The organism is Sunxiuqinia sp., from assembly GCF_055140945.1.
Genome location: NZ_JBSQYS010000004.1, coordinates 1 through 115,343, shown reverse-complemented (window position 1 = coordinate 115,343; position 115,343 = coordinate 1). Strand labels below are relative to the sequence as shown.

100 protein-coding genes and 1 pseudogene are annotated in these 115,343 nt (G+C 40.9%); 52 read left to right on the top strand and 49 right to left on the bottom strand.

The features are described from left to right. Window positions 1-334: 334 nt before the first annotated feature. The 6 genes from queA to ACTB00_RS02725 form a co-directional block, all read right to left on the bottom strand. Window positions 335-1,384 (bottom strand): tRNA preQ1(34) S-adenosylmethionine ribosyltransferase-isomerase QueA, encoded by a 1,050-nt coding sequence (gene queA, locus ACTB00_RS02750; protein ID WP_463298417.1) that lies wholly within the window; start codon window positions 1,382-1,384, stop codon window positions 335-337. 49 nt (window positions 1,385-1,433) lie between these two features. After that, window positions 1,434-2,147: a tRNA pseudouridine(55) synthase TruB gene (truB, locus tag ACTB00_RS02745; protein ID WP_463298416.1), complete on the bottom strand. Its 714-nt coding sequence runs from the start codon at window positions 2,145-2,147 to the stop codon at window positions 1,434-1,436. A 48-nt stretch (window positions 2,148-2,195) separates the two neighbouring features. Then, entirely contained in the window at window positions 2,196-2,978 is a 783-nt protein-coding gene (locus ACTB00_RS02740) for an undecaprenyl-diphosphate phosphatase (protein ID WP_463298415.1), read from the bottom strand. 3 nt (window positions 2,979-2,981) lie between these two features. Next, window positions 2,982-3,236 (bottom strand): DUF3098 domain-containing protein, encoded by a 255-nt coding sequence (locus tag ACTB00_RS02735; RefSeq protein ID WP_463298414.1) that lies wholly within the window; start codon window positions 3,234-3,236, stop codon window positions 2,982-2,984. A 133-nt stretch (window positions 3,237-3,369) separates the two neighbouring features. Next, window positions 3,370-4,251: a cell division protein FtsX gene (locus ACTB00_RS02730; protein WP_463298413.1), complete on the bottom strand. Its 882-nt coding sequence runs from the start codon at window positions 4,249-4,251 to the stop codon at window positions 3,370-3,372. Further along, complete coding sequence (locus tag ACTB00_RS02725) at window positions 4,223-6,736, bottom strand: YfhO family protein (RefSeq protein WP_463298412.1); 2,514 nt, start codon at window positions 6,734-6,736, stop codon at window positions 4,223-4,225. Before ACTB00_RS02725 ends, ACTB00_RS02730 begins: the two co-directional genes overlap by 29 nt. Before the next feature lie 66 nt (window positions 6,737-6,802). Here ACTB00_RS02725 and ACTB00_RS02720 point away from each other — a divergent pair, with 66 nt between their 5' ends. Beyond that, complete coding sequence (locus tag ACTB00_RS02720; protein WP_463298411.1) at window positions 6,803-8,284, top strand: lipopolysaccharide biosynthesis protein; 1,482 nt, start codon at window positions 6,803-6,805, stop codon at window positions 8,282-8,284. A gap of 4 nt (window positions 8,285-8,288) precedes the next feature. On the opposite strand, the gene ACTB00_RS02715 is transcribed toward ACTB00_RS02720, so the two are convergent. The 5 genes from ACTB00_RS02715 to ACTB00_RS02695 are packed head-to-tail and all read right to left on the bottom strand — an operon-like array spanning window position 8,289 to window position 13,192. After that, window positions 8,289-9,095, bottom strand: a complete 807-nt coding sequence (locus ACTB00_RS02715) for a glycosyltransferase (RefSeq protein WP_463298410.1) — start codon at window positions 9,093-9,095, stop codon at window positions 8,289-8,291. Between the two features lie 29 nt (window positions 9,096-9,124). After that, the gene (locus tag ACTB00_RS02710; protein ID WP_463298409.1) at window positions 9,125-10,126 is read right to left on the bottom strand and encodes a glycosyltransferase; all 1,002 of its coding nucleotides are present in this window, start codon (window positions 10,124-10,126) and stop codon (window positions 9,125-9,127) included. 1 nt (window position 10,127) lies between these two features. Then, the gene (locus ACTB00_RS02705; RefSeq protein ID WP_463298408.1) at window positions 10,128-11,222 is read right to left on the bottom strand and encodes a hypothetical protein; all 1,095 of its coding nucleotides are present in this window, start codon (window positions 11,220-11,222) and stop codon (window positions 10,128-10,130) included. A 12-nt stretch (window positions 11,223-11,234) separates the two neighbouring features. Further along, entirely contained in the window at window positions 11,235-11,840 is a 606-nt protein-coding gene (locus tag ACTB00_RS02700) for a class I SAM-dependent methyltransferase (protein ID WP_463298407.1), read from the bottom strand. A 47-nt stretch (window positions 11,841-11,887) separates the two neighbouring features. Beyond that, window positions 11,888-13,192 carry a glycosyltransferase family 4 protein gene (locus ACTB00_RS02695; RefSeq protein ID WP_463298406.1) on the bottom strand — a complete coding sequence of 435 codons (1,305 nt, stop codon included), beginning with the start codon at window positions 13,190-13,192 and terminating at the stop codon, window positions 11,888-11,890. Between the two features lie 522 nt (window positions 13,193-13,714). On the opposite strand from ACTB00_RS02695, the gene ACTB00_RS02690 reads away from it, so the two are divergent. From ACTB00_RS02690 to ACTB00_RS02675, 4 genes are all read left to right on the top strand, one after another. After that, window positions 13,715-14,806, top strand: coding sequence for a DegT/DnrJ/EryC1/StrS family aminotransferase (locus ACTB00_RS02690; protein WP_463298405.1), 1,092 nt, complete (start codon window positions 13,715-13,717; stop codon window positions 14,804-14,806). Between the two features lie 164 nt (window positions 14,807-14,970). Then, on the top strand, window positions 14,971-15,540 hold the full coding sequence (locus tag ACTB00_RS02685; RefSeq protein ID WP_463298404.1) for an acyltransferase: 570 nt from the start codon (window positions 14,971-14,973) through the stop codon (window positions 15,538-15,540). Continuing rightward, window positions 15,537-16,847 carry a nucleotide sugar dehydrogenase gene (locus ACTB00_RS02680; protein ID WP_463298403.1) on the top strand — a complete coding sequence of 437 codons (1,311 nt, stop codon included), beginning with the start codon at window positions 15,537-15,539 and terminating at the stop codon, window positions 16,845-16,847. Before ACTB00_RS02685 ends, ACTB00_RS02680 begins: the two co-directional genes overlap by 4 nt. After that, entirely contained in the window at window positions 16,847-17,785 is a 939-nt protein-coding gene (locus ACTB00_RS02675) for a Gfo/Idh/MocA family protein (protein ID WP_463298402.1), read from the top strand. Before ACTB00_RS02680 ends, ACTB00_RS02675 begins: the two co-directional genes overlap by 1 nt. Window positions 17,786-17,838: 53 nt before the next feature. On the opposite strand, the gene ACTB00_RS02670 is transcribed toward ACTB00_RS02675, so the two are convergent. From ACTB00_RS02670 to ACTB00_RS02660, 3 genes are all read right to left on the bottom strand, one after another. Continuing rightward, a complete protein-coding gene (locus tag ACTB00_RS02670) occupies window positions 17,839-18,312 on the bottom strand; it encodes a hypothetical protein (RefSeq protein WP_463298401.1) in 474 nt (157 codons plus the stop codon). Between the two features lie 646 nt (window positions 18,313-18,958). Then, the gene (locus ACTB00_RS02665; protein WP_463298400.1) at window positions 18,959-20,512 is read right to left on the bottom strand and encodes a glycine--tRNA ligase; all 1,554 of its coding nucleotides are present in this window, start codon (window positions 20,510-20,512) and stop codon (window positions 18,959-18,961) included. A 29-nt stretch (window positions 20,513-20,541) separates the two neighbouring features. Continuing rightward, complete coding sequence (locus ACTB00_RS02660) at window positions 20,542-20,802, bottom strand: hypothetical protein (protein ID WP_463298399.1); 261 nt, start codon at window positions 20,800-20,802, stop codon at window positions 20,542-20,544. Window positions 20,803-21,076: 274 nt separating this feature from the next. Here ACTB00_RS02660 and pyrH point away from each other — a divergent pair, with 274 nt between their 5' ends. The 18 genes from pyrH (at window position 21,077) to atpG (ending at window position 35,724) form a co-directional block, all read left to right on the top strand. Beyond that, window positions 21,077-21,787 (top strand): UMP kinase, encoded by a 711-nt coding sequence (pyrH, locus tag ACTB00_RS02655; RefSeq protein WP_463298398.1) that lies wholly within the window; start codon window positions 21,077-21,079, stop codon window positions 21,785-21,787. Window positions 21,788-21,892: 105 nt separating this feature from the next. Then, the gene (gene frr / locus ACTB00_RS02650) at window positions 21,893-22,456 is read left to right on the top strand and encodes a ribosome recycling factor (RefSeq protein WP_463298397.1); all 564 of its coding nucleotides are present in this window, start codon (window positions 21,893-21,895) and stop codon (window positions 22,454-22,456) included. Window positions 22,457-22,794: 338 nt separating this feature from the next. After that, entirely contained in the window at window positions 22,795-23,580 is a 786-nt protein-coding gene (locus ACTB00_RS02645) for a histidinol-phosphatase (RefSeq protein WP_463298396.1), read from the top strand. A gap of 106 nt (window positions 23,581-23,686) precedes the next feature. Then, window positions 23,687-25,591 (top strand): 1-deoxy-D-xylulose-5-phosphate synthase, encoded by a 1,905-nt coding sequence (gene dxs, locus ACTB00_RS02640; RefSeq protein WP_463298395.1) that lies wholly within the window; start codon window positions 23,687-23,689, stop codon window positions 25,589-25,591. A gap of 73 nt (window positions 25,592-25,664) precedes the next feature. Beyond that, window positions 25,665-26,822, top strand: coding sequence for a sensor histidine kinase (locus tag ACTB00_RS02635; RefSeq protein WP_463298394.1), 1,158 nt, complete (start codon window positions 25,665-25,667; stop codon window positions 26,820-26,822). Between the two features lie 137 nt (window positions 26,823-26,959). Continuing rightward, window positions 26,960-27,493: a YceD family protein gene (locus ACTB00_RS02630; protein ID WP_463298393.1), complete on the top strand. Its 534-nt coding sequence runs from the start codon at window positions 26,960-26,962 to the stop codon at window positions 27,491-27,493. Between the two features lie 12 nt (window positions 27,494-27,505). Continuing rightward, window positions 27,506-27,691 (top strand): 50S ribosomal protein L32, encoded by a 186-nt coding sequence (gene rpmF / locus ACTB00_RS02625; protein WP_159522104.1) that lies wholly within the window; start codon window positions 27,506-27,508, stop codon window positions 27,689-27,691. Window positions 27,692-27,936: 245 nt separating this feature from the next. Continuing rightward, complete coding sequence (locus tag ACTB00_RS02620; RefSeq protein ID WP_463298392.1) at window positions 27,937-28,938, top strand: beta-ketoacyl-ACP synthase III; 1,002 nt, start codon at window positions 27,937-27,939, stop codon at window positions 28,936-28,938. Window positions 28,939-28,969: 31 nt separating this feature from the next. Then, window positions 28,970-29,437: a MaoC family dehydratase gene (locus tag ACTB00_RS02615; RefSeq protein ID WP_463298391.1), complete on the top strand. Its 468-nt coding sequence runs from the start codon at window positions 28,970-28,972 to the stop codon at window positions 29,435-29,437. A gap of 205 nt (window positions 29,438-29,642) precedes the next feature. Further along, window positions 29,643-30,026, top strand: coding sequence for a bactofilin family protein (locus tag ACTB00_RS02610; protein WP_463298390.1), 384 nt, complete (start codon window positions 29,643-29,645; stop codon window positions 30,024-30,026). Further along, entirely contained in the window at window positions 29,995-30,219 is a 225-nt protein-coding gene (locus ACTB00_RS02605) for an AtpZ/AtpI family protein (RefSeq protein ID WP_463298389.1), read from the top strand. The genes ACTB00_RS02610 and ACTB00_RS02605 overlap by 32 nt, the downstream gene beginning before the upstream one ends. 8 nt (window positions 30,220-30,227) lie before the next feature. Beyond that, the gene (locus tag ACTB00_RS02600) at window positions 30,228-30,602 is read left to right on the top strand and encodes a hypothetical protein (RefSeq protein WP_463298388.1); all 375 of its coding nucleotides are present in this window, start codon (window positions 30,228-30,230) and stop codon (window positions 30,600-30,602) included. Between the two features lie 72 nt (window positions 30,603-30,674). Then, window positions 30,675-31,781 (top strand): F0F1 ATP synthase subunit A, encoded by a 1,107-nt coding sequence (atpB, locus tag ACTB00_RS02595; protein WP_463298387.1) that lies wholly within the window; start codon window positions 30,675-30,677, stop codon window positions 31,779-31,781. A 24-nt stretch (window positions 31,782-31,805) separates the two neighbouring features. Beyond that, the gene (gene atpE / locus ACTB00_RS02590) at window positions 31,806-32,069 is read left to right on the top strand and encodes an ATP synthase F0 subunit C (protein WP_463298386.1); all 264 of its coding nucleotides are present in this window, start codon (window positions 31,806-31,808) and stop codon (window positions 32,067-32,069) included. A gap of 77 nt (window positions 32,070-32,146) precedes the next feature. Further along, on the top strand, window positions 32,147-32,641 hold the full coding sequence (locus ACTB00_RS02585; protein ID WP_463298385.1) for a F0F1 ATP synthase subunit B: 495 nt from the start codon (window positions 32,147-32,149) through the stop codon (window positions 32,639-32,641). Between the two features lie 4 nt (window positions 32,642-32,645). After that, window positions 32,646-33,197, top strand: a complete 552-nt coding sequence (gene atpH, locus ACTB00_RS02580; RefSeq protein ID WP_463298384.1) for an ATP synthase F1 subunit delta — start codon at window positions 32,646-32,648, stop codon at window positions 33,195-33,197. Between the two features lie 11 nt (window positions 33,198-33,208). Further along, window positions 33,209-34,786 carry a F0F1 ATP synthase subunit alpha gene (gene atpA, locus ACTB00_RS02575; RefSeq protein WP_159522124.1) on the top strand — a complete coding sequence of 526 codons (1,578 nt, stop codon included), beginning with the start codon at window positions 33,209-33,211 and terminating at the stop codon, window positions 34,784-34,786. Window positions 34,787-34,842: 56 nt separating this feature from the next. Continuing rightward, window positions 34,843-35,724: an ATP synthase F1 subunit gamma gene (atpG, locus tag ACTB00_RS02570; RefSeq protein WP_463298383.1), complete on the top strand. Its 882-nt coding sequence runs from the start codon at window positions 34,843-34,845 to the stop codon at window positions 35,722-35,724. An 84-nt stretch (window positions 35,725-35,808) separates the two neighbouring features. Here atpG and tsf read toward each other — a convergent pair whose 3' ends face one another. The 4 genes and pseudogenes from tsf to rplM all read right to left on the bottom strand — a co-directional run bounded on the left by tsf (window position 35,809) and on the right by rplM (window position 38,444). Continuing rightward, complete coding sequence (gene tsf / locus ACTB00_RS02565; protein WP_463298382.1) at window positions 35,809-36,636, bottom strand: translation elongation factor Ts; 828 nt, start codon at window positions 36,634-36,636, stop codon at window positions 35,809-35,811. 33 nt (window positions 36,637-36,669) lie between these two features. Then, a complete protein-coding gene (gene rpsB, locus ACTB00_RS02560) occupies window positions 36,670-37,482 on the bottom strand; it encodes a 30S ribosomal protein S2 (RefSeq protein ID WP_463298381.1) in 813 nt (270 codons plus the stop codon). 177 nt (window positions 37,483-37,659) lie between these two features. Further along, window positions 37,660-37,983: pseudogene (rpsI, locus tag ACTB00_RS02555) on the bottom strand (30S ribosomal protein S9); the annotation flags it as partial. Window positions 37,984-37,985: 2 nt separating this feature from the next. Beyond that, the gene (gene rplM / locus ACTB00_RS02550) at window positions 37,986-38,444 is read right to left on the bottom strand and encodes a 50S ribosomal protein L13 (protein ID WP_159522134.1); all 459 of its coding nucleotides are present in this window, start codon (window positions 38,442-38,444) and stop codon (window positions 37,986-37,988) included. A gap of 358 nt (window positions 38,445-38,802) precedes the next feature. Between rplM and ACTB00_RS02545 the strand changes: the two genes are divergently transcribed. Next, on the top strand, window positions 38,803-39,324 hold the full coding sequence (locus ACTB00_RS02545; protein ID WP_463298380.1) for a DNA-3-methyladenine glycosylase: 522 nt from the start codon (window positions 38,803-38,805) through the stop codon (window positions 39,322-39,324). A 40-nt stretch (window positions 39,325-39,364) separates the two neighbouring features. Here the strand turns inward: ACTB00_RS02545 and ACTB00_RS02540 are convergent, their stop codons facing one another. After that, window positions 39,365-40,426: a hypothetical protein gene (locus tag ACTB00_RS02540; RefSeq protein ID WP_463298379.1), complete on the bottom strand. Its 1,062-nt coding sequence runs from the start codon at window positions 40,424-40,426 to the stop codon at window positions 39,365-39,367. 316 nt (window positions 40,427-40,742) lie between these two features. On the opposite strand from ACTB00_RS02540, the gene ACTB00_RS02535 reads away from it, so the two are divergent. After that, window positions 40,743-42,494 carry a S41 family peptidase gene (locus ACTB00_RS02535; RefSeq protein ID WP_463298378.1) on the top strand — a complete coding sequence of 584 codons (1,752 nt, stop codon included), beginning with the start codon at window positions 40,743-40,745 and terminating at the stop codon, window positions 42,492-42,494. A 226-nt stretch (window positions 42,495-42,720) separates the two neighbouring features. Here ACTB00_RS02535 and ACTB00_RS02530 read toward each other — a convergent pair whose 3' ends face one another. The 6 genes from ACTB00_RS02530 to ACTB00_RS02505 all read right to left on the bottom strand — a co-directional run bounded on the left by ACTB00_RS02530 (window position 42,721) and on the right by ACTB00_RS02505 (window position 46,802). Further along, complete coding sequence (locus ACTB00_RS02530; protein WP_463298377.1) at window positions 42,721-43,566, bottom strand: metal ABC transporter permease; 846 nt, start codon at window positions 43,564-43,566, stop codon at window positions 42,721-42,723. Beyond that, complete coding sequence (locus ACTB00_RS02525; protein WP_463298376.1) at window positions 43,535-44,308, bottom strand: metal ABC transporter ATP-binding protein; 774 nt, start codon at window positions 44,306-44,308, stop codon at window positions 43,535-43,537. Before ACTB00_RS02525 ends, ACTB00_RS02530 begins: the two co-directional genes overlap by 32 nt. Beyond that, window positions 44,305-45,165, bottom strand: a complete 861-nt coding sequence (locus ACTB00_RS02520) for a metal ABC transporter solute-binding protein, Zn/Mn family (RefSeq protein ID WP_463298375.1) — start codon at window positions 45,163-45,165, stop codon at window positions 44,305-44,307. The genes ACTB00_RS02525 and ACTB00_RS02520 overlap by 4 nt, the downstream gene beginning before the upstream one ends. Window positions 45,166-45,262: 97 nt before the next feature. After that, window positions 45,263-45,997, bottom strand: coding sequence for a sulfite exporter TauE/SafE family protein (locus tag ACTB00_RS02515; protein WP_463298374.1), 735 nt, complete (start codon window positions 45,995-45,997; stop codon window positions 45,263-45,265). Window positions 45,998-46,108: 111 nt separating this feature from the next. Further along, the gene (gene yidD / locus ACTB00_RS02510; protein ID WP_463298373.1) at window positions 46,109-46,390 is read right to left on the bottom strand and encodes a membrane protein insertion efficiency factor YidD; all 282 of its coding nucleotides are present in this window, start codon (window positions 46,388-46,390) and stop codon (window positions 46,109-46,111) included. Between the two features lie 88 nt (window positions 46,391-46,478). Beyond that, the gene (locus tag ACTB00_RS02505) at window positions 46,479-46,802 is read right to left on the bottom strand and encodes a hypothetical protein (protein ID WP_463298372.1); all 324 of its coding nucleotides are present in this window, start codon (window positions 46,800-46,802) and stop codon (window positions 46,479-46,481) included. Window positions 46,803-46,872: 70 nt separating this feature from the next. Here ACTB00_RS02505 and ACTB00_RS02500 point away from each other — a divergent pair, with 70 nt between their 5' ends. Together ACTB00_RS02500 and rlmN are read left to right on the top strand one after the other, a co-directional pair. Next, entirely contained in the window at window positions 46,873-47,553 is a 681-nt protein-coding gene (locus tag ACTB00_RS02500) for a ferredoxin--NADP reductase (protein WP_463298371.1), read from the top strand. Between the two features lie 94 nt (window positions 47,554-47,647). Further along, window positions 47,648-48,670, top strand: a complete 1,023-nt coding sequence (rlmN, locus tag ACTB00_RS02495; RefSeq protein WP_463298370.1) for a dual-specificity RNA methyltransferase RlmN — start codon at window positions 47,648-47,650, stop codon at window positions 48,668-48,670. Window positions 48,671-48,817: 147 nt separating this feature from the next. Here the strand turns inward: rlmN and ACTB00_RS02490 are convergent, their stop codons facing one another. Beyond that, window positions 48,818-49,360, bottom strand: a complete 543-nt coding sequence (locus ACTB00_RS02490) for a GNAT family N-acetyltransferase (protein ID WP_463298369.1) — start codon at window positions 49,358-49,360, stop codon at window positions 48,818-48,820. A gap of 145 nt (window positions 49,361-49,505) precedes the next feature. Here ACTB00_RS02490 and ACTB00_RS02485 point away from each other — a divergent pair, with 145 nt between their 5' ends. The 7 genes from ACTB00_RS02485 (at window position 49,506) to ACTB00_RS02455 (ending at window position 64,198) form a co-directional block, all read left to right on the top strand. Further along, complete coding sequence (locus tag ACTB00_RS02485; protein ID WP_463298368.1) at window positions 49,506-50,030, top strand: hypothetical protein; 525 nt, start codon at window positions 49,506-49,508, stop codon at window positions 50,028-50,030. A 102-nt stretch (window positions 50,031-50,132) separates the two neighbouring features. Beyond that, window positions 50,133-50,666 (top strand): nitroreductase family protein, encoded by a 534-nt coding sequence (locus ACTB00_RS02480; protein WP_463298367.1) that lies wholly within the window; start codon window positions 50,133-50,135, stop codon window positions 50,664-50,666. 108 nt (window positions 50,667-50,774) lie between these two features. After that, window positions 50,775-51,875 (top strand): 4-hydroxythreonine-4-phosphate dehydrogenase PdxA, encoded by a 1,101-nt coding sequence (gene pdxA / locus ACTB00_RS02475; RefSeq protein WP_463298366.1) that lies wholly within the window; start codon window positions 50,775-50,777, stop codon window positions 51,873-51,875. A 12-nt stretch (window positions 51,876-51,887) separates the two neighbouring features. Next, entirely contained in the window at window positions 51,888-52,472 is a 585-nt protein-coding gene (gene ruvA, locus ACTB00_RS02470; protein WP_463298365.1) for a Holliday junction branch migration protein RuvA, read from the top strand. A gap of 18 nt (window positions 52,473-52,490) precedes the next feature. Then, window positions 52,491-60,023 (top strand): T9SS outer membrane translocon Sov/SprA, encoded by a 7,533-nt coding sequence (sov, locus tag ACTB00_RS02465; RefSeq protein ID WP_463298364.1) that lies wholly within the window; start codon window positions 52,491-52,493, stop codon window positions 60,021-60,023. 48 nt (window positions 60,024-60,071) lie between these two features. Beyond that, complete coding sequence (locus ACTB00_RS02460; protein WP_463298363.1) at window positions 60,072-61,331, top strand: peptidase U32 family protein; 1,260 nt, start codon at window positions 60,072-60,074, stop codon at window positions 61,329-61,331. A gap of 113 nt (window positions 61,332-61,444) precedes the next feature. Continuing rightward, complete coding sequence (locus ACTB00_RS02455) at window positions 61,445-64,198, top strand: DUF3352 domain-containing protein (protein ID WP_463298362.1); 2,754 nt, start codon at window positions 61,445-61,447, stop codon at window positions 64,196-64,198. 1 nt (window position 64,199) lies between these two features. Here the strand turns inward: ACTB00_RS02455 and ACTB00_RS02450 are convergent, their stop codons facing one another. Together ACTB00_RS02450 and ACTB00_RS02445 are read right to left on the bottom strand one after the other, a co-directional pair. After that, window positions 64,200-65,180 (bottom strand): lipoate--protein ligase family protein, encoded by a 981-nt coding sequence (locus ACTB00_RS02450; RefSeq protein WP_463298361.1) that lies wholly within the window; start codon window positions 65,178-65,180, stop codon window positions 64,200-64,202. A gap of 15 nt (window positions 65,181-65,195) precedes the next feature. After that, window positions 65,196-67,601, bottom strand: a complete 2,406-nt coding sequence (locus ACTB00_RS02445) for a TonB-dependent receptor (protein WP_463298360.1) — start codon at window positions 67,599-67,601, stop codon at window positions 65,196-65,198. A gap of 121 nt (window positions 67,602-67,722) precedes the next feature. On the opposite strand from ACTB00_RS02445, the gene dtd reads away from it, so the two are divergent. From dtd to deoC, 3 genes are read left to right on the top strand one after another with little or no spacing between them, the layout of a single operon-like run. Beyond that, the gene (gene dtd / locus ACTB00_RS02440) at window positions 67,723-68,178 is read left to right on the top strand and encodes a D-aminoacyl-tRNA deacylase (protein ID WP_463298359.1); all 456 of its coding nucleotides are present in this window, start codon (window positions 67,723-67,725) and stop codon (window positions 68,176-68,178) included. Between the two features lie 52 nt (window positions 68,179-68,230). After that, window positions 68,231-68,578 carry a nucleotide pyrophosphohydrolase gene (locus tag ACTB00_RS02435; protein WP_463298358.1) on the top strand — a complete coding sequence of 116 codons (348 nt, stop codon included), beginning with the start codon at window positions 68,231-68,233 and terminating at the stop codon, window positions 68,576-68,578. A 6-nt stretch (window positions 68,579-68,584) separates the two neighbouring features. After that, window positions 68,585-69,415, top strand: coding sequence for a deoxyribose-phosphate aldolase (deoC, locus tag ACTB00_RS02430; RefSeq protein ID WP_463298357.1), 831 nt, complete (start codon window positions 68,585-68,587; stop codon window positions 69,413-69,415). A 14-nt stretch (window positions 69,416-69,429) separates the two neighbouring features. Here the strand turns inward: deoC and murQ are convergent, their stop codons facing one another. Both murQ and ACTB00_RS02420 read right to left on the bottom strand, forming a co-directional pair. Next, on the bottom strand, window positions 69,430-70,245 hold the full coding sequence (murQ, locus tag ACTB00_RS02425; protein ID WP_463298356.1) for an N-acetylmuramic acid 6-phosphate etherase: 816 nt from the start codon (window positions 70,243-70,245) through the stop codon (window positions 69,430-69,432). Between the two features lie 11 nt (window positions 70,246-70,256). Beyond that, complete coding sequence (locus ACTB00_RS02420) at window positions 70,257-71,099, bottom strand: ATPase (protein ID WP_463298355.1); 843 nt, start codon at window positions 71,097-71,099, stop codon at window positions 70,257-70,259. Between the two features lie 236 nt (window positions 71,100-71,335). Here ACTB00_RS02420 and ACTB00_RS02415 point away from each other — a divergent pair, with 236 nt between their 5' ends. Further along, window positions 71,336-72,781 carry a sodium:solute symporter gene (locus ACTB00_RS02415; protein ID WP_463298354.1) on the top strand — a complete coding sequence of 482 codons (1,446 nt, stop codon included), beginning with the start codon at window positions 71,336-71,338 and terminating at the stop codon, window positions 72,779-72,781. Between the two features lie 158 nt (window positions 72,782-72,939). Then, window positions 72,940-73,977: a dipeptide epimerase gene (locus ACTB00_RS02410; protein WP_463298353.1), complete on the top strand. Its 1,038-nt coding sequence runs from the start codon at window positions 72,940-72,942 to the stop codon at window positions 73,975-73,977. 31 nt (window positions 73,978-74,008) lie between these two features. Here the strand turns inward: ACTB00_RS02410 and ACTB00_RS02405 are convergent, their stop codons facing one another. After that, complete coding sequence (locus ACTB00_RS02405) at window positions 74,009-74,983, bottom strand: polyprenyl synthetase family protein (RefSeq protein WP_463298352.1); 975 nt, start codon at window positions 74,981-74,983, stop codon at window positions 74,009-74,011. Between the two features lie 212 nt (window positions 74,984-75,195). Between ACTB00_RS02405 and ACTB00_RS02400 the strand changes: the two genes are divergently transcribed. From ACTB00_RS02400 to polA, 3 genes are all read left to right on the top strand, one after another. Next, a complete protein-coding gene (locus tag ACTB00_RS02400; RefSeq protein WP_159522188.1) occupies window positions 75,196-75,498 on the top strand; it encodes an ArsR/SmtB family transcription factor in 303 nt (100 codons plus the stop codon). A gap of 95 nt (window positions 75,499-75,593) precedes the next feature. Then, window positions 75,594-76,043, top strand: coding sequence for a 6-pyruvoyl trahydropterin synthase family protein (locus tag ACTB00_RS02395; RefSeq protein ID WP_463298351.1), 450 nt, complete (start codon window positions 75,594-75,596; stop codon window positions 76,041-76,043). 11 nt (window positions 76,044-76,054) lie between these two features. After that, on the top strand, window positions 76,055-78,838 hold the full coding sequence (gene polA / locus ACTB00_RS02390; RefSeq protein ID WP_463298350.1) for a DNA polymerase I: 2,784 nt from the start codon (window positions 76,055-76,057) through the stop codon (window positions 78,836-78,838). Between the two features lie 130 nt (window positions 78,839-78,968). On the opposite strand, the gene ACTB00_RS02385 is transcribed toward polA, so the two are convergent. The 10 genes from ACTB00_RS02385 to galE form a co-directional block, all read right to left on the bottom strand. Next, window positions 78,969-80,546: a flavodoxin domain-containing protein gene (locus ACTB00_RS02385; protein ID WP_463298349.1), complete on the bottom strand. Its 1,578-nt coding sequence runs from the start codon at window positions 80,544-80,546 to the stop codon at window positions 78,969-78,971. Next, complete coding sequence (locus ACTB00_RS02380) at window positions 80,543-81,712, bottom strand: PepSY-associated TM helix domain-containing protein (RefSeq protein ID WP_463298348.1); 1,170 nt, start codon at window positions 81,710-81,712, stop codon at window positions 80,543-80,545. Before ACTB00_RS02380 ends, ACTB00_RS02385 begins: the two co-directional genes overlap by 4 nt. Window positions 81,713-81,832: 120 nt before the next feature. Next, on the bottom strand, window positions 81,833-83,071 hold the full coding sequence (locus tag ACTB00_RS02375) for a DUF4374 domain-containing protein (protein WP_463298347.1): 1,239 nt from the start codon (window positions 83,069-83,071) through the stop codon (window positions 81,833-81,835). A gap of 37 nt (window positions 83,072-83,108) precedes the next feature. Next, a complete protein-coding gene (locus tag ACTB00_RS02370) occupies window positions 83,109-85,481 on the bottom strand; it encodes a TonB-dependent receptor (protein WP_463298346.1) in 2,373 nt (790 codons plus the stop codon). Window positions 85,482-85,907: 426 nt separating this feature from the next. Further along, entirely contained in the window at window positions 85,908-86,093 is a 186-nt protein-coding gene (locus ACTB00_RS02365) for a YgaP family membrane protein (protein ID WP_159522202.1), read from the bottom strand. Window positions 86,094-86,113: 20 nt separating this feature from the next. Further along, window positions 86,114-86,425 carry a hypothetical protein gene (locus ACTB00_RS02360; RefSeq protein WP_463298345.1) on the bottom strand — a complete coding sequence of 104 codons (312 nt, stop codon included), beginning with the start codon at window positions 86,423-86,425 and terminating at the stop codon, window positions 86,114-86,116. Between the two features lie 6 nt (window positions 86,426-86,431). Next, entirely contained in the window at window positions 86,432-89,683 is a 3,252-nt protein-coding gene (locus ACTB00_RS02355; RefSeq protein WP_463298344.1) for an efflux RND transporter permease subunit, read from the bottom strand. An 11-nt stretch (window positions 89,684-89,694) separates the two neighbouring features. Then, a complete protein-coding gene (locus ACTB00_RS02350; RefSeq protein ID WP_463298343.1) occupies window positions 89,695-90,777 on the bottom strand; it encodes an efflux RND transporter periplasmic adaptor subunit in 1,083 nt (360 codons plus the stop codon). A 13-nt stretch (window positions 90,778-90,790) separates the two neighbouring features. Next, the gene (locus tag ACTB00_RS02345) at window positions 90,791-92,122 is read right to left on the bottom strand and encodes a TolC family protein (protein WP_463298342.1); all 1,332 of its coding nucleotides are present in this window, start codon (window positions 92,120-92,122) and stop codon (window positions 90,791-90,793) included. Window positions 92,123-92,441: 319 nt separating this feature from the next. Then, a complete protein-coding gene (gene galE / locus ACTB00_RS02340) occupies window positions 92,442-93,470 on the bottom strand; it encodes a UDP-glucose 4-epimerase GalE (protein ID WP_463298341.1) in 1,029 nt (342 codons plus the stop codon). 170 nt (window positions 93,471-93,640) lie between these two features. Here galE and ACTB00_RS02335 point away from each other — a divergent pair, with 170 nt between their 5' ends. Continuing rightward, the gene (locus tag ACTB00_RS02335; protein ID WP_463298340.1) at window positions 93,641-94,552 is read left to right on the top strand and encodes an HU domain-containing protein; all 912 of its coding nucleotides are present in this window, start codon (window positions 93,641-93,643) and stop codon (window positions 94,550-94,552) included. A 169-nt stretch (window positions 94,553-94,721) separates the two neighbouring features. On the opposite strand, the gene trpS is transcribed toward ACTB00_RS02335, so the two are convergent. Continuing rightward, entirely contained in the window at window positions 94,722-95,723 is a 1,002-nt protein-coding gene (gene trpS / locus ACTB00_RS02330) for a tryptophan--tRNA ligase (protein ID WP_463298339.1), read from the bottom strand. 461 nt (window positions 95,724-96,184) lie between these two features. On the opposite strand from trpS, the gene ACTB00_RS02325 reads away from it, so the two are divergent. From ACTB00_RS02325 to ACTB00_RS02305, 5 genes are all read left to right on the top strand, one after another. After that, entirely contained in the window at window positions 96,185-97,561 is a 1,377-nt protein-coding gene (locus tag ACTB00_RS02325; RefSeq protein ID WP_463298338.1) for a TrpB-like pyridoxal phosphate-dependent enzyme, read from the top strand. Between the two features lie 85 nt (window positions 97,562-97,646). After that, complete coding sequence (rbfA, locus tag ACTB00_RS02320; protein WP_159521473.1) at window positions 97,647-97,985, top strand: 30S ribosome-binding factor RbfA; 339 nt, start codon at window positions 97,647-97,649, stop codon at window positions 97,983-97,985. Between the two features lie 2 nt (window positions 97,986-97,987). After that, window positions 97,988-98,809: a class I SAM-dependent methyltransferase gene (locus ACTB00_RS02315; protein ID WP_463298337.1), complete on the top strand. Its 822-nt coding sequence runs from the start codon at window positions 97,988-97,990 to the stop codon at window positions 98,807-98,809. Then, a complete protein-coding gene (locus ACTB00_RS02310; RefSeq protein ID WP_463298336.1) occupies window positions 98,810-100,021 on the top strand; it encodes an ABC transporter permease in 1,212 nt (403 codons plus the stop codon). Window positions 100,022-100,154: 133 nt separating this feature from the next. Beyond that, window positions 100,155-100,613, top strand: a complete 459-nt coding sequence (locus ACTB00_RS02305) for a toxin-antitoxin system YwqK family antitoxin (RefSeq protein ID WP_463298335.1) — start codon at window positions 100,155-100,157, stop codon at window positions 100,611-100,613. Between the two features lie 73 nt (window positions 100,614-100,686). Here the strand turns inward: ACTB00_RS02305 and ACTB00_RS02300 are convergent, their stop codons facing one another. The 3 genes from ACTB00_RS02300 to ACTB00_RS02290 all read right to left on the bottom strand — a co-directional run bounded on the left by ACTB00_RS02300 (window position 100,687) and on the right by ACTB00_RS02290 (window position 105,078). Then, window positions 100,687-101,292 (bottom strand): TetR/AcrR family transcriptional regulator, encoded by a 606-nt coding sequence (locus ACTB00_RS02300; protein ID WP_159521466.1) that lies wholly within the window; start codon window positions 101,290-101,292, stop codon window positions 100,687-100,689. 80 nt (window positions 101,293-101,372) lie between these two features. Continuing rightward, window positions 101,373-103,526 (bottom strand): ribonuclease R, encoded by a 2,154-nt coding sequence (rnr, locus tag ACTB00_RS02295; protein ID WP_463298334.1) that lies wholly within the window; start codon window positions 103,524-103,526, stop codon window positions 101,373-101,375. Window positions 103,527-103,629: 103 nt separating this feature from the next. Then, window positions 103,630-105,078, bottom strand: a complete 1,449-nt coding sequence (locus ACTB00_RS02290) for a glycoside hydrolase family 32 protein (RefSeq protein ID WP_463298333.1) — start codon at window positions 105,076-105,078, stop codon at window positions 103,630-103,632. Window positions 105,079-105,170: 92 nt separating this feature from the next. Between ACTB00_RS02290 and ACTB00_RS02285 the strand changes: the two genes are divergently transcribed. The 3 genes from ACTB00_RS02285 to ACTB00_RS02275 all read left to right on the top strand — a co-directional run bounded on the left by ACTB00_RS02285 (window position 105,171) and on the right by ACTB00_RS02275 (window position 109,982). Further along, a complete protein-coding gene (locus ACTB00_RS02285; protein WP_463298332.1) occupies window positions 105,171-107,648 on the top strand; it encodes a T9SS type A sorting domain-containing protein in 2,478 nt (825 codons plus the stop codon). Between the two features lie 347 nt (window positions 107,649-107,995). Then, window positions 107,996-108,889, top strand: coding sequence for a prephenate dehydrogenase (locus ACTB00_RS02280; RefSeq protein ID WP_463298331.1), 894 nt, complete (start codon window positions 107,996-107,998; stop codon window positions 108,887-108,889). A 1-nt stretch (window position 108,890) separates the two neighbouring features. Further along, window positions 108,891-109,982: a chorismate mutase gene (locus tag ACTB00_RS02275; RefSeq protein WP_159521456.1), complete on the top strand. Its 1,092-nt coding sequence runs from the start codon at window positions 108,891-108,893 to the stop codon at window positions 109,980-109,982. A gap of 52 nt (window positions 109,983-110,034) precedes the next feature. Here the strand turns inward: ACTB00_RS02275 and ACTB00_RS02270 are convergent, their stop codons facing one another. The 3 genes from ACTB00_RS02270 to ACTB00_RS02260 form a co-directional block, all read right to left on the bottom strand. Then, window positions 110,035-110,415: a ribonuclease P protein component gene (locus ACTB00_RS02270; RefSeq protein ID WP_463298330.1), complete on the bottom strand. Its 381-nt coding sequence runs from the start codon at window positions 110,413-110,415 to the stop codon at window positions 110,035-110,037. Window positions 110,416-110,488: 73 nt separating this feature from the next. Next, window positions 110,489-111,238: a uroporphyrinogen-III synthase gene (locus ACTB00_RS02265; protein ID WP_321289568.1), complete on the bottom strand. Its 750-nt coding sequence runs from the start codon at window positions 111,236-111,238 to the stop codon at window positions 110,489-110,491. A gap of 17 nt (window positions 111,239-111,255) precedes the next feature. After that, window positions 111,256-112,230, bottom strand: a complete 975-nt coding sequence (locus tag ACTB00_RS02260) for a DUF4271 domain-containing protein (RefSeq protein WP_463298329.1) — start codon at window positions 112,228-112,230, stop codon at window positions 111,256-111,258. Window positions 112,231-112,326: 96 nt separating this feature from the next. Here ACTB00_RS02260 and ACTB00_RS02255 point away from each other — a divergent pair, with 96 nt between their 5' ends. Continuing rightward, window positions 112,327-113,283: a tRNA-dihydrouridine synthase gene (locus tag ACTB00_RS02255; RefSeq protein WP_463298328.1), complete on the top strand. Its 957-nt coding sequence runs from the start codon at window positions 112,327-112,329 to the stop codon at window positions 113,281-113,283. Between the two features lie 137 nt (window positions 113,284-113,420). Here ACTB00_RS02255 and ACTB00_RS02250 read toward each other — a convergent pair whose 3' ends face one another. Next, the gene (locus tag ACTB00_RS02250; protein ID WP_463298327.1) at window positions 113,421-114,899 is read right to left on the bottom strand and encodes a TlpA family protein disulfide reductase; all 1,479 of its coding nucleotides are present in this window, start codon (window positions 114,897-114,899) and stop codon (window positions 113,421-113,423) included. Between the last annotated feature and the right edge of the window lie 444 nt (window positions 114,900-115,343).

The window sequence follows — 115,343 nt, the reverse complement described above, 5'->3', positions numbered from 1 at the left end:
AATCTTCCTTAAAACCGGGTTTTTACTCCCCCTGTTTTCAGAGAAGATACTGCTTCGCCCTTTCACCCACAAACAAGGTACTACCAACGCGTGAATGATGCAAATCTTATATCATCAAATATGCGATGAGATCTTTCCTGACACAATGGGTAATTTCACGTAAATACTCCACTCTTATCCCAAAAACCGACAGCAGACCCTTATTATTTTTGGATTAATCGTACGATCAACTTGAAGTTTACGCTCACAAACCTGCGTGAGTCATCAAACATTCCTAAAAACAAAAATGGCCATCAATTAAATTGACAGCCATTCGATATCTTGTTGTATATTCTTACAAAATCAACATTGCATCGCCATAGGTTCCGAAGCGATAGCCTTCTTTAATAGCTTGTTGATAAGCATCCATAACCAAGTCATATCCTCCAAAAGCAGCTACCATCATCAATAAGGTTGACATTGGTAAGTGGAAGTTAGTAATCATACGATTTGCCACACTAAACTCGTATGGAGGGAAAATAAACTTGTTGGTCCATCCTTCAAATGGTTTCAGATGACCTTGGGTTGAAACGGAAGTTTCCAATGTTCGCATCACGGTTGTTCCGACAGCACAAACATTTTTCTTTTGCATTTTCGCATTATTGACAACATTGCATGCTTCATCTTTAATCCAGATTTGTTCCGAATCCATCTTATGCTTAGTCAAATCTTCAACGTCTACACTTCGGAAGTTTCCAAGTCCAACATGTAAGGTTACATAGCTGAAGTCCACTCCGATAATCTCCAGACGCTTCAATAGCTCGCGACTGAAATGGAGTCCTGCAGTTGGTGCAGCAACAGCACCTTCGTGTTTCGCAAAAATTGTTTGGTAACGATCTTTATCTTCAGGGGTAACTGCTCGTTGTATAAAACCAGGTAGTGGAGTTTCACCCAGGCTGTACAACGTCTTTTTGAACTCATCGTAGGGCCCGTCAAACAAGAAACGTAAAGTACGACCACGAGAAGTCGTATTGTCAATAACCTCGGCTACCAACATATCGTCTTCGCCAAAATATAGTTTGTTACCAATACGTATTTTACGAGCCGGATCAACTAATACGTCCCACAAACGCTGCTCACGGTTAAGCTCGCGTAATAAAAACACTTCAATTTTAGCGCCCGTTTTTTCCTTGTTCCCATATAAACGTGCCGGAAATACCTTGGTATCATTGAATACCATGACATCTTTATCGTCAAAATATTCGGTGACATCTTTAAATAGTTTGTGTTCGATTTTGCCGGTGTCACGATGCAATACCATCATTTTCGACTCATCCCTGTTTTGAGTGGGATGCAAGGCAATCTGCTCTTCATCCAGTTTATATTTGAACTTAGATAACTTCATATATGAATAATTTTTTGATAATCCAAAACCCCGTTTTACGGGCGAATATTCAATTGGTTACAAATTTGTCTATATTTTTTAGAAAGTCTTCTGCCGTTAAGGCATCCTCGACCCGAAAATCTCCGATTTGTGTTCGTCTCAAACCAACGAGATAAGCTCCGCTTTCGAGCGCTTTACCAATGTCACGAGCCAGAGAACGGATGTAAGTTCCTTTACTACAAACAACTCGAATCTCAATTTGATTAGGCAAAAACTCAACTAACTCAATTTCTTTAATATTGATCTGGCGAGCTCGCATTTTTACCTCAGTTCCTTTCCGAGCATGGGTATATGCGCGCTGTCCGTCAATTTTAACGGCACTGAATACCGGAGGTATCTGTTCGATATCGCCAATAAACTGCTGCAAAACTTCCTCGACTTTCTTTTTTGAAATGTGTCCCGTTTCAAACTGGGCATCTTCTTCGGTCTCTAAATCAAAAGATGGCGTTGTAGCACCCAATTTCAGTTTGGCAAAGTATTCTTTTTCACCTGCCTGAAAAGACTCAATTTGCTTGGTCGCTTTTCCGGTACATAAAATCATCAGCCCGGTAGCTTTTGGATCTAAGGTGCCAGCATGCCCCACTTTGAGCTTTTTAATACCGACCGCACGGCAAAGATTATTCCGTACCTTTTGCACTAGATCAAAGGATGTCCAATTCAATTCCTTATCAAAAAGCAATACTTCTCCTTTGACAAAGTCAACGTTTTTGGGTTCCTCGCCCATGAAAAACTCTTTTAATTAATAGTTTACCAGAAATTTGGAGTCGATTTTTCAGCCTGCAAAGATAGCAATTAAACCGATAATGAGGCAATAAGCAGCGAAATAAATTAGCTTGCCTTGTTTGACAATCTTGATCATCCACTTGCAGGCAAGCAACCCGGATATAAACGCAGCAATAAAACCAACAGCTAAAGGAAGTACGCCAATTGAGTCTGCAGCGCTCATCTCACCACCCACGAGGTCGAGAAAGTTGGCACCAATAATTGGAATGAGCACCATCAGAAAGGAGAATCGAGCCATATCTTCCCGCTTTTTACCAAGCAAAAGTCCTGTGGCAATTGTAGATCCGCTACGAGAAATTCCGGGGACAACGGCCATCGCCTGGGCAATTCCAATGATCAAAGCATCGAGCCAGCCAATGCTTTTTTCGCGCGATTTGGCAAAATAGGTGAAGCCGAGCAAGCACGCCGTAATCAAAAGCATGCTTCCAACAAACACAAGGTTGCCGGTAAACAGGCTTTCTATCTTTTCTTTAAATAGCAAGCCAAGAATAAGCACCGGGATTGCTGAAAGAAGAAGGTAGGAGACATATTTGGTTTCCTGATTCCATTCGAAAGCCAATAAACCTTTAAATAAGTTTGAAATATCTTCCCGGAAAACAACCAGCGTGCTTAAAACAGTGGCACCATGAACGACCACAGCAAAAAGCAAATTATTATCCCCTTTTACGCCAAGTAGAGCATGTCCTATTTCGAGATGGCCACTAGAGCTGACGGGCAAAAATTCAGTTAATCCCTGAATAATGCCTAACAAAAATGCCTGTAATAAATCCATTGACTATTTCTCGGTTTTTGATCGTTTCATAATAGCATAAATTTCAAATAGAAAGCCAAACAGAACCACGAGAGGTGCCAGCGTAATTCTCCGGAAACTAAAGATTTCGGGATTAAAAACTGAAGGGTCTTCGCTTTTTCCGCCAACCATTAAAATGAAGCCAACTACTACAATTGCAAAACCGATTAACAACAACTTGTAGTTTTCTTTGCCCAGTGCGAATGTTGGTTGCGAGTTTTCCTGCTTGCTATTTGCCATAATTGAAGTCGATTAAATTGCTACGAAAGTAAAAAATCTATTTTTAATAACCATTCTCAGTAATTGAATATTGTCTGAAAACAGATGAAATAACAATTTTATAGCGTTTTAATAATTTACAAAGCGCTAATAGCTAGGTGTAAAAAAGCTCATCGTACCTGGCTCGAAGGTATTTATTGACAGAAAAGTAGGTTGATAACCAGGAAATCAAAATACCAAACCCTAAAACAATAACAAAAACAAGGCCGACGGCACTAAACTGCTGACTGTCTATAATACCTTCAAAGTCTTGCCGGTATGAGTATATTATTGCCACGATTCCCATATTGGCGATCAATGCTCCTACAATTCCAAATACAATATTTTTCAGAATGAAAGGTCGTCTGATAAACGAGCGGGTAGCTCCTACTAATTTCATTGTGTGAATGATAAATCGTTGCGAATAAATAGCAATACGGATCGTGTTATTAATCAAGGTTGAAAAGATGACAAGAAGCAGTACCGAAAATATCAACAGGAATAAACTAATTCGTTTGACATTTTGATTGATAATGCGCACCAGATCGCGCTGATAATAAACCTCTTTCACCTGAGGATACGACAAAAAGTCATTTTCAAGTACCGCCAAGCTATCTTCCTGCATATAAGCAGCATGCAATTTCACATCGACCGAGGAAAACAAGGGATTAAATCCTAAAAACCCGACAAAATCCTCGCCCAATTCTTTGGTCAATTGTTTGGCTGCATCTTCTTTATCCACATAACTAGATGACTTTACGTAATCCGAAGCACTCAATATTTTCTGAAGGCGTAAAATCTCAGCCTCACCAACATTGTCGTTTAAAACCAAGGTGAAGCCCACATGTTCGCGCACATAATCGGACAGCCGGCCGGCATTCAGTATTAGAAGTGACAGCATCCCCAGCAGAAATAAGACCAGAGTAATACTGATGGTCGAAGTCAGATAAGAACGTATTAATCTGCGTTTAAGCTTTGTCGGTCGCCTCTTCTTCATTTTTTCCTTTCTTCTTTAGCTCATAAATAGTAACTCCTGCCAATGCCAATAGCAGAATGATGGAACTAGCCAGCGAAATGTTATTCCCAACAAGGTATGACTGTGGTTCGAACTTGAATTCGACTTTGTGTTTTCCTGGAGGAATAGGCAGCGCCCTCAAAATATAATTTGCTCGCACATGTTCAACAAGCTCCCCATCAATATATGCATTCCAGCCCTTGTCGTAATATATTTCGGAGAAGACGGCCAAGGGTGTTCCGTTCTCAACATTGGCTTCGTAGGTTAGGTGATTGGGTTGATATGCGATCAATTGAATAACTGATGGCGATCCTGAGTCGAAACTTACATTGGTCAGCTCATCGGAAAAACGCTGATCGATAACGGCCTCATTTGCCGGATCAAGTTCATCCAGTGCTTCAATTTCTTCGTCTGCATTTTCAACAAACTGAATATCCTCAACAAACCAGGCATTGCCCAAGGCTTGCGGGTTATGAAGTGGTGCTGCTTTCGGGTTATAAATGACATACTTGGTATTCAGCATATTGATGGCAGACAGTCCCTGAAAAACAGCACCCATGCCGGCTTGCGAATTGATGTTTTGCAAACGACCTCCGAGCTTCTGCATCTCTGGTGAAAGGTGGTATTCAATCATCTCCTGGTAGCGTTGCAACTTAGCTCCATGATAACCACCAACTGATTTGTGGAAATAGGAAGTTGAAGCATCGGCCCACGGATTCACTGATAGATTTAAAACCCGATAATCCAAACTCTTATCTTTTAAAATCTCCTGATCGGCTTGCGATGCCACAAACGGAGTTTCGGCTTTTTGCTTCGATACAAAATCATCATCATTCAGGTAACGCTTATTGACAGGCCAAAGATCTACCAGAATTAAAATTGCCCAAATTGCCAACGCATAGCCGGCCTTTATCTTTTGTTTGATGTAGAGCCAAATCACCGCAGCAGCAATAGTCACGAAAAGGAATGTTTTAAACGCATCTGTCCGCAACACCATTCGTCGGTCAGCTCGCAAGGCTTCCATCAGTTGGTCCGGCCATCCGGCTTGCACCAGGCGGGCATCCGATGGAGCCCGAAAGTCGCCTGCCAAACCCGGCAGTAGAAGAAAGACCAAAGCCAAGCCTCCAACAATAAACCAGGTGTATTTTAATTTTTGAATGAGTTCTTTCTGATTTTGGCGATTTTGATACAACTCCCGCACAGCCAGGACACCCATCAAAGCCATGGCAAATTGCTGAATGACAATGATGTTTTTCACATCCCGAAACTTATTGTACGCGGGAAAATAGTCAATCATAAAATGACTCAGAAAAGCAAAATTCTTGCCCAAGGACAATAGAAATGAAATAACAACAACGGCCACAATCCACCATTTATCTTTTCCCTTCAATACAAATAAGCCAAGCACAAATAAGAAACAAAGTACCGCTCCGTAGTAAAACGGTGCGCCGGCAATCGGCTGAGTTCCCCAATATAGAGGTAGATTCTCACTGATCCTTTTGGCTTGTGCCTTCCCTTGATTTTTTGCAAAAAATTGGTACACATGCGATTCGTCTCCCAATGGCTCGGCCATACCTCCTCCTTTAAATCGAGGGATAAAAGCAGTCATCGCCTCACCTAAATCATAACTGTAATCCAGGATGTAGCTTTTATCCAAGCCCGAGGTCTGATCGTCATCCTGCGGCGTCAGGTCCGACTCTCCGCGCATGGTCTCCTCCCCATACTCATAGGTGGTATAAAGCCGGGCAAAGTTTGTTCCAACAGCAAAAAGTAATGCGACAATGAGCAAGCCCGAGGTTTTAAAAAATGAAGGGAGTGTTTTTTCTTTTATGGCATAAATCAAATAGGTAATGCCAACAATCAGCACCAAAATACCGGCATAATAAGTTATTTGAGGATGGTTAGCACTGAGCATCCACGAAAGGGAGATTGCCGTAAGCAGGCTTCCCAATATCCGCTTCCGTTTATAGGCTAGCAGAATTCCTGCCACAACTAAAGCCATGTATGTCAGCGTGTGTGCTTTGGTCATGTGCCCGGCATCAATCCAAACCATAAAAGCCAGATTTAAGCCATAGGCAAGAGCGCCAATAAAGCTCACCCAAATATTAACCTCGAAAACCAGCAGCAATACAAAAAACAAAGCAAAGTTTAAGATCAGGTAACTCGCAGGCCGGGGAATATTGAAATAGATCTTTTGAGCATAGGCAAGCACATTTCCCGGGTATTTTGTTGAAATCTGGTAAGCCGGCATTCCTCCAAACATACTGTTGGTCCATTGAGATTCTACATTTTTATCCCTAAAATCATTGATTTCTTTTGCCATTCCCTTTGCCCGATTGGTATCGCCCGGGGAAATCGTTTTACCTTCCAATTGGGGGGAGAAATAAACAAACGAGATTAAAATATAAAGTAGGATAATTCCGAGAATAGCAAGAATATTGCGATTGCCTTTTATCTTTGTCATCATAAACAAAAGCTTATTACATTTTGAATGGTAACAAAAGTAAACAAATAATTACTGAATCCGATAGCAATGGGGATCATCATAAAACAATCCATCAAAGGTAGTATCTGGTCGTATTTGGGTGTGATCATTGGGTTTGTGACGACGACCTATCTGTATACGGAATATTTAACTCCTGACGTTGTTGGATTATTTGGCTTATTGATCGCATATTCTACCTTATTTGGTCAGATTAGTCTTCTTGGCCTACCTGGGATTACAGCACGATTATTCCCTCTATTCAGAGATAAAAAAAATAGCCATAATGGGTTCTTATTTCTCAGTTCCATGTTTTTTATATTAGGCTTTTTGCTATTTCTAACTATCTACTTTATATTTTCTCCCTACTTAAGTGAAACCAATTTAGAGAAATCGAGATTATTCTCTGAATACATTTTCCTACTAATTCCACTCACTTTTTTTTCTATGATTTTTGTACTACTGGATACATACAACAAAGTGCTATATGATGCGGTTTTTGGAACTTTTCTTCAAGAATTTCTACAACGTTCTCTTATTTTTACTTTTGCCTTACTTTTTGCTGTAAAATTAATCTCGCTCAACCAACTAATTATTTATTTTGCTGCTTCAATTTGCGTGAAAGGGCTAGTTATGATTGTCTTTCTTTGGTATAAAAAAGATCTAAATTTTCGCCCACAAATCAACTTTATTAACAGAAGTCTTCGGCGGGAAATTTTTGATGTAGCGCTTTTCTCGCTTATTGGAGGGCTAGGCTCTATGTTGGTTTTCAATATTGACAAAATTGTTATAAATCAAATACTCGACCTGAGCAATACTGGAGTTTATACTATTGCTTTTTACTTTGGATCATTGGTCGTTATTCCTTCCCGTCCACTCCTCAAAATTTCGGGTACTCTTATTGCCGATGCATGGGCAGTTAATAATCTGAAAAAAATAAATGAAATCTACCGAAAAAGCTGCCTCAACCAATTCATAGTTGGAGGATTCTTGTTTATAGGCATTTGGATGAATATTGATAATATACTCATCATTCTCGGGGATGATTACTATCAATCAAAATGGGTTATTTTTTTTATTGGGTTAGGCTACTTATTTGATATGATGACTGGTGCAAATGCTCAAATCATTGGATACTCGAAATATTATCGAATTACACTAGTATTTATCGTTGTTTTAATTCTTACAGTATTAAGTCTATTGTATTTTTTAATTCCGATATGGGGAATCACTGGAGCGGCAATAGCAATTGCTACTGCGCTTCTTCTCAATAACTCTATGCGCTACATCTTTTTGTTACATAAATACAAAATGCAACCTTTTAACTATAAGCATATAATTGTGGCATTTTTCTTTACTGGTATTTATTTTTTGATTGATTTGATTCCTCAGCAATACTTTATCATTGATATAGTAATAAGAGGAGCCAGTTATACTTTGATTTCTGCACTTTTTTTTATCTTATTTCCTATATCTGAAGAACTTAGTGCCATATTCAGTCACTTTTTTCGGTACTTTGAAAAAAATGTATAACGTTTTATACTGCCCTTTTAAGTGCTAAATAATTCCCTTTTAATAAAAGCTTTAAATAATTTAGAAAGGTAATTTTGCCCTTATACCTATAATATCTCTTACACGAGAAATAAATATCTACAAAAATAAAAAGCCAAGGAAACAATCTGGCGAAGGATATGCCATCAGCTATGACCTTATCCGCTTCTATTATCTTCCCTGATGATTCAAAAGGATGCATTACATAAGGGATCGGCATGTATGTAATTACCAGCTTTTTTTTAAAACAATCATTCAAAAATAGCACTTCCTCCCCTGATGAATAATCTGCTCCTAAACCAAGATTTTCATTGAAAAAGCATCTATTTTTTAAGATTGAATTTCTTCTCGCAACAATTTCTATTGAAGAAACTCTCATAATATCTAGTTGATGACTGAGTTTAAATGGGTTCGCTTTATACTTTTTATAAGCTCTCCCGTCAGGCGTCTTTATTTGAAAAATCCCAATATCAGTACTTCTTTTATTAAAGCAATCTCTAATCACTTCAATACTGTTCGATAGATAAGTAACATCATCATCACCGATAACTATAGTATCACCTTCTGAATTTTTCAATGCTGTATTTCTACTTTTAGAAATGCCTTTTCCTGATATTGAAATACATCTAACACTTAGAGTATTGTGTTTCAATTCATGTTTAGGTACAGCAATATCAATGCACTGATTAATAACAAGTACTTTAAAATCTCTGGTTTTGATATTTTTAAACATTTCGTTTAAAAATGACAAATCGCATCTATTTATTGTTGAGATTAAAAACTCAATGGTCATATCTTAATAATTATTAAAATAACTTTATTTTATACAGATCTGTCTTTATTTAAAATAGTCAAACCAAATTGCTTAACGATTTTTAAAAAAACTAAACTCCTGAATAATCCTTCGCGAACGAAAAAAAATATTCCAAACAATTTAAGAAAACTTAAAGGAAACAATTGATTCAATTTAGGATAGACTCCAAATCGTCTATAAACAATTTTATTAATATTTTTCAGGAGAATTACCAACCTGAAAAAATCAGGCTTGGTCAGGCTTTGCCCATTTATAAATCGGTTTATTATATTGTGCGATTGAATATACGGCACACCTAACTCCCTTAAATTTTTCAACCGAATTGAGTTCGCCACTTTCGTTTGCACGTAATTCCTCTTCCTCTTTTCATTTTTATCTTTAAGATCCCGGTATCTAAGGACTATGGATGAAATATTTGCCATCTTACAATTACCCTTTCTCATAAGCCTAGACCAAAGCTCAAAATCTTGTGACTTTTTATACAATGTATTGTATCGCACATGATGCCTCCTAATGAAAGAAGTTCTAAAAACAATTGTTGGATGAAAAAATTGAGGATTGAAAACTGTGTTTGCTTTGATATATTTATCATCAATTGGCACACGACTTAAACTCTTAAAAATCTTTCCGTTTTTATCAATTCTACTTACAAAACCTCCGCAAATATCAATTTGATCGTTCTTTTCTAAGAAACCAATTTGTTTAATAAATCGATCTTTTAGGCATATATCGTCCGAATCCATTCTTGCGATATATTTTCCACATGCCATATCCAGAGCCTTATTTAGTGAAGCTGCGAGCCCTAAATTTTTGGTATTTTGAATAAACACGATCCTAGGATCGTCAAACTCCATGACAATTTTTGATGTATTATCAATTGAAAAATCGTCAATAATAATGAATTCAAAATTTGAGTATGGCTGTGATAACACGGATTGAATTGCATCGTGCACATAATTCTCAGTATTATATACTGCCATTATTATTGATATTTGAGGCCTTGTTTTCAATCTATTTTTTTATATATCCCCATGCTGGCAACCAATAGGAGTTAAAATCCGTCTCCCCTTCCAATAAATAATCAATTACTTTAATACTCAATGTCCTGAACCAGGTTGCCCACATATCAGATTTATATGTAGCCGTTTCCATCAATTTCCAACCACTATAAAGATAATATTGTGGGAAAATTCTACTTTTAATTAGATTATTGATTTTTGATTCTTCAATCTTGTAAGAAAATCCGCCGTCACTGTTCTGAGAGTTATTAATAACATCCCTCATTTTAAGAATGATACTTGAAATTTCACTCTTCCTGTAATCAGTTTGATTCAAACATCTTAGATAGATCTCAATGGCATCATAATCTTCACAAGCGCCCCCATTTTTTCTTCTCATTAATCCATTCGAATTATGTAAGCGTATTGTATTGTCGATGATTTTCTTTATAAACGGAATTTCAATATCAAGATAATCATAAAACAAGAGTAAATGAGCTGTGCCAAAACAGCCATCATATAAATTATTCCCATTTAAATTTGTTCCCCAAAATCCAGTATTTTTATCCTGTGCCCTATTAAGTAATTCTATCAATAGATAAATACTATCTTTTGATACATTTGATTTTTCAGAACCGTAATAACATTTGTAAAATAAAAAATATAGCACAAACATTATTTTGTTGCTCTCATACCAAAATCTTGACAGATCCAGGCTATTAAACCATTTTTCCAGTTGATTCTGATCTTGAAAATATATTTTGCTAAAATTAATGTCAGAATCATGGTATCCTAATACATCCAATGCTACCAGACTAAAATAAGTAATTTGTCCTTCTAAATAGTCAATTTTATGATTTCCTACTAAGGCTTGAGGAGACAACAAAGGATCAGAAATTCGATTTTTTGACAAATCGATTCCATCAGCTATATATCGGATTAAATCTTCACGAGAATCTCTTAAACCCATCTTCCCTCTGATTAAGAAATCTGTCATAACTCCAAAACTGGAAGACAACAAAGATGATTCTGACGATTTGGAAAATTTATAACTTCCATCATCTTTTCTAGATGATATCAAATAGGATATTAATAATTCATTATTCATTTCAAAATTATTTTAAGAAAGCTGCGAAATGAAAATAGTGATGATTATTTCCGATACCTGCCTGCTCTCTTTTGAAAGAATTTTAAAATTTGCACTTGTTAGCTTTTCTTCTATTTCTTCAACTGTGTATTCTTTAATATGATAAGGATTTCCACTATGACTTCCCTTTACTGGATAGGGAGAAGATAATATTAGTAATCCTCCATTCTTTAATACTCTTTTACATTCATTTAAAAATTTATCTCCTACTTGTTCTGAAACGTGTTCAATTCCTTCTAAACACACAACCACATCAAAAGACTTATTTTTGAAATCTAACAGATCCATGCTGCCAACCTGAAAACTGGCAACTACTGGATACAACTTCTTAGCTTCAATTATGGCTTCTTTTGAAATGTCCACTCCTGTAATATGTCTAGCTCTTTTCAGTAAGGATGTTCCCCACCCCATTCCACAAGGGACATCAAGAACAATCTTACCATCACAATATTTATTTGCTATTTTATATCTCCAAAATAATGCCTTACGGTAAGGATTAAAACTTATAAAAGGAATAATACCAAAAAGTCTTGATTTTCTAAACCAATTAAAATGCTTTGGATGAGCTCTTTCCGCCATAGTGAAATAAATTAATAATTTCTAAAACATTATTCGTAATCAATATATTACCTCGAATTTTTATTTGTCTTTCGTGTAAAAAAGGTTGTAAGATTGCCTGTTAAACTTTGCCGCGAAAATCTCTCAATCTCCTGTACGACTTCCTCTTCAAAAGCTACAGATTTATCAAGAACAAACCTTCTAATATCCTTTAGTCTGTTTTGAGTTTTAAAAATCTCCCCCGCCCCACATTCCTTCATAATCCTCGCCACATCTCCATCAGTATCTCCAATCGCCAAAACAGGTGTTCCCGAAGCCAAATATTCGAAGAGTTTTCCGGGAATATGCCCTTTCGCATTGGCCGACTGATTCAAAAGTAACAATAACATGGATGCTTCCCCGTATTGTTTGATCACTTCGTCATGCGGCAGATACCCTAAGTATGTGGTTCGTTTCCCCACCAATGGTAAACTTTTGATTTCATTCAGCACTTGCTGATCAATGTTTCCGATGATACGTAATTCAAATTTTGAAGCAAACGCTTGATCTTGCTGGCACATATCTTCCAGCAAACTCCATAAAAATGAAGGATTTCGCAAGGAAGTCATTAAACCGGTGTATGTAAACACAAACTTGCCTGTGTCCACCTTTTTGTAATCTATAAAATCATCCTCGTCGTAGCCGTTGGTAATGACTTCAACTTTTTTTGCCCCTAGATCCAGCAATTCCTTCTTCCAGTTTTCACTGACACTTAATACCAGATCAGCACTTGTAAGTACTTTTTTCTCCAAAGATCGTTGTCGATTTCGTGCCCACTTCGAAAGCTTAAAAATATCCAAATAATCAATCGTACTCCAGGGATCTCTGAAGTCGGCAATCCATTTCAACTGAAACTTCTTTTGAAGTTTTAAGCCGATTAAGTGGACGCTATGAGGCGGTCCTGTAGTAATCACACAATCCGGCTGAATTTTTCTTATCCTTTTCTTTAAAACTTTGTATACCGGATTGACCCAAAACACCCGTGGATCAGGGATCATCAGATTTCCACGCAACCAAAGGCTCAGGCTTTCCATCCAACTTTTCTTCTTATCGTCAAAAAGAAACCCTGTGTTGACTTTTTCTTCCTTCTTTTTACCAGTAAGAATTTTGAATAACTGGTAGGGCTCCCAGATCGGCACTTTGATCACTTCTACCTCATCATGAATATCCTTTAAGAGGGTTTCATCTACCGAAGGATAATCGGCATTTTCAGGCGCAACTACAATGGGTTCCCATCCAAACTCAGGCAGATATTTGGTAAATTTCAACCATCGCTGAACTCCTCCTCCACCAGCAGGTGGCCAATAATAAGTAATGATTAAAACTTTTTTCACACCCTTTTCTTTTTGTAACAAAAGTAATATTCTTCTCTTTTCTCCTGTGGTTTTTATGAAATCTTATTTGAAGAAATGCCATACGACGACATTAGGGTGGGCCAAATTTCGTTCGGGACAGGAGAAAATGCGCTGTGAACAGTCAATGCTCACTGTGGAGGCGACATTTCTCGTTGTGGCCGGTCATTTTTCATTCTGGACGGGAAAACCTGCGTTCTGGACGGTCAACTCGTGTTCTGGATAAGAGAAAGTGCATTCTGGCGGGTCAAATCTCATTCTGGAGGCGTGAAAGTGCGTTCTGGACGATCATTCCTCGTTCTGGACGGTCAATTTCCGTTCTGGCGGGTCAAGCTCCGTCGGGGCTACTAAAATCAAGGGTTTCAAATTTTCTCTGCTAGCTGTCCGGCATGCATTCTATCGCTCAACGACAATAAGACAATCCGGGAATCCGTATCTTTTTCTTCCGGTAAGTAATATTCTTACCGCATTTCCTGTTATTTTTATAAAATCTTAAACTATAAAATGCAATTCAACGACCTCAACAAACAATACCACGCCTATCAAACGGAAATTGATGCCACTATTCAATCGGTGATTAATTCCTCTTCTTTTATAAATGGAAAAGAAATTGAACTGCTGGAATCAGAATTGGCTGATTTTACGGGTGTGAAACATGCCCTGGCATGTAGCTCAGGAACCGATGCCCTTTTGCTCGCCATGATGGCGCTGGAGTTGAAGCCTGCCGATGAAGTGATTTGTCCGGCCTTCAGTTTCATTGCATCGGCATCCATGGTCAGCTTTTATAAAGCCCGCCCCGTTTTTGTAGACGTTTCTCCAATCGATTTCAATATTGATGTCACCAAAATAGAAGAAAAGATTACACCTCAGACCAAAGGGATCATTGCCGTCTCGCTTTATGGTCAGTGTGCTGATATGGATGCGATCAATGCCATTGCGAAAAAACATGGGCTTTGGGTGATCGAGGATGGCGCCCAATCGTTTGGAGCGATATATCATGGTAAACGCTCTTGCTCAATGACCGACATCGCCACTACCAGTTTCTTTCCGGCCAAGCCTCTGGGATGCTATGGCGATGGAGGTGCAATTTTTACTGACAATGATGTACTGGCTGAAAAATTAAAGATGCTTCGTTCACACGGGCAGGAAAAACGTTACATCCACAAGTACATTGGGATTAACGGGCGAATGGACACCCTGCAAGCTGCAATTCTCCGGGTGAAGTTGAAATACTTTGAAGAAGAAATTAAAAAACGGCAACAAGCCGCCAAGCACTATTCACAGCTGCTGGACGGACATGTTCTTTTGCCTGAACTTGTTGAAGGTCGTACTAGTGTTTGGGCTCAATACACCATTGGTATAGAAAACCGGGATGAATTAAAGGAAAAATTGGATCAGGAGGGTATTCCTGCAGTAGTCCATTATCCGGTGATTTTGCCCCGACAAGAAGCTTTTCATAACAATCTTTCAGCTCGTGAACCGTTTGAAGTGTCAGAACTTTTGGCCGAAACCGTGTTGTCGCTACCCATACATGGGTTCATCACTGACGAAGAAGTAATACGAGTGGCAGAAGCGGTAATGAAACATCGGGGCTAAAGCCCCTATTCGTTCCAGCAGGCGGGGTTAGTGAACCGCCCGGAGTTGGCGAAGTGAACGAGGTACTACACTTATCATGTAGTATGACTAACTCCGTCCTTCAGGGCGGAGACCTGTGTGAAAGAGATTAACCCGGGCTTTAGCCCGAACAAGATATAATAAAAATGGACAAAACTTATTTTACACATGAAACAGCCATCATCGACGATGGTGCCACAATTGGTTCCGGAACAAAAATCTGGCACTTTAGTCATGTAATGCCCGGGGCGCAGATTGGCCAAGAATGTGTACTTGGGCAAAACACTTATGTCGGCGGAAAAGCGTGCATCGGCAACCGGGTAAAAATTCAGAATAATGTCAGCGTGTACGATTCGGTCATTTTAGAAGATGATGTTTTTTGTGGTCCAAGCTGTGTTTTTACGAATGTTGTGAATCCCCGTTCTTTTGTTGAACGAAAAACGGAATACCAAGAAACCCGCATTAAACGAGGAGTTTCCATTGGCGCCAATGCAACGATTGTGTGCGGTGTCACCATAGGAGAGTATGCTTTTATTGGAGCCGGGGCTGTTGTTACTAAAGATGTTAAACCCTATGCGCTGATGGTTGGTGTGCCAGCCATACAAAAAGGCTGGGTAAGTCAATCTGGAGCTGTGTTGGATGAAAATCTACAATGCCCGGAGACCGGTAAAAAATATCAAGTTGTCAACAATCAATTGGAAAAAGAAAACGAATGAAATTAAAAGAAACCATACTTCAGAAAATTACTGATTCCAAAGAAGTGGTGGGAGTCATTGGCTTAGGATATGTGGGATTGCCACTAGCTGTAAGCTTTGCGTCTGAAGGCGTTCAGGTTATTGGCTTCGAGAAATCAGAAGCGAAGGCCTCCAAAGTTAATGCTGCTGAAAATTACATTAGCGATGTAAAAGATAACGATTTAACTCGCGTTGTTGAAGGAGGGAAACTTGTAGCGACAACTAACTTTTCGAAACTGAATAGCTGCGATGCGATTCTGATTTGCGTGCCGACCCCGCTGGATATCTTCAAAAAACCAGATATGAGCTTTATTGAAGATTCGTGCAATTCGATAGCCCGGCACATGAAAAAAGGGACTTTTGTCTGTCTGGAAAGTACAACTTACCCAACCACAACTGAAAATGTTATCCTACCAATTTTAGAAGAGCAGTCCGGGTTGAAGCATGGTGATGATTTCTGGTTGGCTTTTTCTCCCGAGCGTGTTGACCCGGGGAATAAGCAATTTGTCACCCGAAATACACCTAAAGTTTTAGGTGCCTTAACTGATGATGGACTGGAGATTGGGAAAGCCATTTATGCAAAAGCGATCGATTCGATTCACACCGTAAGCTCGCCACGGGTTGCCGAAATGGTCAAAATTTTGGAAAACACTTATCGGTTGGTAAACATCAGCCTGATTAATGAATTGACTTTACTGTGTGGAAAGATGGACATTAATATCTGGGAGGTGATTGATGCCGCAGCAACAAAACCATACGGATTTCAGGCATTTTATCCCAGTCCCGGAATTGGAGGCCATTGTATTCCGCTCGATCCATTTTACCTGGAGCATATCGCGAAGAAGTTTGGATTCGACCTCAGCATGATTCACACAGCCGGCCACATCAACAACATGATGGCACACCGGATGACCATCAAGATTACGTCTGCCTTAAACCGACATCAAAAAGCGATCAATGGTAGTAAAATTCTTTTTTTGGGAGTGGCCTACAAACCGAATATCGATGACTCACGCGAATCACCAGCCTTAAAGATTATGGATGAGGTTGAAAAGAAAGGCGGAGAAGTTCTATACCATGATCCATTCGTCCCTAAAACCACAACCGACGAAGGTCGCATCTATCAATCTTCAGAATATTCCGCTAAGTCGTTGGGTGAAGTTGACTGTGTCGTTATCAGTACCAATCATGAGGTATTTGAGGCTGATTTCATTGAAAGAAATTCGAAATTGATCGTCGATTTAAGAAACCTGATTAAAAACCCTTCTGATAAAGTATATAAGCTGTAATGAAAAATTTTGCATTAATAGGTGCTGCCGGCTACATTGCCGAAAGACACATGCGAGCCGTAAAAGAAACCGAAAACAGAATTGTGGCGGCGACCGACGCTTTTGACGTCATGGGGCGCATGGATAGCTTCTTTCCTGAAGCTGAGTTTTTTCTTGATTTTAGTAAGTTTGAAAAATTCCTATCCGAAGAGCAAAAAACTCGTCAACCTATTGAATACGTCAGCATCTGTTCGCCAAACTATCTACATGTTCAGCATATTCAATCGGCATTAAATAATGATGCTTTTGCGATTTGCGAGAAGCCATTGGTTCTGTATCCTGAGGAAATTGAGGCGATTGAAAAAACGCAACTTTCCACCGGGAAGAAAGTGTTCAATATCTTGCAGCTTCGACTTCACCCAACCATTATTGCCTTGCGAGAAAAAATCAAAAACGGACCGAAAGACAAAATTTACGATATTGATTTGACGTACATAACTTCGCGCGGGAAGTGGTACCACCAAAGCTGGAAAGGCGACATCGATAAGTCCGGAGGAATAGCCACAAATATTGGAATTCATTTTTTTGATATGCTACAGTGGATTTTTGGCGAAGTGCAAAACAGTATTGTGCATCTATACGAAGCCGATAAAGCTGCCGGCTTCTTACAACTAAAAAATGCGCGTGTTCGCTGGTATTTAAGTCTCGATAATAACGACATTCCTCTCGAAGCAAAGGAACGGGGGATGCGGACATATCGATCAATATCTGTTGAAGGTGACGAAATCGAATTCAGTGGAGGCTTTACCGATCTGCACACCCAAACTTATCAGCAGATCTTGTCAGGGAATGGATTTGGGCTAGACGATGCGAAACCCTGCATTTTACTGACGCACAAGATAAGAAACACGAAGCCAGTTGGAGCAATTGGCGACTTCCACCCAATGGCAATAAAATGAAGAAGCCGCTTCCTGGGGGGAAAGCGGCTTTTGAGGTAATAAACTAATTAATTTTAGTTGAGGATGTTTTGATATTGTTCATTGACCAATTCTGGAAGAAAATCGGCAATTAATGCCAATGCTCGTTCGCGGTCAACTTGCGACATCAAAATAGTTTTTTGATTAGCCAATTTGTCTTCATTAATCACTTGGTTGTTTAAACTTTCAGGAACAATCAGGTCTGAAGAGTCCATTGAGCGGGCACCAAATCCCTTTTTCGAACTGACATACTTTACTTCGAAATACTTGGTGCGAACAATGTATTCGTCACCTCTTCTGGTTTCTTTCAACAAAACCTCAACGGGTCTTTTTGATTCTCCATAGGTAATTTCCCAGCTTTTCTGAAAGGTTTTGCCAGGTTCGAAATCGACTTTTGAGGAAATCTTATATTCATCAACAAAATCAGTTTCGCCACCCGCGAAAACGCTCAACGAGCATGCAAAAAATGCAACAAATAGCAAGCTAATAATTCTGTTTCTCTTTTTCATCTGATTATAATTATTTGTTTTTTATGGTATCATCTGGAACGCGCATAAAATCATACTTCTGTGTATAAAAGCTGTTAAATGCTCGTTTCATGTTGTTAATTTTTAAACATTCATGGTTATTTATCAAACTATTCCAGACAATGTTTATTTGATGTCAATACATCTGTCCGGTTTCATCTTCAATTGTTAGATGTGATTCTAACAGTGGCAAATTTAAAGGCATAATTATTACTAAAACCTGACAAAATACATGTTTTTATTTTGTTAATAAGATCAAACTTATAAATTGAAAGTCAAAGCTCCTGTTTCAATACTAAAATGATTGCATTACGTCTTTTAAAACTGATTATTCTGAAAATAAATGAAATCTAATTTACAGTTTTTTTAAAAGATATTTTAAAACATGAAATGATAGCTATTATTAGACCTATAGCGTATTTAGTAATCGTTTTACTATGAGATTATCGGTAAGTAATTTAAATATCGTATCAATCTGAAACAAATTGACACAATATCACACAAAATAGAAAAAATACTAACTTCCTTAGAGCGATAATTATCATCATTTGGCAGGTATGATGCAAAAAAAGGGTGGTTTCAAAATTGAAACCACCCACATCTATTTCGATTTATTTTTTTGAAATCTCTACTTCAATTTTGCAAACAGAGCTTTAAAATTGACTTGCGAAGCGACTACTTCCTTTAGATTAGCAATTGGCAAACGCTCTTGTTGCATGGTGTCGCGATAACGAATTGTTACTGTTTGATCTTCCAATGTTTGATGATCAACGGTAACGCAGAAAGGTGTTCCAACAGCGTCCTGACGACGATAACGTTTCCCAATCGAGTCTTTTTCATCATACTGGCAATTCAAATCAAACTTCAGGTCATCTATAATTTCGCGTGCTTTTTCAGGCAGTCCGTCTTTTTTTACGAGTGGCATAACGGCTAGTTTTACAGGAGCCAATGGTGCTGGTAATTTCAAGACTACCCGGGTATCTTTTTTACCATTGGTGTCTTCCAGCTCCTCTTCGAAATACGAAGCCGACATAATTTGCAGGAACATGCGGTCAACACCAATTGATGTTTCAACCACAAAAGGCACATAAGACTTGCCTAGTTCCGGATCGTAATATTGAATTTTTTTACCTGAAAACTTCTGATGTTGCGACAAATCAAAGTCGGTACGAGAATGGATTCCTTCAACTTCTTTAAAGCCGAAAGGAAATTTGTATTCCACATCAACGGCAGCATTGGCATAGTGAGCCAATTTCTCATGCTCATGAAAGCGATAATTGTCATCGCCAAAACCAAGAGCACGGTGCCATTTCATTCGGGTTTCTCTCCATTTGTCAAACCACTCCAATTCCGATCCGGGACGAACGAAGAATTGCATTTCCATTTGTTCAAACTCACGCATACGGAAAATAAACTGACGAGCCACAATCTCATTCCGGAATGCTTTACCAATTTGTGCAATTCCGAAAGGAATTTTCATCCGTCCGGTTTTCTGCACATTCAGGTAGTTTACAAAAATTCCCTGTGCCGTTTCCGGGCGAAGATAAACTTTCAAGGCACCATCAGCAGTCGAGCCCATTTCTGTTCCAAACATCAGGTTGAATTGGCGAACATCAGTCCAGTTTCGGGTTCCGCTAACCGGGCAGGCAATTTCCTGATCAACAATGATTTGCTTCAGTTCTGCCAGATCATTATCGTTTAGTGCCTTTGCAAAACGCTCATGCAATTCATCCCATTTCTTCTGATTTGCTAAAACACGGGGATTGGTTTCGCGAAATTGTTTTTCGTCAAACGCATCACCAAAACGCTTTTGAGCCTTGGTAACTTCCTTGTTCATCTTCTCTTCAAACTTGGCTAACTGATCCTCAATCAACACATCTGCACGATAGCGCTTCTTCGAATCTTTATTGTCAACCAAGGGATCGTTAAACGCATCGACGTGACCGGAAGCTTTCCAGATAGTTGGGTGCATAAAGATGGCAGAATCTAATCCCACGACATTCTCATGGAGCATCACCATACTATCCCACCAATATTTTTTGATGTTATTTTTAAGTTCAACTCCATTTTGACCATAGTCGTAAACCGCTCCTAGCCCATCGTAAATTTCACTCGATTGAAAAACGAATCCATACTCTTTGCAATGAGCTATCAGCTTCTTAAAAATATCTTCCTGAGCCATAAAATCTTTATTAATATATCCGTTTGAAATTAATCTACCTCTTCAAAATCAACATATTCCCCTTCATCATTCGAAAACTCCCCACCCCCGGACTTCTTCCCTTCAATGGTAACATCTCCTTCTTTTCGGGACTTTTTCTGATTGTTGAAATTGTTTGATTGTCTGGGCTGATTGAAAAACAATGGAAGGACTAATCTTGTAATGAAGCGAATCAGATAATAAATCACTATGATTACAAAAAGTGTATTAACGAAATTTACTAAAAACAAAATCACATTTAATTGTTCCATATCTCTTGAAAATCAGCGGCCGTAAAATTAGCAATTAATTACGAATTCGAAATTTTGCTAAGCGAGAATCTTCCTGACAGTAATAATCTATTAATATGAAGCAGCCATGATCAAAATTTTGCGCACACAGGAGGATAAATATTGGGGAGCCCCATGAGTTGACGCACGATATAAAAGCGCTACAGACGAGTACGGGAAATGCACAAACTTAAAACGAAAAATATAAACAGATGAAATTTTAGAATATTTTTACCTTTGAACAAAATATGAAAAAATGACTGCATACAAACGGATATTACTAAAGCTGAGTGGCGAGTCTTTAATGGGAAATCAGTCCTACGGAATTGACCAAAGCCGACTGAATGAATACGCTGAGCAAATTAAAGAAGCGGTTGCGATTGGCGTGCAAATAGGAATTGTGATTGGTGGAGGAAATATTTTCAGAGGGCTGAGTGGAGCTACCCAGGGTTTCGACCGTGTAAAGGGCGATCAAATGGGAATGCTGGCCACAGTTATCAATAGTTTGGCATTAAACTCGGCGCTAACTGCACATGGCGTAAAATCAAAAGTACTGACCGCTATTCGCATGGAGCCTATTGGGGAATTCTACTCAAAGGACAAAGCAATTGAAACACTGGAAAGCGGAGTTGTCGCCATTTTTTCGGCCGGAACAGGAAACCCTTATTTTACAACCGACACCGGCTCCTCATTGCGTGGAATTGAAATTGAGGCCGATGCGATGTTCAAGGGAACCCGTGTTGATGGAATCTATACGGCAGATCCTGAAAAAGACCCGAATGCCACCAAGTATGATAAGATCTCATTTGACCAGATTTACCATCAAAGGTTAAAAGTAATGGATCTAACAGCGACAACCATGTGCAAGGAAAACAAGCTTCCGATTGTTGTTTTCAATATGGATGTAAAAGGAAATTTGATTAAGGTATTGAAAGGTGAAAACATCGGCACACTGGTTCACCTGTAAGAAATTTCACAGAGCATATTTTGATTAAAAAAGTTAAGATTTTTCAAAATTCTCTAAATTTTTCTATATTTGCTCACAGCACAAAAATGAACTGATCATCTGAACATGGAAGAGGAATTAGAATTAATAATTGAGGTCTGCAAAGAAAAAATGGAAGCTGCCATTGATCATCTGGAAAATGAATTGGTTCATATCCGTGCTGGCAAAGCTTCTACAAGAATGTTAGATGGAATCGTGATTGACTACTACGGCAGCATGACTCCTTTAAATCAAGTAGCAAACCTGAGCACTCCTGATGCTCGAACAATTGCGATACAACCCTGGGAGAAAGCAATGATTGCTCCCATTGAAAAAGCAATAATGAATGCGAATTTAGGATTGAATCCTGAAAATAACGGTGAAATCATTCGCATAAACGTACCACCCCTAACCGAGGAAAGACGCAAAACACTAACAAAGCAAGTTAGCCAGGAAGGTGAAAAAGCCAGAATTAGTATTCGTGGTGCAAGAAAAGAGGCTAACGAAAGTTTGAAAAAGCTTTTGAAAGATGGCCTGTCTGAGGATCTGGAAAAAGATGCCGAATCAGGAGTACAACAAATGACTGATAATTTCGGCAAAAAGGTTGACGACTTATTAGAGGAAAAAAATCAAGAGATTTTAACAATATAATTGTTTCTAGTTTTCTGTTTTCTGAACATTGTTTAATTGTTTTCATGGCTTTGAGGCAGCTTAATTAGGCTGCCTCTTTTTTTGTCTTTACGCTCCTCTTCGGAGATAAAATATTTTTAGCCTTTCTTAAGCTTCCTTCCACATAATTTTTCATCCTTTATTTTTATATCTCCTCACTTTCGTTAATTTTAGAATGCTAATGATTGGATCAAACCAAACACACGAAAAGATAAAGATTGAAAAATTTAGTTGCTGGGTAAAAATTAATTTTCATCAACCCGGAACTAAGTTTGAAAATGACTTCCCTAACTTAATACATTCAAACTAAAACGATAAGCATGCAAGGATTAATAGATTATCACATGCACAGCATATTGTCTGACGGAAAGAATACTTTTGAAGAAATGGTAGTCAGAGGGATTGAATTAGGACTTGACGAAATTGGTTTTAGCGACCATGTTTGCCTGAAACCGGTTTCGTGGGCTGTTTCTCCGATCGATATTCCTGTTATGACTGAGCAAATTCTTGAACTTCGTGATAGATATCGTGATAAAATAAAAGTTCTTTATGGAATTGAAATGGATTACCTCCCCGGCAGGGAAGATGAAATACAAGATCTAATCAACAGTCTTCCATTGGATTATGTCATTGGCTCTGTTCATTTTATAGGCGACTGGAATTTTGACACCGACCAATCGCTTTATGGAAAATGGGCAAATGACGAGCTATATCATATGTATTATGAGCTGATTCAACTCGCAGCTAATTCAGGTTTATTTGACACCATCGGGCATCTTGACATTATCAAGAAATTCAGAATTTATCCTGAAAGTGATTTGTCTGAACTGCTTGAAGAAACCCTCAAAATAATCAAAGAAAACAACCTGGTTGTGGAGCTCAATACCGGAGGGTTGGATCGGCCTTGCGCCGAGTTAACCCCAAGTCCGTATATCGTCAAACGGTGTTATCACCATCACATCCCGATGACCATCTCGTCAGACGCGCATAGCACAAAGCAAATGACCAGGCATTACGAAACTGGACTGACTTTGATGAAAAAAGTTGGGATCGAAAAACTTGCAACTTTTGAAAACCGGGAACGAAAAATGATCCGAATCCTGTAATAACCCAAACAAATGACCATTAGCAGCATACAGATTCAGCTTTAAACTGACAAATGTATAAGGCTGTGTTTAATAGAAGTTGTATATTTGAGCCCAAATTTTTTGAATGAAGGAACCTGAGGGAAGCATACTAAAGAAGATTAACAGCCCTGCGGATTTAAGGAAGTTAAAACCGGAAGACTTATCATTATTGTGTGATGAACTGCGACAGTTCATTATTGATGAGGTTTCGACAAACCCTGGTCATCTCGGTGCCAGTTTAGGCGTTGTGGAATTAACCGTAGCTCTTCACTACGTCTACCAAACTCCTTACGATCAACTCATTTGGGATGTTGGGCATCAGGCATATGGTCATAAGATTTTGACTGGCCGCAGAGATATATTTCACACAAATAGAAAATACAAGGGAATCAGCGGATTTCCAAAACCTTCAGAAAGTGAATATGATGCGTTTGGCGTAGGACATGCAAGCACTTCAATTTCAGCTGCTTTAGGAATGGCAGTTGCCTCCTCAGTCAAAAAAGAAAAAGACCGCAAGATTGTTGCGGTTATTGGTGATGGATCGATGACTGGCGGCATGGCCTTCGAAGGGCTAAACAATGCTGCATCGAATAATTCTGACGTCCTCATCATTTTAAACGACAACAACATGGCTATCGACCCCAATGTTGGCGGAGTTAGTAGCTATTTACTTAACATTTCCAAGTCGAAACAATACAATAAACTAAAAAACGATGTTTGGGATGGATTGGGAAAACTCAACGGATTTGGACCTAAAGCACGTCGCCTGGTTCAAAAAACCGAAGGTGCTTTAAAGTCGTATCTCCTAAAAGAATCCAATCTTTTTGAAAGTTTAGGAATCCGATATTTTGGGCCGATTGATGGGCACGATATTGAATACCTGACTAAAGTTCTTCGAGACTTACGCGATATTCAGGGGCCAAAGCTCCTGCACATCATCACCAAAAAGGGAAAAGGATTTAAGCTGGCTGAGCTCAACCAAACAGTTTACCATGCCCCCGGGAAATTTGATAAAACAACCGGCAAAATTATTGGTTGCGAATGCGAGCTGAACAAACCTCCCAAATTTCAGAATGTATTTGGAAATACCCTGGTAGAGCTTGCTGAAAAAAATCCTAAAATTGTTGGTGTTACTCCAGCCATGCCTACTGGTAGTTCGTTGAATATCATGATGGAGAAAATGCCCGATCGTGCTTTTGATGTGGGTATTGCAGAGCCACATGCAGTTACGTTTTCTGCGGGAATGGCTATCCAGGGAATGATTCCTTTCTGCAATATCTATTCAACGTTTATGCAACGGGCATACGACCAAATCATTCACGATGTGGCCATTCAGAATTTAAATGTCGTTTTTTGCCTCGATCGGGGAGGATTGGTTGGTGCCGATGGAGCTACTCATCACGGAGTTTTTGATTTAGCCTACATGCGAAATATTCCAAACATGACAGTGTCGGCTCCGATGGATGAGATTGAGTTGCGAAATATGATGTACACCTCGCAGCAGGAAAACATGGGCCCTTTTTCAATACGCTATCCTCGTGGCTGTGGCTGCAAAGTTGATTGGAGGCAACCATTCAAATTAGCTGAAGTAGGCAAAGGACGCACGCTTACCGAGGGAGACGACTTGGCTGTGTTAACCATTGGAACCACCGGAATAGCAGCCTCGCGTGCTGTAAAGTCGTTGCACAAAAAAGAATTCTCAGTTGCTCATTACGATATGCGATATGTAAAACCGCTGGATGAAGAGTTATTGCACCAGATTTTCAGGAAATTTAAACAGGTTATCACCATTGAGGACGGTGTGATTCAAGGTGGATTTGGCACGGCAGTCTTAGAATTTATGTCATCCAACAACTATTACTCAAAGCTGGTCCGCATGGGAGTTCCCGATCATTTTGTTGAACATGGAACACCAGAAGAATTGCACCGGGATTGTGGCTTCGATCAAAAAGGAATTTACAACAGGTGTCTTGAATTACTTCAAGGGTAATTGTTTTTTCACCAGATAAAAATACTTTTTAAATGCACGATTCGTTTAGCAAGCAGAACTAAACTTTACAAACTTGGAACTTTATTTTAAAAAACGACGCTGGAAGATCTTGTTGCTATTGGCAGCTATGCTCATTGGGGCAAGCTCTTTAATTTATACCAATTGGCTGGTTAATCAAATGTCGGGTCAGGAGCGTAAAAGTGTTGAATTGTGGGCCGAAGCGATGAAGCGATTAGTTGATACTGAGCGTGGAGCCAATCAAGACCTTACCTTGCTTCAAGGAATCATTGAAAACAACACGTCCATTCCCATTATTTGGACCTCAGCCGACGATAATATTCTGGGAGACAGGAATATTAAGTACAACGAGAAACGAAAAGATGTAGTCCTGCAACATGAATTGCAGAAGATGAAAGATCAAAAAGACCCCATTGAAATTGTCCTTTCTGAAAATACAGTTCAATACCTCTATTATCGCGATTCAAACTTATTGCAGAATTTACGTTATTTTCCATTAGCACAGTTTGGGGTAATTATGCTCTTCATAACCGTTTCGTACTTTGCGTTTAGCTCTTCACGAAAAGCCGAGCAAAACCAGGTTTGGGTGGGCATGTCGAAAGAAACAGCTCACCAGCTGGGCACGCCCATTTCATCATTGATGGCGTGGATCGAAATTCTAAAAATGAGAGATATTGACGAGACCACTATTTCTGAAATCGAAAAAGATGTTTCGCGTTTGGAAAAAATTACCGAACGTTTTTCAAAAATTGGCTCAAGACCTGAGCTATTGACCGACGACCTTAAAAAGGTGCTTATCTCTTCGGTGAGTTATCTTGAAAACAGGTGCTCCAAAAAAGTAAAGTTTATCCTCGACATGGATGAAAATACCTACTACGATGTTCCGCACAATGCAGCTTTATTCAGTTGGGTAATCGAAAATTTGTGCAAAAATGCCATCGATGCTATTGACTCCGATGGCGTTATCAGCCTTCATCTCACCAAGAAAAATTCGAGCTTGGTTTTAGACATTTCGGATAATGGAAAAGGGATCTCAAAATCGCAGTTTAAAACGATATTCGAACCAGGTTATACAACTAAAAAACGAGGATGGGGACTTGGCCTATCGCTGGCAAAGCGGATCATTGAGAACTACCATAAAGGAAAAATTTTCATTAAACATTCTGAAATTGGGAAGGGTACAACCTTCCGGATTGTCCTTCCAACGAGTTGACTTTTCAACATCGAAAAATTCAATAATCTACTGACAGAAAGATTTTTGCAGAAAAGCAGGTTTTCGTTGTTAAAAAAATCAGATAATTTTCGCTGTTTGTTTATTTTTTATACTTTTGCAACACTTTTTTCCAAGCAATGGCAAATTTAAAAGCATATAACATTGCACTCAAAGGACTTGGAACTGGAGAGCATCGTTTCGACTATCAGGTAGAACGAAAGTTTTTTGAGTATTTCGACGGAGGAATCGCCGAGGATGGCGACATAAGCGTAGTGTTGAAGTTGGAAAAACAGAGTTCATTAATTGTTCTTTGGTTTCATGTTAAAGGAACGGTAAAAATACAATGTGATCGCTGTCTTGACTTGTTTAATCAACCGATTGAAAGTGAGAACACGGTTTACGTTAAGTATGGCGAAGAAAAATATGAAGAAGGCGACGATGTTGTCTGGATTGCACCAGACGAATCACACATCAATGTTGCCAAGCTCATTTACGACTTCATCATCTTGTCCATTCCGATAAAACATGTTCATCCGGATGATGAAAATGGCAACAGCCTTTGTAATCCGGGAATGTTGAAAAAATTAGCCCAGATGTCTGTAAAGGTTGAAAAAGAAAAACCAACAGACTCGAGGTGGGACGAGTTAAAAAAATTATTAGATAACAAATAAAGACTTTAAAAAATGGCACATCCAAAACACAAAACATCAAAATCCAGAAGGGATAAGAGAAGAACACACTACAAAGCAACACCTTCAACACTGTCTACGTGTTCTAATTGTGGCGCTACTGTAAAATACCATACTGTTTGTGGAGAATGTGGTTACTACAGAGGCAAGCTGGCAATCGAAAAAGACGTAATCGTTTAAAACCCTCATCATATGATCAGAAGATTAATCTTCTGATCTTTTTTTGCCCTCCGAATAAACTTTTCGAACATTTTAATTGATTGTTTTAAAACGACTTACGGCAATTCTTTTGCCTGATTTTCTTTGCTGTTCGAATATTTCACCCTATCTTTCGCCATCTTTTTTAAACAAATTTTGTTACTCAATTAGCAATCGCTTTTTGTGATTTAAAATTACGCGCTAATTGATTGATTAATGTATAGATTATGCAAGAGACACGTGCTGCAATTACAGGCATTGGAGCCTATTTGCCAAGTTACAGGCTGACCAATGAAGAGATAAGCACTATGGTTGATACCACCGATGAATGGATCATGCAACGCATCGGAATCAAAGAAAGACGCATCCTTAAAGAGAAAGGCAAAGCCACCTCCGATATGGGAACCGAGGCAGTAAAACAACTGCTCGAGAAGACAAACACCAGGCCCGATGAAATTGAGCTGCTAATTTGTGCCACAATTACTCCTGATCGGCCATTCCCGGCAACAGCAAACATTATTAGTCGAAAAGCCAGGTTGACAAATGCCTGGAGTTATGATATTAGTGCTGCATGCTCCGGATTTGTTTTTGCCCTGACAACTGCAGCCAAATTTATCGAAAGCGGACAGTATAAAAAGGTGATTGTTGTCGGAGCTGATATGATGTCGGCCATTACAGACTATACAGACAGGTCTACTTGCCCATTATTTGGTGATGGAGCCTCAGCTGTATTGCTTGAACCAACTACTGAAGATGTTGGAATTATTGACCACATGAATCATACTGATGGCAAAGGTCGTCATTACCTGCACGTTAAGGCTGGTGGGTCAAAAATACCAACCACCCCCGAAACGCTCCAGCAGCGGATGCAATATGTGCATCAAGACGGACAAACGGTTTTTAAATATGCGGTATCACGAATGGCCGATGTTGCTGTTGACATTATGAAGAAACATGACATCACCCCGGATAAATTAGCATGGCTTGTTCCTCATCAGGCGAATATGCGGATTATTGATGCTGTTGCTCGGCGCATGAAAATAAGTCGCGAGCAAGTAATGATCAATATTGAAAACTATGGAAATACCACGGCGGCCACAATTCCGCTTTGCCTTTACGATTACGAAAATCAGCTAAAAAAAGGTGACAATGTTATTTTAGCTGCGTTTGGGGCTGGTTTTACATGGGGATCCATGTACTTAAAATGGGCATACGACACGAATAAATAATCTATATTCAATAACCAAAAGACATGATCTCATGAGCCGATTGATAATTCAAAGTCATCAAGAATTTGAGCAATATCTTGGTAAAAAATTGGGAGTTTCCGACTACCATACAATTACGCAAGATCAGATAAACAAGTTTGCTGATGCGACATTGGATCACCAATGGATCCACACAGACCCCGAGCGAGCCAAAAAAGAAGGTGCTTTTGGAAGCACCATAGCACATGGATATTTAACAATCTCGCTGTTGCCATTGATGTGGGAGCAAGTTGTAGATGTCCGCAATTTCAAAATGCTTGTCAACTACGGAATCGATCAATTCAAGTTTGGAGCACCGGTTTTGGTAAACAACAACGTTCGCACCCACGTATGGTTAAAAGAATGTACTAACCTACGTGGTATTAGCCGGATAAAACTTCGGGTTCAAATGGAAATAGAGGGAAGCAAAAAGCCAGCCTTCGATGGCTCAATCACTTTCCTTTATCATTTTAATAGCTAACTTTTGAGGCACCAATTCTTCTTGATTAAACCACAGTTTGACGTTTTTCATCCTTCACCTGGAAATCAGATTAGCCTAAGGGAATTTATAAGCAATTGTTTTATAGCACCTTAAGCTTCTGCACTTTGAATTCAAGATTGAAACAAAAAAGTAGTATTTAATCAGTTTCTTAGTATATTTGATGCTGTTCAAAAAAGCAAACACAATGGCAAAAGCAAACAACGACATTGACTCTCAGGGAATTAACCTAATAGGTAAAGGTACGCGCATTACAGGTGATGTGGCTTCGGATGGGGATATTCGGATTGATGGAGAACTTAATGGAAACCTGGATTGCTCGGGGAGAGTCGTTATTGGAGTTTCGGGCAAAGTAACCGGAGAAATTAAATGTAAAAACTCTGAAATTTCTGGCTATCAAAAAGGAAAGCTTAACGTTGAGCAATTATTAAGTCTCAAATCTTCATCAAAAGTATATGGTGAAATAAGCACGGGAAAATTAAGCATCGAACCCGGTGCACTGTTCTCCGGGTCGTGTGTAATGGGCGAACAAACAAAACATGAAGGAGCCGGAGAACTCAAAAAGGCCTAAAAAGAGTTTTGACGATTTTATACGATACTCAAGCTTGGCTTTTGAGATGATTGCCATCATGGGGATTGGAGTTTTTATAGGCTACTTAATTGACGATTGGCTCAAGCTTTCGTTTCCCGCTTTTACGCTTGGCCTTATGATTTTATCGGTTGTCGCTGCAATTTACCATGCAATTAAAAACTTTTTGAAATGAATGTATTTATGAAGCGATTTTTAGTTCGCTCGATTATCGCATCTGTCAGTCTTTTTTTTATTGGTTGGATTGTTTACAGTCAGATTGTTCCACAGTACTACCATATCATTTTCCCCTTCATTATAATTTTCTTCTTTCTTACAACAAACATTGTTCATTTTTATTTGTTAAAGATTGCCGATAAAAGTGTACCAAAGTTCTCTGCACGATTTATGGTTCTGAGTACCTTAAAAATGTTCTTTTATCTGGTTGCAGGTATTGGGTATATTGTTATTAGCAATGTAAACGTAAAAGCTTTTTTAATCAATTTTCTAGCGGCTTATGTCATCTATACAATTTTAGAAGTTGCTGAGATTAGCCACGTTGTGAAAGTAAAAAAATAGCTTGACCTGATTGATTTTTTTAGTAATTTGCGACAACTTTGTTGAAGCGACATTCTGACCGATTTATACTTTATGAAAGCAACAAAAACACGGATATACTTCACCGCATGTTTACTCTTTATATTGGCATTTAGCTTGACTTCCGAATCAGTTTTTGCTGAAAATGAACAGCATGAACTGGACACCACGAAGCATGCCGAAACAGGTTTTAATCCTGGCGATTTTGTTATGCACCACGTTTCTGATGCTTTTGAGTGGCACATTGCAACATTTGGCGAAACACACATTAGTATTCCACTTCCAATTATTTTATACAGCGGGAATAGTGGATGGCACTTTTTCTGGTCTTCAAAATTTCATCATGGCGAAGTTGTCTACAAAAATTTCGAGATTGCACACCAGGGCGAGAACTCCGGAAAAATTGTTGAGCTTGACGAGCATGGCGAAGTTGTCGGATTACCGGTTGATTTGTCAATCACGAAGACTGTTGCCGGTGTCATTTTTAGTGTAATACTACTTCTGTGGATATTTCTGTCGGTTGCAAAATCAGCAAAACGAAATGCCAATCAAGCTCCCAAAGGACTTCAAAACCTGATTGAACCGATCATCCTCTTTTTAAGAGACGAAGTAGCAAAACCTGCAATTGGAGAAAAAAAATATGAGAAATTCATGCCCTTTTTATTGTCTTTGTTCTTTTTCATACTCGTGAACAATTTCATGGGGTTGATCCCGATTTTCCCCTTTGGAGCCAATGTAACCGGTAATATTGCAGTAACCATGGCATTGGCATTATTCACTTTTGTTGTAACAACAATCAACGGAAATAAACATTACTGGAAAGAAATATATAATCCTGACGTTCCCTGGTGGCTGAAATTTCCCATCCCTCTGATGCCAATTGTTGAATTATCAGGAGTAATTACAAAACCATTTGTATTAATGGTTCGTTTATTTGCCAACATGATGGCCGGACACCTGATTGTGATGGTATTTATCAGCTTAATATTCATATTTGCTAATTTAATGGGACCTGCTGCCGGTGCTGCTATTAGTCCGGTATCTGTCGCGTTTTCAGTATTCATACTTATGCTGGATCTATTGGTATCCTTTATTCAAGCTTATGTATTTACCTTACTGTCCGCCCTGTATTTTGGCATGGCAACATCAGAACATCACTAGTTTAATCATAATAAATTCAATCTTATGCTATCAACAATTTTAACAGTGATTTTACAAGCAGCCGCCGGTGCAGGTATCGGTAAAATGGGTGCTGCCTTAGGTGCAGGTATAGCTGCAATTGGCGCAGGTATGGGAATTGGCCGTATCGGTGCTAGTGCTATGGAAGCAATTGCACGCCAACCAGAAGCCAGTGGAGATATTCGGTCAAACTTGATCGTATCAGCTGCATTGATTGAAGGTGTTGCGTTCTTTGCTGTAATCATCTGTGCTTTGGTCCTTTTTGTTTAAAGGAATGTATTGAATAGTCGTCCGCTCCCGGGATTGCCGGGAGGCTGGATGACTTAAAAATTAAAAAAACAAAAATTATGGGATTTATTACTCCGGATTACGGAACCCTATTTTGGATGCTCATTGTTTTCGGAATTGTATTGTTCATTCTGAAAAAATTTGCCTGGAAGCCGATTCTTAGTGCTTTAAAAGATCGTGAAAACTCGATAGCCAATGCACTGTCTTCAGCTGATAAGGCACGTGAAGAAGTGAAAGACCTGAAAGCTGATCACGAAAAAATAATTGCTGAAGCGAAAAGAGAGAAAGGTGCGATCCTGAAAGAAGCAAAGGAAGTAAAAGATAAATTATTAGTCGAAGCAAAAGAGCAGGCCGCCAGCGACGGACAAAAAATCATTGAAGCTGCCCGGCAACAAATTGAGATAGAGAAGAACGCTGCAATTAGCGAGATGAAAAAGCAAATCGTCAATTTATCAGTTTTAGTTGCAGAGAAAATAATTCAAAAGGAATTAAAAAATAAGGATACTCAAGAAGGCATGGTTGAAGATCTTCTGAAAGATCTGAAATTGAAGTAAGCTTATGGATCATAGTAAAATAGCAGTTCGCTACGCAAAAGCATTTTTTAGTTTGGCCAAAGAGAACAAACTCCTCGATGAACTAAAAAAAGATGTGAGCGTGATTGCACAGTTGGCTAAAGACAGTAGTGAATTTCTTTTGCTTCTGGGAAGTCCTGTCATCAAAACTTCACAAAAAGTAAAATTGTTAAAAACAATTTTCGAAAAAAAGGTCAACGAGCAAACCCTGAATTTTTTAGTCCTTATTGCTGAGAATAAACGAGAAGCACATGTTCCCGGTATTTGTCGCAATTTCCTGGAACTATATCGCAAGGAACAAGGTATTAAGACAGCAACAATTACCAGCGCAATTTCATTGCGTAAGGGTATTATCTCTCAAATACAAAAGAAACTCGAAACTGAATTCAACACAAAAATTGAATTGGGAGAACAAGTAAATAGCGACCTTATTGGTGGATTTGTCTTAAGAGTAGACGACCGTCAAATTGATGCAAGCGTTGCCACGCAATTGCGCAAGGTTAAAGAGAACCTATTACAAACAGAAATCAACAAGTAAAAATATAGACAATGGCTGATATTAGACCCGCAGAAGTATCCGCAATTTTAAAACAACAGCTCGAAGGCTTTCAATCGGAGGCCGAACTGGAAGAAGTAGGAACAGTACTCCAGGTTGGCGATGGTATTGCCCGCATTTATGGGCTATCAAACGTCGAAGCAAACGAAATGATTGAGTTTGAAGACGGCGTAAAAGGAATTGTTTTAAACCTTGAAGAGGACAATGTTGGAGCAGTGCTTTTGGGTTCTTCATCAAACATTAAGGAAGGTGACACAGTAAAGCGACTACAGCGTATCGCCTCGATTAATGTGGGCGAAGGACTTTTAGGTCGCGTAGTCAACACCATTGGTGAAACAATTGACGGTAAAGGACCTGTTCAGGGCGAAACATTTGAACTTCCGCTCGAGAGAAAAGCACCAGGTGTTATTTATCGCCAACCGGTAACCCAGCCATTGCAAACAGGTATTAAAGCGATTGATGCCATGATCCCTATTGGTCGTGGACAACGCGAGTTGATCATTGGCGACAGACAGACTGGAAAAACAGCTGTTGCCATCGACACGATCATCAATCAACGAGAAAATTTTGAAGAAGGTAATCCGGTCTATTGTATTTATGTTGCTATTGGTCAAAAAGGATCAACAGTTGCAAACATAGCGGCCACGCTGGAAAAATATGGAGCCATGGACTATACGGTTATCGTATCGTCAACAGCTTCAGATCCGGCAGCACTGCAATATTACGCGCCTTATGCCGGTGCTACAATTGGCGAATATTTCCGTGATACCGGCCGCGACGCATTAATTATTTTCGATGACCTGTCGAAGCAAGCGGTGTCTTATCGTGAAGTGTCACTACTTCTCCGTCGTCCACCAGGTCGTGAGGCCTATCCTGGAGACGTATTTTACCTGCACTCGCGCTTGCTGGAACGTGCTGCAAAAATCATCAATTCGGATAAAATTGCAGCTCAAATGAATGATCTCCCCGAATGTTTAAAAGATAAAGTTAAAGGAGGAGGTTCTTTAACCGCCTTGCCAATCATTGAAACTCAGGCAAGTGACGTTTCAGCCTATATTCCAACCAACGTAATCTCGATTACTGATGGACAGATCTTTCTGGAATCTAACTTGTTTAACTCAGGAGTTCGTCCGGCAATTAACGTGGGTATCTCCGTATCGCGTGTGGGTGGTAACGCCCAGGTAAAAGCCATGAAGAAAATTGCCGGTACATTAAAACTTGACCAGGCACAGTTCCGTGAGCTGGAAGCCTTCTCAAAGTTCGGATCTGATCTTGACGCTGCAACTATGCGTGTGTTAGATAAAGGGAGCAAGAACGTCGAAATTCTGAAACAGGGACAGTATGCTCCAATTAAAATCGAGCACCAAATTGCCATTATTTATTGCGGTACAAAGGAATTACTAAGAAGCGTACCAATTGCAAAAGTAAAAGATTTCGAGAAAGATTTCATAGAACTAATGGAGATGCAGTACCGCCCAATCTTGGATGAATTGCGTAAAGGAATTTTGAACGACGAAATCACCGGAGTGTTGGAGAAAGTTGCTAAAGAAGTTGCAGAGCGCTTCAACTAATCGAATGGTAAATGAGCGATTTTCCATTCATTTAATCATTCAATGACTATAAAAAGATGGCCAGTTTAAAAGAAATACGCACACGAATTTCATCCGTTAAAACCACACGGCAGGTAACCAGTGCTATGAAAATGGTGTCGGCGGCAAAACTGAAAAAAGCTCAGAATGCCATATTACAAATAAGACCGTACGCTGACAAGCTGCACGACATCCTTTCATCGCTTAGTGCTAGTCTCGAAAATAGCGAAGAATCGGTTTATACCCGGCAGCGTTCGCCTGAGAAAGTTCTCATAGTCCTGATTAGCTCAAACCGGGGATTATGTGGCGCATTTAACTCAAGCATTGCAAAAACTGCTTATGAGTTAGCTTCAAGTAAATATGCCAGACAATTTAAATCAGGCCAATTGGATTTCTTTACTGTTGGGAAACAAGGGCAAAAATATCTCAAGTCACGAAAGATTTCGGTTAGTGATCAAGCCGACGAAATTTTAGACTCACTCACCTATAATAATTGTTCTGATCTGGCGACTAATTTAATGAACGACTTCGTCTCCGGAAAATACGATCGAATTGAATTGGTGTATAATCAGTTTAAGAATGCGGCTGTCCAAATCTGCACCAAGGAGCAGTTCCTACCGGTTGAAATCTCAGAGGAAGACGATATGTCTGCAAAAAACAGTAATTTCATCTACGAGCCATCTAAGGAGCAGATCGTTGAAGAATTAATACCAAAATCGTTAAAGGTTCAAATCTTCAAGGCACTATTGGATTCGAATGCTGCTGAACATGGAGCCCGGATGACCGCTATGCACAAAGCAACGGACAACGCTACCGATTTGATTCACGACCTAACGCTGACATTTAACAAAGCCCGCCAGGCTGCCATTACCAATGCCATTTTAGAGGTAACAAATGGCGCTGAAGCCTTGAATGGCTAAAAGAAAATATCACATTAAAACGCATAAAAAAGGGGTTTCAAATTTGAAACCCCTTTTTGCTTATATCTCGTAAATTACTTTTGCTTACTCCGCAAGTGTATAACGAATGAACTCAGTTACTGTCAAATCACCATCAACTGATTTTAGGTAATCTTTCACAGTTTGTTTATTGTCTTTAACAAATGCCTGATTCAATAGCGTGTTTTCTTTGAAGAATTTGTTTAAAGAACCTTGAGCAATTTTATCAAGCATCGCTTCTGGTTTTCCTTCCTGACGGAATTTTTCCTTTGCAATTTCTAATTCCTTATCAATAACTTCCTGAGAAACATCACTTTTATCCACGGCAACAGGGTTCATTGCAGCTACTTGCATAGCTACATCTCTCATCACCTGAGTATCAATACCACCTTTGTTGAAACCTACTAGAGTAGCTAGTTTATTACCTGGGTGGATATAAGGAACAACTGATTCAGCTTCGATTTTACCATAGAATGATATCTCGATTTTTTCGCCAATTACCCCGGTTTGCTCAGTTACGTGTGATTCAATTGAACGACCATCAAGCTCCAATGCTTTCAAAGCATCCAGATCAGCAGGTTTGTTTGCGATAGCAGCATCCAAAAACGACTTTGTTTTCTTAACGAAATCTTCGTTTTTTGCAACAAAATCAGTTTCGCAGTTAAGAACTACAATTGCTCCAAATTTACCATTTTCACTTACGCCAGCCAGTGCAGCACCTTCAGATGCTTCACGATCAGAACGTTTATTGGCTACTAATTTACCTTTTTCGCGGATAATTTGTACAGCGGCATCAAAGTCGCCATTTGCGTCGGCAAGGGCATTTTTACAGTCCATCATGCCGGCACCAGTTGCTTTACGCAACTTCATTACATCTGCAGCAGAAATTGCCATGATTGTGTGTTTTTTGAATTATTATTTGAGCAATTATTCTTTGTCTGTATCGTTACTTTCAACGTCAACCTTTTCAGCTTTTACATCAGCTTTAGCAGCTGATTTTTTACTTCTCGCTTTTTTAGGTTTTTCGTCTGCGCCGTCGTTTTCACGCTCAACTTTACGCTCATTCAATCCTTCACCAACAGCATCGCACATTAATCGAACGATTAGGCGAACTGACTGAGAAGCATCATCATTCGATGGAATGATAAAGTCAAGTCCTTCTGGATTTGAATTGGTATCAACCATTGCAAATACAGGAATTCCCAATTTTTGAGCTTCGCGCACTGCGATTTTCTCTTTCATCACATCAACTACAAAAAGTGCGGCAGGAAGACGAGTCAGGTCAGCAATACTACCTAAGATTTTCTCCAGCTTGGCACGTTGACGTGTAATTTGCAACTTTTCGCGTTTTGACAAGTTATCCCAACTGCTATCCTTCGTCATCTTATCGATGGAAATCATTTTTTTCACCGCTTTGCGGATCGTTGGGAAATTTGTTAGCATACCTCCTGGCCAACGCTCAACTACGTAAGGCATGTTTACAGCACTTACAGCATCGGCAACGATGTCCTTCGCTTGTTTCTTCGTTGCTACGAATAGTATTTTGCGACCCGATTTGGCAATTTGTTTCAAGGCGGCAGCGGCCTCATCGATTTTCACTACTGTTTTTTGTAGATCGATGATGTGGATTCCGTTTTTCTCCATGAAAATGTATGGAGCCATGTTTGGATTCCACTTTCTTTTCAGGTGACCAAAGTGTACACCTGCATCCAATAATTCTTGAAAATTTGTTCTTGGCATCTTTTGACTTTTTTAAATAATTTGCTGAAAAGCAACCGCTGAGTAGCCCCTAACCCAAAGCCGGGAGTCTCAGTGATTTCAGATCCACAGTCATATTTAGTTTGAAAATTTCGATTAACGTTTTGAGAACTGGAAACGCTTTCTTGCTTTTGGCTGTCCTGGTTTCTTACGCTCCACCTCACGTGGATCACGAGTCAGAAAGCCTGCTTCCTTCAATACTGCTCTTGCTTCCGGATCAATTTCAATCAAAGCTCTTGAGATTGCTAAACGCAATGCTTCAGCCTGACCTTTAATACCACCTCCGTCAAGATTAACTTTCACATCATACTGATCAGCTACACCAAGCAAGTTTAAGGGTTGCATAACAACATATTGTAGTGTTCCATTTGGGAAATACTCTTTTAAATCCCTTTTGTTAATGGTAACATTTCCTTTGCCTTCGCTTATGTATGTACGAGCAACGGCAGATTTTCTACGTCCTAGGGTATTTACTACTTCCATTGTTACAATTTAATCTTTTTTAAATCAATTACTTTTGGGTTTTGAGCTTCTTGCTTGTGCTCAGCACCAACATACACTTTCATGTTTCCAAAAACCTTGCGTCCTAAACGGTTTTTTGGAAGCATACCTCTAACAGCTGACTCAACAACACGCTCTGGATATTTAGCAAATACGTCTGCCGGATTCTGTGAACGTTGTCCACCTGGATATCCGGTATGACGCAAGTAAATCTTGTCGGTCATTTTTTTACCTGAGAAACGAACTTTCTCTGCATTGATCACAATTACATTATCCCCACAATCTGCGTGAGGTGTAAAGTTGGGTTTATGTTTTCCTCTAAGGATTTTTGCGACAGCGCTGGCCAAACGACCAACGATCATATCTGCTGCATCAACAACAACCCATTCCTTATTTGCCGTGGCACTGTTGGCCGAAACGGTCTTGTAAGATAAAGTATCCACTTGCCTTTAATTTTTAAATTTAACACTAAAAGTTGCAAAAACTTACATTTCAATTGGTTGCGTGGTTTTCCACGTTATTAACACCGGGCATGTTAATAAGCTTTCTACCATCAACATATTCAATCATTTATAAGAACTGCAAGTACGGACAATAATCGGGACTGCAAAAGTATTTCTTTTTTCTTAAAAAGCAAACAGAAATTGACAGCAAAAACAAAATTAACACAAAGATTTACAAGCAGGAACGAAAGACAGGAGTAGCGAGAATGCACAGAAATGATAAATCCATCGTTTCACATTCAAACATTCTCATTTTTCCGCCCTCTTCAAACTTCCGGCTCTTTTATATCTTTGTTGCATGGAGTTGAAAAACGATAGGCTTTTAGCTGATTTCTTCAGACGCGACACCGTTTTGGTCGCGAGGGAATTAATCGGCAAGACACTTACTCGGGTGTTTGATGATGGAACAATGCGCCGCTATGTAATTACCGAAACAGAAGCCTACTGTGGACAAAGCGATTTGGCTTGCCATACCAGTAAAGGACGCACCAAGAGAACGCAAGTGATGTTTGAAGCTGGTGGATTAGTTTACGTCTACTTAATTTACGGCCAATATTGGTTATTGAATTTTGTAACCGAGCAAGAAGGAAGTGGATCCGCAGTACTAATCCGTGGCTTGAAAGGGCATGACGGCCCAGGCAAACTTGGCCGCGAACTTAAACTAAACAAATCCTTTTACGGCGAAAACCTGGAAAGCTCCACCCGGATTTGGCTGGAAAATGCCAACCCTGTAAATCAGATTTCAGAGCATCCACGGGTTGGGATTCACTATGCCGGCGAACCCTGGATCAGCAAATTATGGCTCTATAAAGCTGACTAAATAGGGTCTGCCTTGAACTGTGCCTGCCACTAACACTTCATCAATTAGCTGGCGGCGTTTCGGCAACTGCTCTATTTCGTATTTTCTCAATCTCATTGGGGTATTCAGCATACAACTTCTCTAAGTATGGTCGCATAAAGTTTTTCATGTCCACTTCAAACCGCTTAATGAGCTCCTTGCACAAATAGGTGCTTTTATTGTTTTCAATATCATTAAATACTTTCATCAGATCCTTTTCATAAGTTTCTCTCTCTTCCTCATTAAAAGCTTTGCTTATTCCCATAATATAAAGCTCCAGTTTTAACGCAAACGCTAACCCGTAGTCAGGAAGTATCTTAATCGATTTGTCGCAGTTCTCGATCGCATCATCTAAATAATGCTTTGCCCCATAGAGGTGATACATGTCGTTAAATGCAATGGCTGAATTTGCATAAGTTGTATGCAGTAATATATATCTTTCTTCATATTCTTTAATCAAGCCAATCATCTTCTCCAATCGTTGAGGAAAGCTGCTATAGTAATAACAACGCATGATCGTATCAATAAGCGTTACGTTTTTATGCTCGGGAATGGTTACGGTCTCATCATTCAGGTAGCTTTTCAGTTCGTCAACCTCTTCTTCTTTTACACGGTGTTTGTTTTTCTTAATGGTGTCTATTTTGAAATCTAGCAAACTATTGATCACACTGGAAAAGTACTGATTACCGATTTCCTTTATCCGGTCCTCATTTTCAGTTTTCAACTGGTTTACCTTTCCTTCGATGGTCGTTTGCAGATAGCTTCGCGCATATCGGTTTACCAAAAACCCAAGCAGCGAAATCAAGGCTGCAATTACAAACAACCACCAATTGGCGATCTCGCGCATCGATGTTTGAATCTTTGCATTTAATATTTCCTCAAAGTCCTCGTTGGGTATTCTGGTATAAGAACCTTCATCAATAACCATTTCCAACCTACTGATCTGCCCCTGTAAACTGTCATTTAACAACATCAAACGAGCGAGTGAATCTGAACCGCCCTGGGCTTTCAGGTTCGTCGCCGATCCCAATAATAGTACCAGAATCACAAAATAAAATGGCCTGAGAGACAATTTTAGCACCATAACCTCAAAATTTAAAAGTGAATAAAAGCTTACCAATAGAGACTAATCATTTCACCACCAATTATATACAAATACTAAGTTATGAAATCGTCGTGTATTTTCATATCTTTTTATCCGTTTTTTTTAGCTGGACTCATTAAAAAAACAATCAATACGCTGCATCCAAAAAATGCTAAGAAATTTGTAAAACCTTGAAGAATAGTAAGAGTTTTACTGTAATGCCAATTAAGAATATTTAACTAATATCTTGAAAATGACAACAGCTTTTAAACAAAGCTTTACTATTTTTGTCGATTGTCAATAAAAACAGTTAATGATGAAACAAAATAGAAAAACGAAGATAGGACTTTCAATAGCAGGCCTTTTTCTGGTGGCGTCGATCGTAATGACCGGGTTTAACCGGGATGAAAAACTATTTCTTGTTGATAAAAACCTCGATATCTATTACACACTGGTTCGCGAACTCAATTTGTTTTATGTCGATGAAATTAACCCGACCGACTTAGTTAAAACCAGTATCGACGAAATGCTGGGATCGCTGGATCCCTATACCAACTACATTCCTGAATCGGACATGGAGGATTTCCGGTTTATGACCACCGGAGAGTATGCCGGAATTGGAGCGATGATTAGCAAACATGGTGATCAGGTAATAATCGCTGAGCCTTACGAAGGATTTCCGGCTCAGAAGTCAGGGCTGAAAGCAGGCGATATTCTTATTGAAGTTGCCGGAAAAGAGACTGAAAAGATGTCTACTGAAGATGTGAGTAACTTATTAAAAGGCCCTGCCAATAAAGTGGTTTCCGTAAAAATCGACCGTCCGGGACAAAAAAAGAATCTTGAAATAGACATCGTTCGCGAAAAGATACAGATTGATGCCGTTCCTTATTATGGAATGATTGACGATGAAATCGGTTACATTCGACTTTCCAACTTCACCCAAAACTGCGGTGATGAAGTTAAAAAAGCGTTCACCGAACTGAAAAAGCAGAAAGGAGCCAAATCGCTGGTTTTGGATTTACGCTCGAATCCCGGTGGCTTGCTAATTGAAGCCGTAAAAATCGTTAACCTGTTTGTACCCAAAGGATCGGAAGTGGTGAGTACAAAAGGGAAGGTGAAACAGTGGGATAAAACCTACAAGGCAACTGAAAACCCGATAGACACCATCATGCCAATAGCTGTACTTGTTAATCGCGGATCGGCTTCTGCATCCGAGATTGTTTCAGGCGCGCTGCAAGATCTTGACCGGGCTGTTATTATTGGTAGCCGCACGTTTGGGAAAGGCTTGGTACAAACAACCCGCGACTTGAGCTACAATACGAAATTAAAAGTAACCACCGCCAAATACTACATTCCCAGCGGACGTTGCATTCAGGCATTGGATTACGCCCACCGAAATGAAGATGGAAGTGTGGGCACTATCCCGGATTCATTAATCACCGAATTCACAACGAAGAAAGGTAGAAAAGTGTATGACGGCGGAGGAATTGTTCCGGATCTGAAAATTGATCTGGATCGATTGAGCAGCTTGAGCATTAACCTTGTTCGCGACTTTATGATTTTTGATTATGCGACTAAATTTGCGAATGAAAAGGAGTCTATTCCTTCTCCCGAAGAATTTGAGATTTCCGATGAGATATTCGATGATTTCAAAACTTTTGTGAAAGAGCGAAAATTCTCGTATCAATCAGAAACCGAAGAGGTTTTCAGTGAGCTATTGGAAACTGCCAAAAGCGAAAAATATTACGATGCAGCTGAGGAACAATTCGAAGCCTTGAAAGTCAAAATTGGACATGAGCTAAACAAGGATCTGGAGTCATTCAAAGAAGAAATCAAAGAAATGCTGACCGACGAAATTGTTACCCGCTATTATTATCAGAAAGGAGCCATCAAGTCGGCTTTAAAAGACGACAAGGGGCTTGAGAAAGCAAAAGAGACCTTAAAAAATCCGCAAGCTTTTAGTACCGTATTTACCAAAGGGAAAATCATATCAATGAATTGGAAAACCCTAAAAACAAAAAGCCATTCAATAACCGAATCTTTTTCTAGCGAATACGCTGGTGCTTGATTTGAAAAATAATATTCTGTGACAATAAAGCCTCTGCAATTCTATATTGCAGAGGCTTTATTTTATATCCGGCCTCTTCACCGGCCTCACCACAATTTCACCACGACAACTGGGGCAAATATAAATTTCGCAGCCGGTGCAAGCAAAGCAGTTGCTACAATCGCGCTGCAAGTCATCCTTGGAGTATGAATTGCCACAACTGTTGCAAGTTACCTGGTTGCCTTGATCAGTCACGGGTAATTATATTTTGTCGAATAAAAAAAGCCAGCTTCATCAAACCAAAAAGTAAAACAAGGGTGAAAATGATAGATGCACCCGAAGGGATGTCGACATAAAAGGAGAACAGCAAGCCAACAAACGAACCAATAAAAGCAAACAGCACCGACAGCGGCATCATCCGCTTAAAATCTCTGGTGAACAGATTGGCAGTAGCTTGAGGCAAAGTAAGCAGTGAAAGAATGAGAATAATGCCAACTACCCGAATATTTAGAACAATGGTGATAGCAATTAAACTAATCAGCAAATAATTAATCAGGTTGACCGGCAGACCTGTCGTTTTGGCAAATTCTTCGTCAAAAGCCACATACAATATCAACCGATAAAATAGAATGAAAAATAGAATGAGCGCCAGAGACAAAGCCCCCATTAGCCAGAGCTCGGTGACGGAAACCGTTAACACGCTGCCAAACAAATAGCTCATTAAGTTGGGTGCATAACCTGGCGTGAGGTATATAAAAATAATGCCAATGGCCATTCCCAACGACCACCAAATGGCAATGGATGAATCTTCGCGAACTTTCGCTTTTTGAGTGAATAGCTGAATGCCCAAACCGGAAAGGACGGCAAATATCGCTGCTCCAACCAAAGGATTCCAACCCAGAAAGTAACCAATGCCAATCCCTCCAAACGAAGCGTGAGTAATCCCGCCACTTACAAAAACAATGCGCCGCGAAACGATATACGTTCCCACAATGCCACAACTGATGGCAGCAAAAAGCGATGCCCAAAAGGCATGCATAAAAAAGTCGTATGAAAACAGCTCAATGAGTGTGCCCATGGTGATGATCATCATTTTCGTGCTGACTGAGCACCGTATGTGGAATATCTCCGTGTGTTATAATCTGAAGCGGACAATTATAAGAAGTCAGCTGCTCCGTGCTGATCACATTACTGGGGTGATAGTGCACCTGCCGATTCACGCAGGCTATCGTCTTCACATAATAGGAAATGGTCCCCACATCGTGCGAAACCAGTAAAATGGCCATTCGGTTATTCAGCTCTTTCAGTTTTTCGTATAACTCGCTTTCAAACTGGCTGTCAACGTAAGTTCCCGGTTCATCCAAGATTAATAATTGCGGGTTGTTCATCAACGAACGACATAAAAATACACGCTGCATTTGCCCACCGGACAATTCCCCAATGGCCTTGTGCTTTATCCCTGAAATGCCCATCTCTTGAATTAACTGTTCCGCATATTTGATATCATCTTGCTTTTTCGAAAACATACTGAATGATTGACTCCCTGTTTTTCCTGACCGAACGACATCAATCACTGTAATTGGAAATCGCTTATCTATTTGATTGATTTGGGGCAGATAGCCCACCTTTTTCAGCGGGATATGAAATTTAACCGATCCGGAATCCGGTTTCACCAACCCAAGCAATGCTTTAATAAGAGTGGTTTTACCGCCTCCATTCGGACCAATCACCCCCAGGAAATCATTGGGCAAGATATCCAAATTAGCTTGTTCCAAAACCGTATTTTGGTCATAACTAACCGACAGGTTTTTTATTTCAACCAGCTTGTTGTTCATTCTGATGCTGCTACTATTTTATCTGCGATCTCACGAATTTGTTCTTCCCAATGCTCACTAAGCGGATCAATCTGAACCACTTTCCCATCCAATTCTTTTGCCAATTGCTGTGCATTTTCCAAATCAAACTCCTTCTGAATAAAAACCACGCGAATGCTGTCTTCCCGCGAATGCTTCACCAGTGCGCTCATGTATTTCGGAGAGGGTTCTTTCCCTTCAACTTCCATTGGCACCTGCACTAAATTATAATCTCGTGCAAAATAAGTCAAAGCCGGGTGAAAAATCAAAAACTTTCGGTTCGCCAAGCGAGCAAACTTAACAGTTAACTCCTGATCCAGCAGCTCAATCTCCGACCGAAAAGCTTTAAAGTTTGTGTCAAATGCCTGAGCGTGTTCCGGAAATAGATCAATCAACGCCTGAAAGGTCAATTCCGCTATTTTTACCACTTCGTTCGGCGACATCCAATTGTGCGGATCAACTCCGTGTTGATGGACATGATCACCGTGCACCTCTTCTTCTCCATATATCCACTGTGTAGAATCGGAGGTATCGAAAATCTCCAGCTTTGGATTGCTTTGTTGTATCTTTTCATGCCAGGCATTTTCAAAACCAATCTTTCCGATGCGCAACCACGCCCGCGAATCCGACAGGTCTTTCATTTGAGAAGGCGACAAAGAATAGGTAGCCGGGCTTGCGCCGGGCGGTACCAGCACCTGAACCTCAACCAAATCACCGGCAATTTTCTCCACAAAATATTTTTGCGGCAGCACACTCACGGTAATCAAATTTTGTTTTGTTTTTTTGGGAGAGGAACACGCCGTACCCACTATAAGTAACAAGAATAATAATCGCTTCATAACATGTATAATCTGTATCTTTTGTCAAAGATAATTAAACTTCACTACAACTTAAGAAGTAACCAAAGGTGAGTACCTTTTGTTGACAGAAGCGAAATTAATATGCTACAAGGGTGTGCACAATAATAAAAAGTCCGAGAAAAAGATTGATATACAAAACGACTTTTTTGAAAAAGACTTGGTCTACTTTTTTTGAAAGCATGTCTCCAATTTTCGACCCAATAATAATGGCCGGAAAAAGATATAAAGCAAACTTCAGCGAAAATCCCAATGTAACTCCATGTATGATATATAAGATGAAACTAAGAGCGGCATTAATCACACTCACTAAGGCAAATATTTTACGAAACGACTCTTTTGAATAGCCTTTTCGGTTCATTGCCAATGCGATTGGCGGACCTCCAATTGACATACTGGATGTTAACAATCCACTTAAAAAGCCCGCAAAAACAATAGGCTTACGCCTTCTACTTTCCGGAATAGGATGTTTGCCGCCCAACAAAAACACCATGGAAATAGAAAAAATAGATATCCCGGCTGCCAATTCCAGAGTTTTCTCTGGAAAATACGTCAAAATGTAAACACCAATCGGAATGCCAACAAAACTAGCCAATAACATTGGTAAAAAATACTTTGCTTTTACCTTCAACTTAATGGATGCTAAGATATAAACCGACGTGAGCAGATTGAAAATTGTCATGGCGGGAATTAACGACTGAATCGGGAAAATTAAAGAAAGCAGCGGAACAGCCAACAGAGCAAAGCCAAATCCCGTCATTCCTTTTAATAAGGCTGCCATTAAAACGACTACTGCACTAATTAACCATTCCATCGTAATTCCTTTGAGGGTGAAACTATAAGTATAAATACGTACGTCTTATGCGTATATAAACTGATACAAATAATTCGTGAAAAAGATTTCGACAAGGACAACTATTTACGATTATTTAAGATTCAGCTTCTCCGTTTTAATCTGATCTTTCTTCGGAACCGGATCATACCCATGCGTTCCCCAAGGATGGCATTTGGAAATTCGCTTGACAGTCAACCAAAAACCTTTAAATGGTCCATGAATTTTTATGGCTTCAACAGCATATTGAGAACAGGTAGGAACATGGCGACAAGAAGCCGAGGTAAATGGAGAAATAGCATATTTATAGAAATAAACTGGTAGCAATAGCAACCAGCCCAAAGCTTTCAATATCCATTTTCTAAAATCACGCATACAAACAATCCCCTTTGGTGGGAACAAAATTAATCAAAAAAGCACCAACTATTGATATCAAATAAGATTTGAATTCCAAGCGTTTGAGCTAAGGGCAAGCAGAAACAGTCGAAACTTCCTTTTTCTCATTGAAATACTTATTCCAGTCATCGACATCCCAATCCGGCACAGTCCCGTCTTCGTCATAAAAGTGGCAATAGGCACATGACCATAAATCACAATACAAATTATAGTATAACTTCCCTTCAAACTCGGAAATGGTCACATGGCAAATATCACACATATTTTCATTGGCGGTCACTTCATCAATTTTCGTTTGCAACCAGACAGGAAACTCTGCCTGCGCCTCTTCCTTTTTGCAAGTGACCATTAACAAACCAAGAAGTAATAAAATGAGAATTCGGTTTTTCATGGTTTTTTCTTAATCTGACGAAAACCAAATGCAATTGGTTGCGTTAATTGATTGAATAAACAACCCCCAAATGCCAAAAGCAGAAGAATATCAAAAAAAAGACATTCAGCTCTACAAGGAAACGATCATTGGCAATGAAGAAATTTCGTCCGGAGTGTTTGTTATTTCGTACCCCCGCAAGCATGATTTTAGTCCGGGGCAAGTCATAAAAATCGCAATTGACCAGACGCAACCTCCGCGCATTTACAGTATTTGCAGTGGCAACCACGAAAATGAAATTCGAGTACTTTTCAACATCAAAGACGATGGCTTCCTAACGCCAAAGTTGGCAACAACGATTCCTGGCGACAGTCTGCTTGTATCAAAACCCTATGGTAGTTTCCTGGGGACCGATCAACCTGCTTACTGGATTGCTACCGGAACCGGCATTGCTCCCTATTACAGCATGTTTCAATCGGGACAATTCGACAACAAAACCTTGATACACGGAGCCCGCCATTTAAACCAGTTTTATTTTGAAGATGATCTGGAATGGGCATTGGGTAAAAATTATATCCGGTGCTGTTCACAGGAACAGTCGTGTGATGTTTTTCCGGGGCGGGTAACCGACTACCTGAAAACGCTGAACGAGCTCCCGGCAGACCAAAAATACTACCTCTGCGGAAAAGCCTTAATGGTTGTCGAAGTGCGCGATTTACTGATTGAAAAAGGCGTTCCGTACGAAAACATTGTTGCCGAAATTTACTTTTAACCGAGAATGGAAACGATTGTGTTCACAGTTTTCCATTGTCTTCAACTGTTTTCGGATCTAATTCTCTTTTATAACTTTGCAGAAAATTTATACGATGGTCAAAGAAGTACTTTTTGGAAAAACATTGAGCGAATTACAGGAGTTGGTATTGGAATTGGGATTGCCCAAGTTCACCGCCAAACAACTCACCGACTGGTTGTATAAAAAAGAAGTGTCTTCGATTGAAGAAATGACCAACTTGTCGAAAAAAGCTCGCCAACTGCTAACTGAAAAATATTCGTTTGGATTAATCAACTCCACCAAGGTGCAGGAAAGTACCGATGGCACGAAAAAATACCTGTTCCCAACCGGGAATGAAAAATTTATTGAAACAGCCATGATCCCTGACAAAGACCGCAAAACAGTTTGCGTATCGTCGCAGGTAGGTTGTAAAATGGGCTGCCTGTTTTGTATGACTGGCAAGCAAGGGTTTCAAGGGCAGCTGACAGCCGGTGAAATTGTCAACCAAATTCGGAACATTCCCGAATGGCAGGAGGTGACCAACATTGTCTACATGGGGATGGGCGAGCCGTTCGACAATTTGGATGAAGTGCTGAAAAGCACCGAAATTATGATTTCCGAATGGGGATTTGCCATGAGTCCGCGCCGAATTACAGTTTCGTCTATTGGCATTGTTCCGGGACTAGTGCGTTTTTTAAACGAAAGCGAGGCTCATCTGGCTATTAGCTTACACACGCCTTTTCATGAAGAACGCCAGCAACTGATGCCTGTAGAAATTGCCTATCCTTTGGAAGATGTGATCGAGGAAATTCGCAACTGGGATTTTGGTCGCCAACGTCGTGTATCGTTCGAATACATTGTATTTCACGGATTGAATGACACCCCGGCACATGTCCGCGAAATGGCAAAACTCCTGGATGGCATCAAATGCCGAATAAACCTGATTCGTTTCCATCCGATTCCAAACACCCCACTGAAAGGCACCGACGAAGCAACCTTGGTCGAATTCAAAGAAGGTCTGGAGAAAAAAGGCATCACCACAACTATCCGTGCTTCCCGTGGGCAGGATATTTATGCGGCCTGTGGGTTGCTGTCTACAAAGGCGTTGGTGAAATAAAGAGTAATCCGACAAAAACCTGTTGCATCAAAGTCGTCCTGAACTTGTTTCAGGATCTCCATTGATCAACGGAAAGGCAATAAATATCTGACAGATCCCGAATAAATTCGGGATGACGGACTCTTTTAGCTGTTGATCTTTATAAGCTCAATAATCCCTTGTATCATCCTCCACAATAGCAAAATGGTAGTTATCTTTCCACTCACCGCGGATGGGTAGAATCTTGCGGCGCAGTCCTTCTTTGGTCATGCCAATTTTCTCTAATACACGAATTGAGCGGCTATTTTCGCTGGCAACACCGGCTTCCACCTTGTGTAGCTTCAGCTCATCAAATCCAAACCGAACAAGTTCTCTGGCAACTTCGGTAGCAAAACCTTGTCCCCAAAAGTCAGGATGAATTTTATAATAAATTTCAGCCAACCGAAAGCGATCATTGGACGGGAACATGCCAGCCAGTCCAATTACTTTTCCCGATTCTTTCAAACTAATTTTCCAGGCAAACTCCGAACGAGGATTTTTACTCTGATCGTCAATTCCAGATTGAATGACCTTTTTTGTTTCCTCCAAATCTTTAGGAATACCAAGTGTATTAAATTCATCTAGTTCGGGAATGGAATGCAATTCATGAACCAACTGCAAATCGTTTTTAGTAATTTCTTCCAGCAATAGTCGGGTTGTTGAACGTTTCATGTTGTTCTTTTTTATGCAAGTTACAAGAAAAAAAAGAGCTTGATGATAATCGCATCGACAACTTCACCCAATTTCAAACTTTGCCGCAAATGCTCAACCGAAATTGACGATGCTTCACTTAGTTTTCTTATCAAAATTTTCTAACTTGCAAGGACTATTTTCTACTGTTATGGAAAAACTGCTCTGGACAAAAGGGGTCTTCAAAAACCAATTGCAAATTACCCGAAACAAAGAACAAATTGGGGCTATTGAATGGAAAAGCATGTTCAGTTCCGAAGCACTTGCCACATTAAAAGGGCGACGATTTATTTTAAACCGCGACTTCTTTTTGTCAAAATTGGAAATTTCAGATGCCAATAATCAATCGTTATTAGCTTCCATCATGATTAACCTTTTCAACCCCAAAAGTGACGTTGTAATTAATGGAAAGCGTTTTGAGCTGGAAATTAAAAACTTCTGGCAATCCCGATGGGCCTGGAAATTCAATGGACAGGAAATCGTGATCTTTCAAAGCAACGAACTCTTGTCGAAAGACAAAGGGCAAATTGAAATTTACTCGAGCGACACCGAAGAATTGGAGATCTTAATATTGATGGGACTTTTTATTCGCAATCAATTAATTCTTTTTATGCTACTTCTGCTGCTCATCGTTCTGTTGGTTGTTATTTAATTTCTTTTCGTTTGTTATTTTTGCTTGCCTTTTCGGACTTTCATAATCTAAGCGTTCGAATTCCATTTCAATATTGAATGAACACCCTAAAAAAAGAGAATCATGATCAATTTACTTCGATCGAGAAGAAGCATCCGAAAATTTACGGAGCAAAAAGTTGAACAAGAAAAAATTAACCTTTTGGAAGAAGCAGCCTTACGCTCTCCTTCATCAAAAAATGGAAATCCGTGGGAGTTTCTTTTTGTTGACGATCCGGCCATCATTGAAAAACTAAGTCAATCAAAACCACATGGTGCAGCTTTTTTGGCAAACGCTCCTTTAGCTGTAGTTGTTTTGGCCGACGAAAACAAAGGTGACGTATGGGTTGAAGATTGCTCTATTTCAAGCATTCTGCTTCAGCTTACCGCTCAATCACTCGGATTGGGAAGCTGCTGGGTGCAGATTAGAAAACGCCCGCATGATGAAAATCAAACCGCAGAACAATACATTCGCGAGCTTTTTAACCTTCCTGAAAACCTCCGGGTGCTGAGTGTTATTGCAATCGGATATCCGGCAAAAGATCGCAAAGGAAAGCCTTTTGAGGAATTGCAGCAGGATAAAATTCATTGGAATAATTTCAATCAACGTGAATCCTAATCTGTTTTGATAAAGTTCAGATAAAGAATTAACTTTGCCCGTCGCAGAAAATAACTGTGAACAAGAGATTTTCATTAATTTCTCACTACCATTAAACAGACTGAAGAGATGAGTAAACACAAGATAAGAATTGGGATATCGCATGGTGACATCAATGGCATTGGCTACGAAGTGATCATGAAAACCTTAATGGATGCACGAATATTGGAAATGTGTACTCCGGTGGTTTATGGTTCACCCAAAGTAGCTGCCTATCATCGAAAAGCGCTCAATTTAAACAATTTCAACTTCAACAACATTCAAAGCGCAAACGAAGCTGATCCTCGCCGAGCCAATATCATCAATTGTATTGACGACAATATTCGTGTTGAGCTGGGCAAATCCTCAGGAATTGCTGGTGAAGCATCATACATGGCGTTAGAAAGAGCTGTTAATGATTTAAAAGCCGGAGAAATCGATGCATTGGTTACCGCTCCAATCAACAAAGACAATATTCAGTCTGACAAATTTAACTTCCCGGGACATACCGAATTTCTGGCTCAACAATTTGAAACGGATAACTACCTGATGTTAATGGTGAGCGAAATGATGAAAATCGGAGTGGTTACTACGCACATTCCTCTTTCTGAAGTTTCAGCGGGTATTACGAAAAAGGCAATTCTCAGCAAGCTTCGCATTATTTCCAGTTCATTGGAGCAGGATTTCAGTATCAAGAAACCACGCATCGCAGTTCTTGGATTGAACCCACATGCCGGAGATGGTGGCTTGCTTGGCAGCGAAGAAAAAGAAATTATTATTCCGGCCATTGAGCAAGCTAAAAATGAAGGTATTTTGGCACTGGGACCCTATCCCAGTGATGGATTCTTTGGCTCAGGCGACTACGTAAAATTTGATGCCATATTGGCCATGTATCACGATCAGGGATTAACGCCGTTTAAATTGGCATCTTTCGACAAAGGAGTTAATTACACCGCCGGCTTACCCTTTATTCGCACATCGCCCGCACACGGTACTGCTTTTGATATTGCCGGAGAAGATAAAGCATCTCCCGACTCATTACGTCAAGCGCTGTACCTCGCTATTGATGTTCATAAAAGCCGTGAGCTATACAAGGAAATCAGTAAAAATCCATTGAAGAAATTCGAAATCAATCCCAACCAGGTTGATGAAACGATTGATTTACAATCGAACGATGATCCGGAAATTTAACGACAGGCTATCATGTACGAATATATTCATGGCAAAATAACCGGTCTCACCCCGACCTATGCAGTTATAGAAGCCTCATCAATAGGATATTTCATCAATATTTCGCTCAACACCTATTCTCTGATTAATGGAAAAGAGCATGCAAAACTGTTCCTTCATCAGGTAGTCAGAGATGACGCACACTTGCTTTATGGCTTTGCTGAAGCAGCCGAACGAGAACTCTTCCGCTTGCTTATATCGGTCAACGGAATTGGATCCAATACAGCACTGATGATGCTCTCGTCACTTTCGCCCGATGAAATTCGAAAAGCGATTCTGGAAGAGAATGTTACGCTTTTAAAAAGCATCAAAGGAATTGGAGCAAAGACAGCTCAACGGGTCATTATCGATCTGAAAGATAAAATTGGAAAGACAGCTGCCAGCGATCAAATTTTAATGTCGTCAGCAGACAATACTATCCGAGATGAAGCGTTATCAGCATTAGTAATGCTGGGATTTGCCAAGAAGAATGTTGAAAAAGAATTGGATAAACTGATGAAGGCAAATCCTGACCTAACGGTAGAAGAAACCATAAAAAAGGCCTTGAAAGGGCTATAACGCAGAAAAAGACTGGCATTGAAAAAAAGCTTGAAAAATATCCTTATCACAGTTGTTTTTCCGGGATTACTAAGCATGGGATGGATGACCATTCCAGGTCAGGAAGTAGCAAATCCCGAAACAAATTACATCTCAACAAACGACTCACTGGAAATTGATACGGTAGGCGTTCTCCCCTATCCCTTTAAGGATGAGCAAGAGTTTAGCTACCCCGATTCCAAAGACAGCTCTGAGTTATTTCTGAGCCGCCCATCCAATATCAATACCGAAATTGAGTATGATCCGGTAACTGGCGAATATATTTTTTATGAAAAAATTGGCAATCTCAATTACAGACTGCCAAAAACAATGTCGCTCGAAGAGTACGTCGATTATGACTTTAAAAACTCGGTCCGCAACTATTGGCGGGTGCGTGGTAATCAAATGGATTTCGAGAATCAGGGATCATTTATCCCAAGCCTGACCGTTGGAGGAGAAGCTTTTAATCGAATTTTTGGTGGTAACACCATTGATATTCGTCCGCAAGGATATGTTGAAGTAAGCTTCGGCGCACAGGTCAATAAAACAGAAAACCCGGCTATTCCGGAGCGTCTTCGGAAAACCACCAATTTTGATTTCGACCAAAAGATCCAGATGAATGTGATGGGTAATATTGGCGAAAAAATGAAGATGCGGGTGAACTATAACACCGAAGCCACTTTCGACTACGAAAATAAAATGAACATCGATTATACAGGCGATGAAGATGAAATTCTGAAAAAGATTGAGGCCGGTAACGTTTCACTTCCGTTGAATGGCTCATTGATTACCGGCGGAACAAACTTATTTGGTGTGAAAGCCGAAATGCAATTCGGAAAACTAAACTTAACCACGGTTTTCTCACAAAACAAAGGAGAAACCCAGGTGATTGAGACCGAGGGAGGAGCTCAGAAATCAACTTTCGAAATTGAAGCACTGGACTACGATGCCAATCGTCACTTCTTTTTGGCGCAGTATTTTCGCGACCATTACAACGATGCGCTAGCGAATCTTCCTGTAATTAACTCATCCGTAACCATAAATAAAATTGAAGTTTGGGTAACCAACAAATCCAACTCAACCGATGAATCAAGGAATATTATTGCTTTTATGGATCTTGGTGAGCATCAACCAAACATATACAACACCATTCCGGCCTTTCAGGAAAATTCTTCCTGGAGCTACCCGGAAAGCGTTTACCCGTTTAATGACGCTAACGCCCTCTACAACGAGTTAACCACTTCGTATAATGCCATTCGCGAGGTCAATCAAATTAATGAGACACTTCAACCGCTTTCGTCACTAAACTTCAAAGGAGGTCAGGATTTTGAGAAAGTTGAGCAGGCCCGCAAGTTAAATCCGTCAGAATACACGGTGCATGAAAACCTGGGATATATCTCCCTCAACTCATCATTAAACACCGACGAAGTACTGATGGTTGCCTACAACTATACAGCAAATGGAAACACCTATCAGGTTGGTGAGTTTTCCACCGACGGAGTGCAGGCTCCGGCAACGCTGATCATGAAGTTGTTGAAAGGAACCAACCTCTCAACCCGCTACCCAACCTGGGACTTGATGATGAAAAACGTTTACAGTTTGAATGCCTACCAGCTTTCGAACGAAAATTTTATTCTGGACGTCATGTATCAAAACGACTCAGGAACGGATATCAACTATTTACCTGAATCGAACATTGAAGGACATATTCTGCTCAATGTACTGAACGTCGATAATCTGAACTCACAGTTAGACCCGGGAAGCGACGGGGTTTACGACTACATATCAGGCGTAACAGTTCTACCATCAAGCGGACGAATTATTTTCCCGGTGTTGGAACCTTTTGGAAGCAACCTGACAGACTCCATTAGCGATCCGGCTTTAGCTGAAAAATATGCCTACCAATCATTATACGATTCCACAAAAACGGATGCCGAGCGGGACACCAAGCATAACAAGTTTATTCTGAAAGGGAGTTACGAAGGGTCTTCAAGTTCTGAAATTTCACTGGGAACATTAAATGTAGCTCAGGGATCAGTGCGAGTAACAGCCGGAGGCCGGGAACTGCAAGAGTATATCGATTACACGGTAGACTACACACTAGGACGGGTAAAGATTATTAATGATGCGTTGCTGGAATCCGGTACGCCAATCCAGATCAGTACCGAAAGTGAAGACCTGTTTAGTGTGCAACGCAAAACCCTGATGGGGGCGCATGCAAACTACGCATTCTCCGATAATTTCAACCTTGGAGCAACTGTTCTGCACATGAGCGAACGCCCGCTAACTCAAAAGGTAAGCTACGGGGAAGATCCAATTTCAAATACCATCTGGGGGCTTGATGCCAATTATAGCACCGAGTCAAACTTGCTAACAACATTGGTTGACAAGCTGCCTTTTATTGAAACCAAAGAGCGCTCCTCTATTTCAATGGAAGCTGAATTTGCGCAACTTGTACCCGGACATTCCAGTGTAATTGACAAAGAAGGTACAGTATACATTGATGATTTTGAAGCTACAAAAACTTCAATAAGCCTAAAGGCCCGACAAGCCTGGGTTTTGGCAAGTACACCGCAAAACCAGGAGAACTTATTCCCCGAAGGAAATCTAAATGGAGATTTGGCGTATGGCTACAACCGGGCAAAATTAGCCTGGTATATCATCGACCCCTTATTTTTGAGAAATACTTCGCAAACTCCCGCTCATATTAAAAACAGCGCTCAGCAGCACAACCACTTCATGCGTGAAGTTTTTCAGCAAGAGATCTTCCCTGATAAGGAAACCGCCACAGGGCAACCAACAAATATTTCCGTTCTTGATTTGGCTTATTATCCATCAGAAAGAGGCCCGTATAACTTCGATACGAATCCTTCGACTTATTCAGCAGGACTTAATTCTGATGGTAAACTAAACGATCCTGAATCGCGCTGGGCTGGTATTATGCGTAAAATTGAAACTTCGAATTTTGAAGCGGCCAATATCGAATACATCGAATTCTGGATGATGGATCCATTTGTGTACGACAAAGAAAATGGGAATCCTGTTGAGGGAGGAAGTCTCTACTTCAACCTCGGAGATATCTCGGAAGATGTTCTGAAAGATTCCCGGAAATCTTTTGAAAACGGACTTCCGGAAACAGAGATCGTTCAAGATGTTGATACTACAATCTGGGGGCGGGTTTCAACTAAACAATCGGTAGTTGATGCCTTTGCCAACGATGCCACTTCGCGTCAATTCCAGGATATTGGGTTCGACGGACTAGTGGATACCGACGAGCAGTCATTTTATGGTAGTTACACACAGGCGCTGCAAAATATCCTGAATCAAAATGTACTGGATGAATTTTTGAATGACCCATCGGGTGATAACTACCATTATTACCGGGGAGGAGATCTGGACCAAGCCGAAGCAACTATTTTAGAACGCTATAAAAACTACAACGGACCTGAGGGAAACTCAGCTCCGGCCGAAGCATCTGGCAATTCGTATTCAACAACCGCTACCACTATTCCAAATATGGAAGATATCAACGGCGATAATACCCTGAACGAGTACGAACGATACTATCAATACCAGGTTAAGCTTAGTCCTGATGAGATGAAGCTGGGACAAAACTACATTACCGATATCCGCGTTGGACCGAGTGACAATGGGCAGGGAGGTATTCAGGAAGTTAACTGGTACCAGTTTAAAATTCCAGTTTCCGACTACAAAGAAAAATTTGATATCGAAGACTTCACCTCTATTCGTTTTATGCGAATGTTCCTGAAGGGCTTTGAAGATACGACGATATTGCGTTTTGCGACACTTGATCTTGTTCGTTCTGACTGGCGCAAGTTTACCGACAACGTTGATGAAACAGATGTTGCTCCGAGCAATCAGACTGAGTTTGAAATTTCGGCTGTTAACATTGAAGAAAACAGCCGGCGAGAACCAGTCAACTATGTTCTTCCTCCTGGAATCGACCGGGTAATTGACCCTGCGAATCCACAGTTGCTGCAACTAAACGAACAATCGCTGGTTTTAAGAGCCATCGATTTGCAGCAGAGTGATGCCCGGGCAGCTTACAAAACGTTGGGGATGGATCTTCGTCGCTATAAAAGGTTGAAATTGGAGGTTCATGCCGAGGAAATTGAGGGCTACCCATTAAGCGATGATCAACTGCACTTCTTCGTGCGTTTGGGAACCGATGAAAATAACTATTACGAGTACGAAGTCCCGCTCAGCTTAACCGACTATGGAAATTACAATGGAGATATTGAAAGCCAACGATATTTGGTTTGGCCCGATGATAACCGAATTGATATCCCACTAGACTTATTTACAGATGCGAAACTGGCACGCAACGCTTTGATTCGTCAAGCCGGATCAAGCATTTCGACCAACGACATTTACGAATTACCACATGAAGGTTGGAACAGCAATAAAAATCTGGTCAAGGTAAAAGGAACTCCAAACCTTGCCGAGGTTGATCTTGTATTGATGGGTATTCGTCATAAAAAACAAGGAAACTTCAACCCCGGACCATTGTCGGTTGAAGTTTGGGCCAATGAACTTCGATTGACCGATTTTGATGAAAGTGGTGGCTGGGCCGCCAATGCACGAGTTTCAGCACGTTTAGCCGATTTTGGCTCAGTCGTTGTGGCCGGGCGTACACGCTCTTCGGGCTTCGGAAGTGTTGACCAAACCATGAACGAGCGGGCGTTGGATGATTTAGTTGAATACGATATTTCGTCAAACTTTGAGCTGGGCAAGTTCTTCCCCGAGAAAGCTAATGTGCGCATTCCATTATATGTTGGCGTGTCCAAAAGCATCAGCAATCCGAAATACAATCCGCTCGATGCGGATATTGAAATGGACGAAGCGCTGGATAATTTGGAAACAAAGTCGGAACGAGACTCTCTGAAAAGCCTTGCTCAGGATTACATGAGCCGCAAAAGCATCAACCTGACTAATGTAAAAGTTGACAAGATGAGTAAGTCAGGAAAGCCAAAACCATGGGATCCGACAAACTTCTCAGTAACCTATTCATACAACGAACTGAAAAGACGAAATGTAAATACCGAATACAGCCTCGAGAAAAACTATCGTGGATTGTTTAGTTATAATTACAACAACCGCCCGAAATTAATAGAGCCTTTAAAAAAGGTCAACTTTGTTAACGGAAAAGCTTTACGACTTTTAAAGGATTTCAACTTCTACCTTTTGCCAACTCAGATCTCTTACCGAACTGATTTGTATAGGCATTACAAAGAGGTTCAAACGCGCAACCTGACCAATCCAAACATGATCATTCCGCGAACCTTTGATAAAGACTTCATCTGGAACAAATATTTTGATCTCAACTATAACCTGACCCGATCGCTGAAACTCGATTTCTCTTCAAAAGGGACATCGCGAATTGATGAACCGGCAGGTCGAATTAACCGATCAGATGACGACTATGAAATGAAGCGTGATTCGATCCTGACCAATTTATTTAATTTAGGTCGGCCGATTCTTTATCATCACACCTTCAATGCTTCGTACATTGCTCCGATCAACAAAATACCGCTACTAAACTGGGTAAGCATGACCGGACGCTACCAGGCACAATATGATTGGTATGCGGGAGCAATTACCGACGAATCAATCGTACTTGGAAACACCATTGAGAATGCTCGCGTAGCTCAGGTAAACAGCCAATTGAATTTGCTCAACTTATACAATAAAGTTCCTTTCCTTAAAGAAGTGAACCGCAAATATGGTGCAAGCACCCGCTCAGCACGAAGTTCGAGTAGCCGGGCACGAGCAGTTTCCCGTTCGAACACAAAAGCCAGCGAACCAAAATATAAAACGGTTACCTACGAAAGCTCACCGACCAACCTGAAAGCAAATACAAACAAGTCAATCAACCACAAGTTGAAAACGGAAAGTGTAGATGTCAACATTGTAAATTCGGGAGGAGAAAAAATAGAAGGTGAAGTTGAAGTAGTAAATGAAAACCGGATAACGGTATCTGTACCAAACAATGTTCGTCAGGCAATAATTACGGTTACCGGGAAGCGTGAAGTTGGAGACAATATTTTTCTGAAGATTGCCCAATACACGGCCCGAACGCTCATGAGTGTAAAAAATGTATCACTCTCCTATTCCAGCTCCGATGGTACCATTATGCCAGGATTCATGCCTGAACCTACCATTTTTGGATCAGGGTCATACAATCCCGACCCGGCTATGTTTGGAAACATCGCCAGCAGCAATGCTCCGGGATTTCCATTCCTTTTTGGATGGCAGGATGAAACTTTTGCCCGCAAGGCAATAAGCAAAGGGTGGTACACGAAAGATACCGCATTAAATGCGGCTTACCAGATGAACCATAATGAAACGTTCAGTGTCAGGGCTAGTGTTGAACCAATTCCATTCCTGCGAATTGATTTAAACGCCAACCGCTCCTTTTCGGAGAACATGAAAGAATATTACATTTACGATGGTGAATCAGGTAATTTTGATACTTCAGGCAAAACCCTGCAAGGAAACTTTACCATGTCGATAAATACCTGGAGCACGGCATTTACAAAAATGGGGGAAGCCGAAGTGCCGGAATCATCAGCTTTCCAAAACATGTTGGATAACCGCAGTATTATTTCTGATCGATTGGCAAGCCAACGAATAGCAAACTCTGACATCGGATATAAACCAACCGACTCGCATAGTCAGGTTGATGGATATCGCGCAGGATACGGTCCAAATTCGCAACAAGTATTGGTTCCTGCTTTTATTGCGGCCTACACCGGCCAATCGGCTGATAAAGTATCCTTGGAACCGTTCCCATCCATCAAATACATGCGCCCCAACTGGCGAATTACCTACGACGGTATTGTATCCAAAATTGAGGGTTTGAACAAATATTTGAAAACGCTGAACATCAGTCATTCCTATCGTTCAAGCTACAACGTTGGCTCTTATATTACCAACTTAAGGTATAACGACAATGAATTTGGTGACGGGTTCAGCTATGTTATGAATGAGCTGAGCGGAAACTTTGTGAGCAGATACGACATTAACGCGGTGAGCATTAATGAGCAATTCAATCCGCTGATCAATATGGACGTAACCTGGCTGAACGATTTAACGACAACTGCTGAAATTAGCCGAAGCCGGAACCTGACATTAAACTTTGCCAACAATCAGCTAACCGAAGTGCTAACCAACGAATATACTTTCGGATTGGGTTATCGTTTCGAACGCATGGACTTGATCATTAAAACGAAAGGATCGCAAAAAGCATATTCAAATGATTTGAATATCCGGGCCGACGTTTCATTCCGTAAAAACAAGACGTTCATCCGTAAACTGGTTGAAGGCAATGACCAGCTCACAGCAGGACAAAATGCTATTACGATTAAAACAACAGCTGATTATATGCTAAGCGATCGTTTTCAATTGAGGGTTTATTATGACAAGGTGATTAACAAGCCATTCACCTCTTTGTCTTATCCAACGTCCAATTCCAACTTTGGGTTGAGCTTCCGCTTTACTCTGGCACAATAAACAAGTTTTATTTTTTAGTACTTTTGCCCCAATAATTTGAATGCCGAAATGGAAAGAAAAGATATCGAAATTATGGCTCCGGTTGGTTCTTACGAATCGCTGGCAGCTGCTATTCAAGGAGGAGCAGGATCGGTTTACTTTGGGGTTGAACAACTCAATATGCGGACCCGTTCATCCAACAACTTCACCCTGGATGATTTAAAAAAGATTGCAGAAAAAGCATCAGCCCACGGAGTGAAAACTTACCTCACCGTCAACACCATCATTTTTGATAATGAGCTGGACAAGTTACACGAGGTGATTGATGCCGCAAAAGCAGCCGGTATTTCGGCTATCATTGCCAGTGATATTTCGGCTATCGCCTACGCCCGTAGCATCGGTATAGAAGTTCATATTTCGACTCAGGTAAATATTACCAATATTGAAGCGGTAAAGTTCTACGCCCAATTTGCCGACGTAATGGTTCTGGCCCGTGAAATGAATATGGGTCGCGTTTGGGAAATCAGAAAGCAAATTCAAGAGCAGAATATAACCGGTCCAAAAGGCAAACTAATTCAACTCGAGATGTTTGTGCACGGCGCCTTGTGCATGGCCGTATCGGGCAAGTGCTACCTGAGTTTGCACGAAATGAACTCGTCAGCCAATCGGGGAAGCTGCATGCAAACCTGTCGTCGTTCCTATACGGTTATCGACAACGAAACGAAAGCCGAACTGGATATCGACAACGAATACATCATGTCGCCCAAAGATTTAAAAACCATTCACTTTTTAAATAAAGTGCTTGATTCGGGCATCACAGTCCTTAAAATTGAAGGACGAGCACGTTCTCCCGAGTATGTAAAAACAGTAGTTGAATGCTATCGCGAAGCAGCCGATGCTCATTTTAATGGTGATTTTACCGATGAAAAAATAGCTGTCTGGGACGAACGACTAAAAACAGTTTTCAATCGCGGTTTTTGGGATGGCTACTACCTCGGACAAAGGCTTGGGGAATGGAGTAAAAACTACGGCTCGGTAGCCACAAAACGGAAACTTTACATTGGCAAAGGCATGAACTATTTCGGAAAAATTGGAGTGGCCGAATTTAAGATGGAAACCGGCAAACTTCAGGTAGGTGATAAAATATTGATTACCGGACCGACAACCGGAGTGGTGGAAGCCGAGGTAGACGAAATACGTGTCGACCTGAAACCGGTGGATGAAACCCAAAAAGGAGAACGGTTCTCCATCAAGCTCGATCAAACCATTCGCCGATCTGATAAATTGTACAAAATTGTCAATTCCGACGAGGTGCATCAGCGAAAATAAACAACATCGAGCTGGAAATTAAGAATGCATCGTTAATAAGTCATTCTAAATTCAAGTTCAATTTATTTAGCAGTAGCTTGACTTTCTTCTTATTTTTGATAAAAATTCAACTTATGCGCAAGCTAATACTTCCTCTTGTTCTCGTTTCGATTGTGATTGCCGGAGCTGCCTTCTTTTTCTTTGCCGGACAAACCCAAGGCTACTCCGAGAATTCGGCTTTTCGGGCAATTCCTGTAAAAACCCCCCTCTTCATTGAAGTGCCGGAATTGGAATCACTTCTCGACGAGATCGACAATCAGAATCCACTTGTTAACGAGCTGAAACAAATCAAAGATCTGAATTCTTTTTTTACGGACATTCGGGACTTGAAGGAGCAGCTTAAAGCGCACGAGTTGCTGCGCGATGTCATTGCGGACAAAACCCTTTTAGTCGCCTTCAACCCCGAAGGTAAAAATAACATCGGTTGTCTTTTTGCGACCAGTTTAGACAATCGCAAAGAAAGGTCTGCGTTGATTGATTATTTCAATTCACTCGCAACCAATAATGAAATTGAATTGGGCTCCAGAAAATACGATAACACAGATATTTATCAGTTAAAATCAGGCACCTCCCAGTTCAGCGTTGCATTTAAAGAAGGTATTTTGCTGTTCAGCCGTTATCCGCTTTTTGTTGATGAGGCCATCCGTCAAATCTCAGCTGAAAACTTAACGGGCGACCAACAACTTACCGAACTGCACAAAACTGCCAGCGGAGGTTCGGAGTTCAACATTTACGTGCAGCACAATCATTTTCCAAGCTTTATTTCAAAAGCTATTCCACGCGATTTCCGCAAACAGATAAAGTTGCTGGGCAGTTTGTCCGACTGGACGGAACTGGATGTGAACATCAAAAAGTCAGAATTATTGTTGAACGGATTTAGCTTTTCCAACGATTCAAACAACAACTACTTCAATATTTTCCGCAGGCAAAAAGCGGAGCGGGTTACTATTCCCGAAGTGCTTTCAGCCAACACCAGTTTGTTTCTCAATTTATCCATCGAAAATCTGGAACGATTCAATACCGACTATGAGGAGTACCTGAAAAAGCAGGGATTGTATTACTCTCGGGAAACTGAATTATCAAAAATTCAGCGGTACAGCAAAGTACCTTTTACAAAACTATTTCAGGAGGTTGGAAAAAATGAATTTGCCGTAGCCTTTGGGACTATTACCCAAAACAATCCAACACAAAATCGCTTTTTCATTGCCCAAGTGAAAGGGCAGTCGGTTGCCCGCGAAAAATTATTGCCCATACTTCAAAACTATGCTAAAGCGCAAAAAACAACGCTTGAAGCAATGCGATCCGACTATCAAATTCAAAATGACCGTTCGTTCTCCATCTATCAATTTCCGTTTAAAAAATTGCCTGAATTATTATTTGGCCAAGCTTTTTCAGGTGTCGAAAGTAACTTCATGTGCTTTTACGACAACTATCTGATTTTTGCGGATAACGCAGCGGCACTGAAAAATTACATCCATGACCTGGTGCTTTCTGAAACCTTGGAAAATGATACTCAATTTCAGGGTTTTAATAGTCAGTTAACGAGTAGGTCAAGCATTTATTTCTACCTTAATTTTTCAAAATCATTCTATTTAAGTAACCATTATTTAGATGAAGACATCTCAAAATCAATCGGGGAAAATGAACTTTCCATTCGGAAATTTCAGGCTCTGGGATGGCAAATCTCACCGAGCAACGAACAATTTCTAAATAGTGTTTACCTGAAATTTGATCCGGTTTTGAAAGAAGAGCCGCAAACGGTTTGGCAAAGTAAGTTGGACTCAACGGTTGCGATCAAGCCACAGCTGGTGATCAACCACAACGACAAAGCCAACAAAGAAGTCATCATTCAGGATAACAAGAACAACCTTTACCTGATTAACAAAGAAGGGGTGAGCCTTTGGAAAGTGAAACTCCCCGGTCAAATCATGGGCAAAATTTACCAGATCGACTATTACAAAAACGGGAAACTACAATACCTGTTCAACACCAAGAACCAGCTTCATTTAATTGACCGCGAAGGAAATAATGTTGCTCGCTACCCAATCAATTTGCGAGCCCCGGCAAGCAATGGATTGGCTGTTTTCGACTACGATAATAACCGCAAATATCGTTTTTTCATTGCCTGCGAAAATAAAGAAGTTTATGCCTACGACAACGAAGGCAAAGTGGTTCGTGGCTGGGATTTTAAAGGTACTGACGGGAAAGTGACTTCACCCGTAAAACATTTCCGCGTAGCCGGAAAAGATTACATCGTTTGTGCCGATCAGTATAAAACCTACATTCTTGACCGGAGAGGAAACACACGTGTGAGTACCAAAGCCGGCTTTGAACATTCTGACAATGAATTTTATTTGGTAACCGGCAAGCAGCAAGCGATCGCCTCAACCGATATTAATGGTGTTGTTCATTTACAATATTTTAATGGCCAAGAAGAAACTGTGAAAACAACCAACTTGAGTAAAAACCATTTTTTCGAAGCCGAAGATATAAATGCGGATGGAAAATCTGATTTTATACTCGCTGACGAAAAACAGCTGATTGCATATACTGATGGGGGGAAACAGATTTTTGAGCGAAAGTTTGACAGTCCGATTACCAGCAAGCCCAACAGCTACATGTTTTCAAATAATGACCGAAAAATTGGTGTTGTTTGTGGAACTGAAAACCGGGTATATCTAATCAATTCCGATGGTTCTGTTTATGATGGGTTTCCGCTGCATGGAAACACCGACTTTACGATTGGCTTTTTTAACCACTCAAATCCCTTTTTCAACTTGGTGGTTGGTAACGAAGACAATAGTTTTTACAACTATCAGGTGGAATAATCTAAACCAAAACAGTCAATAGTTTTTCCACCGAAATTGGTCTGATCGCAATCTCAATTTTCTTGAGTCGTTGCGTCAACTCCTGATAATCATGTCGAGCGTCCAGCAGCGCATTTGTTAGTAAAATAGCTTGTTCATTGGATATCTTACCGAGAAGATCAATTGTGTGTATAACACCTTTGGCCACCTCCAGTGTGAACTGGATGGAATTGCCTTCCAGATCATCAACCTGGTTGCTGTATTTGTATTTTGGAGAATAGCCGTAAATCCAGTCCCAGGTTGCATATTTCTCATCCCTCAACTTTCTAATTTTTTCAATATCGTCCTCCGAAAATTGAAAAACCTTCGGTTCCGGATAACTGGTTCGAATCCCCTCAAAAATAAAGTCAGAGAAATCGTTCACACTCATCTCCCGATCCAGGTAATTCGCGATGTTTGTTACCTCGCTTCGGTTCGACTGCACAGCCTTATCCTCGAAACGCGACAGATCGACTTTCAACGCGTTTTTCAACTTACCTAATTCACTATTATACAGCAAAGTTCCGTGATGAAGCACCCGTTTTTTAAAAACATGCTCAGCATTGCCCGATATCTTTTTCCCATCCAGCATCAAGTCGTTGCGGCCAGTGGTATAAGCATCCAAACCCAACTTCTTCAGCACTTTAACAATAGGCTGCGTAAACACCTTGAAGTTAACCTGATCGATCCGTTCAACGGTTTTAATAAAGGTGAAATTCAAATTTCCTGGATCGTGAAATACCGTGCCCCCACCCGATAGTCGGCGGGCGATTTTAATTCCATTTTCGGCCACATAACGATGATTAATTTCGGCGAGCGCATTTTGGTGTTTCCCAACCACAATGGAACTTTCACCTTGCCAAAGCATGAAAACATCTTCGTCGAAATTCTTCAGTAAATATTCTTCGGCCGCCAGATGAAAATATGGATCCAGCCCTTTTTGTTGAATGCAAAGTACAGTCATAGACCACAAAAGTAATTAAAACTCCAGAATGATCCCGATGGTAGGCAGCGTTGTTCCCGAAGTGTTTTCAACCCGATCGAGCACATACCGGGATCCTCCGTCGGTAGTCACATAACTGCCATTTTCATTTTGCTGCCGAACCAAAATGTCCTGATCTTCATTTTGGAAATTGTAGAAATTCTGAATATCGATATAAAATTTGGCTGTAATCTTATCCAAATAGTAAGCTTTATCAATCCGTAAATCCAGTTGATGAAAGGCTTCAAATCGTTTGGTATTCCACTGGTCGGTATTCAAATACGGGCCGTTATTTACATTCCAGGCCTCAACCAAAGCCGACTTTTCCACATCGTAAGGCGTGTACGGTAAACCACCAACAAACCGCCAGCGAGCTCCCACACGCCAATTGCGCTTTAACTTTTTGGTCGAAGTGAGCACCAATAAGTGTCGGCTATCCCAGCTCGAAACAATGTAGTTGTTATTTTTATCCTGAAATTCGCTCCGCACCCAGGTGTACGACAAATTCAGGTTGAATTTATTGGACGACGCAATCCGAGTTTGTAACTCAATACCGTAGGCACGCCCCTCCGAAATTGATCGGACTTCCTCGTTTCCAATCACTCCAAAATCAGCACCCAGGTTAGCTAAGCTTACCGAGTCGTTCACCGAAAACGGGTAGTCGCTGTATTTTTTATAAAACGCCTCGCCCGAAAAAACAACATTTTGCTGTGGTTGAAACTCAATACCAGCGATCAAATGGTCAGCCTGAATATATTTTAAATCGTTCTCCTTATTCACCAATACGCCATTTTCTTTATAACCAAGTGCTGTGTATGGTGGCAGCTGGAAATAGCGACCAGTATTAAAATTCAAACTCCAGTTTGGCGATAGCTGATACGAAGCTGATAGTCGTGGAGAAAGCTGGTCGAAGGGCGACTGCATACTTGAAGAATAGTTGGTGGCATCAAGCCGGATACCCAATGAAAGTGTTAATCTTTCATCCAAAATTTTATTGCTCGCCTGCCCAAACAAACCCCACTTTATGAGGTTCAAGTCGGTATCAAAGTTAACATCCAAAATACCATCCGAATAAAAACGCCTTTGCTGGGTTGAATTCGTGTAAGTCACAAAATCAACATTGGCTCCAAAGTTAATCTTCACATTGCCAACTCGTGTTGAATTCTCAAAGCGCAACTTATTCTCAATTTCTTCGGAAACGTAATCCAGCGTTTTATTGGCCTCCGAGCTGTAATCGTTGTCTAAATATTTCACAGCCGAATTATTCAGGTGGCTGCGGCTAACAACAACGGTCTGAAAACCATTCTCGCGATAATGCTTATAAACGGCTCCCACCGTATAACTCCACTGCTCATTTTCTGGTATTGTCGACAAGATATACCGTTGCTGATCATCAGGATCTTCTATGTCTAGATTTAAGTCGAACTTGTCAATCGCCCCCAGTCCAATAAACGAAATTTCATTCTTCCGATCGAGCTTGGTTTTTACTTTAAATTGAAAATCATTAAAGGTGGGTAAAAAAGGCAACTCAAATAAGCTAAACAGCAACTGCAAATACGAACGCCGGGCTGAAAAAATATAAGTCGTTTTTTCGCCAATTGGCCCATCAAAAGTGCCGGTAACTTCTGAGGCTCCAACTGAAAACTGCGCCCGTAATTTATCGGTATTTCCATCAACCTGATAAAATTCGAAAACTCCGCTTAATGCGTTTCCGCGATCGGCCGGGAAAGCTCCCGAATAATAGTTGACCTCACGCAACAAATCAGCATTTATAATTCCTACCGGCCCCCCGGAAGCCCCCTGAGTGGCAAAGTGATTAATATTGGGCACTTCAACCCCATCCAAAAAAAAACGGCTTTCTGCCGGACCACCACCCCGGATAATAATATCATTGCGGAACGAAGGTGTTGACTGCACACCCGGAAACGACTGGATCACCTTGCTGATGTCGCGGTTGGCTCCGGGGCTGTTTTCTATCTCAGATATCCCAATATTTTTCAACGATAGTGGACTCTCCTCTGTCTTTCGAAAAAGTGAAGCGGAAACAGTCACCTCATTCAACTCGGTATTGCTTTTTTCGAGTGCGATATCTAAATCAACCGGTTTTGAGTTACTCACTTCTACTTCGGGTGAAATCGTATTTTCATACCCAACAAACGACACTTCCAACCGCACGAATCCCGGCTTCAGTCCGGTAATATGATAGGTTCCATCCTCTTTGGAAACTGTGCCAATGGTTGTTCCAGCAACCACCACATTCACGAAAGGGAGTCCCTCATTACTATCGGCATCATAAACACGTCCATGCACCGCGGCGCGCTGCGCGATTGCTCCATTCCCAATCGATAGCAATATTAGTATGAGGATATAGAAAAATTTGTTTCTGGTCGGTTTTTGAATCATTATCTTTGATGTTTCAGTTTTTATTCAGCAAAATCTGTTGAAATGATCGCTGAATTAGTTAAACAAAAATAACGAAAGCTTGTTCGATTGAGCAATGTTTTTAATAAAATAGCGCACGAATATGCGAATTGTAATACAGCGGGTTTCCAAGGCCTCAGTTACTGTTAACCAAGAAATAAAATCGAAAATTGGACACGGATTACTTCTACTATTGGGAATTGAAGATGCCGACACTAGCGAAGACATTAGTTACCTGGTGAAAAAGGTCAGTCAGTTGCGCATTTTTGATGACGAAGATGGTGTGATGAACAAGTCGCTGCTGAATGTAAATGGAGAAGCGCTGGTTGTGAGTCAGTTTACACTGCATGCCAGCACCAAAAAAGGCAATCGACCATCCTACATTCGTGCTTCGAAACCGCCCATTGCCATTCCATTGTACGAGCAATTCGTAGATACACTATCAGCAACTCTTCAGCAAGAAGTGAAAACCGGTGAGTTTGGAGCCGATATGAAAGTAGACTTGCTCAACGATGGTCCGGTAACCATCATCATCGACTCAAAAAACAAGCAATTTTAACAATAAAAAGCAGCTGGCGTTTGTTTCTAATGTATGATCAATGATAACTAACATGAGCACAAAACCCGAAGTCATAAGTTTACCTGTAGCTCAGGAAATGGTTGACCAATGGATAAAAACCATAGGCGTCCGATACTTCAGCGAATTAACCAATATGGCTATTTTAACGGAAGAAGTTGGAGAATTGGCTCGTATTATGGCACGAAAATACGGCGACCAATCGTTTAAAAAGAGTGATGAACAATATGAAATGGCTGATGAAATGGCCGATGTATTGTGGGTTTTAATCTGCCTGGCCAATCAAACCGGGGTTGACCTAAACAAAGCATTCATAAATAACGTAGAAAAGAAAACCAAGCGGGATGAAAACCGCCATCAAAATAATCCGAAACTAAAATAGTCTCCAATGGAAACAATCCACCGAAGCTTAGCAGAGATCAAAGTCGCAGCACAAAACAATTCCAATTCAGACTGGCAAGAGCTGGCATTCTCTTGCATTGACTTAACGACATTAAACTCGACAGACACCGTTAGCCATGTAAAGGCTTTTACTGAGCGGGTGAATGATTTTGAGAACGACTATCCGAGCCTGTCCAATGTGGCTGCTATTTGTGTTTATCCAAACATGGTGCGCACCGTTAAGGAGAACTTAAACGACGACAATGTAAATATAGCCGCTGTGGCCGGTGGGTTTCCCGGATCGATGAGCTTTATTGAAGTAAAAGTGAAGGAGGCCCGAATGGCTGTTGATTACGGTGCTGATGAAATTGATATCGTTCTTCCTCTGTGGGCTTTTATGGATGGCGATGACTTAATTTGTCGTGAAGAGGTAACAACCATCAAACAAGCCATTGGAGACGCACACTTGAAAGTGATATTGGAAACCGGAGCCATTGCCGAACCGGAGCAAATTCGTCATGCGTCGTTTTTAGCCATGGAAGCAGGTGCCGACTTTATAAAAACTTCAACCGGAAAAATTACCCCTGCAGCAACACCTGAAGCTGCCATGGAAATGTGCCTGGCCATCAAAGATTACCATAAGAAAACAGGTAAGAAAATTGGATTTAAACCGGCAGGTGGAATCTCATCTACCGGGGATGCCATCTTATACCTGACTATTGTTAAAGAAATTTTAGGTGAAGAATGGATGACTCCTTCCCTATTTCGCATTGGAGCCAGCCGTTTGGCGAATAATTTATTGAGTGATCTTTTGGATGAAAAGGTGAAGTATTTCTAGCCGGATGTACCGGGCTATTTCCTTTTTTCCACTTCAAACACCTTACTAACAGAGCCATGCAATAGCAATAATCGGCGGGCGGTAGCTTCTTCAAAGCCAAGCTCATCCACAATCATCTGAGTACCGCGGGCAATCAATTTTTGGTTGGTCAACTGCATATTGACCATCTTGTTGCCTTTTACTTTCCCCAGTTTAATCATTAGCGATGTGGTAATCATATTCAAGATCAGTTTTTGAGCTGTACCCGATTTCATTCGCGTGCTGCCCGAAACAAACTCAGGCCCAACAATGGCCTCAATAGCAAGATCCACATGTTTGGCCAATTCGCTCTCCGGATTGTTGACGATACAACCAGTCAGGATACCATTCTCATGAGCCTTTTTCACAGCTCCAATTACATACGGCGTACGTCCCGAAGCAGCAATGCCAACCACCGTATCTAACTTGTTAATATTGTAGGTTTGCAAATCCTGCCACCCCAACGCTGCATTATCCTCCGCTTTTTCTACCGCTTTGCGGATGGCCTGATCACCACCCGCAATCATGCCGATCACCATATCATCGCCTACCCCATAAGTTGGAGGAATCTCCGAAGCATCCAGAATTCCAAGTCGCCCGCTGGTACCTGCACCGATGTAAAATAAGCGGCCACCTTTTTGCATACGCTCGACAACCTGCTCAACCAACCGCTGAATTTGCGGGATGTTTTTCTCCACCGCCGGAAGTATTTTTTGGTCTTCGGCATGAATACTTTCGAGTAACTGGCGAACCGACATTTGTTCCAGGTCGTCGTATAATGATTCTGATTCGGTAATACTGTCTGAACTCATTACTCCTAAATTTAGCTCGTATGAAATTTCTTCAACATCTCGATGGGATCTTTTAGAATCACGGGCTTGTCAAAACCGTATTCTTCTGCCAGCTCGTTAATAAACATTCGAAAGCCCCAAGCTACCGAACCAACAAACCCAATCGGAAATTCAGAATATTCTGGTAATTGAATCACATTGCGTTCGAAAAATTCTCCCATGCTTGTCATCACCAACTGGTGACAATAGTCCTTTTCGATATATTTGGATAAAAATGGAGCAAATTCGGCCAAATATTTGTTCGGTCTTTCCTCTTTATAAACGCGCCTCAAAACTTCAGATTCTGTAAAGTCAAATTCTTGTTCAAACAAGTTTTGAACATCCAGTGGCATGGTATTTTTAAAATAATCGCTTAACAACTTTTTACCAAAAAATGCTCCACTGCATTCGTCACCTAAAATAAAACCAAGAGATGGAACCCGGGCAATTATCCCATTACCATCGTACAAACACGCCCCTGATCCGGTTCCCATAATACAGGTGATTCCTGCATCGTTTCCAAACAAAGCACGGGCAGCTCCAACAAAGTCGCTACTCATTTCAACTGAACTCTCCGGAAATAATTTTTGAAGCGCATCCTGAATCACCTTTCCTCGCTCTTGGTTAATAATTCCAGCTCCATAAAAAAAAATGGCATCGACCTTGTCAGAAACATTTGGCAATAAATCCGTTTTAAGCTCTGAATAAATGTCTTCAGCTGATCGGAAAAATGGATTAATCCCAGTTGTTTGAATGGAAGAAGACTCCTCTTCTTTTTCAGTGATGAGGAGCCAGGAAGTCTTTGTTGATCCGCTATCTGCTATTAATAGAGTCATATAACAAATGTAAGTAATTTTACTGCAGATGCTATCAATCAAACAAAACATGTATGATCGATTTTGATTCTATTCAAATAGCTGCAAATACGAATTAAACACCAAAACTTTTTCCGTCAAAAATGTATCTTAGCGGTGAACATTCAATTTCCAGCTGAAAAAGATAAATCGAATTGGATTTCGTACGTTGGATCTAAAATAAAAGAAACACACGGTAAACAAACAGAGACCAAACCATGAGTACCACTTTGATTTCTATTATCATCCTGTCGTTTTTTGCCCTGCTGATGGCTATTTCATATTTCTCATCGCGCCATGCAACAAACGACACTTTCTTTACCGGAAATCGGTGCTCGCCCTGGTACCTTGTTGCTTTTGGAATGATTGGCTCCACCATTTCCGGTGTTACTTTTATATCTGTGCCGGGAGAAGTTGGGAACAGCGCGTGGACTTATCTCCAGTTTTTAATTGGAAACTTCTTCGGATATTGGCTCATCGCGTTGGTTCTAATTCCGCTTTACTACAAACTAAACCTGGTTTCAATCTACACCTATCTTGATCAGCGTTTTGGTGTCCGCTCATACAAGACCGGAGCTTTCTTTTTCTTATTATCGCAAACAATCGGAGCATCGTTTAGGCTTTATCTTGCAGCGGGGGTTTTGCAAATTGGCTTTCTCGAAGCGCTTGGAATTCCATTCTGGCTCACCGTATTAATGACTTTATTTTTGATTTGGATTTACACCTACAAAGCCGGAATAAAAACAGTGGTCTGGACCGATACACTCCAAACTCTATTTATTTTAGGAGCCGTTGGAATTACAATTTTTATGATTTCAAAGCAACTTGATCTCAGTTCGAAGGAGCTGGTAGATACTGTTGTGCATCACCCATATAGCCGAATATTTGATTGGGACTGGCAATCGAAAACAAATTTCTTTAAGCAGTTTTTTGCCGGACTAGGCATTGTATTGGTAATGAACGGGCTGGATCAAAATATGATGCAAAAGAACCTAACTTGCAAAACACAAAAAGATGCACAAAAAAATGTCTTTTGGTTTAGTTTTGCTTTCATCATTGCTAACATATTTTTCCTCAGTCTGGGTGTAATGCTTTACGCCTTTGCTCAACAAAAAGGCATTGCTATTCCTGATCGTAGCGATGATTTGTTTCCTTTTTTAGCTTTACAGCATTTTGGAACTTTTGCCGGTGCCTTATTCCTTCTTGGCATTTTAGCTGCAGCATACTCAAGCGCCGATTCAGCGCTGACCGCCTTAACCACGTCTTTTTGCATCGACTTTTTAAATATTGATGCCAAAGAACCAAAAAGTAAAAAAACAAGATTCTTTGTTCACATTGGATTTTCGCTGTTAATGTTTGTCGTTATTGTTCTTTTCAGAATCATCAATAACGACAGTGTGGTAACAGCTGTTTTTCGTGTTGCCGGATATACCTATGGTCCATTGCTGGGGCTTTTTGCCTTCGGTATTTTAACTAAACGGAAAGTATACGACCGGCTAGTTCCCGCTATCGGATTAGCTTCTCCGTTAATAACTTATGTCATCAACATCAATTCGGAGGCTTGGTTTGGAGGTTATCAATTTGGATTTGAACTACTCTGGCTCAATGGAGCACTCACATTTCTGGGGATGCTAATTTTTTCAAATTTAAAGAATGAAGAATAGATTTTCAGGATAGCGTTTTATTTGTAGCACTTAAAGAAAATTCTTAAAGCTGAGACTATCCCCATGGCAGAACTGAAAACCACTTCGCCAAAAAGAATTATATTCGTGCAGTTTCTCTTTATCCTGATGAAGATCGATGCAAAATACAATGTGTAGCAATGAGCAAACAAGACAAATGTCTACAACTTCGGTTTAAACCATATCATCTCCAGTTAAAACATACGTTTACACTTGCTAAAAGTACGCGCGTGTCCACACCAACCATGTTAACGGAAATCGCTTACGATGGGATGGTGGGATATGGTGAAGCTTCCATGCCTCCTTACTTAGGTGAAAACCATGATACGGCAACCAGATTTCTACAATCTCTTAAACTGGATCAGTTCAAAGCCCCCTTTCAGCTAGAAGATATTTTAAGCTATGTAGACGAAATAGCTGAAGGTAATTGTGCTGCCAAAGCCTCCATCGATATTGCTTTGCACGACCTGATTGGAAGAATGAAGGATCAACCGTATTACAAAATCTGGGGATTCAATCCAAAAGATGCTCCCGATACATCATTCACAATAGGTATTGATACGCCGCAAGTCATTAAGCAAAAGCTAAAGGAGGCTGCTGGATTTAAGATTCTGAAAATAAAACTAGGCCTCGATAATGATAAGGAAATCATTGAAACCATCCGTTCGATGACCAATGTTCCAATTTGTGTTGATGCTAATCAGGGTTGGAAAGACAAGCAACAAGCTTTGGACATGACCCATTGGTTGAAAGCAAAAGGAGTTATCTTTATTGAACAGCCAATGCCCAAAAAAGCCTTGGAAGAAACAGCTTGGCTCAGCCAAAACAGCCCATTGCCAATTATTGCCGACGAAGCCGTACAACGATTAAATGACCTAAAGAAAATAAAGGGTGTTTATTCCGGAATCAACATCAAATTGATGAAATGTACGGGCATGCGTGAAGCGCACAAAATGATAACGCTCGCCCGGGAATTGGACATGAAAGTAATGATTGGCTGCATGACCGAAACATCATGTGGTATTTCAGCGGCAGCCCAATTATCACCAAAAGCGGACTGGGCTGATCTGGATGGAAATTTGTTGATCAGCAACGATCCGTTTATCGGCGTAAAAGTTAAAGATGGCAAAGTAATCCTGCTAAACAAACCCGGGATTGGAGTAAAAAAGCGGACTTAATAAAAACCTAAACACACCAATACAGCACAAATTATTTTTTGCGGGTCGTCACGTAATTGATCAGCTCAATCATCGCATTTCGAGAGTCGGTTTCCGGGAAATTGTTGATTTCGGATATCGCCCGGTCGCGGTAAAAATTCATTTGCTCGGTGGCATATTCCAGTCCGCCACGTTCAACAACGAGATTAACCAATTCCTGCACTTTTGAGGTGTTCTTGTTTTTACGCTTTACCTCACGCAAAATGCGACGTTTTTCTTTTTCTTCTGAATTGCTCAACACGTAAAGTAAAGGCAGCGTAATCTTTTTTTCCTTGATGTCGTTCCCGGTTGGTTTTCCCAGCAATCCTTTCGCCTGATAATCAAAAATATCATCCTTAATCTGGAAAGCAATCCCCGCATCAATCCCAATCCGGAACAATTTTTCAACCAACGATTCGTCATCCGATACCGACGCTGCTCCCATTGCCATGCTGGTTGCAATTAGCGAAGCTGTTTTTTTCTCAATAATTTCGAAATAAGTATCGTAATCAATGTCTAGTTTGCGACTTTTGCGCAATTGCAGTATTTCCCCCTCACTCATGTCTTTCACAGAGCGGCTGATCAGCTTCAGGAAATTGTAGTTCTCATTATCAATATTCAACAACATTCCCTTCGCCAAGATATAATCGCCCACCAAAACCGCCAGCTTATTTTTCCAGAGAGCATTAATCGAAAAACTACCGCGACGTTCATACGATTCGTCGACTACATCATCGTGCACCAGGGTAGCCGTGTGCAGCAACTCGATAGACGAGGCAGCCATGTATGTTGAATCGTTAAATTCACCAGTCATTTTAGCCGAAAGAAAAACAAACATCGGTCGCATTTGCTTCCCTTTCTTCCGCAGAATATAATTGATAATCAATGATAACAAGGGGATATCACTTTGAATAGTCTTTTTGAAGTAGTCTTCAAATTGATTCAACTCATCTTTTATGGGTTTCTGAATGATATCCAAAGAGGTCATTTGTTCCGTGTTTTGAACCGTTCAAAAATAGCAAATTAATTAGGTTTTCGGCTAATATATTAAAGTCATACACAAAATAATAAGGTCTTTGTTCATCGGAAAGTTAGCTATCAAGTGTTTGTATTCATTCTAAAAAATAAAACCACCTAAATTTTTATTTTAGAAGAAATTAAATATTTATATATTTGCATTTGTAATTAATAAATAATACAATGCAGTTTAAAGAACTAGATGCTGATCGGCTTGACACCGCTGCCAATATGCTAAAAGCGATTGCGCATCCAATGCGTATAGCTATACTCAAGCATCTTGAAGGGGGTAAAAAATTAACCGTTACCCAAATCCATGAACTTTTAGGGATTGAGCAGTCAACGACGTCGCATCACTTAGGTATTTTAAAAGACAAAGGAGTTTTATGCTCGCGCCGCGAAGGTAAGAATACTTTCTACTACTTGAAGCACGATGTTCTAAGTCAGGTTGTTGACTGCCTGGAACGCTGTACCTGTGGAGAATAATAGCGACAAACAACATATTTTGGAAAGCCGGCTTTTTGTCGGCTTTTTTATTTATTGGAGGGAAGTTCTTAATTTCACCCTCTCAAATTTGAATCATGGCAAAAATCAGAGTTACCAAGCAATTTGGATTCGAAATGTCTCATGCACTATCCAATTACGATGGCTTATGTCGTAATATTCACGGGCATTCGTATAAATTACAAATTACCCTCATCGGCAAACCACTTAATAAAGAAGGAGATCCAAAGGATGGAATGGTCATCGATTTTAGTATCTTAAAAAAGCTGGTTAAAAAGCACATTGTGGAACCCTTTGATCATTCACTCATGATTAATAACCTCGCAGCACACGATAAGCTGATTGAACTGGGCGAAATGTACGAACGTCAGCACTTGGTCAACTTTCAACCAACGACCGAAAATATGGTTATTTTTATAGCCGAGAAGCTAAAAAAACTATTGCCTGAACATCTTGAATTATTTAGCGTTCGACTTTATGAAACCACCAATTCATTTGCCGAATGGTTTGCCTCCGATAACCAGTAAAACAGAACATCATGCCTGAACAAAACGACAATAACCACCGCCTTTTTCTGCTCGACGCCTATGCGTTAATCTATCGTTCGTATTTTGCGTTTATCAAAAACCCACGATTTAACTCCAAAGGATTGAATACCTCGACCATGATGGGCTTCGTCAATTCGCTGGAGATGTTGCTCAATAAAGAAAACCCGACACACATCGCCGTTGTGTTTGATGTGCATGCCCCCACTTTCAGGCACGAAATGTACACCGAGTACAAAGGTACCCGCGATGAGATGCCGGAAGATATTCGGACAGCTATTCCATGGGTGCGAAAAATTATTGAAGCTTACAACATCCCAATCCTCGAAAAAGAAGGCTTTGAGGCTGATGATGTTATTGGAACATTGGCTAAAAGAGCCGAAAAAGAAGGCTACAAAACTTACATGATGACTCCCGACAAAGACTATGCACAGCTAGTTTCGGAAAATATTTTCATGTACAAGCCGGGTCGCGCCGGAAACGACGTGGAAGTATGGGGAGTGGAAGAGGTGAAAAAGAAATTTGAGATCGAACGTCCGGAGCAAGTCATCGATATTTTAGGCTTGATGGGCGACAGTTCAGACAACATCCCCGGGTGCCCCGGAATAGGACCGAAAACTGCTATGAAACTGATCTCTACTTATCACTCTGTTGATGGCATTTACGAGCATATTGATGAGTTGAAAGGCAAGCAAAAAGAGAACCTTGTAAACTTCGAGGAACAAGTCAGGTTGTCGCGTAAATTGGTTGAAATTATTCAGGATGTGCCGGTTGAGTTCGACGAAAAAGCACTGACTAAAGATGAGGCAAACATTGAAGAACTTCGGAATATATATAACGAACTTGAATTTAAGGCATTGGCACAAAAACTTGGTGCGCCAAAGCAAAAGGCAGAACCGAGTTTTGAGCAGGGAACACTATTTGGCGGAAGCGAAGGATCTGAACAAGTTGTTCGCCAGGATTTAGTGAATTTGGAAAACACACCCCACAACTATTTTTTGGTTGAAAATGCCATGCAGCGCGCCAGCCTGCGCGCCGAACTTTCAGTGCAGGAAGAGTTTTGTTTCGACACTGAAACAACAGGATTGGACACGCATACAGCAGAACTGGTTTGTCTTTCATTCGCTTTTAAAAAAGGAGAAGCGTATTGTGTGACTTTACCTACAAAGCGCGAAGATGCTCAAAAAATAGTTGAAGAATTCCGCTTGATTTTTGAAGATGAAAACGTGCGCAAAATCGGACAAAACATCAAGTATGATATCCTGATGTTGAAGCACTACAACGTTGAAGTAAAAGGCCCGATTTACGATACCATGATTGCACATTATCTTATTCAACCCGAATTGCGCCACAACCTCGATTACCTGTGCGAAACTTATCTGGGATACCAAAAAGTAGAAACCGAAGACCTGATTGGCAAAAAAGGCAAAAAGCAGCAGAGCATGCGACAAGTTCCGGTTGAAAAGCTGAAGGATTATGCCTGCGAAGATGCGGATTTGACCCTGCAACTAAAACTAGCCATTGATCCTGAATTGGATAAAACCGGCGTTCGTTCGGTATTCGAAAAAATTGAAATGCCACTGATTCCTGTTTTGGCCGACATGGAAATGGCCGGTGTGACGCTCAACACCAAAGAATTAGATATTTTTGCAGACAAGCTTCGCGAACAGCTAATTACCCTTGAAAAAGACATTAAAGATTTGGCAGGCGAAGATTTTAATGTCTCGTCGCCAAAACAACTGGGACCCATTCTGTTTGAAAAACTAAACATCGTTAACAAGGCCAGAAAAACGAAGACCAAGCAATATTCCACCGCCGAAGATGTGCTGAGCAAATTGGTTGACAAACATCCGATTATTCCCAAAATATTGGAATTTCGTGGATTGAAAAAATTGCTTTCAACCTACGTTGAAGCCTTGCCACAATTAGTAAATAGCCGCACCGGAAAGATCCATACCAGCTACAACCAGGCCATTGCTGCAACAGGGCGATTGAGTTCCACCAATCCGAACTTACAAAACATCCCGATTCGGGACGAAGAAGGTCGTGAAATCAGAAAAGCGTTTACTGCTTCAAATGAAAACCATGTGTTTTTGTCGGCCGACTATTCGCAAATTGAATTGCGCATTATGGCTGCATTGAGCAAAGATGAAAATCTGTTGGAGGCTTTTAATAACAAGCAGGATGTTCACTCAACAACAGCTTCAAAAATCTATAAAGTTGCTTTGGATGAAGTGACTTCCGATATGCGGCGAAAAGCCAAGACTGCCAACTTTGGAATCATCTACGGCATCTCAGCTTTTGGTTTGTCTGAACGTCTTAACATTTCGCGCACCGAGGCCAAGGAGTTGATCGATGGCTATTTTGAAAACTTCAGCCGCGTGAAAGAGTTCATGGACGAAAGTATTAATGTGGCTCGTGATCACGGCTATGTGGAAACCATCAAAGGTCGTCGTCGATATTTGAAAGATATTAATTCGGCCAATGCGGTGGTTCGGGGTGTTGCCGAGCGAAACGCCATCAATGCTCCCATCCAGGGATCGGCCGCCGACATCATCAAACTGGCCATGATCAACATCTGGAACGCACTGAACGAACAAAAACTACAAGCTAAAATGATTTTACAGGTACATGATGAACTGAACTTCGACGTACCTAAAGATGAACTGGATCAGGTGAAAGAAATTGTAAAACAACAAATGGAGCATGCCGTGGAGATTGGACTTCCGCTAACCGTGGAAATGGATGCAGGAGCCAATTGGATGGAGGCTCATTAAATTCTTTTAGTGGTTTACGATTCGCTTTTACAATTCCGGCTGTTTGCGTTGAATAATTAGCAGTCGGAATCCCCGAACCCAGGAAAAAGGCGAAGACTTTTCGTTCGCGTTCTCTTAGAGTCTCTATGGATTAATACACACTTTCGCGATAGCAGCCAGACCATTGTAGTTTTTCAAAAAGCGCTTCCGGTTGCTGATCGCTTGTTTGTGCCAGAATTTGCTTCAAAGTTTCCCGCACCCCTTTGCCCATGCCTTTTGAACCGCACACGTAAATGTGAGCCTCCTGGTTGAGCCATTCCGACACTTGCTGCTGTTTTTCCAGCAACACATCTTGGACGTACTTTTTACTGGCGCCGGTTCGTGACGACACAAAATCGACCTCGCAGCAAGCAGCCTCACGGGCATAGGTCTGAAACTCCTGATAATACCGATGCCCGGAGTGGTGGTTTTGTTCTCCCCAAATCATCCATACTTTTGCCGGTGACTTTTCTTGCTGTATGTGTTGTAAGAATGCGCGAAAAGGGGCAATCCCCGTTCCTGCCCCGATAAACAAAAACGGTTTTTGGGAGTCTTGAGGTAGATAGAAATCCGGATTGCTGACATGCCTGAACCGGATGGAATCGCCCACTGCCAACGTTTCGTTCGTGTAGGCCGATGCGGCTCCCACATGCACCCGGTCGTTGAATTCAAAACGAACAGATTTAACAATCAGATCCAATTGATGAGTTCCCTTGTACTGGCAGTTTGAAATGGAATACTGTCGGTAATGAATGGGAGGTAACAGGTTAATCAAGGTGGAAGCATTAATTGCTGCCGGAAAGTCCATCAGCATATCCAGCACATTGGCTTTTTGCAGGTAACGACCAAGCTCCTCTTTTTGATCGAGAAAAGCCAGCAGCTTTGTCTGGTTTGTTTGGTGGGCATATGCCTGAAAGGTTGCTATGCTCAGCCTGCAAATCTCTTTTTCATTAACCAGCGCGGATTGAAAATCGGTGGTGTCCAATTGCTTGCTGATGGACATGGCGAGCCAGACCGGGTTTTGCGGCTGCAACTCAACCAGGTCGCCCGGCATGAACTCCAATGGTTGATCCTCCATTCCGATTTCGATGTGGTAGGTCGGGTTATCGTCAGCATCGGTAGACAATAATATGGCTCGTTTGATGGTACCCGTGTTGGCATTTTTCTGGCTCAGACTGACGAGCTGTTCCTGTTGCGAGGAGGATTTTTTCCCGCTTACCAGCTCAGTTACCTGCTTGATCCAATCTGCTGCGGGATCGGCAAAAGCTTCATCGCAGTCGACACGAGGATGGAAAGCCGTGGCGCCAAGATTATTTAACCGGCGCTCCATGATTTTACCGGCCTCACAGTATTGCTCGTAACTGGTGTCGCCCAAAGCGCAAATGGAATATTGAAGTTCTGATAACCGGGGTTGGTCGGCAGCATGCAATTGCCTGAAGAACTTTCGGGCACTAACCGGTGGCTCTCCATCATCGTAGGTACTAATGACAATCAGCACCCGGCTTACTTGCTGGAGGACAACCGGACTGACATTAGAAAGCTTGGTGCAGTAAGTCTTCAGCTGTCGATGATTCAGCTGTTTCTCCATCTCCTGCGCTACCTGTTTAGAATTTCCGGATTTGGTCCCATACAAGATCAGCAGCGTGTCTGGTGATAGCTTCTTTTTTCTATTGATTAAAAAACGCATCATGAATCGGATAAGCGGGTGGATAAACGTAACCGTTGTTGTTTGCTCTTGCGGCGTTTCTTGTACCAGATGATGAAACCGGTAACCGGCAGTGAAGCACCAATCAGGGCGGCAATAAAAGCCAGAATTTTTCCGGTTTTACCCAGCACCGCGCCAGTATGGATATCGTAGTTCATGGCGATGAGTTTTTCTCCCCGACTCAGGTCTGCAAAGCCCTTGGAATGGAGCAACTCACCCGAATATTTATCGTACTGCTCCTGATAGGCCTGGTAATACACCGAAGACTCGTTCTTCACAAAAACACGAATGACACCCGCACTGTCGGGCGAAGCCGGGTAGACATTAACCGAATATGCCTCAGTGTGCTCTTTTCGGACTTGCTGATAAACCGTAGAATAGGTCTGGGGACGAAACTGCTGATCATCAAATGCAGAAGCTACCGCTACTTTTTCAGGGGGTGCCGTGCTTAGGTTGGCTACAGCATACACCAACATCATAAACCATTTGAACGCCCACACCATACCGGTAAGAGACAGAATAATATTAACCGGAAGCATGTAAAATCCCAATACGTTGTGCAGATCGTAATTCAACACTTTGCCGCTCGACCGGGTATTGATGGCATATCCTTTTTTTCCCTTGCGGAAGGGCCACCATAAATACAGCCCGGTAAGTAAGCTAATCAAAAAGACCACCACAGTAAAAGCTACAATGGGCTGACCGTATTCCGTATTCAACAAGAAGCTCCAGTGAAACATTTTGACCAAATGGAAAAATTCCCACTTGTGATTCATTACATCAACGACTTCCCCCGAGTAGGGATTCACATAGGCTATGTAATCATATTTCAACCATTGATTATAGGTCACTCCTTCGCTGTCGTAGTGGTAGGCTTTAAATGACCAATTGCGGTTTTTGTCCTTGTAACAAGTACCATAGCTGATAGGATATTCTTCACCCAGGCCTTTCTGGGCGTTCTCCCACAATTCGTTCAATGGCAACGGCTGGGCTATTTCATTGGTATTCGCATTGTACAACTGGTCGTGATGGATGGCCTGGAACAATTCTTCCTTGAAGGCATAGAAGGCTCCGCTGATGCAGATCAGAAAAATCAGGATGCCGGAGGTGAGTCCCAACCACAAATGTATTTTTCGAAATAATTGCCCCATGATCTATTGGGTTTATTGACTCATATACCCGGAAACAAAAAGGGATAAGCCCTAATTGTTGCCGGGTGTTATGAATTGATATGAGAATTCTCTAACTAGTGATGATATGAAAAAGTGTTTTTAGTATTTGAAGATTCCCTGAACGTCGATACCCTCGATTTGGGCTCCCCGCTCAGCTGTTACCGTTTCAGGATCAACCTGGTAGATGTACCATTCACTTTCAGTGCCTACAACCTGATAAACCAAGCCGTTTTCAACATAGTAAGGAGTCATGTACTGACCACGATGAACAGGGATCGACTCAACCAACTCGAAGGTTTGTGCTTCCAGATCGATGACAGCTGTTTCCATCACCAGGTAGTCTCCAAAAGCAGCCCACGAAGCATCAATGGCATCGTTTTCCAGGCTCACGACCTTAACCACCGCTTTGTTGTTTCCTACATAGACACCACTCAATACTTTGTAACCCTGTTCTTCGATATTGAAGAAATAATCGCTGTCGAAAGCCTGCTCGCCTGCATTGATCTTCAGGATTCCTGACGGCTTGGTTGTTTGTGTAAAGCCGGCAGCCAGTGAACTGGAGGAAAGCGTGTAATGATCTCCGTTTTCATTTTCAAGGATAGCCGGTTGAGAAGCATAGTAGCCAACAGATCCGGTGCGGTCGTCGGAAAAGTAACCTTGATATTCAAACTCAGGGTAAGAGAACACACTCACGATAGCCGAGTCTGTATTGGGTGTTCCCCAGGTGTCGCCGTACAGGGAGTAGCTAGATACATACAACTTGTCTCCCGCCACATAAGCGCCCGTTGGCCAGGCATTCAGCTGTACTCCTTCTTCATCGTATGATTCATAAATCGGGTGCGAGACATTCCTTTCAATCGCCACATTATTGGCATCAATCAGCTGGATCTGACAATCGTAAGAGCCACCACCCCAGGGAGCTCCAATACCAATAATGTAGTCATCATCTACCGGAGAAAGCATGTCTAGCCGGTCAAACAATAGCTTGTCATCGAATATCAGGCTACCATCCTGCACCTGGTAGGACATGACCTCGTTTAGCGTATAGCCTACGGAGAAATATTTGTCGCCAGCCGAAGTAAAATACGACCATCCGGATTGCTCTTCACCCTGCCCATCTGCAGAAATCACTCCCGACATCAAATCGTCGTGTGTCAACAAGTAATCAGCCGAGGCATCACCATCGCTGGCCCGCAAGGCAACCACATAACCGGTTGCTTCCTCTTCCTCCTCCGGTTCATCGACAACCGGATCATCCTCTGTACAGGAAGTCATTCCCATCGTTCCCAACAGCAGCGATAATAGTAAAATGGCTTGTTGTGTATTTAAAATTTTCATCTTGTTTTAATTTTTAATGGTTATTTATTTGTTTCTATTATTTGTCTAAGAAATAGCTCAGCTTGATGTTGAAAGCCCTACCCGGTTTTTGCATGTTAAAATTATCGTAGGCCAGGTTATCAGTCAGGTTGGTACATGCCAGCGAAATGTTATACTGGCCGTTATCCAATTGATAGGAAACCGAGAGGTCGTGCAGCAATTGCCGGGGAATGGTGAACTTGGAACGGGCGTTACCCTGGCTGGGCCATTTCCAATAAAACTCATCCACGAACAAGGTGTTCCACGTGACTGACAAGCGGCTGCGGTTCACACCAACATTGTCGAATTGAAAGCCCAGGTTCGCATTCGCAAACAGCGTTGGCTGGTTGGGTAAAAGGTCGCGATACAGATGATCGTTTTTATTGTTGTTGGTGTTGTGTTGGCGGGTCAGACTTCCTGAAAAGTTGATTAGCTGTTTGTAATGATACTGAGCATTGATCTCAACGCTGCTCAGCTTAACAGCCTCCTGGTTAATGTAATTGGAATTGACCGGATTAGATGCGTCCTGTCGAATATAGTCCTTGGCAGTCCGGTAGAGATAGCCTCCCTCCAAACCGAAAAGGTGCTCATTCACCCGCTTGGAGACAATGAACCCAGCATTCAGGTTATTGCTGCTCTCGGGTTTCAGTTCGGTATTAGGCTTAATCGTCAATCCGTTACCAAAAATCTCCTCCCCATCGGGCAGGCGGTAGGTGCGCTCGTACGACACTTTGATCTGCGACCACTCATTGAAATGAAAAGTGGAGGCCACTCCATATCCGTTTTTCAGTTGACTTTCGTCGTATTCGAGGGTATAATCTTCCGTTTCTTCATCTTCAATCACCGTGTGGTACTGAATGGCAAACAGCTTATAAAAAGCCACTGTTTTTAACTTTTGCTGAAATAAACTGAATTGATAGGCTGCTGCCGAAATATTTTTTGCAATGGTATTGGGTTTGTAAAACGGTGTAAATTCGCGGTCGACCAAGGGATTCTCTCCTTGCCGACTGAAATAATGATAGCTGTTATTAAGCGAAACCGATTGCGCTGGACTAATAGCGTATCTGAGATTGACCGACGATTGGGTAACCCAGTCATCATAGGTTAGCAAAGTTTTGTAATAGCTGAACTCGCCGTGGTTGGCATCAATACGTTCGGTGGTTTCACCCAACCAGTTATATTCCACCGAAGCGGTGTCAATATTGGTTAACTGCCGATTTAGCAGCATGGCGTTAGCTGTTACATCCAGCCCTTCCGTAAACAGGTTTTGCTTCTTGTATTTGAATACAGGCATAACCAGTTGCTCTTCATCACGTACTTCACCAAACACTTTAGTCAGATTGTAGCCGTGCTGAATTTCATTATCGTTGGATGACAAGGTGATGCCCAGTGACAATTGATCGGCAAAAGCTTTGTCATTGATTCCCAGCTCAACGGTTCCGGCCTGCGACTGGTAAGCGTCATGGAAACGACGTACATCCAGCAATTCTGCCTTCCCGGTGGTATTGCCGGCACGGATCACCTCCATGTCATGCATCACATAGTTGTTGTCAGAATAGTTAAAAAACAGGCTGGCTCTTAAGAATATGTCTGACTTTGGAAAGTGAACACCACCGAGTAAGGATGCCCGATGGGTATTGAACGACCCGAAGCTGTATGACGCATTGAGATAATCCTTCACATTCTGTTGCGTGGTAATATTAACGGCTCCCCCCAGAGCATCGGACCCTAAATGAATGGGCACCACTCCCTTGTACACTTCAATACCGGAAATCATATTCACCGGGATATTGTTCAGCGAAAGGGATGATCCAAAATGATCCATGGGAATACCATCCAGGAAGAACTTGACTTGCTTACCAGTGAAGCCGTTCAGTGAAAAGCTCATACTACTTCCCAATCCTCCGGTTTCACGAATGCGCACTCCGGAAATTCGTCCCAGTACTTGATTCACATCCAGATTTTGTATCTTCAGTGGTTGGGCATCGATGGCGGCAATGGTAAACGCCTGTTCTCGCAGCAAGGTGGTTTTACTTTTACCTGAGACCATCACTTCGTTCAGGGCTACCTGGTCTTCGACAAGCTGCTCATTTACCGTATAGGTTTTTCCCGGTGAGAGGAATAATTCCACTTCCCTTGTTTCGTAGCCGATGGATTGAATAACCAGGGTAATCAGCCCACTTTGCTGCAACCGGAGAAAAAAATGCCCTTGCTCATCGGCAGCCGCTCCCTGCGACTGGGTTTTTACCACCACAGACGAATACGGCAAAGGTTCCCCCTGGCTGTCGGCAATGAAGCCCTGAATGATAGCTGGCTGGCTTTGTGCCCAAGCCATGCTGCTAATGAATAAAGCCAACAAGATTCCAATTAACTGAATTCCTCCTCTGATCATAGATGTCAAGTTGCTGATGAATTTTTCTAGGGTCAAAAATAGAGGTATCTGAGATGGTCGACAATCCCCAATAATTGGGATTTTATCGCGTGAGGATACAGGAATGTTAGGACAAACACACACTTACCACCTCATAATGAATTAATTATGCAGATAAAATACGAATAGGAAATGTGAGAAATCCATCTTGCAGAAGCGATTGCGATGCTGAAAGAGTATCCTTTACAACCGCTGATCATTATTTTTAAGGATTTCGATTGGCTTTATTGAATCGGTAAGATCCAAATGATTGGGGATAAAAGAAACTAGCGGGCCACTTGCCAGGAGCCGATCTCAACTCAAAGCAGCTACAAATCCCCGAACCCCCGACACAAAAAAAGCGCGGACTTTTCATCCGCGCTTTCTTAAAATCTCAGTTATATGAATCTATTCTTTCACCCCCGCTTTTTTCAGAATCATCTCCAGCGGGCAAAATTTGGTGAACGACGACTGAAACAGGTTTAGTCCCACAAAAGCCGCTAAAAATAGCCAGTTGATATCAACTGTGATGGCCAGAATTAAGCTCAGCGAAACCATAAAACCGGCAACAGCCCGTACTATTCGTTCTCTCATATCCGTTTCATTTTTAAAAATTATACAAACTTTTCCACTCCAACGATGTATGCATTCATCGGGCTCATTGCGTCAATACTGTGATTGAATTCATCAATCCGTTCCAACAGCCTATTCGCTTTGTCTTCGGCTAAAAAGGTAAACGAAACCATATAGTTGTATGGGTTTTTCCGGGAGCCAAACCAGTTTGCAAAATCAGTATTGCCATCGGCTTGCTCCATAAAACCTTCCACATCCATCTCGCTGTAAGCACTGATCTTTATCGATTTAAAAATCTGCTGCAATTCATGGTGGTAGGCCTTTACACATTGAATAATTACAAATTTCATCATACTTGTTTATTTTATTGGTTCGTTAGAAATTTCATCATCTGATTCGGTAACAACCTCTTCTTCCTCCACCGGATATTTCTTCTTCTCCGTCATGTAATAAATCAGCGGAACGATTACCAGTGTCAGCACAGTTGAAGCAATGGTTCCACCCATCAACGAAATGGCAAGTCCCTGAAAAATTGGGTCGAATAAAATAACAACAGCTCCAATCACAACCGTTCCGGCAGTTAACAGAATTGGTGTTGTTCGTACTGCTCCCGCCTCAAGCACTGCTTCTTTTAGCGGTACGCCATCACTAAGCCGCAGATTGATAAAGTCAATCAGCAAGATGGAGTTTCGAACCATAATTCCGGCTAAGGCAATCGCACCAATCATGGATGTTGCGGTAAAAAAAGCGCCCATCATCCAGTGGCCAATTAAAATTCCGACCAATGAAAGTGGTATCGCCACCATCATCACAAAAGGTACTTTGAAGTTCTGAAACCAACCAATGATCAGCATGTAAATAACCAGTAGTACCACGGCAAAGGCAGTTCCCAGATCGCGAAATACTTCGTAAGTAATTTGCCACTCACCATCCCATTTCAGGCTATAGTCGTCTTGTGTAAAAGGTTGCTGTGTAAATTCTTCATTCAGCGTGTAACCTTCCGGCAGTTGAATTTGATCCAAATGATCAGACATGTTCAGAATTCCATAAACCGGACTTTCCAATTCTCCGGCAATATCGGCCGTTACATAAACCACCCGCTTCTGATTTTTGCGATAAATACTTTTATCCTGTATCCCTTTTTCAATATCAACCACATCTCCCAGAGCAACCATTTGCCCGGTTTGGCTCATGATATTGACCTTTTTCAGATCCTCAATATTCGAACGCTCATTTTCTTTGAAGCGAAGGACAATACCAATTTGCTCATGCTCTTTTTCCTGATAAAGCTGTGTCACCTCATGACCACCTAAAGCCATTTGTAAACTATGAACCACTTGCCGGGTTGATAGTCCCATCAAAGCTGCTTTTTCTTTCTGTACATTGAATTTATATTCTTCCTGATCGCTCTCCATATGCCAATCGATATCAACCACATCGGCTGTTTGAGCAAATAAGTCTTTCACCTGGCTAGCGACATCCATTTGAGTATCATAATCAGGTCCGTACACTTCAGCAACCAATGTTGACATAACTGGAGGACCCGGTGGTACCTCAACAACTTTCACATTGGCATTAAACCTTTTCGCCAGCTTTTGAAGCTCTGGCCGCATGATCTTTGCGATATCATGACTCTGCAAATCGCGGTCTCCTTTATCGGTGAGATTTACTTGAATATCGGCAACGTTTGAACCACTGCGTAAGTCGTAATGACGAACCAAACCATTAAAGTTCATGGGAGAAGCTGTTCCCACATAAGTCTGGTAATCCACCACATTTTCCTGCTGTGCAATGTAGGCTGCCAATTCTTTAGCAACAGCAGCCGTGCGCTCAAGTGTAGTTCCTTCGGGCATATCAACAATTACCTGAAACTCGTTTTTATTATCAAATGGAAGCATTTTTACTGTCACCATTTCAAAATACACCAAGGTCATTGATCCCAGCAACAGCACCGTCACCCCAATGATAAATCCCCAGCGTTTAAAACCTGAGTTCAACATGGGTTTCATGGTTTTGCTATACATGCGATAGATTAGCGAATCTTCGAGCTTGAATTCCTTTTTATGGTCGCCTTCCTTTTCGTTAAATCGAAGTAAGCGATAGGCTAAAAATGGCGTAATCGTTAAAGCAACCAGCAAAGAGAAAATCATGGCAATGGATGCTCCGATGGGCATTGGGCTCATATAAGGTCCCATCAAACCTGAAACAAAAACCATCGGCAAAACCGCAGCAATTACTGTAAATGTGGCCAAAATAGTTGGATTTCCCACTTCATCGATCGATCGAATAGCCGCCTGAATAAAAGGCAGTTTCTTCATCTTAAAGTGTCGGTGCATATTTTCAGCAATAATAATGGAGTCGTCCACCACAATTCCGGTCACAAATACCAGCGCGAACAGTGTAATCCGGTTTAAGGTGTAATCCAGAAAGTAGTATGCAAACATGGTGAGTGCAAAGGTGATGGGTACTGAAAGAAAAACCACTAACCCACCGCGCCATCCCATGGCCAACATCACTACAAAGGTTACAGCAACAATGGCTCCCATCAGGTGCATCAGTAATTCCGACACCTTGTGCGAGGCTGTCTCTCCATAGTTTCGGGTTACATCTACATGCACATCCGATGGAATGAGTGTTTGCTCCAAGTGACTGATTTTCTCCAGGATCTGATCCGAGACTTTCATGGCATCGGCTCCGCGGCGCTTGGCTACAGAAATGGTTACGGCCGGATATTCACCTTGAAATGTTTCCTTTTGCTCATTAATCTTTCCATAACCAAAATTCACATATTGAATGGGTTCTTGTGGACCATCCAAAATTTCAGCAACCTGCTTCAGATACACCGGACTACCATTGTGAATGCCGACCACCAGGTTAGCAACATCATCCGAAGTTTTCAGAAATTCACCTGCTTCAACCAGGTATTCATTATCGTTATTATTGAATGATCCGGCGTTGAATTGCTCGTTGGCCAACTGAATTTTCTGCGCAATACTCAGGGCATCCACATGAAATCCGGCCATCTGTTCATTATTCAACACCACACGAATCTGGCGCGAACGACCTCCGATAACTTTGGTTTCCGAAACATCGTTCACCTGTTCAATCTCGTTGTTCACTTCCTGAGCAATTCGTTTCAATTCAAAATCGTTGTAGTTTTCGCTCCAAAAGGTCAGCCCCAACACCGGCACATCATCAATCGACCGTGTTTTCACTAAAGGCAAACTCGTTCCCTTAGGCATTTGGTCCATGTGTTTCATAATCTCGTTGTACATTTTTACCAACGAGCGCTCCACATCTTCACCTACGTAAAACTGAACAATTAACATGGCCTGACCCGGCATGGACGTGGAATATACATATTCAACGCCCGGAATATTAGCCACCACTTTTTCCAGTGGCTGCATCACGCGTGATTCAATTTCCTGAGGACTGGCTCCCGGATACCGAAAAAAGATATCCGCAATGGGAACATCAATCTGGGGTTCTTCCTCCCGGGGCGTTAAGTAAGAGCTGTAGATGCCGATTGCCAAAAATGCAACCATCAACAGCGGAGTCAGTTTTGAATTTATAAATAGTTTGGCGATACCGCCTGCAAATCCTGTCTTCATGTTTCTTCTGCTTATTTGTTTTCAACTAAGGCACCATCAAACAGTTTTCCGCTTGAAATCTGAATGTAGCTTTCCCCATCTGTCAGACCCGAAAGAATTTCAATTGAATTGTCATACGTTTTACCGGTTTTCACCCAACGCAGTAACGCATTGCCGTTTTGGCTAACGGCATACAAACCAACCAATTGACCTCTCTGCATCAAGGCCGTTTTCGGAACCATGATCAGTGGCCGGGTACCATGCTCGTACAACACCGTGGCATACATGCCTGAGTACAATTGCTCGTTATTGTCGGCCAACAGCACTTTGGCTTCAAACTGGTTACCAGTATTGGCCGATGATGGATTGATTTCGGCAATCACACCGTTCAGTGCCAGACCATCCGCTGCATTGAAATGCACTTTTACTGAATCGTTCAGAGCCAACCTGCCAATGTCTGACTCCGGAATACGAGCCAACACTTTCCATTGCGAAGGGTTTTCAATACTCAGTAAAGGCATTCCGGGGTTGGCCATGTCGCCTTCCTGTACAAATTTGCCGGTGATAATTCCACTGTATGGTGCACGAATCGACGCATATCTAAGCGATTCTTCTACTTCTTTTTCCAGCTGGTTAACGGCTTCCAAACGAGCTTTAGTCATTTGATAACGCGAACGCATGTCTTCAATTTCCTTGTCCGATGCACTTCCCGATTGATACAAAGCTTCAAAGCGATTCAAATCTTTTTCGGCACTTTCAAACGCGGTTTCGGCTTCAACTCTATTGGCTTCCACCTGAGCTTTTTTTGCCAGAATATCCTGGTTGCGAATTTGCAATAACAGATCGCCTTGCTTTACTTTTTGCCCGGGGCGAGCATAAATCCGGGTCACTTGACCCATCATTCTGGTACTTAAATTCGATTGCTTTTCAGCCGCCAGCTTTCCGGAAAAACTGTGTACTACCGGATAATCTTTTACCTTGGCAACAGCTATTTGAGCAGCTACTTTTGCTGGTTGCACGGCTTCTTGTTTATCGTTTTTGCCGCACGAGGAAATCAAAATCCCTAGTGCCAGAGCTATTATAAATGGGCTTGTTCTAACTAAATTTGTCTTCATCGTTATCTTGGCTTTATTCGTTAATCTCTTTTTCAAGCAATAATTCCAGTTCGAATACTGCTTGTTTATAATTGTAAATACGTTGGATATAATCCAGATTTTTCTTCGAAGCCAGCGCTTCGGCAATCAACAGGTCAGTGGTTTTCTCCAGTCCCTGCTCAAACCGGTCGGTGCGAATTCGAAGCGACTCTTCGGCTTGCTCCTTGGCTAGTTTACCCGACTGAATCTGTTGATAAGTTAATTCTAGTTTTCGTTTGGCTCTGTTTAATTGTATTTGGCTTTGAGACAGATAATCGTCGTAATTATAGCGGGCTTCATTGAGTTGCGCACTGGCTTTTTGTACGCTTCCCACATTTTTATACCCGCTGAATAAATCCCAGCTTAAACTGGCACCAACCATGTAGTTATTGGCCGACGTTCCCAGTATCTCTTTGTCGTTCCATTCGTAACTTCCAAAGGCATTTACCCGAGGAACAAATTTCATTTTTTCTGAACGAAGCATATTTTCAGTTGCTTCAATTTGCTTCTGCACAGCCTTAAGGTCCGACCGGTTTTCCAATTCTCCCGGATTGTAATTTACCGTGAATTGAGTTGGATCTTCCACCATTGAGTCGGTTGGTTCAATGCGGGAGTTTATGTCCAATCCCACCAGATGAGCCAAAAACTCGTTGGCTGATTGCAGTTGATTGTTGGCTTCGCGCAACTGGTTTTGGCGCTCTTCCATACGAACTGAGGCTTCCAGAACATCGGCATGTTTAACAAAGCCTTGTGCTTCATTGTCTTTGGTTAGCTTCAGTGCTTCCTTGGCTACGTTAACCGATTGTTGTAACACCTCAACGGCTGACTGTGCCAACTCCAGTTGGAAATAAGCTTTCTTGACTTCGTATTGAATTTGCTGACGCGTGCGCTCGGCCTGAAGCGATACTGCTTCGTATTGATTTTTAGCTGCCTTGCGGGCGTAAATACCATCCACGTTGAGGATGGGCTGCTGCAACTCAATTTTTGTACTATAATTCTCAATATCGTCTGGATCGTTCAACATAGCGGGGTTAAAATCAGACTGAGTGACCACCTCCTGCTTAAGCTTAAAGCCGAAAGCCGATAACGGATCGTTAGTTGACACTCCGGTATGACTAACCGATAAGCCGGGTAAAAACAACGAATTGGTCATTCGATAAGACCCGCGAGCTGCTTGCTGCCGGGCTTCTGAAACCTTTGCCGACCGATTGTTTTCTCCGGCCAGCTGCAAAGCCTCCTCCAAACTCAGCTGCTTCACCTGCCCCATTCCTATCAGAGAAATCGTAAAGCTTAATAGCAGTAAATAAATGTGTAATTGTTTTTGCATATCTATTCTTTCTGATTTGTTTTCTGGAAGCAAAAATAATGGTTTCACATTTATATATCTATATTTCTATATGTTTATATTTTTAAATGTTTGTTAATTGGATTTAAATGATTTTAAAGCGAGAATTAGCGGAGAATTAAAATAAGACTTAAACCTCTTATTTTCAGCATATAATAACAATAACAGCGCCTACAGAAGTATACAAGAAAGGAAATGTTAAGTTTATGTTACCCAAGATGATTTGCAAAAAATGATCGGAAAAAAGGCTCTTCCCAGTCGGGAAAAGCCTTCATCTATTATTTTTTAACTATTCTTCCAACTACTCAATATCCCGAACTCGCTTTTCCCAGTTCCAGGCAGACAGCAGCGTTTCTTCCAGCCCTTTTTCAGCTTTCCATCCAAGCTCTTCGTTGGCATAAGTAGTATCGGCCCAAATCTTTTCGATATCACCGGCACGGCGAGGTACAATTTTATAGTTCAGTTTTATGCCAGTCGCTTTTTCAAAACCATTGATAATTTCCAGCACCGAGTAGCCATTTCCTGTTCCAAGGTTAAAGACTTCGTAGCCGGCTTTATTCTTACTTTCAAGCAACCGTTTAATTGCAATAACGTGAGCTTTGGCCAAGTCTACTATATTAATGTAATCGCGAATGGCCGATCCATCAGGCGTGTCGTAATCATCGCCAAATACGCTGAGTTCTTCGCGCATTCCGGCAGCCGTTTGGGTAATGAAAGGCACCAAGTTTTGCGGCACTCCCAAAGGCAATTCACCAATCAGTGCTGTTGGATGCGCTCCAATTGGATTGAAATAACGCAAGGCAATTCCCGTAATTTCAGGATAAGCTTTAATGCTGTCTTGCAAAATATCTTCATTCACCCGTTTGGTATTTCCATAGGGTGATTCCGCATCTTTTCGAGGCGTATTTTCGGTTACCGGCAATTGATCCGGTTGCCCATAAACAGTACAGGAAGAAGAAAATACGATGTTGGCAATGTTGAACTTTCGCTGGCATTCCAAAATATTCATCAACGAAACCAAGTTGTTGCGGTAGTAATGCAAGGGCATCTGCACCGATTCGCCAACAGCCTTCGAAGCTGCAAAGTGAATAATGGCCGCAATATCCTGATTGCGGTTAAAAAAATCCTCGGTTTTGTTGTAGTCAGCCAAGCTAAATTGTTCGAAAGCCGGTTTCTTCCCCGATATCTTTTCGATGTTTTCCAGAACGTCGGCACTGGAGTTGGAAAGATCATCCACGATGATCACTTCATATCCTGCATTTTGCAGTTCAACAACCGTATGAGATCCGATATAGCCGGTTCCTCCGGTCACTAAAATTTTTTGAGTCATAGTAATTGATTGAGTATTTTCCCCAAAACTACAATTTTTTCAGCAGTGCATAATGGACCATCGAAGTACATCTTAATCTTCCACCCTTGAAAACTCCCGATAAATGTTGAAAACTTTGACTTGTTAACGTATTAATTTTTCTTTATTTTTGATGCAAACATTGAAATTCAGTGGAAATATTAAGCTACATCAAAGAACTTTTATTGTTGAATGACTGTGTGATCATTCCTGAGTTTGGAGGATTTGTAAGTAATTACAAACCGGCCACACATCAGAATGCACAGTTTGCACCTCCTACAAAAGCCATTAGCTTTAACGAAAAGCTGAAATTTAACGATGGCTTGCTGATTAATTATCTTGTTGAAAAAGAAGGCGACAACTATCTCGCAGCCAGTCGTAAAGTTGATCTGCTGGTTCAGGAAATGAACTACCGATTAACCGATGGTGAGACCATCAACATTGAAGGTATAGGCGAATTGGTATATGATGAAAATGAAAGCCTGGTATTTAATCCGGCGATTATTGAAAACCTGAACCTGGACGCCTATGGACTGGGAGCTTTTGAGTACGAAACACTGTACGCAAAAAACACCGTTCGCACTCCAATTTCGCAGGAACAACGCGATGCCGTTCAGGTACTTTTCCAAAAACGCACGCTGAAAAAGGTATTAGTGGCAATTCCATTGTTGTTTACCTTGGCACTCGTGCCGTTTCAAAACAATAACAGCAACCTGCAAAAGTCCGACATTACAAGTTTGACTGAGATGATGCCACGCCTGGAAGTAGTTCAGAAGATCGAGCCTCGTCCGGCTGTTGTTGAAGCTTCAGCTATGACTGAAAAACCAGCTCTTGATCATGCATACTACCTTATTGGTGGTAGTTTCAGAAGTGCAGCCAATGCTGCGAGGTTTGTACAACAAAAACAAGACGAAGGTTTTAACGCACGTAATATTGGTGTAATAAAAGGGTTGAACTACATTGCACTGGACAGCTTCGCCTCCATGCGAGAAGCGAAAACATTTCGAGCAAAACTAAGAACGGAATCGCCCGATTCGGGAGTATGGATTTACGTTAAAAGATAAATGAAAGCCCCTTTTTGAAGGGGTTTTTTTATGCTTAATTTTTCAGGAACACGGCTCTGAGAAAAACCTTAACTCTATATTGCTACCAACTTCAATGGTAAAATCTCCCGGTTCGATGGGAGTGTCGACTGGGCTGAAGAGATAACAGATATCTCCTACTTAATCGGGCTTAGTAGAATTTACGAAATCCAACCAATTTTTTCACTTCCTGCAAGGTAGTAACAGCTGATTCACGAGCCTTTTCTGCACCCATTTGAGCCACTTTAGCTAAGTAAGCATCATCTTCCAAAATGCTAACGATGCGCTCACGAATTGGGTTAGTGAATTTCACGATATCTTCAGCCAATTGCTTTTTCATATCGCCATAACGAATTTCACATTTGTTATAGGCGTCATCAAATTGAGCGACTACTTCCGGCTGCGAAACAATTTTCATGAGGGTAAACAGGTTCTGAATTGCCTCCGGTTTTTCAGCATTCACTTCTGCTGGTCCGGAATCAGTCACCGCACGCATCACCTTTTTGCGAATTTCCTTTTCCGTATCATACAAGTTAATCGCATTGCCCTCTGATTTTCCCATTTTCCCACTGCCATCCAATCCGGGAACTTTCACCAAATCAGCTCCATCAAAAGTAAAGGGCTTTGGAATCGGGAATACATCCGACTTGTACATCCGGTTGAATCGCTTGGCAAACTTTCGAGCCATTTCCAGATTTTGCTCCTGGTCTTTCCCAACCGGAACAAAGTGCGCTTTATGAATAATAATATCCGAAGCCATTAACACCGGATAGGTCAACAAACCGGCGTTCACATTCTCAGGCTGTTGGCGGGCTTTATCTTTAAATGAAGTAGTACGTTCCAATTCCCCCAAATAGGCATTCATATTCAAGATGGTATATAACTCTGAAATCTCCGGCACATCACTTTGAATAAAAATCGTTGATTTTTCAGGGTCAATACCACAAGCCAAATACTCGGCTAGCACTTGTTTAACCCCAGCCTGAAGGTTCTCAGGCGTAGGATGCGTTGTTAGCGAGTGAATATCGGCAATAAAAAAGTAACAGTTGTAATCTTCCTGCATACGCAAAAAGTTTTGTACTGCTCCAAAATAGTTTCCTAAGTGTAAAAATCCTGTTGGCCTAATGCCACTTACAACGGTCGGTTTATTCATTGGGTAAATCTTCTATGAAAATGAGCTGCAAAAATACGCTGATTCCTTGAAACACAAAAATTTATTTTAGACCTGAAGAATTTATCCATAAATATTGGACGTTCATTTCCTGACTAATTGAAAAAGAAATGGTAATCAATCATTCATTTTTACAGAAAATCATAAAAATATTGAGAAAACTATGCACTTAGCAATCGTAATCAAGAATCACTATAAAATATTGCCTCCTTGTTTTCGGCTCTTGAAAACTAAAAAATAATAATTAGTTTTAGGCACGCAAAATGAAGATATGCATACAATTCCACAATTTGGTAAAGAATGGCATCAGCGTAACGTGAAAATGGAAGCACGTGAGCAAAATAATATTGTACGACCATATTAATGGTTGGGGAAGGGGTTTGCTGTTTACACAGCAGGCCCCTTTTCTATTTTTTAAAAACACTAAATAAAACGATAAAATCATGACCAGACAAAAGAAGATCTTTTTGGATGAGGCTGATATGCCCAAACAATGGTACAACCTAGCTCCCGACTTACCAACGCCATTAAACCCGCCACTAGGTCCGGATGGAAATCCAGTAAGTCCGGATATGCTTGCACCTGTTTTCCCAATGAACCTGATTGAGCAGGAAGTGAGCCAGGAGCGTTGGATCGACATCCCGGAAGAAATTCGTCAGCATCTTTTTCGCTGGCGTCCCAGTCCATTGATTCGTGCTTACGAATTAGAAGAAGCTTTGGGAACTCCAGCTAAAATCTACTACAAAAACGAGGGTGTTTCGCCTGCAGGAAGCCATAAGCCAAACACAGCCATTCCGCAAGCCTGGTACAACAAGCAGTTTGGTATTAAAAAATTAACCACTGAAACAGGTGCCGGACAATGGGGATCAGCCTTGTCGTTTGCCTGCTCGGTTATTGGCGGAATAGAATGCAAGGTATTTATGGTTCGGGTAAGTTTCGACCAAAAGCCTTTTCGCAAAATGATGATGAATACCTGGGGCGGACAATGTGTGGCCAGCCCAAGTATGGAAACCAAGGCTGGACGTGATATATTGGCTCAATATCCGGACACTCCGGGCTCACTGGGTATTGCCATTTCGGAAGCTGTTGAAGCCGCCGTGGGCGACTCGACCGGACAAACCCGCTACGCATTGGGATCGGTATTGAACCACGTGATGTTGCACCAAACCATTATTGGTTTAGAAGCTAAAAAACAGCTGGCTAAAGTGGGAATCAATAAACCTGATGTTGTGATCGGTTGTTGCGGAGGCGGCAGTAACTTTGCCGGACTTTCATTCCCGTTCATCTACGACAAAATTAATGGAGCCGACATCCAGATCATTGGAGCTGAGCCATTTTCGTGTCCTACTTTGACCAAAGCTCCTTTTATTTACGACAATGGTGATGTGGCACAAATGACCCCGCTCATGGCGATGCACAGTTTGGGACATAACTTTGTTCCTGCACCAATTCATGCTGGTGGTTTGCGTTACCATGGAATGTCTCCTTTAGTAAGTGCCGCTTTACGCGACAACCTGATGGAAGCTCAAGCCATTCACCAAAGTGAGTGTTTCGAAGCAGGCTTATTATTCTCAAAAACAGAAGGCATCATTCCAGCACCAGAAACAACACATGCCATAGCTGCCACTATTCGCGAAGCCAAAAAAGCTAAAGAAGAAGGCAAAGAAAAGACCATTCTTTTCAACTTTAGTGGTCATGGCTTAATGGACTTAGTTGGTTACGACAAATACCTGAACGGAGAATTACACGACTACGAATACCCAGATGCAGAAATTGCACTAAATCTGGAAAAACTGAAGGGATATCCACTTCCAAAGTAGAAGATAAACTTATCTTAATTACTATAATCAAGTCCTGCCATTTTGGTGGGACTTTTTTGTAACTTTGCCGGAAATTCAATTTAACATGGAATCAACTCGTCAACAAAAAATAAGCAGACTGCTGCAAAAGGAGTTAGCAGACATTTTTCTGAAGGAAAGCCGCAACCTATTTATGGGCAAAATGATCAGCGTAACTACGGTACGCGTAAGCCCTGACCTTGGTCTTGCCAAATCGTATATCAGCATTTTTCCAACAGAAAATCGCAAAGAAGTTTTAAAGCAAATCAGAATTGCGAATCCAAAAATTCGAGGCTTACTTGGACGCAAAGTTGGTAAACAATTACGTGTGATTCCGGAGTTGGAATTTTACATCGACGACAGTTTGGATTACATTGATAATATCGACCGCCTTTTAAATAAGTAAACATGCAGTACGACCCAATTAAGCGCTCGCTAGGCAAGGTTTTTAACCAAAACCCATTTCTTCGGAAAATCTTTTATCAATTACTCGATTGGCTACTGCTGCGTTCCTGGCATATTCGCAAGGAGTTGCGGGTTTTAAGAAAACAGGGAATGGCTAGTCCAACAATTTTAGATGCCGGTTCAGGATTCGGACAATACACTTATCGTATGTCGAAGCTTTTTCCGGGTTCTAAAATTACAGCTGCCGATATTAAACCCGAACAAATTGAAGACTGCAACCAGTTTTTCAAACAAATAGGGAAAGAAGAGCAGGTTAAATTTCAATATGCTGATTTGACGAAATATACCAACAAAGAAGCGTACGATTTAGTGATTTCCATTGACGTAATGGAACATATTGAAGAGGACACCAAGGTATTTGAAAACTTTTGCCAGTCAATGAGGAAAGGCAGTGTTCTGTTAATTTCAACCCCTTCAGACCAGGGAGGATCAGATTCGCACCACGACCATGAAGAAGAAGGCGTACACGGCTTTATTGATGAGCATGTTCGCGACGGATACAATATCAATGAGATAGAAGACAAACTAAAGAATGCCGGGTTTAGCAAAGTCGAAGCCCGCTATTCGTATGGAGCTCCCGGAAAAATTTCCTGGAAACTGTCGATGAAATATCCCATTTTGCTATTGGGTGTCAGTAAATTGTTTTTCATTTTGCTTCCATTCTACTACTTAGTTGTATTTCCGCTTTCACTTGTGCTGAATTATTTAGATGTCAGCAATACGCATAAAACCGGAACCGGACTGATTGTTAAAGCCTACAAATAATTGAAGCTTGCCTTTTACATAGCACGCCGTTATCTGATATCAAAGAAGTCGGCCAATATTGTTAACCTGATTTCTGCGATTTCAATGGTTGGTGTCGCTGTTGGAACCACCGCCTTAATTGTTGTCCTATCAGCTTTTAACGGGATCGACAGCTTTATAGGAGGCATGCTCTCCAACTTTGATCCTGACATTAAAATTACCGCTGCAAAAGGCAAGAGCTTTACTTTGGAAGATGCTGATTTCGAATCAGTCAAAAACCTGAAAGGAGTGGTTGATTATGCTGAGGTGGTTGAAGAAAATGCACTTCTTCGTTACGAAGATCGGCAGAAATATGCCGTTGTTAAAGGTGTTCCGAACGACTACGTTAACTTTTCAGGATTGGATTCTGTTTTACTGGAAGGCGACTTCTTTTTAAAAAAAGGTTCGCAAAGCTATGCCCTTATAGGCGAAGGTGTGCGGCATGACCTTTCGATCGGATTATCCTTCATCAGTCCTATTCATGTGTATGTTCCGCGCAAAGATTTTAAAAATCTGATAAATCTGGAGCAAGCACTCAATCATGATTATATTTTTACCGCCGGTGTTTTCTCTGTTGAGCAGGAAATCGACAGCAAGTACATTTTGGTTCCCATTGATTTTGCCCGCTCCTTGTTTGAAATGGAAGGGCGAATTTCTTCACTCGAATTGAAGCTCGATAATCAGGCGGACATCGACCGGGCAAAGTCAGCTTCGAAACAACTATTGGGTGATGACTTTGTGGTGCAAGATCGCTTTGAACAGCACGAATTCCTATACCGGGTAATGCAATCAGAAAAATGGTCAAGTTTTCTGATCTTGAGTTTTATTTTAGTTATCGCTTCTTTCAACCTGCTGGGCTCACTAACCATGATTATTATTGACAAAAAAAACGATATCAAAATACTGGAAAGCATGGGAGCCAACAGAAAACTGATTCGGCAGATTTTTCTGTTCGAAGGATGGTTGGTTTCGTTTTCAGGCGCTATTTTAGGAGTGCTGTCAGGAATTGCTCTGGTTTGGGCGCAAACAGAATTCGAGCTATTAAAACTTCCGGGCAATGGCTCTTTTGCATTATCGGCTTACCCTGTAAATTTGCAATTCTTCGACGTTTTAGCTACTTTCCTAATCGTATTAAGTATCGGATTTTTTGCTGCCTGGTATCCGGTCAAAAACCTATCTTCAAGATTGGATTAGCTCACTGGGATCTTCAGCAAACATTTATTTATTCTAAATTTAACGTTAAATATTTGTTAATCACACATCATTCGACTTAACTTTGTCTTAACAAACGAAAAGAGTACTAATAACAATAAAGAAAGGAGCCCCAATGAAACGATTCAGCTTAATTATCAGCTTATTAATGTTTTTTGCTTTATATACCAGCTCACAAAACATCAACGAAATTAATGGTGTCTATTATGCCGATTCAACACCATACACCGGCCAGTACACGACTTATTTCGAAAATGGGAACACAAATGTACAAATGACCCTGAAGGATGGATTAAAAGATGGTGAAGTAAAAATCTATTTCGAAAATGGTAAACTAAACGAAATTAGGAATTATAAGAATGGTAAAATGGATGGAACATGGATCACTTATAACGACGAAGCCCAAAAAATTGCATTAGCAAATTACAAAGAAGGTGTTAAAAATGGTAAATGGTTAATTTGGAACGACAATGGCAAACTGATTTATGAAATGATGTATGCCGAAGGAAATAAAGTCGGAACCTGGAAAAAGTACGATGAAGTTGGTGAGTTAATCAGTGAGCGTACATTCTAAATTGAGTTAATAAACAAAAAAGACCAGCATCGATTTTGGATGCTGGTCTTTTTTGCTTCGTGTTGCGACGATACTATCTTTTCATAATACCGTAACACAATATTTTTAAAATATTGTCGACTCCTTTTTCTAAATTTACTGCGCCATAATTTCCGGCGGACATTGGCATTTCCAATCCTTTAATAGCAGTCGTAATTCCAATGGCAGCCAAGGTAAAGTCATAAATCTCAAACTCGTTTTTACGAACCCCCTCAATCAAAATACGTTTGATCATTCGGATTTCTTCCTGATCGTATTTGTCTTTGATATTGTCAATAAATTCGATGGCTGTCACATCGTTTTCCAGCGCATGATAAAAATTAGCCAACCCACGATAGGTCGTCAGCTTTGTTAAAATGTATTCTCTGAGTTTTTCTACCGGATCTGTGTTTCGGAGTACTACTTTTTCAAGCTCACGTTTTAACACGTCAACTTCTTTCATGATAACTGCCTGAAACAGATCCTCTTTACTTTCAAAATAATAATATAAAGAGCTCTTTCCTTTTCGAACGGCATTAGCGATGTCATCCAGAGTCGTTTTCTTATAACCATATTTACTGAAGATATCCTGAGCTATCTTTAAGATATTTTCCCGGTTGGCATCTCTTTTATTCACCCCGTTTTGCAGATTCATCACCATCGCTTATTGATTTTTTTTGAGTGCTTAAAGATATTCAATTTTTCGAATAAAACGGCCTTGTTTTTTACAAGAAACAGACATCACTCCTCAATAAGCTTAAAATCAAGCTGCTTTCTCTCAAGGTTTGCTCTCGAAATTTCGACTTTCACATTTTCACCCAACTGATACTTTTTATTTCCGTGCTTACCAACCAAGCAATAATTTTTCTCATCAAAGATGTAAAAGTCATCATCCAGCTCCCGAATTGGAACCATGCCTTCGCACTTATTCTCCAGCTCTACATAAATTCCCCAATCAGTGATACCCGAAATTACTCCGGGAAAAACTTCGCCAATCTTATCCTTCATAAACTCAACCTGCTTATACTTAATTGACGAGCGCTCGGCCTGGGACGCACGAGATTCCATTTCGCTGGAATGCTGGCACATATCTTCGTATTTCTGTGCGTTTGCCGATCGCCCTCCCTCCAAATAGCGCTCCAATAAGCGATGCACCATAATGTCGGGATAACGACGAATAGGCGACGTAAAGTGCGAGTAATATTCGAAACCAAGCCCATAGTGCCCAATGTTGCGGGTCGAATACTCAGCTTTTGCCATTGACCGAATCGCAAGCGTTTCAATCACATTTTGCTCATTTTTTCCCTTGACGCTCTCCATCAGGCTATTCATCGATTTTGAAATAGCTCGCGAACTGGTGGTTTGAATACCATAACCAAACTTCTTGATAAAGTGATTGAAGTTTTCCAGCTTTTCGGGATCCGGCTTATCGTGAATTCGATACACAAAAGTTTTCGCCTGCTTTTTGTTTTTTTCTCTTCCAATAAATTCTGCTACCTTCTTATTTGCCAGCAGCATAAACTCTTCAATCAGCTTATTACTTTCTTTCGATTCTTTAAAGAATACAGAAAGCGGCTTACCGGTTTCTTCTTCAATTTTGAATTTCACTTCAATCCGATCAAATGCCAGCGAACCTTCTTTGAATCGCCTGTTTCGTAATTTGACAGCCAAGTCCTGCAAGGTCAATACTTCATTTTTTAGGTCGCCTTTTTCGGTTTCAATAATCTCCTGAGCCTCCTCGTATGTAAACCGGCGATTAGAATGGATCACTGTTCGTCCAAACCATTCGTTGCTGACATCAGCATTATCGTCCATCTGAAAAACAGCCGAATAGCATAATTTATCTTCGTTTGGGCGCAACGAGCACACTCCATTTGATAGTCGTTCCGGTAACATGGGAACCACCCGGTCAACCAAATAAACCGAGGTAGCTCTTGAAAAAGCCTCGTCATCCAATATCGTATTCGGACGAACGTAGTGACTCACGTCGGCAATATGTATACCAACTTCCCATAGCCCGTTATCCAGTTTGCGAATCGATAAGGCATCATCAAAGTCCTTGGCATCCTCCGGATCAATTGTAAATGTAGTTACCTCCCGCATATCCCGACGATTTTTGATCTCCTCTTTCGGAATCTCAAGTGGAATTTTCTCCGCTGCACTCAATACGTTTTCCGGGAACCGAAGTGGAAGATCATACTCAGCTAAAATAGCGTGCATCTCGGTCTCATTAATTCCCGAATCGCCTAAAACTTCAATGATTTCGCCAAAGGGGTTTTTTGCTTTCTGCGGCCATTCGGTAATTTTGCCAACTGCTTTTTGCCCGTCTTTAGCTCCATTCAGTTTTTCGGCCGGAATAAAAAGGTCGAACCCGACTTTACCAACCGGAACCAAAAAGGCAAAATTACGAGAGCGTTCAACGGTACCTACAAAAGTGGTTTTGGCGCGTTCAACAATCTCCGAAACTTCTCCTTCTATTTGATGTTTCTTCCGTCGGGCATACAGATAAACGCGAACTTTATCGCCTCCCATGGCATGGTTCAAATTTCCTTGAGACACCAATATGGGCTGGTCTACTTCTTCGCTCACAACATAAGCAAATCCTTGACGCTGCATCTCCACGCGTCCGAGAACATATCCGCCACGCGACTTTAACTTAAACTTACCTCGTTGTATCTGTTCTAATTTTTCATCTTCAGTCAATTCATCCAGAACAACATTGATAAGCTTTCTGGTTTCCATATCTTTCACCCCAAGAAGGCTACCTAACTGTTTGTAGTTGTATGTTTTTTGAGTGTCGCCATAAAATATTTCCAGGATGGAAGTTTTTAGCTGCCGCTTATTGAAGTTCGAAAGTTTCTTCGTCTTATCTTTCTTGTTTTTCTTTTTAGCCATTCTTAATAAAATATTTTTTTGAAGTTAGCCTATTCATTAATAATAAAAAAGAGGAACGCATTAATTCGCAATCCTCTTAATATTATTTTATTGTATTCTAATTTTACTTCGACTCATACATTGATTTTATCGGATAAACTTCAAGTTTTTCAACAAAAAGTTCACCTCCTGTATTATATAAAACAAGATCCCGGGCATCTGGTTCAGCCGTGTAGCAAGAACTTAAAACAGCCTTGCCCCCATTCCCAAACAACTCAATGGAAGTGCGGTCAAGCAACACCTCAAGTTCAATTTTTCCATCTTCGGGTGCTAATTTAGCTCCTTTACCCTGACATGATAAAATCCCCTTTGTTACATCGTAACGGATTTCAACACCCACGGCTTTTTTCGAATTTCGTACGACAAAACCAAAACTACTCGCTGATTTCAAATCGAAAGTTCCTTGAATATGAAGACAATCGCCTTTTACCTTTTTAGTTAAGTTCTTGCCTAATCCCGGGATAAGATTCTTCTCCTCCCAGGTATCTCCTTTTTCATGAAGCAATTCCAGTTCATTTACAGGTTTGCGCATCAGATAAACGCCATCAAGGTATTTTTTTAAGCCCAACTCACACGGAAAGCTTAATTGCCCTTCAAAGGGCATCTCTGGATACTCTCCACCTTCCATAAAAGCTAATTGAAAAATTCGGTCATCTCCGTCTGAACCGTTTTGGAAGGTAATCGGTCCCTGATAGTTCTTACCAAAATCTCCTTGCGCTTTGGCTGTTTCAGGTTCAAACTTCTTACCATCAAAACTCCCTATGGTGTAGGAGCCATCACCTTCAAAAGCTACCCATCGGGTATCATCATCTCTTCGGTTAACCTTTAACTTAACCATGTCGACACAAGTACCAGGTCCGGCAAAGTGGCTTTCAAAATTCCAGTCAATCAGGTTTTCTGATGAATAATACGAAACCCCCTGCGAGCTTAAATCCCGGCCGGGCACCCGATAAACTATTAAAATATATTTCTTGCTATCTGCATCCCAAAAAACTTTCGGATCATCAATTAAATCATCTTCAGCAACTGATAGATCAATTTTGCCAGGGTATTGCGTCCAGTTTTGGCCTTCATCAACGCTATATAAAATAATTAGTTCTGACCTTCCGTTTAAACAAAAAAGAAGTAACGAGGATGTTTCACCGCCATTTTGCAAATTTAGCAGATTCTGGTCGTCCACAAGAACTGATCCTACAGCGACCAATTCGTCTTTTTCGTCATCCGGGGCAGGAAGTAAAATAGCAGGCTGATGCTGCCAATGGACCAAATCAGTTCCAACAGCATGATTGCACAATACCTGACGATTTTGCAATCCTTTTAGCTCTTGAGGATAAAAAAGATGGTATTTCCCATTTAAAAAGACGATTCCGTTGGGCTTACTTAACAAACTTTCGGCAGGAGTATAGTGAAATTGCGGTCGATAAACCTCATCAATCAATTGGTTTTGCGCACTTAAAATCGGACTTAAAACAACTAAACTAAATAAGATGAACAGGTTATAAAAACTTTTCATGCCTTGTTTGTTAAAATATATAGATAACACAAATTAACAAAAATCAGACAAGAATTCTTTTAATTTTGAAGAGAATATTGACGCCATTATCCATGAAACAAATAACGCTGACATTAATTCTTTTAACGACTACTTTTTCGTCTTTTGCGCAAAAAGAGTGGCAAAAAAAAGGTGTGAAATTTCCGGCTCCGATTTGCTACGGCTCCGAGGAGGTGCATCAAAGCTTTGTTGATGCTCCCGACCAATATTTAAAACGATTGAAATCGACCCATCAAAAAAAATCTTCAATCATTGTTGATTATATTGGATTTAGTGCAGCCCCACAAGCAGCCTTTCAATATGCAGTTGAAATTTGGGAACACCTGGTCGCTTCTCCTGTACCGATATACCTAACTGCCCGCTGGACTGCGCTCGATGAAGGAGTCTTGGGAAGCTGTGGCCCCTATATCTTTTTTGAAAATTTTGACTCTGCTCCCTACAAAGACCGCTATTACCCCGTAGCTTTGGTTGAAAAACTAGAGGGTGAAGAAATTACGGATGAAAGTGTTCCAGACATGATTGCTCAGTTTAACAGCGACAATGACTCTTGGTATTTTGGTACTGATGGCAATACTCCGAGAGGAGAATATGACTTCGTATCGGTGGTTTTGCACGAAATAGGGCACGGTTTGGGGTTTACAGGTTTTTTCTACGAACAAGGTGGTTTAGGGACTTATGGCGATGTGCTCCCTTATCCCGGGATTTTTGATGAATTTGTCATTAATGGTTCCGGACAACAATTGATTGACACGAGTGAATTTGCCAATCCATCGGCTGCATTGTATGAGCAAATGCGCTCAAATAATTTATATTTTAAAAGTCAAACGGTGAAATCAAACAATCCTTCTGATTCCTATCCGCGCTTGTATGCGCCATCCAGCTTTGATGAAGGATCCAGTATTTACCATTTGAATGAATTCACCTATAACGTTGGAGATACAAACTCTCTGATGACTCCATTCTTCGATAAGGCTGAAGCGATTCATGATCCGGGCCCGCTAATGTTGGCAATATTTTCGGATATGGGCTGGGATTATACATCCATCATTCATTCTCCAATACCCGACACGGAAACGGCAACGATTATCCCCATAGAAGCAACCATTGAAACTGATTCCGAAATCGATAGTACTTCTGTAGCAATGGTCATTTCCGCCGATTCATTTTTAACTTCTGATACGATAGACCTTGTCTACTCCGCAGATCAAGATCATTTTGTTGCCAACCTCATTCCACAGCTTGCCGAAACCTATCAGTATTACCTGATGGTAAATGATTCAAGTGGAAAAACATTCTATCTTCCTAGTCAAGCTCCAGCAGAATATTTCGAATTTACAATTGGCCCCGACCTGATAAAACCCGAACTAACTCACGATCCGGTAAGTTCAATGCTAGAGTCAGATCTTAACGTTGAGGTAGCCGCTGAAGCAACTGATAACATTGGTATTTCAAGTGTTGTTATGCAATATAACATCAACGAAGGAAGCCCCGAAACCTTGATTCTTGAAGATCAGGGTGAGAACCTTTATAAAAGCACACTTCGTGTTACCGGATTGACAGACGGGGACTCGATTCGTTACCAAATTATTGCCACCGACAGCGGTTCGAACAACAACCGTACAATTTTACCTGCCGAAAATGAATATTACACCATTTATATCGATGGACTACACGACCCCGTAAAAACCTATACGAACGATTTCAACAGCGATTCACGAGATTTTATCTCCTCCGACTTTTATATCGGTATAGAAGATCTATTTGACGATGGAGCTTTACAAAGCCCGCACCCATACCCAAGCCCTGATGAAGACGATACGGAATACAATTTTACAGCGCTTCTAAAATACCCGATCATCATTGATGATCGAGCCATGATTTCTTTTAACGAAGTTGTTCTGGTTGAACCCGCCGAAAAGGGCAGTGAATTCGGAGATTCCGATTTTTGGGATTATGTAATCGTTGAAGGCTCCAAAACAGGCAACAGCAACTGGCAGCCTCTAATAGATGGGTATGACTCGCGGGCAAACGCCACCTGGGAGATGAACTACAATACCAATCAGGTTGGAAACAATTCAGCTGCGCGAGGGAAAGCGACCTATTACATCAACCGTGAATTTAAGATGACCGAAAATGGTAATTTCGCTGAAGGGGATACCCTCTTTGTCCGGTTTCGGTTATTCTCTGATCCTTATGCGCACGGCTGGGGATGGGCAATTGATGATTTAAGAATTCAGGATCCGCCAACTGCAAATGGTGAACTTACTTTTTCATCGGGAGAAGTCATGATTTACCCCAATCCTGTAACCAGCAAACTATACATTAACGGCAGTTTCAAATCGAAAGCTGGTCAGCTTAAAATAGCTGTTTTCAATAGCTATGGACAACAAATACGCTTGAATGAGATTACCCAGGCTTCGAATCAACTTCACCAAACAATTGATGTTGAGAACTTAAAGAAAGGATTGTATCTGTTGTCATTCCAATTTGAGAACGGGCAGATAATCACAAAAAAGTTTGTCAAACGATAATTAGACGTTTTTATTTAGACAAAATATAAACTATCAACTAATTCATTTGGTGAATTTTACCTTCACAAAAAACAAAGCAAAACGAAAAATAACAATCGCTTAAGTTTTGATTTTAAAAGAAATGGCTATATTTGCTTCCGAATTAACACAGCGCACCATGATTTTTAGCAATTCTTTTTATTACTGGTTTTATTATTTCGGTTCAAACAACGGGGTCGAACAGTAGTGTATTGCTTTAAATTCAAAAATATATTACAGAAGGGTCCCGAGAAATCGGGATCTTTTTTTTTACACTAAATCGAATGTATTTGAAGACAGGAGATTTAGATAAACGAATCGATAGAAAAATGAATATAACAGTTATTGGATTGGGATTGATTGGGGGCTCGATGGCTAAAGACCTGCGGAAAAGTGGTTTTGCCACCTCAATTATTGGCGTAGACTCGAACAGGAAACATGCTGAAAAAGCCAAGGAAATTGGCCTGGTCGATGAAATTCTGACAATGCCAAAGGCTTTTGAAAAAGCTGATCTGGTTATTATTGCCATTCCGGTTGATAAAATAAAGGTCGTGCTTCCACAAGTACTGGATCAGGTTTCCGATAGCACAACTGTTACCGACATGGGCTCTACAAAAAAAGAATTGTGCCGTGTGGTAGAGAACCATCAAAAACGTAGAAACTACGTGGCAGCCCACCCCATGTCGGGAACCGAAAACTCCGGGCCTGAAGCTGCTTTGGAAGGTCTCTTCAATAACAAAATAACGATTATCTGCGATCATGAAAAAAGCGGACCACAGCACCTGGCACTAATGGAGAAGATGTTTCAAACGCTGGGAATGGACATTGCTTACATGTCGGCTGACGAACAAGACCACAGCACCGCATTTATTTCGCACCTACCACATGCCGCCGCATACGCACTGGCCAACGCTGTTCAGGATAAGGAAAAGCGATCGATCATATTTGATTTGGCAAGTGGTGGTTTCCGCTCCACTGTTCGACTGGCAAAAAGTACCCCTTCAATGTGGGGACCAATCTTTCAGCAAAATAAAGGTTACGTTGTTGAATCGCTTGAAGTTTACATCAAGCACCTGAACGAATTTAAAGACAGTATTGAACAAGACGAAGACAGAATGTACGAGCTCATGAAAAATGCCAACAACATTCGCTCGATATTGGGTGGAGACAGCCCTTCATTAATAAAAAACGAAGAAAAGATTATTAAATTTTACACAAAATAAGATGGGAATAGAATTAGACATCAGACCAATGAAAGATTGGTTACCACAGCTGGATAATCCGCTGTTAATCTCAGGTCCTTGCAGTTTAGAATCTGAAGAGCAAACCATGGAAACTGCTCGCCAGTTAAAAAAAGACAAACGCGTTTTTGTCTTTCGTGGTGGCGTATGGAAACCACGTACTCGCCCGGGCAGTTTTGAAGGCGTTGGATCTATTGGTTTGAAATGGCTTCAGCAAGTAAAAAAAGAAACCGGACTTCCGGTGGGAACTGAAGTTGCCAACGCACAACACACGGAAGAAGCTCTGAACGCCGGACTGGATGTTCTTTGGATTGGAGCCAGATCAACCGCCAGCCCTTTTGTTGTGCAAGAGATTGCTGATGTTGTGAAAGGAACTGATGCCGTTGTGATGGTAAAAAACCCGGTTAACCCCGATGTACAACTTTGGATGGGTGCGCTGGAACGTTTGAACCAGGCTGGGATAAAAAACCTGGTAGGAATTCACCGCGGATTCACCCCTTTCCGGGAAACAAAATACCGCAATTACCCCAACTGGAAAACCTTTATAGAATTGCGTCGATTATTGCCCAATCTACCCGTAATTTGCGACCCGAGTCACATTGCCGGGAAACGTGAATACCTGTTGGAAGTATCTCAAAAAGCATTCGACATGGGCATGGAAGGACTAATGCTTGAATCGCATCGTGATCCTTCGTGCGCATTAAGCGATAAAGATCAACAAGTGACACCAGAGGAGCTCGGAAAGATTCTGGATAAATTGGTGATCCGCCAGTCGACTTCAGCAAATAAGCAATTTGAAAATCAGTTGGAATTACTTCGTAACCGCATTGATGCATTGGATTCGGAGTTGATGGAGACTCTGTCCTCGCGAATGGAAATCGTCCGTGAAATTGGTCGGTACAAAAGAGACAATAATGTTACCGCTCTTCAGATGAGTCGGTGGACTGAGTTGATGAATAAGCGTATTACTACTGGAGAACAGTTAAATTTGAACAAGACGTTTGTGCAAATTCTCTTCCAATTGATCCACGAAGATTCGGTAAGAATGCAGACTGAAATAATGGATCAAGAGTAGACTGAGATTATTTATTGTTACATAGAGGGGATTGCCACTGGCAGTCCCTTTTTTAGTGCAAAAGTTCACCTAACTTTCCGAGTGCCTTTTGCATGCTTTTCTCAATTAGCTGGTAGTCTTTCTCTTCTCTTGCAGTATAAATAAACATTAAAGCTACTTGTTTGCCTGGAGGAATTACCTCATAAAAACCAGGCTTATTTAATCGATAAGCTTCGCGCATCCGACGTTTCAATAAGTTTCGTTGAACGGCGTGCTTAAAATTCCTTTTTGAGACTGTAAAACCAACCTGCGCCGGGTGATTCTCCCAAAGTGATGTTTCAAGGTAAACAACTTTCAATGGAAAGCAGAAAAACGACTCTCCTAAATCGAAGAGTTTCCCGATCAGTTTGGTACTGCATAGCCGTTCTTGTTTTGTCAACTTGAGGTTGTTCATTTTGATATCGAAAATACAATAAAAAAAGGGGAAACAACTTCCCCTTTTCCTTATTGAATATGTTGAGTATTTTCTACTTCGACTTGTTATGTTTTTTAATAAACTGCTCTAAAGCCATCGTCATCGAAGGAGCCTGTGCTGTTGGCGCTTGAATATCCAAACGCAAGCCGGCCTCTTGCACCGCTTTTGCAGTTGTTGGTCCAAATGAAGCAATCATCGTGGTGTTTTGCTCAAAATCGGGGAAATTCTGAATCAGCGACTTGATTCCCGAGGGACTAAAGAAAACCAAGATGTCATAATTAACATCCTTCAAATCAGACAAATTACTTGTAATTGTCTTATACAAAATTGCTTTCGTATAGTCGTATCCGCCTTTATCAAGTAACTCAGGAATTTCTTGTTTGTGGATATGAGAAAGAGGAACCAGGAATTTTTCTCCCTTATGTTTTTTCATAACCTCCATCAAGTCGTCGAAACGACCATTTCCGTAAAAGATTTTACGTTTTCTGTAAACGATGTACTTTTGCAGATAGTAAGCAGTAGCTTCTGAAATGCAGAAGTATTTCATGGAGTCGGGCACAGTAACCCTTGTTTCCTCACAAATTCTAAAAAAATGATCAATAGCAGTGCGACTTGTAAAAATCACAGCTGAATGATCAAGAATCTGAATTCTTGTTTGACGAAATTCTTTTGAAGAAACTGCTTCTACCTGAATGAATGGTCTGAAGTCGACCTGTACGTTCGTTTTTTCAGCCAAGTCAAAATATGGTGATTTTGCAGATTCAGGTTTTGGCTGCGAAACTAATATTTTCTTGATTTTCAAGTTGTAAAACTTTTAAATTATTTAATCCCGTTTTTAACCAATACCATGTTATAGATAAAAATCAACGGTAAAATTTCAAGGGTACAAAGGTACAAAATCAAATAAAAAATAGAAAAATGTTTTGTCATTAATATTTTTGCCCCACGAATTATGAGTAACAAATAAAAAAAAGCCACCACAAAAAGTCCTGCATATACCATCAACCGAGGGTTTTGTAATGCCCCAAATGCGATGACAAGTGTTACCGGAATTAGAAATAATCCTAAAATACGGTTGTGCAAATGCATATTATACAGAAATTCAGCTGTTTCAGCAGTACTTCCGGCAACAATCCCAGCGAAGGAATAAGCCACCCGTTTCAAGATATAATAGCCAATAACCAGCCCCAAAATAATTAAATAAGTAACAATGCTTGATTGATTGAAAGACACGTGAAATAAATCGAAAAACTGGTAAACAAAAACACCAAACGTAAAGTAAAAAATCAAATCAAGTCGAAAAGAAGCATGTGTCAGACTAAGTGTTCGTTCCCGAAACAAGCGTGCCGAAGTCGGATAATTGATGATGGAATGAAACAATTGATTCAGGTATTTATTAAAAAACAACCGCACAGTGGCCAGTAAAACAAAAATCAAGATAAAAATCCCAATCAACCAATCTGGTCGTTCACGCTCAAAAGACTTTTCAGGTAAAACAATACCGGGCTTCGAGTCCTTTTCTGTAAAAACCTTGACTTGTCCCGATTGGATTGGTTGAACTGAATCCAACTTGCGGCTATTGTTTCGGGGAAGTTTTGAGCTGACCGATTGTGAATTTTGATTGACCCTTGTATTGGATGGAGCGCTAATGCCCGGGATTTCCACGGTCGTTGAATCTACAGTTTCAATAGGCTGCTGCTCTATCAACGTTCTTACTGTGTTAATCGTGTTTGCTCCAACTGCCTGGTCAAGCTGTTTTAATATCGTATCGTTTTGTTGCGTGCGTTGTAACATTCCGGGCAGTTGTAAAATTTCACACAAAAATAAGGATTTCCAAGGTTAAATTGACTGGCTTGCTACCTTTGTATTTAAATTAGTTATAAACAACCTATGTCCGAACAGGATTCTTTCTACTTAGCTCCATTACAGGGATTCACCGATTTTGTTTATCGCCGCTGTTATCACGAAGTTTTCGGTTCCATTGATGAATACTACATCCCATATATTGCCATTGGGCCGGGACAAAAAATAAGAAACAGCCAATACCGCGATGTTTTGCCCGAGAATAATGAAAATGTACCTGTAGTTCCTCAAATACTTTGTGCCAATGTTGGTGAACTCAAGGTATTGGCTGACGAACTCAAGCAAATGGCTTATACAACAATCAACTTGAACCTGGGATGCCCCTATCCCATGGCAACTAAGCGTGGCCGCGGAACTGCTCTGTTGGAAAATCCCGATCAACTTAAACAAGTATTGGATTACCTCTTTGCTGAATATGATTTCAAGGTATCGGTGAAATTTCGGGCAGGCTTAACTGATGAAAGCACGATTGTTAATCAGTTCGAACTTTTACAGGCCTATCCCTTCGAGAAGCTGATCTTTCATCCGCGTACAGCAAAGCAACTATACAAAGGTGCTGCCAACCGCCCACTTTTTGCCGAATTAGCTGCCAAATCAAAAAGTCCGTTGGTTTACAATGGCGATATCCAATCCATTGATGACTTGAACGAAATAAGACAACAGGTTCCCAACCAAAGCGAATGGATGATTGGCCGCGGCATTTTAAACGACCCGTTTTTACCCGCCAAACTAAAAGGTGAGCTTCACTCGGATGAGGTAAAACTTGAAAAGCTGATCGCTTTTCACAACGAGATCCTGAAAAACTATCAGGCTATTTGGACGGACGAGGGAATTGTGATTCATCGCATGATTCAGTTTTGGAGCTACTTCCAACAGTCGTTCATGCAAGGCAAAAAAGCCTATAAAGTGGCCAAGAAAGCCCGAAATTTAGATAGTTATCAATCCGGAATTGATAGCTTTTGGGCAAATGCTAAGCTTGAGTAGGTCCCAATAGAGTAGAGCCTGACAGCCCACCCGATAATTAATGCACGTAAATGTACAAATTATGAGCCGACTATCTTTCAACCAGGGCTCAAAGCTGGGCACTACGTGCCGCTTAAAGCCCTATTTATTACCATGTGTTATTTTTGAGTTATTAACTTATTAATCAAAGTAACTGTTTTTGCTTCTGATGGTCTTGGTGCATTCTTACTGTATACTTTACCATTCTTATCGATTAATGCGTAATTTGGAAAAGTTGAGAATTGAAATTGTCGTTGAAAAAATTCCAATTGCTTATGGTTAAGTAGGTAATGTTGTCCTGCTAACTGATATTTCTGAATTACATTTTCATAAGCAGTTTGCCTTGAACGACAACAGAAGTATACAAATGCGACATCCTTCTCATCAAAATTATTATGCAATTTTTCAACATTAGGAAACTCGGCAATACATCCGCTACACCATGTTCCCCAAAAATCGATATAAATCACCTTACCTTTATTTTTCATCAAAACTTCGTTCAATAAACTGTCTCCAGATTCTAATACATTATTCCTTAATTCAGAAACAGGCATCTCCAAATTATCACGTTCGAGTATTGATAAGCGTTCAATGTTTAGCAAAGAAGTTAAGAATTGTTTTATATATCTGTCGGTAATTTTTTCGCTAACTAATTCGAAGTAAGCGTCCATTGAGTTTGCAGACAACTCTTCTTCCTTTTCTAAAACTGAACTATTAATATTGGCAGCAATCAATAAATCTCTCCAAATACCTTCACGCAATCCCCATTTATTGTCAATGCGTTTAGTAAGAATTTCCTTTTTCACTTGGTCTTCCGCTTTCTCACTAGAAATGACTTTAATGGGTAAACTAGGTTCAACATAGCTCGAATAATAATTGAGGAATAATCTATACCATGAAGTTGAAAATGCTTTTTCATTAAAGGCTGCTGAGTCGGTTAAAAAAGAAAAATACCTAGCTTTTATATCAGGATTCTCAATTGCTTTTCCCACAGTGAAAATTCGATAATAAGAATAATAGGTGGCTGAACATCGTAAATAATTGATGATTATTTGATTTGAAAGTCCGTTTTCAATCTTGTTGTAAATACTTTTTTGAAGACTTTTTTCAAAATCGAGACAAATTTCCTTTAACTCATCGTGGGGTTTATCTTTTGAAAAGCTTCCATCAAATTTATAAATCTCCTTGGTGAGCCAACGATCATATTTTTGAAATTCTTTTTGAAAACCACCTTGTTTTTCACCGTATGAAGATGCGTTAATATCGGTTAAAGAGCCAACCTTACTAATTTTGCAATTAATTGTTAGCGTATCACTCGGAAAAATATATAAATCAATAGAACCATCGCAATATTTAATTGTGGTGTTAATTGAGTTCCTCAATGGAATGTCAAACTTGAACTTCCCATTTTCATCAATTTCTGTTAAATACAAAAGTTGTCTGTTAACTGATATTTCATCAAGCACAAGTTTAATTGTCTTAGATCCATCAGCAAATTCTTGCATATTTTCAATCTGTCCAACTATAACAGATCGGCTTTCAACTTCGGGATAAAAAACTCCGGTTTTATATGATTCCGTTTTCTTTTCTTCCTTCACTTTTTCGTGAGAACATGAAAACAATGTGATAAAAAAAATCATTAAATAAATTTGTCTCATAGTTATTTGGTGTCTTTGTTTTAATGCATGGTAACGGTGGCGGTATGGTTAGTAAGGGATTGCGGGCTGCTTTCCTGTCAGATTGCAGGTGAAATTTGCGCGGGAAACTGCGCCACGCAAACCACTGAAACCCTTATTAGCTATACCGCGTGTTGAACTAAATCCGCCATTCGGCGGACAGCCGGAACCAAAGTTATTGATTATTGGTAAATTGGGCCCATGTTTCACATTTAAATATCAACATCATGAAAAAAAAGAAATGAACCTACCTTAGTTGAGAAAGCAATCCAGACTATTGATGGATTTGAGAAAGTGTACAAGCTGTTGCAGCAGCAGGTCATCCTTCGTGGACAAAGCCGCAGTACCCTGGAGAATTACATCCGG

What these genes read in the sequence shown, in the direction of transcription:
- queA (WP_463298417.1), bottom strand. Translation starts at nt 1,384, where the DNA reads ATGAAGTTATCTAAGTTCAAATATAAACTGGATGAAGAGCAGATTGCC.
- truB (WP_463298416.1), bottom strand. Translation starts at nt 2,147, where the DNA reads ATGGGCGAGGAACCCAAAAACGTTGACTTTGTCAAAGGAGAAGTATTG.
- ACTB00_RS02740 (WP_463298415.1), bottom strand. Translation starts at nt 2,978, where the DNA reads ATGGATTTATTACAGGCATTTTTGTTAGGCATTATTCAGGGATTAACT.
- ACTB00_RS02735 (WP_463298414.1), bottom strand. Translation starts at nt 3,236, where the DNA reads ATGGCAAATAGCAAGCAGGAAAACTCGCAACCAACATTCGCACTGGGC.
- ACTB00_RS02730 (WP_463298413.1), bottom strand. Translation starts at nt 4,251, where the DNA reads ATGAAGAAGAGGCGACCGACAAAGCTTAAACGCAGATTAATACGTTCT.
- ACTB00_RS02725 (WP_463298412.1), bottom strand. Translation starts at nt 6,736, where the DNA reads ATGATGACAAAGATAAAAGGCAATCGCAATATTCTTGCTATTCTCGGA.
- ACTB00_RS02720 (WP_463298411.1), top strand. Translation starts at nt 6,803, where the DNA reads ATGGGGATCATCATAAAACAATCCATCAAAGGTAGTATCTGGTCGTAT.
- ACTB00_RS02715 (WP_463298410.1), bottom strand. Translation starts at nt 9,095, where the DNA reads ATGACCATTGAGTTTTTAATCTCAACAATAAATAGATGCGATTTGTCA.
- ACTB00_RS02705 (WP_463298408.1), bottom strand. Translation starts at nt 11,222, where the DNA reads ATGAATAATGAATTATTAATATCCTATTTGATATCATCTAGAAAAGAT.
- ACTB00_RS02700 (WP_463298407.1), bottom strand. Translation starts at nt 11,840, where the DNA reads ATGGCGGAAAGAGCTCATCCAAAGCATTTTAATTGGTTTAGAAAATCA.
- ACTB00_RS02690 (WP_463298405.1), top strand. Translation starts at nt 13,715, where the DNA reads ATGCAATTCAACGACCTCAACAAACAATACCACGCCTATCAAACGGAA.
- ACTB00_RS02685 (WP_463298404.1), top strand. Translation starts at nt 14,971, where the DNA reads ATGGACAAAACTTATTTTACACATGAAACAGCCATCATCGACGATGGT.
- ACTB00_RS02680 (WP_463298403.1), top strand. Translation starts at nt 15,537, where the DNA reads ATGAAATTAAAAGAAACCATACTTCAGAAAATTACTGATTCCAAAGAA.
- ACTB00_RS02675 (WP_463298402.1), top strand. Translation starts at nt 16,847, where the DNA reads ATGAAAAATTTTGCATTAATAGGTGCTGCCGGCTACATTGCCGAAAGA.
- ACTB00_RS02670 (WP_463298401.1), bottom strand. Translation starts at nt 18,312, where the DNA reads ATGAAAAAGAGAAACAGAATTATTAGCTTGCTATTTGTTGCATTTTTT.
- ACTB00_RS02665 (WP_463298400.1), bottom strand. Translation starts at nt 20,512, where the DNA reads ATGGCTCAGGAAGATATTTTTAAGAAGCTGATAGCTCATTGCAAAGAG.
- ACTB00_RS02660 (WP_463298399.1), bottom strand. Translation starts at nt 20,802, where the DNA reads ATGGAACAATTAAATGTGATTTTGTTTTTAGTAAATTTCGTTAATACA.
- pyrH (WP_463298398.1), top strand. Translation starts at nt 21,077, where the DNA reads ATGACTGCATACAAACGGATATTACTAAAGCTGAGTGGCGAGTCTTTA.
- frr (WP_463298397.1), top strand. Translation starts at nt 21,893, where the DNA reads ATGGAAGAGGAATTAGAATTAATAATTGAGGTCTGCAAAGAAAAAATG.
- ACTB00_RS02645 (WP_463298396.1), top strand. Translation starts at nt 22,795, where the DNA reads ATGCAAGGATTAATAGATTATCACATGCACAGCATATTGTCTGACGGA.
- dxs (WP_463298395.1), top strand. Translation starts at nt 23,687, where the DNA reads ATGAAGGAACCTGAGGGAAGCATACTAAAGAAGATTAACAGCCCTGCG.
- ACTB00_RS02630 (WP_463298393.1), top strand. Translation starts at nt 26,960, where the DNA reads ATGGCAAATTTAAAAGCATATAACATTGCACTCAAAGGACTTGGAACT.
- rpmF (WP_159522104.1), top strand. Translation starts at nt 27,506, where the DNA reads ATGGCACATCCAAAACACAAAACATCAAAATCCAGAAGGGATAAGAGA.
- ACTB00_RS02620 (WP_463298392.1), top strand. Translation starts at nt 27,937, where the DNA reads ATGCAAGAGACACGTGCTGCAATTACAGGCATTGGAGCCTATTTGCCA.
- ACTB00_RS02615 (WP_463298391.1), top strand. Translation starts at nt 28,970, where the DNA reads ATGAGCCGATTGATAATTCAAAGTCATCAAGAATTTGAGCAATATCTT.
- ACTB00_RS02610 (WP_463298390.1), top strand. Translation starts at nt 29,643, where the DNA reads ATGGCAAAAGCAAACAACGACATTGACTCTCAGGGAATTAACCTAATA.
- ACTB00_RS02605 (WP_463298389.1), top strand. Translation starts at nt 29,995, where the DNA reads ATGAAGGAGCCGGAGAACTCAAAAAGGCCTAAAAAGAGTTTTGACGAT.
- ACTB00_RS02600 (WP_463298388.1), top strand. Translation starts at nt 30,228, where the DNA reads ATGAAGCGATTTTTAGTTCGCTCGATTATCGCATCTGTCAGTCTTTTT.
- atpB (WP_463298387.1), top strand. Translation starts at nt 30,675, where the DNA reads ATGAAAGCAACAAAAACACGGATATACTTCACCGCATGTTTACTCTTT.
- atpE (WP_463298386.1), top strand. Translation starts at nt 31,806, where the DNA reads ATGCTATCAACAATTTTAACAGTGATTTTACAAGCAGCCGCCGGTGCA.
- ACTB00_RS02585 (WP_463298385.1), top strand. Translation starts at nt 32,147, where the DNA reads ATGGGATTTATTACTCCGGATTACGGAACCCTATTTTGGATGCTCATT.
- atpH (WP_463298384.1), top strand. Translation starts at nt 32,646, where the DNA reads ATGGATCATAGTAAAATAGCAGTTCGCTACGCAAAAGCATTTTTTAGT.
- atpA (WP_159522124.1), top strand. Translation starts at nt 33,209, where the DNA reads ATGGCTGATATTAGACCCGCAGAAGTATCCGCAATTTTAAAACAACAG.
- atpG (WP_463298383.1), top strand. Translation starts at nt 34,843, where the DNA reads ATGGCCAGTTTAAAAGAAATACGCACACGAATTTCATCCGTTAAAACC.
- tsf (WP_463298382.1), bottom strand. Translation starts at nt 36,636, where the DNA reads ATGGCAATTTCTGCTGCAGATGTAATGAAGTTGCGTAAAGCAACTGGT.
- rpsB (WP_463298381.1), bottom strand. Translation starts at nt 37,482, where the DNA reads ATGCCAAGAACAAATTTTCAAGAATTATTGGATGCAGGTGTACACTTT.
- ACTB00_RS02545 (WP_463298380.1), top strand. Translation starts at nt 38,803, where the DNA reads ATGGAGTTGAAAAACGATAGGCTTTTAGCTGATTTCTTCAGACGCGAC.
- ACTB00_RS02540 (WP_463298379.1), bottom strand. Translation starts at nt 40,426, where the DNA reads ATGGTGCTAAAATTGTCTCTCAGGCCATTTTATTTTGTGATTCTGGTA.
- ACTB00_RS02535 (WP_463298378.1), top strand. Translation starts at nt 40,743, where the DNA reads ATGAAACAAAATAGAAAAACGAAGATAGGACTTTCAATAGCAGGCCTT.
- ACTB00_RS02530 (WP_463298377.1), bottom strand. Translation starts at nt 43,566, where the DNA reads ATGATGATCATCACCATGGGCACACTCATTGAGCTGTTTTCATACGAC.
- ACTB00_RS02525 (WP_463298376.1), bottom strand. Translation starts at nt 44,308, where the DNA reads ATGAACAACAAGCTGGTTGAAATAAAAAACCTGTCGGTTAGTTATGAC.
- ACTB00_RS02520 (WP_463298375.1), bottom strand. Translation starts at nt 45,165, where the DNA reads ATGAAGCGATTATTATTCTTGTTACTTATAGTGGGTACGGCGTGTTCC.
- ACTB00_RS02515 (WP_463298374.1), bottom strand. Translation starts at nt 45,997, where the DNA reads ATGGAATGGTTAATTAGTGCAGTAGTCGTTTTAATGGCAGCCTTATTA.
- yidD (WP_463298373.1), bottom strand. Translation starts at nt 46,390, where the DNA reads ATGCGTGATTTTAGAAAATGGATATTGAAAGCTTTGGGCTGGTTGCTA.
- ACTB00_RS02505 (WP_463298372.1), bottom strand. Translation starts at nt 46,802, where the DNA reads ATGAAAAACCGAATTCTCATTTTATTACTTCTTGGTTTGTTAATGGTC.
- ACTB00_RS02500 (WP_463298371.1), top strand. Translation starts at nt 46,873, where the DNA reads ATGCCAAAAGCAGAAGAATATCAAAAAAAAGACATTCAGCTCTACAAG.
- rlmN (WP_463298370.1), top strand. Translation starts at nt 47,648, where the DNA reads ATGGTCAAAGAAGTACTTTTTGGAAAAACATTGAGCGAATTACAGGAG.
- ACTB00_RS02490 (WP_463298369.1), bottom strand. Translation starts at nt 49,360, where the DNA reads ATGAAACGTTCAACAACCCGACTATTGCTGGAAGAAATTACTAAAAAC.
- ACTB00_RS02480 (WP_463298367.1), top strand. Translation starts at nt 50,133, where the DNA reads ATGATCAATTTACTTCGATCGAGAAGAAGCATCCGAAAATTTACGGAG.
- pdxA (WP_463298366.1), top strand. Translation starts at nt 50,775, where the DNA reads ATGAGTAAACACAAGATAAGAATTGGGATATCGCATGGTGACATCAAT.
- ruvA (WP_463298365.1), top strand. Translation starts at nt 51,888, where the DNA reads ATGTACGAATATATTCATGGCAAAATAACCGGTCTCACCCCGACCTAT.
- ACTB00_RS02460 (WP_463298363.1), top strand. Translation starts at nt 60,072, where the DNA reads ATGGAAAGAAAAGATATCGAAATTATGGCTCCGGTTGGTTCTTACGAA.
- ACTB00_RS02455 (WP_463298362.1), top strand. Translation starts at nt 61,445, where the DNA reads ATGCGCAAGCTAATACTTCCTCTTGTTCTCGTTTCGATTGTGATTGCC.
- ACTB00_RS02450 (WP_463298361.1), bottom strand. Translation starts at nt 65,180, where the DNA reads ATGACTGTACTTTGCATTCAACAAAAAGGGCTGGATCCATATTTTCAT.
- ACTB00_RS02445 (WP_463298360.1), bottom strand. Translation starts at nt 67,601, where the DNA reads ATGATTCAAAAACCGACCAGAAACAAATTTTTCTATATCCTCATACTA.
- dtd (WP_463298359.1), top strand. Translation starts at nt 67,723, where the DNA reads ATGCGAATTGTAATACAGCGGGTTTCCAAGGCCTCAGTTACTGTTAAC.
- ACTB00_RS02435 (WP_463298358.1), top strand. Translation starts at nt 68,231, where the DNA reads ATGAGCACAAAACCCGAAGTCATAAGTTTACCTGTAGCTCAGGAAATG.
- deoC (WP_463298357.1), top strand. Translation starts at nt 68,585, where the DNA reads ATGGAAACAATCCACCGAAGCTTAGCAGAGATCAAAGTCGCAGCACAA.
- murQ (WP_463298356.1), bottom strand. Translation starts at nt 70,245, where the DNA reads ATGAGTTCAGACAGTATTACCGAATCAGAATCATTATACGACGACCTG.
- ACTB00_RS02420 (WP_463298355.1), bottom strand. Translation starts at nt 71,099, where the DNA reads ATGACTCTATTAATAGCAGATAGCGGATCAACAAAGACTTCCTGGCTC.
- ACTB00_RS02415 (WP_463298354.1), top strand. Translation starts at nt 71,336, where the DNA reads ATGAGTACCACTTTGATTTCTATTATCATCCTGTCGTTTTTTGCCCTG.
- ACTB00_RS02410 (WP_463298353.1), top strand. Translation starts at nt 72,940, where the DNA reads ATGAGCAAACAAGACAAATGTCTACAACTTCGGTTTAAACCATATCAT.
- ACTB00_RS02405 (WP_463298352.1), bottom strand. Translation starts at nt 74,983, where the DNA reads ATGACCTCTTTGGATATCATTCAGAAACCCATAAAAGATGAGTTGAAT.
- ACTB00_RS02400 (WP_159522188.1), top strand. Translation starts at nt 75,196, where the DNA reads ATGCAGTTTAAAGAACTAGATGCTGATCGGCTTGACACCGCTGCCAAT.
- ACTB00_RS02395 (WP_463298351.1), top strand. Translation starts at nt 75,594, where the DNA reads ATGGCAAAAATCAGAGTTACCAAGCAATTTGGATTCGAAATGTCTCAT.
- polA (WP_463298350.1), top strand. Translation starts at nt 76,055, where the DNA reads ATGCCTGAACAAAACGACAATAACCACCGCCTTTTTCTGCTCGACGCC.
- ACTB00_RS02385 (WP_463298349.1), bottom strand. Translation starts at nt 80,546, where the DNA reads ATGATGCGTTTTTTAATCAATAGAAAAAAGAAGCTATCACCAGACACG.
- ACTB00_RS02380 (WP_463298348.1), bottom strand. Translation starts at nt 81,712, where the DNA reads ATGGGGCAATTATTTCGAAAAATACATTTGTGGTTGGGACTCACCTCC.
- ACTB00_RS02375 (WP_463298347.1), bottom strand. Translation starts at nt 83,071, where the DNA reads ATGAAAATTTTAAATACACAACAAGCCATTTTACTATTATCGCTGCTG.
- ACTB00_RS02370 (WP_463298346.1), bottom strand. Translation starts at nt 85,481, where the DNA reads ATGATCAGAGGAGGAATTCAGTTAATTGGAATCTTGTTGGCTTTATTC.
- ACTB00_RS02365 (WP_159522202.1), bottom strand. Translation starts at nt 86,093, where the DNA reads ATGAGAGAACGAATAGTACGGGCTGTTGCCGGTTTTATGGTTTCGCTG.
- ACTB00_RS02360 (WP_463298345.1), bottom strand. Translation starts at nt 86,425, where the DNA reads ATGATGAAATTTGTAATTATTCAATGTGTAAAGGCCTACCACCATGAA.
- ACTB00_RS02355 (WP_463298344.1), bottom strand. Translation starts at nt 89,683, where the DNA reads ATGAAGACAGGATTTGCAGGCGGTATCGCCAAACTATTTATAAATTCA.
- ACTB00_RS02350 (WP_463298343.1), bottom strand. Translation starts at nt 90,777, where the DNA reads ATGAAGACAAATTTAGTTAGAACAAGCCCATTTATAATAGCTCTGGCA.
- ACTB00_RS02345 (WP_463298342.1), bottom strand. Translation starts at nt 92,122, where the DNA reads ATGCAAAAACAATTACACATTTATTTACTGCTATTAAGCTTTACGATT.
- galE (WP_463298341.1), bottom strand. Translation starts at nt 93,470, where the DNA reads ATGACTCAAAAAATTTTAGTGACCGGAGGAACCGGCTATATCGGATCT.
- trpS (WP_463298339.1), bottom strand. Translation starts at nt 95,723, where the DNA reads ATGAATAAACCGACCGTTGTAAGTGGCATTAGGCCAACAGGATTTTTA.
- ACTB00_RS02325 (WP_463298338.1), top strand. Translation starts at nt 96,185, where the DNA reads ATGACCAGACAAAAGAAGATCTTTTTGGATGAGGCTGATATGCCCAAA.
- rbfA (WP_159521473.1), top strand. Translation starts at nt 97,647, where the DNA reads ATGGAATCAACTCGTCAACAAAAAATAAGCAGACTGCTGCAAAAGGAG.
- ACTB00_RS02315 (WP_463298337.1), top strand. Translation starts at nt 97,988, where the DNA reads ATGCAGTACGACCCAATTAAGCGCTCGCTAGGCAAGGTTTTTAACCAA.
- ACTB00_RS02305 (WP_463298335.1), top strand. Translation starts at nt 100,155, where the DNA reads ATGAAACGATTCAGCTTAATTATCAGCTTATTAATGTTTTTTGCTTTA.
- ACTB00_RS02300 (WP_159521466.1), bottom strand. Translation starts at nt 101,292, where the DNA reads ATGGTGATGAATCTGCAAAACGGGGTGAATAAAAGAGATGCCAACCGG.
- rnr (WP_463298334.1), bottom strand. Translation starts at nt 103,526, where the DNA reads ATGGCTAAAAAGAAAAACAAGAAAGATAAGACGAAGAAACTTTCGAAC.
- ACTB00_RS02290 (WP_463298333.1), bottom strand. Translation starts at nt 105,078, where the DNA reads ATGAAAAGTTTTTATAACCTGTTCATCTTATTTAGTTTAGTTGTTTTA.
- ACTB00_RS02285 (WP_463298332.1), top strand. Translation starts at nt 105,171, where the DNA reads ATGAAACAAATAACGCTGACATTAATTCTTTTAACGACTACTTTTTCG.
- ACTB00_RS02280 (WP_463298331.1), top strand. Translation starts at nt 107,996, where the DNA reads ATGAATATAACAGTTATTGGATTGGGATTGATTGGGGGCTCGATGGCT.
- ACTB00_RS02275 (WP_159521456.1), top strand. Translation starts at nt 108,891, where the DNA reads ATGGGAATAGAATTAGACATCAGACCAATGAAAGATTGGTTACCACAG.
- ACTB00_RS02270 (WP_463298330.1), bottom strand. Translation starts at nt 110,415, where the DNA reads ATGAACAACCTCAAGTTGACAAAACAAGAACGGCTATGCAGTACCAAA.
- ACTB00_RS02260 (WP_463298329.1), bottom strand. Translation starts at nt 112,230, where the DNA reads ATGTTACAACGCACGCAACAAAACGATACGATATTAAAACAGCTTGAC.
- ACTB00_RS02255 (WP_463298328.1), top strand. Translation starts at nt 112,327, where the DNA reads ATGTCCGAACAGGATTCTTTCTACTTAGCTCCATTACAGGGATTCACC.